Here is a 112,839-nt window from a genome sequence, read left to right on the forward strand (position 1 = left end):
CGCCCAGGGCGGCATTCCCACGCAGAGCGTGGGAACGATCAGCAAACAGCGCGGGTTCTGATCCGGCTACTGCCTCAAGAACACTGGAGTTCCCATGTGGGCGCTGGCTTGCCTGCGATCGCGGTGTATCAGCCAGCCATTTATTGCCTGACCCTCCGCTATCGCGGGCAAGCCCGGCTCCCACAGGGGTTATGCGTCGTTTGATCGTCCCCACGCTCCGCGTGGGCATGCATCTGGAGACGCTCCGCGTCACGACTTTAAGAGCGGACGCAGAGCGCCCAGGGCGGCATTCCCACGCAGAGCGTGGGAACGATCAGCAAACAGCGCGGGTTCTGATCCGGCTACTGCCTCAAGAACACTGGAGTTCCCATGTGGGCGCTGGCTTGCCTGCGATAGCGGCGTATCAGCCAGCCATTTGTTGCCTGACCCTCCGCTATCGCGGGCAAGCCCGGCTCACACTTGGGTTATGCGTCGTTTATCGAGGCTGTGGGCACTCCAACGCCTGGCCCACCATCCCCTTCGCCATCTCCACCCAACGCATCTCATCACTCCGTCCGATGCGTGGGCCTGGGCGTCGGACTTGCACGTCCGGTCACCAAGCATTCGATGACAGGGCGAGACTGGCTACCGAATCCGACGCAAACAAGGCACCTGAGCGCTGAATGGTCGGTAGGTCAAATCCGGCTATGAGTTAGGACCTTTCTGGTTTTCTTCTTTACTCATCCATCACGTTTTACTGCGACCTACCATTCTGTGTGTCATTCACGCACAGGGACAAAGAACATGCAGGAAAGCGACCTTCATACAGCGATCATGCGAAGCAAGTTGGAACTTGAATCAAATGGCATTGATCTGGGTTCCAGTTCAAGCATGGCGTTTCATGTGGGCAACACGATGACAAGCTGCCCGGCAGTCATGGTGTTGCCGAGTTTGCCAGGTTGGAGTCATGGCCCTCATTACCAGTTACTCAAGCCGATTCACGCTGACCCCGTTGCGCCCGATACGACGTTTGATGAACTCTGGAAATGTACACAGCAACACTACGGCCTCACGGCAGCCACAGTGATCACTGACGCGGCGGGCATACCCATAAGCAAAATTGCGGTGGGTGCTTGGGTTCACGTCGGCTCCAGCAAAACCACGAACCTGGCTAGCCTGATCGGAATGCGCTTTTTCCCTCGTACGTTGATCAGGCAACCCACCATGGACAGAATGGCAAAGGCAACGTTTGGCACGGTGCGGGTATTTGGCATCATCGGGCGAGGCATGCCCTTCGTCGCTGCCGGGCTTGCAGTCTTTGACCTGGTCAGTATTGGTAAGTGTGCCTATGAGGCGAGAAATGGAAGGTAGCCTGGCCAGAGCCGACATCAGCGAAAAAGTGATCCAGCTGTTCGTGGATATCATCGGTTTTATCGACCGAAGCGAAGTGACGGAGCACACCGATTTCATCCATGACTTCGACATCATTGATGACGACGTGACCTGCTTTGTCATGCAGATCAAGTGGCAGTTCAAGCTGCAAGCGACGCAGGAGGATTGGGATCACATCACGACCATCGAGCAGATAGTCGATTTGATCGTCCAGCGTTCGACTCTTCGGTGAGGCCACTGACGCCATCGCAGGCAAGCCAGCTCCCACAGTTGACCGCGTCGCTCGGGCAGTACGCGATCCCTGTGGGAACGATCGCTCAGCCAGCATTTTTCCCATTGGCTTCCAATTGCCCCAACGGCACCCGCCGCTCTATCGCGCTGGACAAAATAATCGAGGTCTTGCTGAAGCCGAACTTCGCTACGCGGTTAATCAGGCTCTCCAACTCGGGCATCGAGCCCACCGCCGCTTGCATGATCACGCAGGGGTCGCCGGTGACGCGGTGGCATTCGGTCAGTTCGGGTATCTCCGCCAGGGCGTCGTACACCTTTTGGCTGCCATGGTTGGTCAGCCGCAACTCAATCACGCATTTAATCGGCAAGCCCACTTTGGATAAATCCACCTTGGCCTGGTAGCCGGTGATCACGCCGCTGGCCTCAAGCTTGGCCACGCGTTCGGCCACGGCGGGTGCGGAAAGGTTCACGGTGCGCGCCAGTTGCGCGTAGGAAGCACGGCCATCTTCAAGCAGGGCGCTAAGGAGCATGCGGTCGTATTTGTCCATGATAAGGCTCCGGTTGCGCGTGGCTTTCGAAAGCACGGTTTATAGCCTTGATAACCATGCTTTGAGAAGTGTATTGGCGTTTTAAACAGGTTTTGTAACTTAAGTTTATCCACCTTCGTTTCTAGAATATGTCTCCCATTTCCTGCCATAGAGCCGCCCAATGCCTGGCCCACGTCGCTTTCCCTTACCGTTGATCGCCGCCTTTTTTGCGTTGTATGTGATCTGGGGTTCCACCTATCTGGTGATTCGTATCGGCGTGGAGTACTGGCCGCCGCTGTTGCTGGCGGGGATTCGGTTTTGCACGGCGGGGGTATTGATGTATGGCTTCCTCAGGTGGCGCGGGGTGCCGGCGCCGACCTGGCCGCAGTGGAAGGCGGCCGGGATGATCGGCATTTTGTTGCTCACCGTGGGCAATGGTGGCGTCAGCGTGGCGGAACATATGGGCGTGTCGTCCGGCGTGGCGGCGCTGGCGGTGGCGACGGTGCCGCTGTTTACCTTGCTGTGTGGGTTTTTCTGGGGCGCGCGTAATACGCGGTTGGAATGGGCCGGGGTGCTGCTGGGGATCATCGGCATCGCCATGCTCAACATGGGCAGCACCTTGCAGTCGAGCCCACTGGGCGCGGTGTTGCTGTTGATGGCGGCGGCGTCCTGGGCCTTCGGCTCGGTGTGGAGCCGCCATTTGCCGCTGCCCCAAGGCGCCATGGCCAGCGCCGCGGAAATGCTCGTGGCTGGCGTGGCGCTGCTGATCGTCAGCGCATTGTCTGGCGAGCACCTGAAGGCCATGCCGCCGCTGGAAGGCTGGCTGGCCCTGGCGTACCTCACGGTGTTCGGCTCGATCATCGCCTTCAACGCTTATATGTACCTGCTCAAGCACGTACGCCCGGCGGCGGCGACCAGCTACGCCTATGTGAACCCGGCCGTCGCCGTGTTGCTGGGGATTGTGTTCGTGGGTGAGAGCATCGGCCTGGAAGAAGCCCTGGCAATGCTGGTGATCATCAGCGCGGTGTTGCTGATCAGCCTGCCCCAATGGCGCAAGCCCAAACCCGAAATAAGGTAAACTGCCGCGCATTACGCCCTTGCGCTGAATTTTTCCTACGGTAACTACATGACTTTCGCCACCCTTGGCCTGATCGAACCCTTGCTGCGCGCCCTTGAGACGCTTGGCTACCAGACCCCGACGCCGGTGCAGGCGCAAGCCATTCCGGCAGTGCTGGCCGGTCGCGACCTGATGGCCGCGGCCCAGACCGGCACCGGCAAGACCGCAGGTTTCGCCTTGCCGCTGCTGCAACTGCTGACCATGGAAGGGCCGAAAGTCGCCGCCAACTCGGCGCGTGCGCTGATCCTGTGCCCCACCCGTGAACTGGCCGAGCAGGTTCATGCCAGCGTTGCCGAGTACGCCCAACACCTGCCGCTGACCACTTACGCGGTGTACGGCGGCGTGAGCATCAACCCGCAGATGATGAAGCTGCGCAAAGGCGTCGACATTCTGGTCGCCACCCCTGGCCGCCTGATCGACCTGTTCCGCCAGAACGCGCTGAAGCTCAACCAGCTGCAAACCCTGGTGCTGGATGAAGCCGACCGCATGCTCGACCTGGGCTTCTCCGAAGAGCTTGCCAACATTTATCGCATGCTGCCGAAAAAGCGCCAGACCCTGTTGTTCTCCGCGACCTTCTCCGATGACATTCGCCTGCTGGCCGGGCAGATGCTCAACGACCCGCTGAGCATCGAAGTCAGCCCGCGCAACGTTGCCGCCAACACCGTCAAGCAGTGGGTGGTGCCGGTGGACAAGAAGCGCAAGCCGGAGCTGTTTGTGCACCTGATGCGCAAGGGCCGTTGGAAGCAAGTGCTGGTGTTCGCCAAGACCCGCAACGGCGTGGATGCGCTGGTGGACAAGTTGCAGGGCCTGGGGATCAACGCCGACGGCATCCATGGCGACAAACCCCAAGCCACCCGCCAACGCGCACTGGACCGCTTCAAGGCCAGCGACGTGCAGATCCTGGTGGCCACCGACGTAGCGGCCCGTGGCCTGGATATCGAAGACCTGCCGCTGGTGGTCAACTTTGATCTGCCCATCGTGGCCGAAGACTACATCCACCGTATCGGCCGTACCGGGCGTGCGGGCAACACCGGTGAGGCGATTTCCCTGGTGTGTGCCGATGAGGTGAACATGCTCTCGGCCATCGAGATGCTGACCCGCCAGACCCTCACCCGCAAAATGGAACCGGAGTTCGAGCCGGAGCACCGCGTGCCGGACACCGATGCCAGCGGGCAGGTGGTGAAGAAACCGAAAAAGCCGAAGAAGCCTAAGGCGTCCGGCGGTGGCGGCAAGCGCAACCTGGGCAAGTGGGTGGACAGTGGGGAAGTAGCCCCGGCTGAGCCGTCGATCAAGCCGGTGCGCAAGGTGCCGGTGTTTAATACTGGGCCGCGTAAGAAGAAGTGATTGATCATTCCCACGCGCGTGGGAACGCATCCTGTGACGCTCTGCGTCACGAACCTAAAGTGGGACGCAGAGCGTCCCTGGCGGCATCCCCACGCAGAGCGTGGGAACGATCAGCGGTGGAGCCACTCCAACATCCCCAGCCCAGCCGCCCGGCCACTGGCAAAACACCCCAGGCAATGGCTTGAGCATCAACCGCTCATCCAGCGCTTCAAACGGGACACCACCCGCCGTGCTGATCGCCTCATCCATCGGCCGCATTTGATCGTTCCCACGCTCCGCGTGGGAACGCATCCTGTGACGCTCTGCGTCACGAACCTAAAGCGGGACGCAGAGCGTCCCTGGCGGCATCCCCACGCAGAGCGTGGGAACGATCAGCGTTGGAGCCATTCCAACATCCCCAGCCCAGCCGCCCGGCCACTGGCAAAACACCCGGTCAGCAAATACCCACCGGTCGGCGCTTCCCAATCGAGCATTTCCCCCGCACAAAACACCCCAGGCAACGGCTTGAGCATCAACCGCTCATCCAGCGCTTCAAACGGCACACCACCCGCCGTGCTGATCGCCTCATCCATCGGCCGCGTTTTCACCAACGTCAGCGGCAACGCCTTGATATCCACCGCCAATTGCGCCGGGTCGGTGAAGTGTTCAGCAGGCGTCAGCTCGCGCAACAACGCCGCTTTCACGCCATCCAACCCCAGCTGACTGTGCAAATGCTTGCTCATCGACCGCGAGCCACGGGGCTTGGCCAATGCGGCCTGCACCTTGTCCAGCGGCTTGCTGGGCAGCAAATCGATATGCACCGTGGCCGCACCGTCGCGGTTGATCGCTTCGCGAATCGGCGCCGATAAGGCGTAAATCAAGCTGCCTTCGATACCGGTGGCGGTGATCACGCATTCGCCCAGCCGAGGCTTGTCATCCCCCAGGCCAATGGCGACGTTTTTCAACGGCGCGCCAGCGAATTTGCTGACCATCAACTCGCTCCATGCCGACACTTCAAACCCGCAGTTGCTCGGTTGCAGCCTCACATAGGGCAGGCCTTTGCCTTCAAACAGGTTGAGCCATGCGCCGTCGGAGCCCAATCGCGACCAGCTGCCGCCGCCCAGGGCCAGCAGCACAGCGTCGCTGTGGACAACTTTTTCGCCGTCCGGGCTGTGGATAAGTAAATCGCCCTCGTCATTCCAACCCGTCCAACGATGACGGGTGTGGATAACCACACCTTGCTCCCGCAGACGCTTGAGCCAGGCGCGCAGCAGTGGCGCGGCTTTCATATCGGTAGGAAATACGCGGCCGGAGGTGCCGACAAAGGTCTGGATACCCAGGCCATGGATCCATTCGCACAACGCCTCGGCGCCAAAGCTGCGCAGCAGCGGCGCCATGTGCGGCGCGCGTTCGGCGTAGCGCGACAGGAACGCCGGGTACGCCTCGGAGTGGGTGATGTTCATGCCGCCCACGCCTGCCAGCAGGAACTTGCGCCCCACCGACGGCATGCCGTCGTACAGGTCCACGCGCACGCCAGCCTGGCTCAAGACTTCGGCGGCCATCAGCCCGGCGGGGCCGCCGCCGATAATGGAGACGTGGTGGGCAGAAGTCTGAGGCATGGGCAGGGCTACGGTGATGTGAATAGGTCGAGCATTCTACCCGACCACGACGCCGCTGCCTGATCAAAAAACGTACACTTTCCTACAGGCCATGCGGTCAAACGCTTGTAGCCGCTTACGCTCAAGTTATCCACAGGCCGTTCCACAGGCATTGTGGGTAACGCTCACACTTCAATGACAGCCTGATGACGTCCATACCCGCTGCGCGCTGTGGTGCAGGATGCCGTGGCGGCGGGCGAGGGCAGGGCGGTCCTTGCTATAGCCGCCACCGATCACGCCCATCACCGGTATGTCGCGGCCCAGGCAGTGGCGCATCACGCTTTCATCACGGGCGGCGACGCCTTCGTCTGTCAGCTTGAGGTAACCAAGGGCGTCGTCCTTGTGCACATCCACGCCGGCGTCGTACAGCACCAGGTCCGGCTGGTAGAGCGGCAGCAGGTAGTTGAGCGCGTCATCCACCACCTTGAGGTAGTCGGCATCGCCCATGCCCATGGGCAGCGGGATGTCCCAGTCGCTCTGGGCCTTGCGTGCCGGGAAGTTCTTTTCGCAGTGCAGCGACACGGTGATGGCGTCTGGCGTGTTGTGCAGGATGCGTGCGGTGCCGTCACCCTGGTGTACGTCGCAATCGAAGATCAACACGCGATTGACCCGGCCGCTGGCTAACAGGTAATGGCTGATCACCGCCAGGTCATTAAAAATGCAGAAACCCGCCGGATAATCGTAATGAGCATGGTGGGTGCCACCGGCCAAATGGCAGGCCAGGCCATGTTCAAGGGCCTGTTCGGCGGCCAGGATCGAGCCGCCCACCGCACGCACCGTGCGCCGGGCCAGGGCTTCGCTCCACGGCAGGCCAAGGCGGCGTTGGTCCTCGCGGGACAGTTCGCCGCTCATGTAGCGTTCGATATACCCAGGTTCATGGGCCAGGGCCAAAATGTCTGCCGGGCACAGCGGCGGGCGCAGCAATTGGCTGTCTTCGGTGAGGCCGCTGTCCACCAGGTGGTCACGCAACAGGCGAAACTTGTCCATGGGGAACCGGTGGTCCGCCGGGAACTCAGGGCTGTAGTCTTCGTGGTAGATCAATGGCAAGGGCATGGGATTTTCTGACGGGAACCTGCGACGGATCTTAACAGCGCTGTACACTCACGCACATGGCAAGGCAGGGGGGACCCATGGAGCCGATACAGGAATTGGAAAGTGCACGCTTGGTGCTGCGCCAATGGCGCGACAGCGACCTGCCGGACTTTGCGCGCATGTGCGCCGACCCACAGGTAATGCGTTACTTCCCGGCTCAATTGAGCCACTTGGAGAGCGCAGCGTTGATCGGCCGGATTCGCGGGCATTTTGCTGAATATGGCTTTGGGTTCTGGGCTTTGCAGCGCAAGGACACCGGTGAATTTATCGGCCTGACGGGCCTTGCGAATGTCAGCTTCGAAGCCGGCTTTACCCCGGCGGTGGAAATTGGCTGGCGCCTGGCCCGCGAACATTGGGGCCTGGGTTATGCCAGTGAGGCGGCCTGGACGGCGTTGCGCTGTGGTTTTGACCGCTTGCAACTGGACGAAATCCTGGCCTTCACCACTGAAGCCAATCTGCCCTCACAAAAAGTCATGCAGGCCATCGGTATGCATTACGATCCGCAGGCAGATTTTGAACACCCGAAAGTCGCAGCCGGTGACCCGCTGCGCCCGCATGTTTTGTACCGCATCACCCGCGCCCAATGGTTGGACACGCTGCACGGATAAGCAGGCGGTCATGCTCAACAGAAACCCGTAGGAGCGAGCTTGCTTGCGAAGAACGCAAGAGCGCTGCGGTAAACCAGAAGCGCTGCGTCATCGTTAACGACCTTCGCGAGCAAGCTCGCTCCTACAGGTGGATACCGTTTTGCTTTGAGGAGAGTTTCAATGAGCCAAGTATTGGAAGATCTGGTGGACTTGCTGACCCTGGAGCCGATCGAGGAAAACCTCTTTCGCGGCCGCAGCCAGGACCTGGGCTTTCGCCAACTGTTCGGCGGCCAAGTGCTCGGCCAGTCGCTGTCGGCGGCCAGCCAGACCGTAGAAGAAGCTCGGCATGTGCATTCCCTGCACGGTTATTTCCTGCGCCCTGGCGATGCCGCGTTGCCGGTGGTGTATTCGGTGGACCGCGTGCGCGACGGTGGCAGTTTCAGCACGCGTCGTGTCACCGCGATTCAAAAGGGCAATCCGATCTTCACCTGCACGACCTCGTTCCAGTACGACGAAGCAGGCTTCGAGCACCAGACCACCATGCCGGTGGTAGTGGGCCCGGAAAACCTGCCGTCGGAGCTGGAGCTGACCCAGCAACGTGCGCACCTGATCCCCGAGCACATGCGCGACAAGCTGCTGTGCCCCAAGCCCATCGAAGTGCGCCCGGTCACCGAAAAAGACCCGTTCAACCCGCAGCCGTCCGACCCGGTCAAGTACGTGTGGTTTCGTGCCGACGGTGCCTTGGCGGACACGCCGGCGCTGCATAAGTACCTGTTGGCCTACGCCTCGGACTTCGGCCTGTTGACCACCTCGTTACTGCCCCATGGCAAGACCGTGTGGCAGAAAGACATGCAGGTCGCCAGCCTCGATCACGCGCTGTGGTTCCACGCCGACCTGCGTGCCGATGACTGGTTGCTGTACGCCATGGACAGCCCGTGGGCCGGCAACTCCCGGGGTTTCTCCCGGGGCAGCGTGTACAACCGCGCCGGGCAACTGGTGGCGTCGGTGACCCAGGAAGGTTTGATCCGCCATCGCAAGGATTGGGCATGAGCCTCGGCGACGTGAAGCACTGGGTGTTCGACATGGATGGCACCCTCACGGTGGCGGTGCATGATTTTGCCGCTATCCGCGTGGCGCTGGACATTCCACCTGAAGACGACATCCTCACGCACCTGGCGGCCTTGCCGGCGCCGGTTGCAGCGGCCAAGCACGCCTGGTTGCTGGAGCACGAGCGTGAGCTGGCCCTGGGTTCGGTGGCGGCGCAAGGCGCGGTGGAACTGGTACGCGAATTGGCCGGGCGCGGTTATCGCTTGGGGATCCTGACCCGTAATGCGCGGGAGCTGGCCCATATCACCCTGGAGGCGATAGGCCTGGCGGACTGCTTTGCCATTGAGGACGTGCTGGGGCGCGATGATGCGCCGCACAAGCCGGATCCCGGTGGGTTGCTGAAACTGGCGGCGGCTTGGGACGTAGCACCGCGCGAAATGGTGATGGTGGGGGATTATCGCTTTGACCTGGATTGTGGCCGGGCAGCGGGCACCAAGACGGTGTTGGTGAACTTGCCGGAGAACCCTTGGCCGGAATTGGCGGATTGGCACGCCGAGGATTGTGCGGCGTTGCGCCGAATGATCTAAGCCGGGCGACAGAGAGCAAATGTGGGAGCTGGCTTGCCTGCGATAGCGGTGGGTCAGCTGACACTTTATCAACTGACAGTCCGCTATCGCAGGCAAGCCAGCTCCCACATTTTGATGGGGTTCCTTCAGGTGCTACTGAGCGAACAGTACCTTTTCTCCCTCTGGCGAGGTAAACATCTTATCCCCGTCATGCCCCACCCCCGGCACTTCTACCAGCCGGTGGCCCAACTGCGGATGCCGCTGCTTGAGGTAGTCAAAGTAGTTGTGGCCACGAAGCAGTCGATACGCACCCTGGGTTTCGGCTTCGCAGCTTTTATCCAATGCCGGGTGGTTGGGGTCGGTGTCCTGCTGGCCCAACAGGTAAGTGATGTCGCGTGAGACGTAGTCTTGTTCCAGTTGCTGGGCACCTCGGTCACCCACGTAATCCGGCAGGTTTTGCATGCCGTACTTCCAGTCGTTGAAGCCTGGGCAATTGGCGATGTCGAACGTCACCGGGCGTTGCGGGCTGAAGTACGCATAGGACGACGGGTTAGCCACCACATACCGCAGGCGGATGCCCTCGGAATTCAGCAATGGGTGGTCGTGGCCGGTGAGGGCGAAGCGCTGCACCACTTGGCCGCCACCGGAATGCCCGGCGACCACGATTTCTTTCAGTGCCGGAAACAGTTTGCGGTTGCCCAAGTGCTTGATGATCTGGTCCAGAGCGCCATACGAGCTGATCTGCCCTGGGCCGGTGGACGCTTCGCCGGCCATCCAGTCGTTACCCTTCCAACGCAATACCTCGTCGCCCAGGCGGTTGCGCTTCACGTCGGCTTGATTGAGAAACTGCGGTGCGATCACCAGCGTACTGCCGCCCACCCCGGCATGCTCGGCGGCGTCGATGCCGCTTTGCAGGTAGGTTTGCGCATTGCGCAGGCGGCCATGCACGATGATCAGCGCACGCGTGACCTTGGGCAGCGGCTGGCGCCAGTCCTGGCTCACGCCCAGGCTGAGCTCGCCGGCTTCTAGATGAAAACGTTCGGGGCTGACCACCTTGACGCCGTGTCCGGCTGCGAAGGTGCAACAAGACACGAGCACACCCAGCAGTAACCCCAGTCGTTTGATCATTTAGAGACTCTTGGCCGCGAAGGTATCGCATTGAGTGATCTGGCCCTGGGCGAAGCCGGTCTTGAACCAGCGCACGCGCTGGGCCGAGGTGCCGTGGGTGAACGAGTCTGGTACCACGCGCCCCTGTCCCTGTTGCTGCAAGCGGTCATCGCCGATGGCATTGGCTGCGTTCAGGGCCTCTTCGATATCGCCGGGTTCCAGCCAGTTCAGGCGTTTTTGCGCATGGCTGGCCCACACGCCGGCAAAGCAATCGGCTTGCAATTCCTGGCGAACCAGCAGGCCACCGTCGCCTTCCATCTGCCGACCCTGTTGGCGCGCTGCCTGGATCTTGGACGAGATGCCCAGCAACGTTTGTACGTGGTGCCCGATTTCGTGGGCGATCACGTAGGCCTGGGCGAAATCACCGGCGGCCTGGAAGCGTTGCGACATTTCCCGGAAAAAATCCAGGTCCAGGTACACCTGCTGGTCAGCCGGGCAGTAGAACGGGCCGCTGGCTGAGGTGGCGCCACCACAGGCAGAGTTGACCCGGCCACGGAACAGGATCAGTTTCGGGTTCTTATAGGCCAACCCATTTTCCTGGAACACCTGGCCCCAGGTGTCTTCGGTATCGCCCAGCACGGCGCGCACAAAGTCGGCTTGCTCATCGTTGGCTGGCGGCGCTTGACGCGGCTGGGTGCTGACCGACGGCGCCTGTTCCATCTGGCCGGTCAATTGGCCAAGAATCTGCATCGGGTCCTGGCCGGTCAGCCAGCCAATGCCGACGATCAGCACGATGGCCGTGAGGCTCAGGCCCTTGCCGCCGCCGAAGCGCATACCGCCACCGCCGCCGCCACTGTCGTTACGGGCATCCACCACGTTGTCGCTGCGTCGGCCTTTTTTCCATAGCATGGGAGCAATCCTCTGTGTGCTAACCGTGATTGATTATGGCCGGTATTAACGGCAATAGCCTTCGCCAGTGGCAACGATCAGGCAGTCTTTTTTATCCGCCAGCCACTTCAAACCGGTGGCGGCGCCATCGCCAGCGCGCAACAGCTGCGGGCCGTCGGGGCGGGTGAAGGCGATGCCGTCTTCAGCGGCCTCACCTTTGAAGGTGCCGGCGTCATCGGCGTCCAGGCCATATTGCATGGTGAGAAGGTAGTGGCCGCGGCCAATGCTGTCGTCCTTGGCGATGGTCAGGTGCAAGCCTTCGACGCCGACCCACTTGCCGACCCATTTATCGGTGGGCGGGGTTTCGGGCACCAGGGTCGCTTGCACGGAGGCGGGCGCGGGCTTGGGGGCTTCTTTCGGGGTTTTATCGCAGGCGGCGAGCAGGGCGAGGGCAGACAGGGCACAGAGGATTTTTTTCATAGCGGCAAGGCCTTGGTTAAAAAGTGTGCAACGCCGGGGCGAGCGTGCAGCGTTGGACTCGGATCCATCGATTTAGTGCGCTGTTCGCCCGGTGTTTGGTTATGCTCTTGGGGCAGACTCCGGCCCGGCTGCTAGATTACCGGGTTGAGCGCGACTTGGTTCAGCGCTCAGCGTCCCGCTCGCCACACAAGAGAATTCAATGACTGTCAGTACCCCGCTCTCCGGCGTCAACCATCCGTTCAAAGGCATCCTGCTGATTGTGCTGGCGACGTTCCTGTTCTCCAGCCACGACGCCTTGTCCAAATACCTGGCCGGGTTTTACCCGATCGTGATGGTGGTGTGGGCGCGGTACATGGTGCACACCTTGCTGATGGCCGGGATCTTCCTGCCGCAATCGGGCTTGCGCGTGTTGCGCAGCAAGCGGCCGGGCATGCAGGTGGTGCGGGCGTTATGCCTGTTGGGCACCAGCCTGTTCTTCACCACAGCGCTGCATTACATCCCGTTGGCCGAAGCTACAGCGGTGAACTTCCTTGCGCCGATCCTGGTGACGGCGCTGTCGGTGCCGTTGCTCGGTGAGCACGTGACCCGTGGCCAGTGGCTGGCGGTGATCTGCGGGTTTATCGGCGTGGTGATCATTATCCACCCCGGCGGCGAGCTGTTTACCCCGGCGGTACTGCTGCCGCTGTGCTCGGCGCTGTTCTTCTGCTTCTACCAGTTGCTCACGCGCATCCTCAGCCAATACGACAGCCCGACTACCAGCAACTTCTTCGCCGGCCTGTGCAACACCTTGGTGATGAGTGCGATGGTGCCGTTCTTCTGGCAAGTGCCGACGTTGTGGCACGCGGTGATGATGCTGGCGCTGGGCACCTGCGGGATGACCGCACACCTGATGCTCACCCAGGCGTTCCGCTTCGCGGCGCCGGCCTTGCTGGCGCCGTTTGGCTATTGCCAGATCGTGTTCGCGGGGTTGTTGGGCTGGCTGGTGTTCAGCCATACCCCCGATATGACCACGGTGGTGGGTATCGGGGTGATCTGCATGAGCGGGTTGGCCGCTGCCTGGCAGCAGCGGCGGCGTTAGTTAAACGTCTACCGTGGGGATCTTGCGCGGCGCCATGAAGTACATCCACACCAGTGCGATGAAGTACATCGCCGGGATCAGGGTGAACAACACCGTGTAGTTGTTGTGGGTCACCGTGAGGATATGGCCGACGATCTGGGTCATGAACATGCCGCCGATGGCCGCGCACATGCCGCCGAAACCGAACACCGTGCTCATCATGTGCTTGGGCGTGTAGTCCATCACCAGGCTCCAGATGTTGGCGGTCCAGGCCTGATGCGCGCCGATGGCCAGGGAGATGGCGAACACCGCGACCCACAGCTGGCTGGAGCCGGCCGCCATGATCACGCCGACGATGCAGCAGGCGAACAGCAACATCGACAACAGCCGCGCCTTGATCGAGTTCATCCCACGGCCGATCAGGAATGACGACAGGATCCCACCGCCCACGCTGCCAAAGTCGGCGGTGAGGTAAATGATGATCAGCGGAATGCCCATCTGGGTCACGTTGATGCCCAGGTTGTATTGCTGGTTCAAGAACGGCGGCAGCCAATACAGGTAGAACCAGAACACCGGCGCAGTGAGCGAGTAGGCAAGGGCGAAGGCCCAGGTGCCGCGCATGCGCAGGATGCGGCTGAACGGCACGCGGGGTTGTTCCGGCTCGACTTCCTGTTGCACGTAGTCCAGTTCGGATTGTTTAACGGTGGGGTGGTCTTCCGGGTTGTAGTACTTCAAGCCCCAGAGCACCAGCCAGATACCGCCGAGTGCCGACATGCACAGGAACGCTGCCTGCCAGCCCCACACGTGCAGGATCAACGGCAGCAGCATGGGCGTCATCATCGCGCCGACGTTGGTGCCGGCGTTGAAGATGCCGGTGGCCACTGCCCGTTCACCCGCCGGGAACCACAAGCGTGTGGTCTTGACGCAGGCCGGGTAGTTGGCGGCTTCGGTCAGCCCGAGGACAAACCGGCAGACCATAAAGCCGATCGCCGAGGTGGCCAGGCCATGGGCGCCGGTGGCCAGGCTCCACAGCAGCACGGCGCAGAAGAACACGCGCTTGACGCCGACCCGGTCGATCAAGCGGCCTTGCAGCACAAAGCCGATGGCGTAGCCGACCTGGAACCAGAAGTTGATGTTGGCGTAGTCCATCGCCGTCCAGCTCATTTCCTTGGCGAGGATCGGTTGCATCACGCCCAGGGCGGCGCGGTCGATGTAGTTCAAGGTGGTGGCAAAGAACACCAGGGCCAGCATGCCCCAGCGCGTTTTACCCACGGCCAGGGCACCGCGGATCTTGTCGCCGATGCCGGCGTGCGGGTTGCCCGGGCGCGCGGCCAGGGCTGAATTTTGCAGAGGCATGAGGTTTGTACCCGTTTTTTGAAATTCTTATGGTGTGTTCTGGGTCTTTGTTACATGAGCGAATTGCCCGGTCGATGGTGCGCAGTGGTTAAAAAGTCGTCAATTCGCCAAAGAGGCTTAGTGTTCGATAATCGCACCAAAAACTAACCGGTTCGTACATTTTAATTGCTGCCTGTAGGCTGGGGGCGAATAATTTGCCACAAACAACAATTGCCGGGAGTCTTCCATGCAACGTTCTATTGCCACTGTGTCCTTGAGCGGCACCCTGCCGGAAAAACTCGAAGCCATCGCCGCCGCCGGGTTTGATGGGGTGGAGATCTTTGAGAACGACTTGTTGTATTACGACGGCAGCCCTCGGGAAGTCCGGCAGATGTGCGCCGACCTCGGCATCGCCATCACCCTGTTCCAGCCGTTTCGCGACTTCGAAGGCTGCCGCCGTGATCGCCTGGCACGCAACCTGGAGCGTGCCGAACGCAAGTTTGACTTGATGCAGGAGCTGGGCACCGATCTGGTATTGGTGTGCAGCAACGCCTCGGCCGACAGCGTGGGCGACGAACGCATTCTGCTCGATGACCTGAGCCTGCTGGCCGAACATGCGGGCAAGCGCGGCCTGCGCATCGGCTATGAAGCTCTGGCCTGGGGCAAGCATGTGAACACCTGGCAGCAGGTGTGGAACCTGGTGCGCCAGGTCGATCACCCAAGCCTCGGTGTGTTGCTCGACAGCTTCCACACCTTGTCGCTCAAGGGCGACCCGAGTGGCATCGCGCAGATCCCCGGCGACAAGATTTTCTTTGTGCAAATGGCCGACGCGCCGATCCTGGCCATGGATGTGCTGGAGTGGAGCCGGCATTTCCGCTGCTTCCCAGGCCAGGGCGAATTTGACCTGGCGGGCTTTCTCGCGCCGATCATCCAGAGTGGCTACACCGGGCCGTTGTCCCTGGAAATTTTCAATGACGGTTTTCGTGCTGCGCCGACCCGCGCGAATGCGGCGGATGGCTTGCGGTCACTGTTGTACCTGGAAGAAAAAACCCGCCAGCGCCTGGCTGAAGAAGCCCCCGCTGCGCCCGTGGATATCCTGTTTGAAACTCCGGCGGCCAGCGAATACGACGGTATCGAGTTTCTTGAATTTGCCGTGGACGAAAGCCTCGGCGCCAAACTGACCCACTGGTTGGAGCGCCTGGGTTTCGCCAGGGCCGGCCAGCATCGCTCCAAGAATGTGAGCCTGTTGCGCCAGGGTGACATCAACCTGATCCTCAACTGCGAACCCTATTCCTTCGCCCACAACTTTTTCGAGGCCCACGGCCCGTCGCTGTGCGCCACGGCAATTCGGGTCAAGGACAGTGCCAAGGCCCTGGAGCGGGCGGTGGCCTACAAGGGCCAGCCTTATCGCGGCCTGGTCGGCCCCAACGAGCTGGAATTGGCCGCCGTGCGTGCACCGGATGGCAGCCTGATTTACCTGGTCGACCCCAGCGAAGGCGGGCTGTACGACACCGATTTCAACCTGCAAACGGCTGCACCCGCCAGTGGCGGCTTGCTGCGCATCGACCATATGGCCATGGCGCTGCCGGCCGACAGCCTCGACAGTTGGGTGTTGTTCTACAAAAGCCTGCTGGATTTCGAAGCCGATGACGAAGTGGTCCTGCCCGACCCCTACGGCCTGGTGAAAAGCCGTGCGTTGCGCAGCCGTTGCAGTTCGATTCGCCTGCCGTTGAATATCTCCGAAAACCGCAACACGGCGATTTCCCACGCGCTCTCCAGCTATCGCGGTTCGGGCGTGCACCACATTGCCTTCGATTGCGCGGATATTTTCGCCGAGGTACGCCGGGCCAAAGAGGCCGGTGTGCCGTTGCTGGATATCCCGCTCAACTATTACGACGACCTGGCGGCACGCTTCGATTTCGACGATGAGTTCCTCAGTGAGTTGGCGTATTACAACGTGCTGTACGACCGCGACGCCCAGGGCGGTGAGTTGTTTCATGTGTACACCGAGGCGTTCGAGGGGCGGTTTTTCTTCGAGATCATCCAGCGCAAGAATGGCTATGCCGGCTACGGCGCTGCCAACGTGGCGGTGCGTCTGGCGGCGATGGCCAAGTCGCGCAGTGGGGCGGTACGCCAGGCTCGGCTATAACCGCAAGGCAGGTGCTTCCTTCGGGGAGCGCCGCGGCCCATAATCAGCGCCTGCACAACAATGGCCGTGAGCGCACCATGACCTCGAGTCCCGATCTCCCCGCGGTAGCTGACGCACCGCGCAAGAGTCGCAAGAACAATCCGGAAAAGACCCGGGAGAATATTCTCCAGGAAGCCATTGTCGAGTTTGTTCAACAGGGCCTGGCCGGCGCTCGCGTAGACGCCATCGCTGAGCGCATCCATACCTCCAAGCGCATGATCTATTACTACTTCGGCAGTAAGGAGCAGTTATACGTCGAGGTATTGGAGAAGCTCTACGGCGATATCCGCAACACCGAAACCCGCATGAACCTCACGGCCCTGGAGCCGCGTGAGGCGATTCGCCGGCTGGTGGAATTCACCTTCGATCACCACGACCAGAATGTGGATTTCGTGCGCATCGTCAGCATCGAAAATATCCACAACGCCGAGTACGTCAAGCGCACCGACACCATCAAGGCGATGAACAGCAAAATCCTGGAAGGGTTGGGGGAGACCTTGCGCCGCGGGGCTGAGTTGGGGCTGTTTCGCGAAGGGCTGGAGCCGCTGGATGTGCACTTGCTGATCAACTCGTTCAGCTTTTATCGGGTGTCCAACCGGCACACCTTCAGCGAGATTTTCCAGATCGAGCTGTCGGATGAGGCGATCAAGCAGCGCCATCGGGAGATGATTTGCGAGTCGGTGCTGCGCTACCTGCAAGCCTGAGAACTGATCGTTCCCACGCACTGCGTGGGAATGCCGACATGGACGCTCTGCGTCTGCTGTCAAAGTCGTGACGCGGAGCGTCACGTGAGGCGTTTCCACGCAGAGCGTGGGAACGATCATGATGGGGTTGCATCCCTAGATATTCATGCTCTGGAAGTGCGCCAGCATTCTGTCTGCATCCGCCACTTCGCCGCTGAACAACTCAAACGCCTTCACCGCCTGAAACACCGCCATATTGCCGCCATCCAGGGTACGGCAACCCAAGGCGCGCGCGTCGCGCAGCAGTTGGGTTTCCAGCGGGAAGTACACAATTTCCGCCACCCACAATTCAGCCCGCAACAACGCCGCAGGCACAGGCGTGCCGGGCAGCTTGGCCATGCCCATCGGCGTGGTGTTCACCAGGCCATCGGCTTCGGCCATGGCGTTTTCCAAGTGGCTGCCGACTTGAGCGCGACCGATGCCGAACTGCTGGGCAAGGTTATCCACAAGGTCCTGGGCGCGAGTGCGGTCGACATCGAAGATGCTCAAGTACTCCACGCCTTCTGCCAACAGTGCATGGGCCACTGCCGCGCCCGCACCACCGGCGCCCATCTGCACCACGCGTTGGCGCGGTACGTTGTGCAAGTTGCGCCGAAAGCCTTCGGCGAACCCCAGGCAGTCGGTGTTATGACCGATGCGTTTGCCACCCTTGAACACTACGGTGTTGACCGCACCAATGCCCCTGGCTTCATCGGAGAGCTCATCGAGCAAAGGCAGGATCGCCTGCTTGCACGGGTAGGTAATGTTCAGCCCGGTGAAGTGCATCAGCTCGGCGGCCCGTAGTAATTCCGGCAGGGCGCTGAGGTCCAGGTGCAGCGGCTCCAGGTCGATCAGGCGATACAGGTAGCGCAAGCCCTGGGCGTCGCCTTCCTGCTCGTGCAGTGCCGGTGTGCGTGAGGCCTGGATGCCGGCGCCGATCAGGCCCGCGAGTATGCGTGGTTTCATCAGGTGCGTCCCTTCAGCGTCAGGCTGAAATGTTCCAGTGCCAGGTGGTAGCCATGGCTGCCAAACCCGGCCAGCACGGCCTGGGCGATCGGTGACACAAACGAGTGATGACGAAAGGCTTCACGGGCATGCACGTTGGATAAATGCACTTCGATCACCGGCACTTCACTGGCCACCAGGGCATCGCGGATCGCGACCGAAGTGTGAGTCCAGGCCGCCGGGTTGATCACAATACCCGCGCAGCGGTTGCGGGCGCCGTGGATCCAGTCGAGCAATTCGCCCTCGTGGTTGGTCTGGCGAAACTCGATCTTCAGCCCGAGCTTGTCGGCGCTGCGACCACACAGGGCGGCAATGTCGGCCAGGGTTTCATGGCCATAAGTGGCAGGCTCGCGGGTGCCGAGCAGGTTGAGATTGGGGCCGTTGAGCACCAGCACGATGGGCGGCATAGAGGCTTCTCCACAGTTCTTATTGGTTGTGGAGTCAAAATGTACTGGTTGGTTAATTTGGTCAATGGATGGCTGCGGATCTGTTCGGTGATCGAACGTTTAATAAATGCAATTGCTGGATCACCGGCTGATGTGCATTCGGTTGAAGTATTGCGCGAGGTTGCTGAACGAGGAGGACTTTCGAGCATTGGCCGGGTCGTTCCAGTTGTTGGCATCACTGGTTACAACCCGGCATTCGCCGGTTTTTTTGTGGTTACTAATCTGTGAATCAGCTTCGGGAATAGGAGCCGGTTGTCGGGTGTGCAGAGGGAAATTGTTACCTGACGGAAAATAACCTAACGGATGGGTTACGATGCGAGTAGGTGCTTACAAAGGCTATGTCATTTCGGTGTTTATCAGGGATGAGCATTGCCCGCCCCATGTGCATGTCAGAGGCAAGGGATGGGATGCGCGGTTTCGTTTCAGTTTCCTGGATGGGGAAGTTGAGTTGTGGGATGTGGAGCCTGAACGGAGGCGGCCACCCACAGCACTTCTGAAGGAGATACGCGGGGCGATCATGCAGCGGCACTACTTGGCGCGGGCACGCAGGATTTGGTGGGAAAAACTGCAGACGGTTTGCCTGGAAAATCATTCCTGGAATTGGGACGCTGGTGAGTTGGTTCCAGGATTGGTCATTCGACACGGCGTCTATGTCATCGCCAGCGCCAGGCACGATGTCATAGCGCAACGGACTATTTTGAATCTGGTAAGAGCGCCAGATTGCGTGGGGATTAATTTATGAAAATCATAAAAGCCAAAGTCACACCTTATGTACCTCTCACTGAAGCCGACGTTGACAAGGCAATCGCCCGAGGACGCAGGTTGAAACGCCTGTACGCCAACGCCAGTAACGTACGTTATGAAAACGATTGCCTCTCCATTGGCTTCAGCGATGGCAGCCGCGTTGTGTTGCCGGTGGCTGGCCTGCCGGAGTTCGAAGGGTTTTCAGAGAAGGATTTCCAGCAGTTGGAAGTGACTTTCGGAGGCAAGGCGATTAGCTGTGAAGCGCAGGACCTGGATGTTTCGATCACAGGGTTGATCGCTACAAGCCAGCCGCTGATGGACCTGGCAACCAGCCTGGTGGCATCGCGCAATGGTCGCAAAAGCAGCGCGGCCAAGACCGCAGCGGCCCGGGCCAATGGCAAGAAGGGGGGCCGGCCACGCAAGGAAGTACCGCAGCCCCCAGAGACAACAGACACTTGAATAACTGTAAGAGCGAGCAAGCTCGCTCCTACCTCGCAGATTTATCGGCGGGTCAGCAACACACCCGACTCCATATGGTGCGTCCACGGGAACTGGTCAAACATTGCACACTGGGTGATCCGGTGCGTGTCGTGCAGTTGCGCGATATTCGCCGCCAGCGTCTCCGGGTTGCAGGAGATGTACAGGATGTTGTCGAAGCGCCGGGTCAGCTCGCAGGTGTCCGGGTCCATGCCAGCGCGGGGCGGGTCGACGAAGACGCTACCGAACTCGTAACTTTTCAGGTCGATGCCGTGCAGGCGGCGGAACGGGCGCACTTCGTTCAGGGCTTGGGTGAGTTCTTCGGCGGAGAGGCGCACCAGGGTGACGTTCTCCACGCCATTTTCATCCAGGTTGCTCAGGGCCGCATTCACCGAGGTCTTGCTGATCTCGGTGGCCAGCACCTTGCGCACGCGGGTCGCCAGCGGCAGGGTGAAGTTGCCGTTGCCGCAGTACAGCTCCAACAAATCGTCCGGGCGATCGCCCAGCGCTTCGTAGGCCCAGTTGAGCATCTTCTGGTTCACCGTGCCGTTGGGCTGGGTGAACGCGCCTTCGGGTTGGCGGTAGCTGAAGGTGCGCCCACCGACGTCGAGTTTCTCCACCACGTAGTCATGGCCGATCACATCGCGCTTGCCCTTGGAACGGCCGATGATGCTCACATTCAGCTCAGCGGCCAATGTGTTCGCGGCGGTGTGCCAATGTTCGTCCAGCGGGCGGTGATAACACAGGGTGATCATCGCGTCGCCGGCCAGGGTGGTGAGGAACTCCACCTGGAACAGCTTGTGGCTCAGGGCAGCGCTGGCTTGCCAGGCGGCCTTGAGTTGCGGCATCAACTGGTTGATGCGCTGGCTGGCAATGGGGAACTCTTCGATGAGGATCGGCGTGCGCTTGTCGTCCTGGGAAAACATTGCGTAATGGCGATCACCGCCTTCGCGCCACAGGCGGAACTCCGCGCGCAGGCGGAAGTGCTGCAGCGGCGAGTCGAAGACCTGCGGCTCGGGCGCGTCGAACGGTGCGAGCAGGTCACGCAGGCGCGTGACCTTGTCTTGCAGTTGAGCGGTGTAGCTTGCGGCGTCGAAAGTCATGCGTTGAACCAGCCCAGCTTGATCACAAACAGGATCGACAGGATCACCAGTGCCGGGTTCAGCTCACGGTAGCGGCCCGAAAGCAGCTTGATAGCGGTCCAGGCGATGAAACCGAAGGCGATGCCGTTGGCGATGGAGTAAGTGAAGGGCATCGCCAGGGCGGTGATCACCACCGGCGCTGCCACCGTAATGTCGTCCCAGTCGATTTCGGCCAGGCCTTGGCTCATCAGCACCGCCACAAACAGCAAGGCTGGCGCGGTGGCATAGGCCGGCACGCTGGCGGCCAATGGCGAGAAGAACAGCGCCAGCAAAAACAGAATCGCGACCACGATGGCGGTCAAGCCGGTCCGGCCACCGGCGCTCACGCCTGCAGCCGATTCGATGTAGCTGGTGGTGGTCGAGGTGCCCAGCAGGGAGCCGGCCATGGCGGCGGTGCTGTCGGCAATCAGCGCGCGGCCCATTTTCGGCATATGGCCGTCCTTGCCCATCAGGCCGGCGCGCTTGGCGACGCCGATCAGGGTGCCGGAGTTGTCGAACAGGTCAACGAACAGGAAGGCGAAGATCACGCTGACCAGGCCGATGTCCAGCGCGCCCTTGATATCCAGCTGCAGGAAGGTCGGCGCCAGGGACGGCGGTACCGAGGTCACACCGATGAACGGCGTGAAGCCCAGGACGATGGAGGCGACGGTCACCGCCAGGATGCCGATCAGCACTGCGCCGCGTACGGCCAGGGCTTCCAGCGCGACGATCAGCACGAAACCCAGGGTGGCCAGGATCGGCGCCGGTTGTTTCAGGTCGCCCAGGCCAACCATGGTGGCCGGGTTGCTCACCACGATACCGGCGTTATGCAGGGCGATCAGCGCCAGGAACAGGCCGATGCCGGCGGCAATCGCCGAGCGCAGCGGCAGCGGGATGGCATTGATGATCCACTCGCGGATGCGGAAGATCGACAGCAGGAAGAACAGCACCGCCGAAATGAACACCGCGCCCAGCGCCACTTGCCAGGTGTGGCCCATGTGCAGGACCACGGTGTAGGTGAAGAAGGCGTTGAGACCCATGCCCGGTGCCAGGGCAATCGGGTAGTTGGCGATCAGGCCCATCACGGTCGAACCGATGGCGGCCGCCAGGCAGGTGGCGACAAACACCGCGCCCTTGTCCATGCCGGTCTCGCCGAGGATGCTCGGGTTCACGAACAGGATGTAGGCCATGGCCAGGAAGGTGGTGATCCCCGCGAGAATCTCGGTGCGCACATTGGTGTTGTGGGCTTTGAGTTGAAACAGCTTTTCCAGCATGCCGGCTCCCTGTGACGCTATTGTGCGTCGTGATTTGTTGACCTCTAAGTCAAAGCACAAACTGCGCCAAACGCTTGTGGTTTCAGAGAGGATCGGAAAAAGCGGCGCATCATACCAGCAGCCGAGGCTGTGTGGCGCATGGGCTTGAGGCATACTGCGCCGACGTTCAATACCGGGTCATTGCCAGCATGAAAAAAGCCAACCCGTGGAGTCTAGCTCTGATCGCCAGTATCAGCCTGTGGCTGGGCGCGGCACCGGCATGGGGCGCGGCTGCACCGGCCTTGAGCGAGGTGCGGGTGTTCAAGGTGGAATCGGCCAACTGCAGCGAAGCGATCCCGGAGCGGGTCAACACCACCCAGATGTGCGAGCACCGCGGGCCCACCCAGGTCTCGGTGATGGAAGTGGGCCTGGGCAACAGCCCCATGGGCCGCTTCAACGGCGCAGAGTTGAATGGGCAACGCACAGCGGTGTGCCAGGTCGGCAACATCAGTGAGGCGTGCAACGGCGTGGGCACCTTGATGGGCTACATCTATGTGTTCGACCTGAACGTCCAGGCCCAGGGCTGGTTCGAATTCACCAATACCTCGATCAACCCGCCGCAAAACACCCTGAAAGCCCAGCTCAATATCCGCTGATCAATCATCTTGAACGCTCAAAACCCCGGGAAGTCGTACCCCTAAGACGGCGATTTTTCTGAACGCCGCGGACGTACACCAACCCGTGAGGTGTTTATGAGCGCGACCCCCAATGGCGCGGCGGCCCAGCCGTTCGTCGCCCACCCGATACGCCTGACACTCAACGGCCAGGATCGCCAACTGAACGTGTTGCCCTGGACCACCTTGCTGGACTTGCTGCGTGAACAGTTGGACCTGGTGGGCAGCAAAAAAGGCTGCGACCACGGCCAGTGCGGCGCCTGCACCGTGTTGCGTGACGGCAAACGCGTGAATGCCTGCCTGACCCTGGCCGTGATGTGCGACGGCGCCGAATTGACCACCGTCGAAGGCCTGGCCGACGGCGACCAACTGCATCCCATGCAACAGGCCTTTATCCAGCACGACGCTTTCCAGTGCGGCTATTGCACCCCCGGGCAGATCTGTTCTGCCGTGGGCCTGGCCAATGAAGGCCGCGCCCACGACCGTGCGCAGATCCAGGAATTGATGAGCGGCAACCTGTGCCGCTGCGGCGCCTACAACAACATCCGCGATGCCATCGAAGACGCGCTGCCGGCCTGCCGTCGCCAGGGAGGTGAGTCATGAATCCCTTCCACTACAGCAGGCCGACCGATGTGCAGCAGGCCGTTCAGATGAGCAGCGCCGCCTCGCGCTTTATCGCCGGTGGCACCAACCTGCTGGACCTGATGAAGGAAAACATCAGCCATCCCGAGCACCTGATCGACATCACCGGCTTGCCGCTGCACGACATTCAAGAGACCGCCGAGGGTGGCCTGCGTATCGGTGCGCTGGTGAGCAACGCCGACCTGGCCTGGCACCCACTCATTGAGCAGCGTTACCCGTTGCTGTCCCAGGCCATCCTCGCCGGGGCGTCCCCGCAGTTACGCAACATGGCCAGTACCGGCGGCAACCTGTTGCAGCGCACCCGTTGCTATTACTTCTACGACGCCGCGGTGCCGTGCAACAAGCGCCAGCCCGGCAGCGGCTGCCCGGCGCGCAACGGTTTGAACCGTATCCATGCGATCCTCGGCGCCAGTGAACAGTGCGTGGCCACCCATCCATCGGACATGTGCGTGGCCCTGGCGGCGCTTGCGGCGCGGGTGCATGTAGAGGGACGTGGCGGTGCGCGGGTGATCGAGTTCGCCGACTTCCATCGCTTGCCAGGCGATGCGCCGCAACGTGACAACCAATTGGCCGACGATGAGCTGATCACGGCCATTGAGCTGCCCGCCGATCACCTGGCCCGCCACAGCCATTACCTGAAGATCCGTGACCGTGCCTCCTATGCCTTTGCCTTGGTTTCGGTGGCCGCCGCCTTGGAACTGGACGGCGATGAAATCATCGACGCCCGCCTGGCCTTGGGCGGTGTGGCGCATAAACCTTGGCGTGACCGCGCAGTGGAAGCCTTGCTGATTGGCCGCACGGTCAGCCGCGAAACCTTCAGCGCCGCCGCCGACGCCCTGCTGCAAGACGCCGAACCGTTGGAACACAACGGCTTCAAGGTCAAGCTGGCGCGGCGAGCAATCATTCGTGCCCTGAGCGACGCCGCCGTCGCAGGAGAACAGCCATGAGCGCCATCGGCAAACCCCTGGACCGTGTCGACGGTCTGCTCAAGGTCACCGGCCAAGCGCGCTACGCCGGTGAATTTCCCGAGGACGGCCTGCTGCATGGCAGCGTGGTGTCGAGCACTATCGCCAAAGGCCGGGTGGTGCGCATCGATGCGTCCAAGGCGTTGGCCTTGCCCGGTGTAGTGGACGTGATCCATCACCTCAACCGGCCGAAAATCGCCAGCTATGACGAGGCGTTCGCCGATGCCGATGCGGCCGATGGCTCGCCTTTTCGCCCGTTGTATAACGACCGCGTGCTCTACAGCGGCCAGCCCCTGGCCCTGGTGATTGCCGATAACCTCGAACTGGCGCGGCATGCCGGCTCGCTGGTGCAGATCGACTACGTGCCCGAAACCTTCGAAACCGACCTGCTCACCCAGCAAGCGACGGCGCACCCGTCGCCCCAGACCCCACCTAAACCGCGAGGCAACTTCGAGGCTGAATGGGCCGGTGCCGCAATCAGTCTGGACCTGCACTACAGCACGCCCATCGAGCATCACAACCCGATGGAACCCCACGCCAGCACCGTGCTGTATCAGTCCGACGGCACTCTGCATATCCACGACAAGACCCAGGGCCCGCAGAACTGCCAGGCCTATGTGCAAAAAGTCTTCGGCCTGGACAAGCGCCAGGTGCGCATCTTCGCCGCTTTCGTCGGTGGCGCCTTCGGTTCGGGCCTGCGCCCGCAATACCAATTGCCGCTCGCGGTGATGGCGGCCATGGCGCTCAAGCGCTCGGTGCGCGTTACCCTGACGCGCCAGCAGATGTTCACCTTCGGCTATCGCCCGCGCACCTTGCAGCGTTTGCAGATGGGCGCCGCCGCCAATGGGCGCTTGCTGGCGTTGGGGCATACCGCGATTGGCCAGACGTCGCGCTTTGAGGATTTCAGCGAGCACGTGGTGGAGTGGAGCGGCATGCTCTATCACTGCGACAACGTGCAACTGACGTACAAGTTGGCGCCGTTGGATGTGTTTACCCCGCTGGACATGCGTGCCCCCGGCGCCGCACTAGGCGTGCTCGGCCTGGAGTGCGCCATGGACGAACTGGCGTGTGCCCTGGCCATCGACCCGGTGCAATTGCGCCTGATCAACTACGCCGAACGTAACCAGAACGAAGACAAACCCTGGTCGAGCAAGGCCCTGCGCGAGTGCTACAGCGAGGGCGCTGAACGCTTCGGCTGGCACCAGCGCAACCCGGAACCGCGCAGCATGCGTGACGGCCGCCAACTGATCGGCTGGGGCATGGCCGGCGGCGTGTGGGAGGCCATGCAGATGAAAGCCAGCGCCAAGGCGCGCCTCGACGCGCAGGGCAAGCTCACCGTCAGCAGCGCCACCACCGACATTGGCACTGGCACCTACACGGTGATGACCCAGATCGCCTCCCAGGCCAGCGGCGTGGCGATGGCCGACGTGCGTTTTGTGCTGGGCGATTCGTCGTTGCCCACCGCGCCGTTGCAGGGCGGCTCGTTTACCGTGTCCTCGGTGGGTACGGCGGTGCAGCAAGCCTGTGAAGCGCTGAATGCCAAGTTGTTGCAGGTCGCCCGGCAGACCTACCCGGTGTTCAAGGACGCCGAAGCCGTGCGGTTTGAAGAGGGCCAACTGCATGCCGGTGATGTGAGTGTGTCGTTGGCGCAACTGGTCAAGGACAGCGGTGAAGAGGTGCTGCAAGCACAGGTTGACAGCGAGCCGGACAAGAAGCGCCAGGGCTATGCCTGCGCGACCCATTCGGCGGTGTTTGTCGAGGTGCGGGTTGATGAAGACCTGGGCACCATCAAGGTCAGCCGTGTGGTCAGCGCCATTGCCGCGGGGCGCGTGGTCAACCCCAAGATGGCCCGCAGCCAGATCCTTGGCGGCGTGGTGTGGGGCATTGGCATGGCCCTGCATGAAGAGACCCAGGTCGACCATGAGCTGGGGCGTTACATGAACCACAGCCTGGCCGAGTACCACATCCCGGTGAACGCCGATATTGGCGAGATTGACGTGCTGTTTGTCGAAGAGCACGACGAGATCGTCAATGCGCTCGGGTCCAAGGGCGTGGGGGAAATCGGCATTGTCGGGGTAGCGGCGGCGGTGGCGAATGCGGTTTACCATGCCACCGGCAAGCGGGTTCGGGAGTTTCCGATTACCTTGGATAAGGTGCTATAGCCCAAACCGTCAGACCAATGAAGTTCCAGTGTGGGAGCTGGCTTGCCTGCGATAGCGGTGTATCAGCCACCAGAAAGTTGCCTGATACACCGCTATCGCGGGCAAGCCCGGCTCCCACAGGGTATGGCGGTGAAGCCTATGGCTTGGTTTCTTCCACCGGCACATGCATGCGATCCCGGTTGGCCAGGGTCGGGAACAGCTTGATCCACACCCCGGTCACCACCAGGGTGCCAACCCCGCCCATCACCACCGCAGGCACGGTGCCAAACCAGTGGGCGGTAATCCCGGATTCGAATTCGCCCAATTGATTGGACGCACCGATAAACAGGCCATTGACCGCACTCACTCGCCCGCGCATTTCATCTGGCGTTTCCAACTGCACGAACGATGCACGGATCACCATGCTGATCATGTCTGCCGCGCCCAGTACCACCAGCACCGCCAGTGAAAACCAGAACGAAGTCGACAGGCCGAAGGCGATGGTTGCCACCCCGAACACGCCGACGGCGGTGAACATCACGCGGCCCACCTTGCGGTCTACTGAGAACCGCGCCAGCCACAGTGACATCAGCAATGCGCCCACGGCCGGGGCCGACCGCAGCAGGCCCAGGCCCCAGGCACCGGTCAGCAGGATGTCCTTGGCGAACACCGGTAACAGCGCGGTGGCGCCGCCCAGCAGCACGGCAAACAGGTCCAGGGAGATGGCGCCAAGAATGTCCGGGCGGCTGCGGATAAAGCGTATGCCGGCCAGCAGCGAGTCCAGGGTGGCCTTGGCTTTGTTCAGCGGAGTCTGGCGTGCGGGCAGGTTAAGTGTCAGCACGCAGGCGATCAGGTACAGCGCCACGGTGGGGCCGTACACCCACACGCTGCCAAACGCGTAAAGCAAACCGCCCACGGCCGGTGCGACGATGGTCGCCAGTTGCTGGGCCGATTGCGATGCCGCCACGGCCCGGGGGAACAGCGCGCTGGGCACGATGCTCGGCAACAGTGCCTGGGTGGTGGGCATTTCAAATGAGCGCGCAGCGCCGAGCAGGAAGGCGAGGATGAAGATCATCTCGCGAGTCACGTTGCCGGTCAGGCCGCCGATGGCCAGGGACAAGGCGATCAGCGCCTGCAAGGTCTGGCAGATGGCAGCGACCCGGCGGCGTTCATAGCGATCCGCCACGTGCCCGGTGTGCAGCATGAACAGCACGCGCGGCACGAATTCCACCAGGCCGACCAGGCCCAGGTCCAAGACGTTGCCGGTCAGCTGGTACAGGTTCCAGCCGATCGCCACGGTGAGCATCTGGAAGCCGCTGGCGGTAAAGATCCGCGCCAGCCAGAACGCGATGAAAGGGCGGTGGTGACGTAACAGCAACGCAGGTTCACTGGGCATCGGCAATCAGGTCGGCAACGGGAGAATGGCGAGATTAGCATCAAGCTGTAACAAATAGTTGCAAGAACTGAGCTGAGGCAAGCTGTCACGCGGCAAAAGACCACACAGTCCTACAGCAAAAATGGGACTACTCTTTCAACGATGCTTGATCCAGATCAAAACCTGCCCCGGGATTGTTCTGGCGGCCGCAAGGCCAGATTCCCCACGCGATGGGTAATAAAAGAAACGAATTGAAATTCGCCACACTCCATATCCGTGGGGGCAGTGGGTGCAGGCTCCCAGCCAGCAGCCGGTATTACCTGACAGAGGAAGACTTATGTTCGGTTTGGAGGCGCTAGATCTCGCCCGAATTCAATTCGCGTTCACCATCTCATTCCACATCCTGTTCCCGGCGATCACCATCGGCCTGGCCAGTTACCTTGCGGTGCTGGAGGGCTTGTGGCTCAAGACCCACAACGACACCTACCGTGACCTCTACCACTTCTGGTCGAAGATCTTTGCCGTCAACTTCGGCATGGGTGTGGTATCGGGCCTGGTCATGGCGTACCAGTTCGGTACCAACTGGAGCCGCTTCTCGGACTTCGCCGGTGCCGTCACCGGGCCGTTGCTGACGTACGAAGTGCTCACGGCCTTCTTCCTCGAGGCCGGTTTCCTGGGCGTGATGTTGTTCGGCTGGAACAAGGTGGGGCGCAAGCTGCACTTCTTCGCCACGGTGATGGTGGCCGTGGGTACGTTGATCTCCACGTTCTGGATTCTTGCCTCCAACAGCTGGATGCAGACGCCCCAGGGCTTTGAAATCATCGATGGCCGCGTAATACCGACCGACTGGCTGGCGGTGATCTTCAACCCGTCGTTCCCCTACCGCCTGATGCACATGGCCACGGCTGCTTTTGTTGCCACGGCGTTCTTCGTCGGCTCGTCGGCGGCCTGGCATTTACTGCGCGGCAAGGACAACCCGGCGATCCGCAAAATGCTCTCGATGGCGATGTGGATGGCCCTGATCGTTGCGCCCATCCAGGCGGTGATCGGCGACTTCCACGGCCTCAATACCCTCAAGCATCAACCGGCCAAGATCGCCGCGATTGAAGGCCACTGGGAAAATATCGGCAACGAGCCCACGCCGCTGATTTTGTTCGGTTGGCCGGACATGAAAGCCGAGAAAACCAAATACGCGGTCGAGATTCCGTACCTGGGCAGCCTGATCCTGACTCACTCCCTGGACAAGCAGGTGCCGGCGCTCAAGGAGTTCCCACCTGAAGACCGCCCCAACTCCACCGTTGTGTTCTGGTCGTTCCGGGTCATGGTCGGCCTGGGGTTCCTGATGATCTTCACCGGTCTGTTCAGCCTGTGGCTGCGCCGGGGCGACAAGATGTACACGTCCAAACCGTTCCTGTACCTGGCGCTGTGGATGGGCCCGTCTGGGCTGATTGCGATTCTTGCCGGTTGGTTCACCACCGAAATTGGTCGCCAGCCCTGGGTGGTCTACGGGTTGATGCGCACGGCGGATGCCTCCTCCGGGCATAGCCTGACGCAGATGACCATTACCCTGGTGTTGTTCGTGGTGGTGTACTTCGCGCTGTTCGGCGCGGGCCTGGGCTATATGATGCGCCTGGTGCGCAAAGGCCCCGTGACCCACGACAGTACCGAGCCCGCCCATGGTGGCCCCGGCCAGAAACGCACCCCCGCGCGTCCGTTGTCTGCTGCCGACGATGGCAGTGATAACGACCACGACCACATCCAGCACAAGGGGAATTGAGATGGGTATTGATCTTCCGCTGATCTGGGCCGTGATCATCATCTTCGGCATCATGATGTACGTGGTCATGGACGGCTTCGACCTGGGGATCGGCATTCTTTTCCCGTTTGTTCCGGGCAAAGTCGACCGTGACGTGATGATGAACACCGTGGCGCCCGTATGGGACGGCAACGAAACCTGGCTGGTACTCGGGGGCGCGGCGTTGTTCGGCGCGTTCCCGCTGGCCTATTCGGTGGTGTTGTCGGCGCTGTACCTGCCGCTGATCCTGATGCTGATCGGCCTGATCTTCCGCGGCGTGGCCTTTGAGTTCCGCTTCAAGGCCAAGGACCACAAGCGTCACCTGTGGGACAAGGCGTTTATTGGCGGCTCGCTGGCGGCGACTTTCTTCCAGGGGGTGGCGTTGGGCGCCTTTATCGACGGTATTCCGGTGGTGGATCGCCAGTTCGCCGGCGGTTCACTGGATTGGCTCACACCCTTCACGATGTTCTGCGGAGTGGCGCTGATCGTGGCGTATGCCTTGCTCGGCTGCACCTGGCTGATCATGAAGACCGAAGGCAAGTTGCAGGAGCAGATGCACAACCTGGCGCGGCCTTTGGCGTTTGTGGTGTTGGCGGTTATCGGCATCGTCAGCATCTGGACGCCGCTGACCCACCCGGAAATCGCGTCGCGCTGGTTCACCTTGCCGAACCTGTTCTGGTTCCTGCCGGTGCCGATCCTGGTGCTGGTCACCATGTACGGGCTGATCCGCGCCGTGGCACGTAATGCGCACTACACGCCGTTCCTGTTGACGCTGGTGCTGATTTTCCTCGGCTACAGTGGCTTGGGGATCAGCCTGTGGCCGAACATCATCCCGCCGTCCGTGTCGATCTGGGATGCCGCCGCGCCGCCGCAAAGCCAGGGCTTCATGCTGGTGGGCACGCTGTTCATCATCCCGTTTATCCTGGGCTATACCTTCTGGAGCTACTACGTGTTCCGCGGCAAGGTCACCCACGAAGACGGCTATCACTAGGAGGGTTGAAACATGTCAAAACCTTCGTTGCATGAGATTGAACAGGCCGAGAAGCAGCCGTTGTGGCGGCGCCTGGGGTGGCTGGCGATGATCTGGACCGGCAGCGTGCTGGCCCTGTTCGTGGTGGCCAGCCTGATGCGCATGTTCATGAATGCGGCAGGCCTGAGCACGCATTGACACTGTAGGAGCGAGCTTGCTCGCGAAAAACGTCAACGATAACGCGGGGTGCCTGACGCCCCGCGGTGTTCTCAGGTTTTTCGCGAGCAAGCTCGCTCCTACAATAAGCAGGGCTTTTTTATTTACGCGCCTTGAGGATGACGAACTTGGGCGTGGCCGCTACTTGCTCGACACCGCGGAACAGCCGCGCCAGCTTGCTGTGGTAGCCCAGGTGACGATTCCCGACGATGTACAAGGCGCCGCCGATCACCAGCGCTTCGCGTGCCTGCTGGAACATGCGCCAGGCGAGGAAGTCGCCCACCACTTGTTGTTGGTGGAACGGTGGGTTGCACAGCACCACGTCCAGCGATTGCGCCTCCTGGCCGGCCAGGCCATCGTCGGCACGTACGCTGACGTCCCGTTCACCCAACGCGGCTTGCCAGTTTTCGGCGGCCGATTGCACTGCCATATACGACTCATCCACCAAGGTGTAGTGCGCGTCGGGGTTCTGCAGGGCGCTGGCAATCGCCAGTACGCCGTTGCCGCAGCCCAGGTCCGCCACGCGTGCACTGCCCAGGCTTTTTGGCAGGTGCGGCAGGAAGGCACGGGTGCCGATGTCCAGGCCCTCGCGGCAAAACACGTTGGCGTGGTTAAACAACTCGATGACCGGCGCATCCAGGGTATAACGGGTCGGGTAGGGCGAGACCGCGGCAGGGCGCTGCTCGACGCTGGCAATCAGCAACCGCGCCTTTTTGACCGCCAATGAGGCTTGCATGGGCCCGATATAACGCTCCAGCAATTCGCCCGCTGCCCGTGGCAAATGCTTGACCATTGCGCCTGCGATCACCTCGGTGCCGGGCGCCAGTTGCCCTTGCAGGCGGATCAGTTGTTCTTCCAGCAACGCCAGGGTTTTCGGCACGCGGACCAACACGCGATCGAACGGCCCGGTCGCGAACTGGCTGGCCGGTATGAAGGGCACGGCATCAAAGGGCTTGCCGTTGCGCACCAGGTTTTTCTCCAGGCCCTGAGCGGCGAGGAACGAGTCACCGCTGGAGGTCACTTGCACCTGGCCTTGAAGGCTGGCTGCCAGGGCGCCGAAGCTGTCATTGAGCACCAGCACGCGGGTGGCGGCAGTGGGCTGTTGCGCGGCGAGGTGGCTGAGCAGGTATTCGTCGGCGGCATCGAAGGCTTGCAGCGGATCATTGTGTTGCTCTGGCTGACGAATCAGGTCGAGCTGGGCGAAAGGGCTGTCAAGCAGGGGCATGGCGGGGCGAGGCTCTGGGTAATCGACGGACCGTCTGAGTGAACGGCGGGGCAACCGTGGAAAGCGCACCCTCAACACTCAGAATTGGCCGTAAATGTTACGTTTTTTTCAACGCGATGACATGCGGTGTTTTACGTGGGCTAAAACAGCCCGGCTTTAGCGGCGCGCAGCACCGCCTGGATCTTGTTATGCACGCCCAGTTTCTTGAAGGTACTGCTGATATGAAAGCCCACGGTGCGCTCGGACAGGCAAAGAATCGCGGCAATCTCGGAGGCGGTCTTGCCCATCGCGGACCACTTGAGGATTTCTGTTTCCCGGGCAGTCAATTTGCTGGGCGCTTTAATGTCGGGGGCGTCGGCGTACTTCTGCGCGACGACCGCATGCATCGCATGGCAAAGCCACAACACCTGGCCGGCTTTTTCGTAAAGCTCTTCAGGGCTGACCTCGCCCTTGCTGCGAACCAGGGTCAGCATGCTGAATACACCCTGGAAGTCATGCACGGCTTGGGTCCAGCCTAAATGCACCCCGCATGACTGGGTCAACTCCCAAAGCTTGGGGGTGTTGGCAAAGGTTTTTTGTTCCCAGAGAATGGGCAGTACCGAGGTCTTACAGTGGGTTACAACGGGGTCTACATCGAAGAAGTGCGCTTGTTTATAAATGCTAAGCCATTCATTTGGATAGTTATTAAACAAAATTGGTTTTGTTTGAGTGCTTTGTGATTGGGAACTCATGGTAAAGGAGCAATATTCGAAACCTAGTTCATAAGTGTGGTTTATCACCATCTCAAACACACTGGTGATTTCACTCTCGCCGTCCAGCTTGGGCAGCCGGGCATTATGCCAATTGACCATCGGTGACTCTCCATGCGTGTATATGTGACCTGGGTACGTCCTGATCCCCCATTGCAGCTCGAAAACAAGTGTAGGGTAAGTCCTACAACTGAGCTTGAAAAATATTTTACTTGCAGGGTTTGTCTAGTTGGCCGGTTTTGTACAAGACTTGGAGCTTTGTATAAGAGCGCTAGGCAGGTATCTTTTTTTCAATACTTTTAATGTCTTGAAGGTAGTGTCAAAGTGATGTCGCTTTAAGTACCGCTTCATCTAGTGAGGTATTCAGGGCGCGTTAATAGCCAAATAATTAGTGCCAGCGTGGAGCCATGGCTGACCTGTTGGACTGGTTAAAAAACGCGCAGGCCACCCGCGTGAACCTTGAGTGACGGCAAAGCCAGTACCAATCATCAGTGTTTGCGCGGTCTGTTTTGAGGGACACTAACGGCCTGTGCAAAACGGAGCCCCCCATGACGGCCAGTGCTGAGAAATTTACCCGCCAGACCCTGCTCGATGTGCAATCGCTGACCCCCAGCCTGTTCACCCTGCGCACCACCCGCGATGCCGGTTTTCGTTTTACCGCCGGCCAGTTCGTGCGCCTGGGCGTTACCAAGGCGGATGGCAGCACCGTCTGGCGTGCCTATTCCATCGTGTCTTCGCCGTTTGACGAGCATCTGGATTTCTTTTCCATCGTGGTCCCCGGTGGTGAGTTCACCAGTGAACTGAGCCGCCTGAAGGTGGGCGATACCTTGCTGGTCGAGCGCCAGGCCACCGGGTTTCTGACCCTCAACCGCTTTGTCGACGGGCGTGACTTGTGGTTGCTGGGAACCGGAACGGGCGTCGCGCCGTTCCTGTCGATCCTGCAGGACTTCGAAGTGTGGGAAAAATTCGAGCGCATCATCCTGGTGTACAGCGCCCGGGAAGCCAAGGAACTGGCCTACCAGTCTCTGATCGACACGCTGGGTGAGCGCGAGTACCTGGCCGAGTACGCCCACAAGCTCACCTACATTCCCATCGTCACCCGCGAGCAGCATCCGGGCGCGTTGAATGGGCGTATTACGGCCTTGATCGAAAATGGCGAATTGGAGCGGGCTGCCGGCGTGGAGCTGACGGCACAGGATTCGCGTGTACTGATTTGCGGCAACCCGCAGATGGTCGATGACACGCGCCAGTTGCTCAAGCAGCGGGACATGCAACTGAGCCTGAGCCGACGACCTGGCCAGGTGGCGGTAGAAAATTATTGGTAGAAAAAAGGCGCCTTGCGAGGCGCCTTTTTTGCATCCGCAGGTTAAAGCGGCTTGTTGTTCTGTGCCTTGAGCAGATCGCGGATCTCGCCCAGCAGCACTTCTTCCTTGCTTGGCGTCGGCGGCAAGCTTGGGGCCACGGCTTCTTCGCGCTTCAGACGGTTGATCGCCTTCACACCCATGAAGATTGCAAACGCGACGATTATAAAGTCGATGATGCTCTGGATGAACTTGCCGTAGGCCAGCACAACAGCGGGTACATCACCCTGTGCTGCCTTGAGCGTGACGGCCAGATCGGCAAAGTCCACGCCACCGATCAGCAGGCCGATGGGAGGCATTATCACGTCGCCTACAAATGAGGAAACAATCTTGCCGAAGGCAGCACCGATGATGATACCGACGGCCATGTCGACCACATTACCTTTGACCGCGAAGGCCTTGAACTCACTGATCACGCCCATAGGTTATTCCTTGTTACAGTTGAGGAGGGTGGAGGTCAGTGTAATTCAGTCGAACAGCGCTTGCTCGAAACAACTGTTAACACTGTCGGTTTTTATCGACACATCAAATCGCAAATAGTTTGCAAAGTGCCACTAGTCGCGCGCGAATTAGCCGCTATTTCAGCGGGTTACCAGATTTTTTTCTTAATCGGGCCTGTGGTGTTTTTCTATTTATCTTCTGACTCGCAGGTCACTAGCCTCTGGCAAGCACAACTGAATGTGCATTAAAAAAACCAGAGGAAACCTCGATGAATACTCCAATCAGCCGCAGGCCCGTGTCGGCGCGCCACGCGCTGGCACTGGTGACCGCCAGCCTGCTTTCCCTCTCCGTACAAGCCGCCAACCTGACCCGCGATAACGGGGCTAACGTCGGTGATAACCAGAACTCCCAAACCGCCGGTGCCAATGGCCCGGTGCTGCTGCAAGATGTGCAACTGATCCAGAAACTGCAACGCTTCGACCGCGAACGCATCCCAGAGCGCGTGGTGCACGCACGCGGCACGGGCGCCCATGGCACCTTCACCGTGACCGACAACCTCAGCGACCTGACCAAGGCCAAAGTGTTCGCCGCCGGTGAAACCACGCCAGTGTTCGTACGCTTCTCGGCCGTGGTGCATGGCAACCACTCCCCGGAAACCCTGCGGGACCCACGGGGCTTCGCCACCAAGTTCTATACCGCCGAAGGTAACTGGGACCTGGTCGGTAACAACTTCCCCACGTTCTTTATTCGGGATGCCATCAAGTTCCCGGACATGGTCCATGCCTTTAAACCGGACCCACGCACTAACCTGGACGATGACTCGCGCCGTTTCGACTTCTTCTCCCATGTTCCAGAGTCCACTCGTACACTGACCGAGTTGTACTCGGACTCCGGCACCCCTGCCAGTTACCGCGAAATGGACGGCAACGGCGTACATGCCTACAAGTTGATTAACGCCAAAGGCGAAGTGCACTACGTCAAGTTCCACTGGAAGAGCCAGCAGGGCATCAAGAACCTTGATCCCAAGCAAGTTACCGAGGTGCAGGGGCGTGACTACAGCCATATGACCCATGATCTGGTCACGCACATCAACAAAGGCGACTTCCCTAAATGGGACCTGTATGTGCAGGTGCTCAAGCCTGAAGACCTGGCCAAGTTTGATTTCGACCCACTGGATGCCACCAAGATCTGGCCGAATGTGCCCGAGCGCAAAGTCGGGCAAATGGTGCTGAACCGCAACCCGGCCAATGTGTTCCAGGAAACCGAGCAAGTCGCGATGGCCCCGGCCAACCTGGTACCGGGTATCGAGCCGTCGGAAGACCGCCTGCTGCAGGGGCGCGTGTTCTCCTACGCCGATACGCAAATGTACCGCCTGGGCGCGAACGCCTTGCAGTTGCCGATCAACGCTCCACGGGTCACCGTCAACAACGGCAACCAGGACGGCGCGATGAACGTCGGCAAGACCACCACCGGCGTCAACTACCAGCCAAGCCGCCTGTTGCCCCGCGAAGAGCCGCAAGCCGCACGCTACAGCCAGTCGCCGCTGTCGGGCAGCACCCAGCAGGCCAAGATCCAGCGTGAGCAGAACTTCAAGCAGGCCGGTGATCTATACCGTTCCTACACCAAGAAAGAGCGCGAGGACTTGATCAACAACTTCGGCGGCTCATTGGCCACCACCGATGACGAGAGCAAGCACATCATCCTGTCGTTTCTCTACAAGGCGGATCCGGAATACGGCACCGGCGTAGCCAAGGTCGCCAAAGGCGATCTGGCTCGCGTAAAGGCGCTGGCGGAAAAACTGACTGACTGATTTGTTGGTTGCGGTCGGCGCCTTCACGGGCGTCGACCTTTGGCAGGAGAACACCCTATGCGTATCTCTATCGGCTTACTGATGGCCATGCTGGCCTTTACCGCTCATGCCGAGTCCCCCGACCCGGTGGCGCTCAAGGCACAGTTGCAGGACTACTATTTCGACGCCGCCCGTCGTGGCGACCTCGACATGCTCAACACCTTCATAGAGTCCGGCTACGGCCTCAATGCCCAGGATGACAAGGGCTACACCGCGTTGATCCTGGCTGCTTATCACGGCCAGGGCCCGTATGTGGAGCGTCTGCTCGATGCCGGTGCCGACGCCTGCGTCCAGGATAAACGCGGTAACACGGCGTTGATGGGCGCCATCTTCAAAGGCGAGCTGAAAATCGCCCAGCGCCTGTTGGCCACCGACTGCAACCCTGACCAGCGCAACGGCGCAGGGCAGACCGCCGCCATGTACGCCGGGTTGTTCAAGCGCGTCGAATTGTTGGGCGCGCTGCAAGCCAAAGGCGCAGACCTGAACGCCGAGGACCCCGTGGGTAACAGTGCTTCACGTTTAGCCAAGGGCGAAATCCGGACCCCAGCGTCGCGCTGAGCTATCATCGCGGTTTTTCGGTTGGAGGTTCTCACATGGCAAAGGCCAAGCGCATGTACGGCTGCACGGAGTGCGGCGCGACCTTTCCCAAATGGGCGGGCCAGTGCTCCGAATGCGGCGCGTGGAACACCCTGACTGAAACCATGATCGAGAGTGGCGGTGCCGCGGCCCCCACCGGCCGTGCCGGCTGGACTGGGCAACAGGCGCAGATCAAGACCCTGGCCGAAGTCAGCGTCGAAGAGATTCCGCGCTTTTCCACCGCCTCCGGCGAACTGGACCGGGTCTTGGGCGGTGGCCTGGTGGACGGCTCGGTGGTGCTGATCGGCGGTGATCCGGGCATCGGCAAGTCCACGATCCTGCTGCAAACCCTGTGCAGCATCGCCAGCCGCATGCCAGCGCTGTATGTCACCGGCGAAGAGTCCCAGCAGCAGGTAGCGATGCGCGCCCGGCGCCTGGGCTTGCCACAGGACCAGTTGCGGGTGATGACCGAAACCTGCATCGAAAGCATCATCGCCACGGCGCGCATCGAAAAGCCCAAAGTCATGGTCATTGACTCGATCCAGACGATTTTCACCGAACAACTGCAATCGGCACCCGGCGGCGTGTCACAGGTGCGCGAAAGCGCGGCGCTGTTGGTGCGTTACGCCAAGCAGAGTGGCACGGCGATCTTCCTGGTCGGCCACGTGACCAAAGAAGGCGCACTGGCCGGGCCACGGGTGTTGGAACACATGGTCGACACCGTGCTGTATTTCGAAGGGGAATCCGACGGTCGCCTGCGCCTGCTGCGGGCGGTGAAGAACCGTTTTGGCGCCGTCAACGAACTGGGCGTGTTCGCCATGACCGATCGGGGGCTGAAAGAAGTCTCGAACCCCTCGGCGATTTTTCTCACCCGCGCTCAGGAAGAAGTCCCAGGCAGTGTGGTGATGGCCACGTGGGAAGGCACCCGGCCGATGCTGGTGGAAGTCCAGGCGCTGGTGGATGACAGCCATTTGGCAAACCCACGGCGGGTCACACTGGGCCTGGACCAGAACCGCCTGGCGATGTTGCTGGCGGTGCTGCACCGGCATGGTGGCATTCCGACTCACGATCAGGATGTGTTCCTTAACGTGGTGGGCGGGGTCAAGGTGCTGGAGACTGCGTCCGACCTGGCGTTGATGGCGGCGGTGATGTCCAGCCTGCGTAATCGGCCGTTGCCCCATGACTTGTTGGTGTTTGGCGAGGTGGGTCTGTCGGGCGAAGTGCGCCCGGTGCCGAGTGGGCAGGAGCGCTTGAAGGAAGCGGCCAAGCATGGCTTCAAACGGGCGATTGTGCCCAAGGGCAATGCGCCGAAGGAGGCGCCGCCGGGGTTGCAGATTATTGCTGTGACGCGGCTGGAGCAGGCGTTGGATGCCCTGTTCGAATAATCCGCAGCACCGCTGAACCCCTGTGGGAGCTGGCTTGCCTGCGATGGCGGTGTATCAGGCAAGAATGGGTAAGCTGACCCGCCGCTATCGCAGGCAAGCCAGCTCCCACATTTTGATTGATGTGCGTTTTCAGATCTCCAGCAGGGCGCCCAGCTCGCGCTCCAGTTCTCGCTCATCACCCAGGTTCAGCTCTACAAAGCGCCGCAAATGGCTGATCGAATCCAGATCAATGTGTTTGCACACAAAGCCCAATTGACCCTGATCTTCATGGGTCAGCCGCGCTTGCATCTTTATATGCGTCTTCTGGTCCAGGCGTATGTCGACGTCAAAGGGCAGCGCTTTATTTCCCTTCCAGTTGTCAGGCCGTTCCACCAGCAATCCCTTGAGTGATAAATCCACCAGTTTTACCGGCCATTCGCTGCCGTTTTGCCGAAGTTCGGCCGTGGCATCAAAGGCGATCCGGCGAAAACGGCGACGTTCGGACGCATGCTCGGTCATGGTAAAGCCCTCTGTGAATGGGAGGAGTGTAGCCCGGGGCCATCAAGGGGAGTTTATTTCGGCTTTTTTTAGCGGTTGAAGGCTCTAGACCAACGTAGGGGGCTGGTCTTTGAGGCCAGTAGCGCTAAACTCGGGCTGGCTGTCCTTTCTGTCCACCCTGGCTGGAATATAAAAATGAAAAATAATAATAGCCTGCTACGCCACTTACCCTGGCTGGTGCTGGCAATTGTAGGAGCGTGCGCCCTGGGCGTAGTGGCCTTGCGCCGCGGCGAGGCGATCAACGCCTTGTGGATTGTGGTCGCTGCTGTGGCCATCTACCTGGTTGCGTACCGTTACTACAGTCTGTTCATCGCCAACAACGTGATGCAACTCGATCCACGGCGGGCAACCCCTGCGGTGGTCAACAACGATGGTCTGGACTACGTACCAACCAACAAACACATTCTTTTCGGTCACCACTTTGCGGCGATTGCCGGTGCAGGCCCGTTGGTCGGCCCGGTGCTGGCGGCGCAAATGGGCTATCTGCCCGGTACCCTCTGGCTGATTGCCGGGGTGGTGCTGGCCGGTGCGGTGCAAGACTTCATGGTCCTGTTCCTGTCCACCCGTCGCAATGGCCGTTCCCTGGGGGACATGGTTCGCGAAGAGATGGGCCGCATTCCCGGGACCATCGCGCTGTTCGGCTGCTTCCTGATCATGATCATCATCCTCGCGGTGCTGGCGCTGATCGTGGTCAAGGCCCTGGCCGAGAGCCCATGGGGCATTTTCACGGTGATGGCGACCATCCCGATCGCGATGTTCATGGGCATCTATATGCGCTACATCCGCCCGGGCCGCATCGGGGAAATCTCGATCATCGGCGTGCTGTTGCTGCTGGGTTCGATCTGGCTGGGCGGGCAGATTGCCGCTGATCCAGAGTGGGCCAAGGCGTTCACCTTCACCGGTATCCAGATCACCTGGATGCTGATCGGCTACGGCTTCGTGGCTGCTGTGCTGCCGGTGTGGCTCATCCTGGCGCCCCGCGACTACCTGTCGACGTTCCTGAAAATCGGCACCATCATCGCCCTGGCGATTGGCATCCTGGTCACCATGCCTGACCTGAAAATGCCGGCACTCACCCAGTTCATCGACGGCACCGGCCCGGTGTGGAAGGGCGGCCTGTTCCCGTTCCTGTTCATCACCATTGCCTGTGGCGCGGTCTCGGGCTTCCATGCGCTGATCTCCTCGGGCACCACGCCCAAGCTGCTGGCCAGTGAAAGCCACGCCCGTTACATCGGTTACGGCGGCATGCTGATGGAGTCGTTCGTGGCCATCATGGCGATGGTTGCCGCTTCGGTGATCGAGCCTGGCGTGTACTTCGCCATGAACAGCCCGGCTGCCATTGTCGGTACCGACGTGGTCACCGTGGCGCAAACCGTCAGCAGCTGGGGCTTTGCAATTACCCCTGAGGCGTTGTCGGCCGTTGCCCACGATATCGGCGAAACCACCATCCTGGCCCGTGCCGGCGGTGCGCCGACGTTGGCGGTAGGTATCGCGCAGATCCTGCACAGCGTGCTGCCGGGTGAAAACACCATGGCGTTCTGGTACCACTTTGCGATCCTGTTCGAAGCGCTGTTCATCCTTACGGCAGTGGATGCCGGTACCCGCGCCGGTCGTTTCATGCTGCAAGACCTGCTCGGTTCCTTCGTGCCTGCGCTCAAACGCACCGAGTCGTGGACTGCCAACCTGATTGCTACCGCAGGCTGCGTGGCGATGTGGGGTTACTTGCTGTACCAGGGCGTGATCGACCCGCTGGGTGGCATCAATACCTTGTGGCCGCTGTTCGGTATCTCCAACCAGATGCTGGCCGGTATCGCGCTGATGCTGGCGACCGTTGTGCTGATCAAAATGAAGCGTCAGCGCTACATTTGGGTGACCATGTTGCCGGCTGTCTGGCTGCTGATCTGCACCACCACCGCAGGCTTCATCAAGCTGTTCGACGCCAACCCGGCGATCGGCTTCCTGTCGCTGGCCAAGAAATACAGCGATGCCCTGGCTAACGGCCAGATCCTCGCCCCGGCCAAGAGCATCGACCAGATGCAACACGTGATCTGGAACGCCTACACCAACGCAACGCTGACGGCGCTGTTCCTGTTCGTGGTGTTCAGCATCCTGTTCTATGCGCTCAAAGTCGGCGTCGCCGCCTGGGGCAACAAAGAGCGTACGGATAAAGAAGCCCCGTTCCAGGCTGTACCGGACGCATAACGAGGATTGCAGACATGTTCAATGACATCAGTCGCCTCGGTAAATACCTCGGTCAGGCCGCCCGCCTGATGGTCGGCATGCCCGACTACGACACCTACGTCGAGCATATGCAAACCAAACACCCGGACAAGCCGGTGATGGACTACAAGGCGTTCTTCCGGGAGCGCCAGGAAGCCCGTTACGGCGGCAAGGGTGGGCCCAAATGCTGCTAACCCGGTAACGCGGGCCAATGCGATACCCCTGTGGGAGCAGGGTTTTCTGTGGGAGCTGGCTTGCCTGCGATAGCATCACCTCGGTCTGACTGAAGCACCGAGTTGTCTGCATCGCAGGCAAGCCAGCTCCCACAGGGGCCTTTGCTCCCACTTTTGTTTGTGTTCATTCAATTATCAGGAGAACAGTTGTGTCCTCTCCCATCCCCGTCACCATCCTCAGCGGCTTCCTCGGTGCCGGCAAGACCACCTTGCTGCGCCACCTGCTCAAAGCCGAGCACGGCTTGAAAATCGCTGTGATCGAAAACGAATTCAGTGACGCCGGTATCGACACCCAATTGCTGGGCGACGAGCCAGTGCAAGTGATGACCCTGTCCAACGGCTGCGTGTGCTGCACCATCCACACCGACCTGACCAAAGCCCTGTACCTGTTGCTGGAACGCCTGGACAGCGGCGAGATCGCCTTCGACCGGCTGGTGATCGAATGCACCGGCCTGGCCGACCCTGCGCCGGTGGCCCAGACCTTCTTCATCGACGAAGAGCTGCGCGAACGCTATATCCTCGACGGCATCATCACCCTGGTGGATGCGGCCCACGCCGAGCATCATCTGACCCAGACCATCGCCCAGGCCCAGATCGGCTTTGCCGACCGCCTGTTGGTGAGCAAACGCGACCTGGTAGACGACGCCAGCTTCGACGCCCTCAGCCAGCGCCTCACCCGCATCAACCGCCGTGCGCCAATTCGTGTGGTGGATCACGGCAAGATTGACCTGGCCGAATTGCTGGATGTGCGCGGCTTCAACCTCAACGCCGGCATGAGCCTGCGCCCGGTGAGTGCAGCGCCTTCGGTCGACCGTATTTCCAGCCTGGTGCTGCGCACCGACCAGCCGCTGGATATCGACCGTCTCAGCGAGTTCATGAACGAACTGCTGGAAGACCATGGCAAGCAACTGCTGCGTTACAAGGGCGTATTGAACATTGCCGGAGAAGACCGACGCATGGTGTTCCAGGGCGTGCTGAAGCTGTATGGCTTCGACTGGGATACCGAATGGGCCGAGGGCGAGGCGCGGGAGAGTGTGATCGTGTTTATTGCCGATGAGCTGCCCGAAGACAAGATCCGCCAAGGCTTTGAGCGGGTCTACCAATAAATCCGGCTTGAAATGCACTCCAATGTGGGAGCTGGCTTGCCTGCGATAGCGGCGGGTCAATCACTGATGGGCTGACTGCAAAACCGCCATCGCAGGCAAGCCAGCTCCCACACTTGACCCTGTTTCAAATTGAAATCGGCATAAAAAAGCCCGGCTCATGAGCCGGGCTTCTTATTCACGCAACTGCCATCAAGCGCCGTATACCGGCAGCTTCTTGCAGATGGCCTTGACCTTCTCACGTACCGCGTCGATCACGGCTTCGTTGTTCAGGTCGGCCAGGATGTCGCAGATCCAGCCCGCCAGTTCCTTGCACTCGGCTTCCTTGAAGCCACGGGTGGTCACTGCCGGGGTGCCGAAGCGCAGGCCGGAGGTGACGAACGGCGAACGTGGGTCGTTCGGCACGGAGTTCTTGTTCACGGTGATGAAGGCTTTGCCCAGGGCAGCGTCAGCATCTTTACCGGAAATGTCCTGCTTGATCAGCGACAGCAGGAACAGGTGGTTTTCGGTACCGCCGGACACCACGTCAAAACCGCGCTCGATGAACACGCTGGCCATGGTCTTGGCGTTCTTGACCACTTGTTGCTGGTAGGTCTTGAACTCAGGCTGCAGTGCTTCCTTGAAGCAGATCGCCTTGGCCGCGATCACGTGCTCCAGCGGGCCGCCTTGGGCGCCCGGGAAAACGGCGGAGTTGAGCTTCTTCTCGATCTCTGCGTTGGCGCGTGCCAGGATCAGGCCGCCACGTGGACCGCGCAGGGTCTTGTGGGTAGTGGTGGTGACCACGTCAGCGTAAGGCACTGGGTTGGGGTAAACGCCCGCAGCTACCAGACCGGCCACGTGGGCCATGTCGACGAACAGATAGGCACCGACCTTGTCGGCGATTTCACGGAAACGTGGGAAGTCCAGGATCTGCGAGTAGGCAGAGAAACCGGCCACGATCATTTTTGGCTTGTGCTCGACCGCCAGGCGCTCGACTTCATCGTAGTCGATCAGGCCGTTGGCATCGATACCGTACTGAACGGCGTTGTACAGCTTGCCGGAGGACGAAACCGTGGCACCGTGGGTCAGGTGACCGCCATGGGCCAGGCTCATGCCCAGGATGGTGTCGCCGCCTTGCAGCAGGGCCAGGTACACGGCGCTGTTGGCTTGGGAGCCGGCGTGTGGCTGGACGTTGGCGTAATCGGCGCCGAACAGCTCTTTGGCACGGTCGATGGCCAACTGCTCAACCACGTCGACGTACTCGCAACCACCGTAGTAGCGCTTGCCTGGGTAGCCTTCGGCGTACTTGTTGGTCAGAACCGAACCTTGAGCCTCCATCACCGCAGGGCTGGTGTAGTTTTCCGAAGCGATCAGCTCAATGTGCTCTTCCTGGCGCACGGCTTCTTGCTCCATGGCGGCGAAGAGATCGGCGTCGTACTTGGCAATAGTCAAATCACGGCTGAACATGGCGGTCCTCAAGGATCGGGGGCAGAAAAGGAGGGCATTCTAACTCAATGGGTTTTAGATGGCATATGAAAGGACATCATGTCGCGGACAAGTGGGGTTCATCTGGGGATGATCGTTCCCACGCTCTGCGTGGGAATGCATCCCGTGACGCTCTGCGTCACATTTAAAAGCGGACGCAGAGCGTCCAGAATTGCGTTCCCACGCGGAGCGTGGGAACGATCAGGGACTTCAGTCAAACATGAACAGCGCATCATTACTGAACTGCACCTCAAACCGATTCGCCGGCATCGGCCGCCCGAACAGGTAACCCTGCACCTCATCACAGCCATGTTCACGCAGGAAGTCCAATTGCTCATGGGTTTCCACGCCTTCGGCGATCACTGCCAGGTTCAGGCTGTGGGCCATGGCAATAATCGCCCGGGCGATCTGCGCGTCCTGCTCACCGGAGGGCAGGCCATCGACGAAGGTGCGGTCGATCTTCAGCACATCGATGGGGAATTGCTTGAGGTAGTTGAGCGACGAATAGCCGGTGCCAAAGTCATCCACCGCGATGCTCAGGCCCAGGTTTTTCAGGCTGGCGAGGATCTGCAGGGCTTCGTTGACTTCACGCATCAGGATACTTTCGGTCAGTTCCAGCTCCAGGCACGCCGGCGGCAGGCCGGTGTCCTTGAGGATGGTGGCGATGCGCGTGCCCAACTGGCCGTCGGAGAACTGCCGCGCCGAGATGTTCACTGATACTTTCGGCACGCGCACTTTGTTCTGGTGCCAGGTCTTGAGCTGGCGGCAGGCTTCGCCGATCACCCAGTCGCCCACATCCACCACCAGCCCGAGCTCTTCCAGTACCGGGATAAAGTCCCCGGGCGGTACCAGTCCACGGCGCGGGTGGCGCCAGCGCAGCAGGGCTTCGGCGCCGGTAAGGCGTTTGCCGTCGCCGCTGAATTGCGGCTGGTAATAGAGCACGAATTCGTTCTGGTCCAGGGCGTGGCGCAGGTCGCTTTCCAGTTCCAGGCGCTCCAGGGCGCTGGCGTTCATGTCGGCCTGGTAGAACTGGAAGTTGTTTTTGCCGCGCTCTTTAGCGTGATACATCGCCGTGTCGGCGTTTTTCATCAATTGGCTCAGCTCGTTGCCGTCTTGCGGGCTGAGGGCGATGCCGATACTGGCGGTCACGAAGAACTCGCGGCCTTCCAGCACAAAGGGTTTGACCAGGCTGGCGAGGATCTGCTCGGCCACATGAATGGCGCGGTTCAGCGCCATATCGCGGCTGACCCGTGGTTGGAGGAGCAAGGTGAATTCGTCGCCGCCCATGCGCGCCACGGTGTCGTCCTCGGCCACACAACCGAGCAGGCGCGTGGCCATTTCCTTGAGCATCCGGTCGCCGGCCGCGTGGCCGAGGGAGTCGTTGATCGGCTTGAAGCGGTCCAGGTCGAGGAACATCAGCACCACCCACGACTTCTGCCGTTCGGCGGACTGCAACGCGGTGTGCAGGCGGTCCTGGAACAGGGTGCGGTTGGGCAGGTGGGTCAGGGCGTCGTAGTAGGCCAGGCGGTGGATGCGCTGCTCACTGGCCTTGCGCTCGCTGATATCGCTGAAGAAACACACGTAGCTGGCCAGGTCGCCTTCGTCGTCGAACACCGCGGTAATGCCGACCCAGGCCGGGTAATGCTCGCCATTGAGACGCTTGAGCCACACCTCGCCTTCCCAGGTGCTGTGCTGGTGCAATTGCTTGAGCACATAACGCAGATGGGCTTCCTGCTGCTCATCGACGGTGAGCATATTGGGCAACTGGTCGAGCACATTGCTCACCGCATAGCCGCTGACCCGGCTGAACGCCTCGTTGGCCTGCACGATATAACCGGCTGGGTCGGTGATCAGGATCGCCGAAGTGGAATGTTCGAACACCGTGGCTGCCATGCGCAGATCTTTTTCGGCGCGTCGTTGCTGGCTGATATCGCGGCCCACGCCGAGGATGCCTTCAAACGCGCCATGTTCATCCCACACCAGCACCAGGCGCAGTTCGATCGGCACTTTGCGCCCGTCGGCGCGCAGGCAGTCGAACAGAAACAGTTGGGTCTGGACTTCATCGCGCAACGTGTTCAAGGCGTCGGGGTTGCCGAGGGCGCGGCTGACCTGTTCCATCAGGCTGTAAATGCCGGTCAACTGCTGAGGGTTGGCAACGATCGACTGCCAGCCGTTCTTGAACACCCAGTCCACGTCATAGCCCAGGACGGTGTTGACCGAGGGGCTGATGTAGTTGAGGGCCAGTTGGCTGTCGGTGGAGCAGATCACGTCGCTGATGCTTTCGGCCAGCATCCGGTAGCGCTGTTCACTGTCGCGTAGTGATTCACTGGCCTCGATCTGGTCGGTAATGTCCTTGGCCACGCCGATGATCCGGGTGACCACCGTAGAGGTATCGCGGGCCAGCGCCTGTTCGCGGATATCGAAGCGGCGCCACTGGTTATTGCGGTGGCGAAAGCGCAGTTGGCAGTGCAATTGGGTCGTATAGCCGACCTGGCGTTGCTGTTCGCGCGCGTCATGGTAGTGCTCGGCGTCTTCTGGGTGTAGCAGGATTTCCCAGAAGTACTCACCCATTTGCTGCAGTTCGGCTTTGTTGTAGCCCAGGGTGTGGCCCAGATGGTGGTTGCTGAAAATCATGCGCTGGCTGATCACGTCCTGCACATACAGGTGATCGGGCACGGTGCGCACCACATCCGACCAGAAGCTTTCACGCTCCACCAGCGACAACTCGATCAGCTTGCGGCTGGTGATGTCGCTGATGCTGAGAATCACGGCCTTGACGTCATCCTGCTGCTCCGGCAAACGCATCACCAGCCACAGGTACTGTTCGTTGCCGGCCACGTCGTTGAGCTGGATTTCCAGCTCCAGCTGTTTTTGCCGGGTCAGTACGGCCTCCAGCACCTGATAGCCGATGGACGTGGCATTGCTCGGGCAATCATCGATCAGGCGCTCCCACGCCTGCTCGCAAGACGCGACGTTGAGCAGGCGCACGGCCATCTGGTTGACCTCGGTGACGCGCAACTCCTTGAGCAGTTGCTTGCGCTCGGCGGGGTTGGCCTGCAACCAGGCGTGCAACTGCTCACGGCTTTGCACCTGGGTCTTGTTGCAAAACGCCTTGAGCCCCGACAGGTCCAACACGCACAACGCGACGCCGGTGCCTTCGAAGATGTCCTGGTAGCGTCGCCGGCCTTCATTCACCTGGCGTTGGCGGCGGCGCATGTTGAGCAGCACGATCACCGGGATCAGCGAAAACGCCAGGCCGAGCAGGCACTTGCCGATAAAAGCGGGCAGTAGTTGTTCCAACACCGCGCTGCGGTCGAACATGCCGCGCAGTTGCCAATCGCTTTTGCTCAACGGCGTGACCAGCACGCTGCGGTTCAACTCTTCCGGCGTCAGGGCGCCGGACCACTGCGCCGGCATGCCGCTGTCACGGCTGACCACGCGATGGTTCAGGCTGTTCTCGATCGCCCACATCGGGCGTTGACCCTGGACATCCTGGCGCGTGAGGTTGGCCAGATAATTGGGCGCCAGGCGCAAGGCCCAGTACACCTTGGAGCCACCGCTGGGTTGGTGCAGCAACAGATAGATGACCGTGCCGTCATTGTCGTTGCTCAGGTAGTAGGACTGGGCGTGACTGCGCTTGACCAGGTCTTCGAGCAGGGCACTGTCTTGGCTGCCTTCGGCAGTGTCGCTGATCAGTGCGCCGCTGGGGGCGAGCAGGGCAAAGCTGCGCAGGTCCGGCAGTGAGCGCTGCAACGTGCGCATCAGGGCCTGCTGCTGTTCGGGGTTGCGCGGCGGCTCGACAATCGGCAACAGGTTCAGGGCGATCTGCGCGCTCAGGGCCATGCTCTGGCTGATCTGCTCGGCCAGGTCGGCACTGTAGTCGATGGTGTATTGCTGTTGGTTTTTCTGGTTTTGCTGCAATTGGTCCAGCAGTTGCCAGAACAACAAGGCGAGCAACAGCAGGACAAGCGTCGCCAACGCGCCTTTCAAGGTGCCGTGCAGGGGCGCTCCCGGCGCAATATGAGCGGCGCGCAAGGGCGTGGGCGGCGTGACGTTGGACAAACTGTGATCCTGCGGTTTGGCTGGACTGGCGCGCGACGTGCACTATAAGCCGGACGCCCGAAGGGCGGCTAGCATGCCTTGAGTTGTGGCAAAGTGCCAGTCCTGCCTGGCTGGACTGCCCCAGCGCATTCAGGTAGCTTTGCCGGTTACGCGGGGGCGTTCCAGCCCCAGACATTCAGGCTTTTTTTGCTCGCTGGCATTGATGATAGTCAAAGGCCCGCGCGGCGCATGGCCTGGCACGGGCTTCGTCCGCTTAATTCATCAGTCACTGACGCTAGGTTCACCATGGCTCAATACGTCTTCACCATGCATCGGCTGGGAAAAGTTGTTCCGCCGAAGCGGGAAATCCTGAAAAACATTTCGCTGTCCTTCTTTCCAGGCGCCAAGATCGGCGTGCTCGGCCTCAACGGTTCGGGTAAGTCCACCCTGCTGAAAATCATGGCGGGCGTCGACACCGAGTTCGAAGGCGAAGCCCGCCCGATGCCGGACCTGAACATCGGTTACCTGCCTCAAGAGCCGATCCTGGACCCGACCAAGACCGTGCGCGAAGTGGTCGAAGAAGCCGTCAGCGTGATCAAGGACGCCCAGGCCCGCCTCGATGAGGTGTACGCCGCCTACGCCGAACCGGACGCCGACTTCGACAAGCTGGCCGCCGAACAGGCCAGGCTCGAAGCGATCCTGCAGGCGGGCGATGGCCACAACCTGGAGCGCCAACTGGAAGTCGCCGCCGATGCGCTGCGCCTGCCAGCCTGGGACGCCAAGGTCGAACACCTTTCCGGTGGTGAGAAGCGTCGTGTGGCCCTGTGCCGCCTGCTGCTGTCGGCCCCTGACATGCTGCTGCTCGACGAACCGACCAACCACCTGGACGCCGATTCCGTCGCCTGGTTGGAGCACTTCCTCCACGATTTCCCGGGCACCGTGGTTGCGATCACGCACGACCGTTACTTCCTGGACAACGTCGCCGGCTGGATCCTGGAGCTCGACCGCGGCGCCGGTATCCCTTACGAGGGCAACTACTCCGGTTGGCTGGAAGCCAAGTCCGACCGTCTGGCCGCCGAATCCAAGCAGCAATCGGCCCACGAAAAAGCCATGAAGGAAGAACTGGAATGGGTGCGCAAAGGCGCCAAGGCCCGCCAGTCCAAATCCAAGGCGCGTCTGCAACGCTTTGAAGAAATGCAGTCGCAGGAATTCCAGAAGCGCAGCGAAACCAACGAGATCTACATCCCGGCTGGTCCGCGCCTGGGTGACAAGGTCATTGAGTTCAAGAACGTGACCAAAGGCTATGGCGACCGCGTGCTGATCGACAACCTGTCGTTCGCCATGCCAAAAGGCGCGATCGTCGGCGTTATCGGCGGTAACGGTGCGGGTAAATCCACACTGTTCCGCATGCTGATGGGCAAGGAAACCCCGGACTCCGGCAGCATCGAGATCGGTGACACCGTGCAGTTGGCCTGTGTGGACCAGAGCCGCGACGACCTCGACGGCAGCAAGACTGTGTTCCAGCAGATCTCCGACGGTTCCGACCAGATCCGCATCGGCAACTATGAAATCCCGTCGCGCACCTACGTCGGCCGTTTCAACTTCAAGGGCGGCGACCAGCAGAAGTTCGTCAAGGACCTGTCCGGTGGTGAGCGCGGTCGCTTGCACCTGGCCCTGACCCTGAAAGAGGGCGGCAACGTCCTGCTGCTCGACGAACCGTCCAACGACCTCGACGTTGAAACCCTGCGTTCCCTGGAAGAAGCCCTGCTGGACTTCCCGGGCGCCGCCATTGTGATCTCTCACGATCGGTGGTTCCTTGACCGCGTCGCGACCCACATTCTGGCGTACGAAGATGACTCCCAAGCGGTGTTCTTCGAAGGTAACTACACCGAGTACGAAGCCGACCGTAAAAAGCGCTTGGGTGAGGCCGCTGCCCAGCCGCACCGCGTACGCCACAAAAAACTGGCCTGATGCTGCAATAGCCGCAACAGCCTGTTGAAAAAATACCCCTCACGCAGGGGTATTTTTTTGCCCGCGTTATGCCGGGAGCGTCGTGGGCGCCAGCGCTGGGCGGCTGCGCAGCAATTCTTCGACCACCCCCATGAACGCCTCGACCAACAATGAGCGTGACGGTGAGCGCGTGAGTATCAGCAGGTGTACCCAGGCTTCGGGGTCTGCCAAGGGGCGGTAGACCACGCCTTTCCTGGCCAGGGTTCGGGTGCACTGGGGCACGAGCGAGACACCTTGGCCTGCCGCCACCAGGGCGATGATCGAGGTGATCTGGCGCCCCGCAGGGCCCGGGCGCAGCGCCAGGCCACGGCGTTGATACAGGTGCTCGATGGAGCCGTTGAGGCCCGAACCGTAATCGCTGGGGAACAGTATCAACGGGTACTCACTGAGCTGGGCGAGGGTGACTTCGCTCTGCTCCGCCAGCGGGTTGTCGCTACAAAGAGCCGCCACCAGCGGTTCTTGCCCCAACGACAAAGCCTCGACGCCGGTTTGCCCGGCCTCCGGCAGCAGGCGGCTCATGCCGACGTCGATGCGCCCGTCCAGCACGTGCGTGTGCAGGCTGCCGGAAGCGCTCTCCACCAGGGTCAGTTGCACATCGGGAAAACGCTGGGCGAAGGCTTGCAGGGTTTGGCTGAAGAGTTCCGACAACGCGATCGAGCTGGCATAGCCTACGACCAGTTGGCCGGTCGAGCCGGCAGCCAGTTTGGCGGCGATGTCTTGTGCAAGCCTGGCGTGTTCCAGCGCTGCGCGGGCATACGGCAAAAAGTGCTGGCCTTGGGCGGTCAGTGTGACCGTACGACTGGTGCGGTCGAACAGGCGAAAGCCAAGCTCGGTTTCCAGGGCCGAAATCTGCCGCGTCAGGGGCGGCTGGGCAAGGTGCAGACGCTGGGCTGCGCGGCCGAAGTGCAGCTCTTCGGCGACCGTCAGGAAGTAACGTAACTTGCGTAGATCAAGCATTCTGTTTCCTGGGTATTGATCGGTCCGAATTCGGTATTGGTGTTCGCTGCGCTGGGTATTCTATAAACATCCTCGACTATAAGACGAGAGGCCACATGAACCCGCGCATGCATCACGCCCGCTTCGCCGTGTTCCTGTGTGGCTGTGCGGCGTTTCTGAATCTCTATGCGACACAGAGCATCCTGCCTGCGTTTGCCGAAAGCTTCCAGGTGAGTGCCCGGCAGGCAGGGTGGAGCATTACGGTGACCACGCTGGCGGTGGCGGTGACCGCGCCGTTTGTCGGGCGCCTGACCGGCCGTTTCGAGCAGCGCACGGTGATTGCCGTGGCCGCGTTGCTGCTGGCGCTGCCGACGCTGCTGACGGCCTATGTGGACAGTTTTGCCGAGCTGCTGGTGTGGCGTTTTGTCGAAGGGATGTTGATTCCCGTGGTGTTCGCCACCAGCGTGGCTTATATCGGTGATCGCTGGCGTGCGGCCACGGTCACCGAGATCACCAGTTTGTACGTCGCGGGGACGGTGCTCGGTGGGTTTGCCGGGCGCTTTGTCTCGGGTGTCATGACCCAATATGTGGGCTGGCGCGAAGCCTTCGAACTGTTGGCGGTGATCAGCCTGCTGGTCGGCCTGCTGATTGTGTGGCTGTTGCCGGCCAATCCGGTGGCGCGGCCCGGCGTTGCGGCCGTGGGCATGCACGGGGTGCGCCGGCTTCTGCGCAAACCCTTGCTGGCGGCCTATGGCGTCGGTTTCTGCGTGCTGTTCTCCCAAGTCGCAACCTTTACCTATGCCGGGCTGTATCTCAGCCAGGCCCCGTTCAACCTGGGCGCCGCCGCCTTGGGCACTTTGTATGCGGTGTTCCTGCTGGCGCTGGTGGTCATTCCTGTTGCGGGGCGCTTGAGCAAATCGCGACCACAATCGCAGTTACTGACCGGCGCTGTTGCGCTCGGCATCTGTGGCTCGGCGCTGACATTGTTGCCGTCCCTGTGGCTGATCGTGTTGGGGCTGGCCCTGAGTTCGACCGGCGTATTCCTGGCACAGGCATCCGCCAATGCGTATATCGCCACCACGGCAGGCCCGGACAAGTCCGGCGCCGTGGGGCTGTACCTGACCGGCTATTACCTGGGCGGCAGCGCCGGCGCCGTGGTCCCGGCCATGCTTTGGAATCAATGGGGCTGGCCGGGCTGCGTCGCGTTGGTCGCAGGTTTTCAGCTGTTGTCGCTGGCGATTGCCCTGCTGGGCTGGAAACCGGTAAAGCCCCAGGCCCTGATCGCCGGACAGCGCGGCAAACCAGCCTGATTTTTCATCCAATAAAGGACTATGAGAGGTGAACATGACTAACACCGTGATCAAGCGCAGCCAGTTGTTGAAGCTCATCGAACCGGTATTGAACGACATGCCGGCCGGCGCCTTGCGCCACGCTCTGTTCGAAGCCTTCTGGGCTCAGGAAGACGGGCTGGTGGATATCGAAGACGCTTTTGCGCGACTCACCTCGCGTCGGCATTCGCCGGCGGTACTGCGCAAGTTCTTCGCCAGTTGGTCCAAGACCAATAATTCGGCGGCCAGTGTGTCCGGCCTGGCCAACCGCATAACATTGCTGGCGCGCTCCGATGAAGGCTCCGCCGCCGCCGCGCAGTTGTACCGCGCCTGCGGCAGCCTGCAACGCATCACCGATGAAGATCTGGGCGCGTTGGGTAATACCTTGCACGCGGACCTGTTCTACACCATGGCCACCGCGCTGTGCGGTGATGACCAGTGGATATTGAAGGACAATTGCCTGCCCTCGGCACAGGCGTTCAAAGACTGGACCGACACCCGCCGCCTGCGTGATCGCGACCTGTTGCAGGGGTTACTGACCACGTTGATCCACGAGGTGTACACCCACGGCGAAGTGGAATTCATCCACCCGCTGTACTCGCAGTGGTTCGTGCGGGACATGGGCGTGCCGCCGGAGAAATCCCGGGCGACGGTGGCCTGGGTCACGGTGCACACCGGCGGTACCGAGAGCAACCATTTCGCCCATGCGGTGGCGGCGGTGAATGAGTTCACCACTGCCATGCAGATTGAAGTGGACCCCGCCACGGCGCGCGACATTTTTGCTCAATACCTGCAGCGTAAAGCCAGTGTGATGAGCGACTGTGCGCAGTTGCTGGGTTAACCCGGCCTTTTTGCCTGAGAGCCTCTGACCCAGATGAACACCCTGAAGCAGACCGCAACGCCATCGTTGTCGTCGCCTGACCCGGTCAGCGTGCGTCGCCGCGCTCTGGTGGCAGGCTGCGGCGCGCATGCCGTGCACGATGGGCTGACCGATGTGATTTATGTGCTGTTGCCGATCTGGCAAGCGCAGTTCGGCCTCAGCTACGCCCAGATCGGCCTGTTGCGTGGTGCTTACGCGGGCATGATGGCCGGTTTTCAGTTACTGGCCAGCCGTGCTGCCGCACGCTGGGGGCGTGAACGCTTGCTGGTAGGTGGCACTGCGTTGGCGGGACTGGCCTACCTGCTGGCCGGCCAGGCTGGCGGGCTGGGCGTGTTGCTGTTGGCGCTGCTGCTGGGCGGGCTCGGCGCGAGTACGCAGCACCCGCTGGCCTCGTCGTTGATCACCGATACGCACGAGGCCGGCGGAGGCGTCAAACAAGCGCTGTCGCAGTACAACTTCAGCGGCGATATCGGCAAGACCTTGATCCCGGGGTTGATCGGCCTGTTGCTGGCGGTCATCAGTTGGCGCGCCAGTGTCACCCTGCTGGGTGTACTCGGGCTCCTGGCGGCAGGCCTGTTGTGGTGGCTGATCCCGGCACGCGCCGAGGCTTCGGCGGCGCCGGTGAAAGCCACCCGTACGGGCGCCGGCGCCGGCTCCGCGAGCGGCCTGCGTGCGCTGATCGTGACCGGCACGCTGGACAGCGCCGTGCGCATGGGTTTCCTCACGTTCCTGCCGTTTTTGCTCAAGGCCAAGGGCGCCGGGCCTGCGGGCATCGGCCTGGCGCTGACGATGCTGTTCGTCGGCGGCGCCTTCGGCAAATTGCTGTGCGGTTACCTCGGTGCGCGCATCGGCATGATGAAAACGGTATGGGCCACGGAGTTCACCACGGCTGTGCTGATTGTCATGGCGGTGTACTTGCCCTACGCCGGCTTGATGGTGATGTTGCCGCTGCTGGGGCTGGCGCTGAACGGCACGTCGTCGGTGCTGTACGGCGCAGTCCCGGACTTGGCAGGGCCGGGCAGGCGCGACCAGGCGTTCGCCGTGTTCTACACCGGCACCATCGGTGGCGGCGCCTTGGCGCCGGTGCTGTTCGGCAGCCTTGGGGATGCCACCGGTGTGCCCATGGCCGTCCTGTTGCTGGCCGCCACCCTGTTGCTGACCTTGCCGCTGTCCTGGCGGGTTCAGCAAGGGTTGGAGGCCCAAGCCCGGTAGGGCGAACGAATTTTTCAGCGTGTTCTGGCAGGTATAACAATGAATAACAGTGAACCCTCTGCCGTGTCATTGCCGTTGTCCCAGCGTGCGCAACGTCTCAGCGCACCCGGCACGTCCAGCATGCGCAGTAAAGCCAATGCCTTGAAAGAAGCCGGCGTCAACGTGGTCAACTTTGCCGCTGGCGAATTGTCCTTCGATGCCTGCCCGGTGATGAAAGCCGCCGCGACCGATGCGCTCGCCACTGCCCGCAACCGCTATACGCCGCCCATTGGCCTGCCCCAGCTTCGCCACGCGCTGGCGCAGCAGGTCACTCAGCGCTGCGGGGTGAATTACGCCGCCGATGAAATAGCGGTGACCGCGGGTGCCAAGCAGGCGCTGTACAACGCTGCAATGGTGCTGCTCAATCCGGGGGATGAAGTCATCGTCGCGGTGCCGTACTGGGAAACCTTCCCTACCCAGATCCAACTGGCCGGTGGCGTTCCCGTCTATGTCGACACGGCTGCGGATGACTATCGCCTCACCTGCGCAGCGGTCCAGAAGGCCCTGACCCCGCGCACCCGGATGATTGTGATCAACACCCCGAACAATCCGACGGGCACGGTTTATCAGCGCGAAGAACTGCTGGGTATTGCCCGGCTCGCCTTCGCCCACAGGCTTTGGGTGGTGTTCGACGAGTGTTACCGCAAACTGGTGCGCGCGCCCCATGAACATCACAACATCGTGTCGCTGTTTGCGCCGCTCAAACATCAGACGGTACTGGTCGATTCGTTTTCCAAGAGCCACGCGGTCACCGGCTGGCGGGTAGGGTATGCGTGTGCGCCCGCCCCAGTCATCGCCGCCATGCACAACCTGCAAGGGCATACGACGTCCAACCCCAGCAGCCTGTCCCAATATGCCGCGCTCGGCAGCCTGATGGCGGACGCGCCGCACTTTACCCGCCAGGTCAATGCCTTCCTCGACCAGCAATTGCTTGCGGCCTGCACCTGCCTGGGGCATGTCGACGGCATTCGGTGCGCCCCGCCCGAAGGGGCGTTCTATCTGTTTATCGATGTGTCCCGCAAGTTGGGTGGGCGCTACCTGGGCACCGTTATTCGTGACGTCGACCACTTGGCCGATCTGTTATTGACCGAGGCCCATATCGCGGTAGTGCCAGGCTCTGGCTGTGGTGACGGCAATAGCATCCGTATCTCCTACGCCGTTGAGCGTGAAGCGCTGATTGAGGGCCTCACACGCTTCGCTCGTTTCATGTCAGAAATCGTTGCGCATTAACCCCACCTTAAAAGGATATAAGCCGTGGAAAATCTGAGCCGCCAATTTATCGGGTACGTGAACCAGGCGCTGGTGGATGTCGAGGACGGACATCTGGCCCAAGCCCTGCTCAGCGGTTTCAACAGTCAAACCGCCGCGCTGGACACGTACTGCGAGACCTATGTCGACATGACCTCCAGTAATTGGAGCGAGTCGTCACTGTGTACGTTCTTCTGTGGCTGGCGTAGCCCGGACGGCGCCGCCCATGCCGTCTCGAGCATCATCGTGCGCATCCTCCAGGAGTCGGCATCGTTGACGGATGACGCCCGGTTGAAAATGCTCGAAGCGGCGGCCCATTGTGGGGAGATCATTGTCGAGGACATCGGGCTGGGTGAAATGCATGGGCATCCGCACCATTCCAAGCTGTATTACCGCATGGCTTCGGCCATCTGCGGCTCCGATGATTGGCGCCTGCAAGACAAATTCCTCAACCCGATTACCAAAGAGTTCTCCGGTTGGGTGGGGGAAAAACGCCCATTGGCGCCGCAACTCATCGAAGCGCTGGAAATGATGGCCATGACGGAGTTGTTCAATACCGGCGAATACAACCTGATGACCCCGCTATGGAAGCAGTGGTTGCGCGATGTACGGGGCTATAGCGCCGGTGAGGCCAGCCGCGTCGCGAGTTTTCTCAGTGTGCATTGCGGCAGCGTGGAAGCACGCCACTTCAAGCATGCCGCTGAGGCGTTGCGGCTGTATGCCAGCGCCACCGGGCAGGCCGTGGATTACGCGCGTATCGCACGGCTCTCCAAGGAGTACGTGGCCAGGGCCTGCGAACATCTGCAAAAGATGGCGTCGGTGCTCAAGTGCGAACAGCCCGCCTGGGATTGAGGCTGTTCGATAACCCTTGTTGTGCCGCTGATAAGGAGCCTGAACCCTATGATGGATACCGAAGCGCGCCGACGCCCTCTGTCGGCGCTATTGGATAGCAACCGTTGCCTGCGTGTACTCGAAGCCCATAGCCCGATATCGGCGTTGCTCGCGCAACGCGCCAGGCTGGAGATCAGCCCCGGGCATACGGTGGGGTACGACGCCATCTGGTCGAGTTCGCTGACCGACTCGACCCAGCGCGGGTTACCCGACATCGAAATTCTTTCGCCCAGTAACCGATTGCCGGGGATTCGCGAAATATTCGATGTGTGCTCGCTGCCGCTGATATTCGATGCCGATACCGGCGGCAAGGCCGAACATTTCGCGATTCATATCAAGATGCTGGAGCGTGCGGGCGTCTCGGCGGTGGTGATCGAAGACAAATGCGGCTTGAAGAAGAACTCACTCTTGGGCATCGAGGTCGACCAGGCGCAGGAGTCCATCGAGGCCTTTTGCGCCAAGCTCCAGGCCGGGTGCACGAGTCGCACCGGCTCAGGGCTGATGATGATTGCCCGGTGTGAAAGCTTGATTCTGAATCGCGGCATGGAAGAGGCGATGGCACGGTGCCTGGCGTATGTCGAGGCGGGGGCGGATGGCATCATGATCCACAGCCGCAAGCAGGATGGCCTGGAAATCCTGGAATTCGCCCGGCAGTTTCGCCTGCAGCGGCCCAGGGTACCGCTGATTTGCGTGCCGACCAGCTATGTTCACCTGAAGTTCGAGGTGCTGGAGCGAGCAGGTTTCAACGCGGTGATTTATGCCAATCACATGTTGCGCAGTGCCTACCTGGCCATGCGCGATACCGCCGTCGGCATACTCGCCAATGGCAGGACGCTGGAACTGGAGTCACGTTGCCTGGGCATTGACGAGATACTCGACCTGGTGCCGGGCACGCGCTAGTGCCCTGCGCGAGTCTGTGGGCAAATGCTGTGCGGGCTTGCTCGCGAAAGCGGTGGGTCAGTCGCTGCATCTGTAACTGCACCGCCGCTATCGCAGGCAAGCCAGCTCCCACATGACCGGTGTACTCGATCAAATGTGGGAACTGGCTTGCCTGCGATGGCGGCCTACCTGTTGGTGCAAAACTCAGAGTGAAATCCCCATTTAAGGGCAAAAAAAGGCAGTTATTTATACTTATTGCACCATTTAATTTCACAAAGGCGACATTTTGCCCTGTCGCGGTGCGAAACGAATTGATAAAGTCCGGCTCAATCTCCGTTTAACAACAATCAATTTGCCGAGACTGTTCATGACCGAATCCGTCGATTCCTTCCTTGCCCGCCTCAAGAAACGCGACCCGGACCAACCGGAATTCCACCAGGCTGTAGAAGAAGTTCTACGCAGCCTGTGGCCCTTTCTTGAAGCCAACCCGCACTATCTGACCTCGGGCATCCTGGAGCGCATCTGCGAGCCGGAACGCGCGATCACGTTCCGAGTGTCGTGGGTGGATGACCATGGCAAGGTCCAGGTCAATCGCGGTTTCCGTATCCAGATGAACAGCGCCATTGGGCCCTACAAAGGCGGTTTGCGCTTTCACCCCTCAGTCAACCTGGGTGTGCTGAAATTCCTCGCCTTCGAACAGACCTTCAAGAACTCTCTGACCTCGCTGCCCATGGGCGGCGGCAAAGGCGGCTCGGACTTCGACCCCAAGGGCAAGAGCGACGCCGAAGTGATGCGCTTCTGCCAGGCATTCATGAGCGAGCTGTACCGCCATATCGGTGCGGACGTGGACGTACCGGCCGGTGATATCGGCGTGGGCGCACGGGAAATCGGCTTCCTGTTCGGCCAGTACAAACGCCTGAGCAATCAATTCACCTCAGTGCTGACCGGCAAGGGCATGACCTATGGCGGTAGCCTGATCCGCCCTGAAGCCACCGGTTTCGGCTGTGTGTATTTCGCCGAGGAAATGCTCAAGCGCCAAGGCCAGCGCGTCGAAGGCAAGCGTGTGGCCGTGTCCGGCTCCGGTAACGTGGCGCAATACGCGGCGCGCAAGGTCATGGACCTGGGCGGCAAGGTGATTTCCCTGTCGGACTCCGAAGGCACCCTGTACGCCGAAAGCGGGTTGACCGAAGAACAATGGTCGGCCCTGCTGGAACTGAAAAACGTACAGCGCGGGCGTATCAGTGAACTGGCCACACGTTTCGGCCTGGAGTTCCGCAAAGGCCAGGCGCCTTGGGAACTGGCCTGCGATATCGCGCTGCCTTGCGCCACCCAGAACGAACTCGATGCCGACGCTGCGCGTACCTTGCTGCGCAACGGCTGCCTCTGCGTGGCCGAAGGCGCGAACATGCCGACCACGTTGGAGGCTGTGGATATCTTTATCGACGCGGGCATTCTGTTTGCGCCGGGCAAGGCGTCCAATGCCGGTGGGGTGGCGGTGAGCGGTCTGGAAATGTCGCAGAACGCCATGCGCCTGCTGTGGACCGCCGGGGAAGTGGACAGCAAGCTGCACAACATCATGCAGTCGATCCACCATGCCTGCGTGCATTACGGTGAAGAAAACGGCCGCATCAACTACGTCAAGGGCGCGAACATCGCGGGCTTCGTGAAAGTGGCTGACGCGATGCTGGCCCAGGGTATCGTCTAGGCCTCGGGTTCGATGCGCAGCACTTCGATCAACTGATCGCCGACGGGGCGCTGCCACAGCACCTCGTCGCCCACCTGGGCGCCCAACAAGGCACGGCCCAGGGGCGAGCCCCAGTTGATCAAGCCTGCGTTGGCATCGGCCTGGTCTTCACCGACCAACTGGATGCGCTGCTGTTCGTCCTGCTCGTTGGCGAACGTGACCCAACTGCCGATCTGCACCTTGTCGGTGGACGTGGCCGGCGCGACTACCTGGGCGCTCTGCACCCGCTGGTTGAAGTAACGCAGATCCCGCTCAAGGTCCGCCTGGCGCTGCTTGTCGGCCTGCTCACCCTTGGCGGCTTCGTCGCTGTGCTCCCCTTGCAACTGTGCCACCCTGGCCTGCAATTGCGCCAACCCTTGCGCGGTCAGGCGGTTAGGTTGCGCGCTGACCTGACGCTCCACCGGCTGATCAGCCTGGGCCGCCGCGTTATCTTCATTTACAAAAGCTCGGCTCATGGCGTTCTCCTTCCTATGAAGGTTGGGCCACGTTCGCTGCCTGATCGTTCCCACCGGCGCTGATCGTTCCCACGCTCCGCGTGGGAATGCATCCTGTGACGCTCCGCGTCACGACCTCGCGAGCGGACGCGGAGCGTCCAGGGCGGCATTCCCACGCGGAGCGTGGGAACGATCAGCGTGAGCGATAGGCTTTGGCGGCGTCACGATCTTTTTCCTGCTGCCAATCGTGTTCGCGGTCGTCCCTGCGGTTTTCCTCGTAATCGCGCATTTCCTGGCTTTCGCGCATGGCCTTGCACTGACGAAACCCATCTTCCCAACCTTCGGCGTATGGCCGGTCTTTGAGGTAGCGCGGCACATTCTTGCGAAACGCCCCGGTAATCACCCCAGCGGCCTGGCGACCGCTGCTGCAACCGTCGTCGAAGCCATCGGCGAAGGCGGGTGGGTAACCTTTGGCCAGCAATTCCTGATGGGTTGACTGGCAACCCGACAACCCCACCACCGCGCACAGCATGACCGCATACCGCCACATGGCGTACTCCCTGGCCGTTTTACGGCTGATAAGGGAAGTCTAGAAGGGGATTTGTTGGGGCGGTGTGAAAGGCAGGTCAGAAAGTTGTGGGCCGAGTATAAAACCTGTGGGAGCTGGCTTGCCTGCGATGGCGGTGCGTCAGTCACTTGAACCTTGGCTGATATACCGTATATCGCGAGCAAGCCCGCACTCATTAATCAGTAGTGGTACCACTTCAGCTCAAGCATCACTTCATTCACTGGCGTGGACAGGTGGCTGTACTCACGCTGGGCACTCAGGCGCAGGCCCAGGTTGCGCGACAGTTCCCATTGCTGGTTGAGGCTGATGCTGCGCCGCACTTCGCCGTTGGTGAAGAAATCGCCCTTGGCTTCCAGGCTCAGGTTGCCCAACGGGTTTTTCCACAGCACGCCGGTGTTGAACCCGGCGGCCGGGGAGATGGCTTCGCTGAAGTCGTTGTTGTGCTCCACGCGCACGGTGCCGAGGGCGAAGCCGAGCATGTCGTCGGAGAGTTGCCAGGTGCCACCGGCGCCGCCGTTGACGTGGGCCACCAGGGTTTCGTCGTCGTGTTTGCCCGGTACGCGTTCCAGGCCGCCGGTGACTTGCCACGACCAGGGTTGCAGCAGCGCATTGCGCGGCGTCAGCGAGCGGATGGTGGCAAGGTCCAGTTGCTGGAGCTGCCAGTGATTGCCCTCGTACTGGCGCAGTTTCATTTGCAGGATTTCGATCTGCGCGCCCAAGGGGAAGCCTTCGGCGTTGTCGTTGAGGTCGTGATAGGCCATGCGCAGGCCATATTCACCGAAGGCTTTGTCGCCGCGGGTGCCGATGCCGGCTTGCCAGGTGCGCGACTCATGGCCATTTTCCGGCAGGCCAGGCGGGGTGATCTTCAGGTCTGGCGCCGGGTTCTGGTTGATCGCACGCAGCAGTTCGAAGCTGCGCTGGGAGCGTGTCGCATCGCGCTCCAGGCCATTGGCGCGGTAGCGGCCCAGGCGGTAAGCAGCATCCACGATCAGTGCCTGGCGCTCGCGGGGCAGTGCTTTGAATGCAGGCTCTTGCAGTTGCTTCTGGTCATCGCTGACTTTCAACACCCACTGCTGCTCATCGCCGTCCAGCGGCTTGGCGCGTTCGAGCAGTTCGCGTTCACGCGAGGGGCGATAGTCGATCTTTTCGACCAGACCTGCGTCCTTTACCGCCTTGACGGTATCGGTAGGGATCGCGGTGAGTGGGAATTGCTCAGTCAAACGCAGGCCAGGGCGGGCCACTTGCAGCAGTTCGAGCAGGCGATAGGAGCAGTTTTCGTCGAAGAAGAAGTAATCGAACTGGATCTGCTTGAGCTCCCACACGTGCTCGACCATACGCTTGGTCTCGACCTCGGTGAGGTTCAGGCGGTATTCCCACAAATCGCGGTTTTCGAGGCTGCGGTATTCCGAGAGTTTCTCCTGATAGGGCACCAGGGCGAACAGGCCGGGATAGCCGCCCATCAGGCCCTTCCAGGCATAGAGGATGCTGTTGTCGGAGCCTTCGATATAGGCGCCGAAGTTGATCGCATAGCTGAGCAGGGCGGTGTTGTTGCTTTGCACGTCGGCCTGGTCGATGCGCAGCAGGGTGTGGCCGAACATCGACGACGGGCTGTTGAGGTAGGCCGCCGGGAAGATCATCACTGCGCTATGGGGCGCGACGTCCTTGAACCACTGGGTGAACTCTTTGCACTCCAGGGCGGGCAGGTCGTTCAGTTGCAACTGCGCCTTGAGCCAGCGGGTACGTGCGGGGTACACACATTGGGCGTGCTTTTCACCCAGGCTGGCCGGTGCATACAGCGCATCAACGGTGGCCTTGAGTTCGGCGTCCGGATGGTGCGCGCCATCGGGAGCGATGAAGAATTTCTTGTCGCTGACATAGCTGCGCCAGCCACTGATCTTGCCGGCTTCGTAGTGCCCCAGCGACAGCCAGAATGGATCATTGGCCAGTTGCTGCAAACGTTGATCGTCGAGGTGCGGTGCCGCATGCAGCGGGGCGCAGGCGAAGAGAGCCAGGCAAGCGAGGCGTTTGAGCATGGAGGCTACTTAAGTCGGACGGAAAAAAAGACCCAAGGTGGGCGGGTCGAAAAAATAAAACCCGCGCCTCGAAAGGCGCGGGCAGGTCGAGCTTAAGCCTGGGTTGCGTATTTCGCCAGACGGGCATCGCTTTTCAGTACAGCAATGGTGTTGTTGTGCACGTCGTCAGCGGTCACGTCAGCCTTGCTGAAGATCTGCTGGAAGTGCTCGTGGGTTACGGCCGCGAAGTGATCGCGATCTTCCGGCGCAACACCCAGTACCACCGCGTAGGTGGTCAGCGCTTCGCCGTTGCCTTTGGCCATGTCTTCGGACAGCTCGTTCATCATGCCATTCATGGCAATCCAGGACTTGCCGCCGTAGGTCAGGGCGCTGTTGGTGCTGCAACCGTTGGTGCCCGAGGTCATGCCGAAGGTGGCGTTACCCGAAGTACCGTTGGTGGTGGAGGCGAGGAAGTGGGCCGGAGTACCGCGCTGGCCTTCGAACAACATGTTGCCCCAACCGCAGTTCGGGCCACCTGGTGCTTCTGCCATTGCATTGAGGGAGACGACGGTGAAGAGAGTACCAAGAAGGATCCGTTTCATAGCTTTGTTCTCTTTGTGTGCAAACCAATGGACAAGGGTTCAGGTGCTCAACGCACCCTAGGGGCCAGTTATTAGTCCAACCCGCGCAGTTTGGAGTTTAGGCACGTTCCCAGGGTTCCGTGTTTTTTTATAAACATTCAGTGGCGGGCGATTTTTTTGCAGGACGCGTGCGGTGGCTATGCTTTCCCGAAAGCGCGCCTTGCCAGAGCGCTCAACCGGGAGCCAGAATGCCCCATCTGCCCCGCCTGATGTAAGGAAGCCCGATGCCTGATCCTGTTGCTGCCAGCTTGCGTCTAGCGCCCGAAGCGCTGACTCGTCCTTTCTCCGCTGAACAGTTCAGCTTCTCGACCACCAATGATTTGGAGCCCTTTCGCGGTGTGCTTGGCCAGGAACGTGCGGTTGAAGCCTTGCAGTTCGGCGTGGCCATGCCACGCCCCGGTTACAACGTGTTTGTCATGGGCGAGCCGGGCACCGGCCGCTTTTCGTTCGTCAAACGCTACCTGAAAGCCGAAGGCAAGCGCCTGCAAACCCCGGCGGACTGGGTTTATGTGAATAATTTCGATGAGCCCCGCGAGCCCCGCGCCCTGGAATTGCCAGGTGGCGCCGCCGCGGCGTTTATTGCCGATATCAACGGCCTGGTCGATAACCTGGTCGCCACCTTCCCGGCGGTGTTCGAGCACCCGACTTATCAACAGCGTAAAAGCGCCATCGACCGGGCGTTCAACCAGCGCTACGACAAAGCGCTGGACGTGATCGAGCGCCTGGCCCTGGAAAAAGACGTGGCGCTGTACCGCGACAGCTCCAATATCGCCTTTACGCCGATGCTCGACGGCAAGGCGCTGGACGAAGCCGAGTTTTCGCAACTGCCGGAGGCCGATCGCGAGCGCTTCCACACCGATATCTCCGAGCTGGAAGAACGCCTCAACGAAGAACTGGCCAGCCTGCCGCAGTGGAAGCGTGAGTCCAACAACCAGCTGCGCCAGTTCAACGAAGAAACCATCACCCTGGCCCTGCAGCCTTTGCTGGCGCCCTTGTCGGAAAAATACGCAGAAAATGCCGGCGTCTGTGGCTACCTGCAGGCCATGCAGGTGTACCTGCTCAAAACCGTGGTCGAGCAGTTGGTGGACGACGCCAAGACCGACGCCCAGGCGCGCAAGCTGCTCGAAGAGCAATACTGCCCGAGCCTGGTGGTAGGCCACTCGGTCAACGGTGGCGCGCCGGTGGTGTTTGAACCGCACCCGACCTACGACAACCTGTTCGGCCGTATCGAATACAGCACCGACCAGGGCGCGCTCTACACCACCTATCGCCAGTTGCGTCCCGGCGCGTTGCACCGCGCCAACGGCGGTTTTTTGATCCTGGAAGCCGAAAAAATGCTCAGCGAGCCGTTTGTGTGGGATGCGCTCAAGCGTTCCCTGCAATCGCGCAAGCTGAAGATGGAATCGCCTTTGGGCGAACTCGGCCGCCTGGCCACCGTGACACTCAACCCGCAGATGATTCCCTTGCAGGTCAAGGTGATCATCATCGGCTCGCGCCAGTTGTATTACGCCTTGCAGGACGCCGACCCGGACTTCCAGGAGATGTTCCGCGTACTGGTGGACTTCGACGAAGACATCCCCATGGTCGACGAGAGCCTGGAGCAGTTCGCCCAGTTGCTCAAAACCCGTACTTCGGAAGAAGGCATGGCGCCGCTGACTTCGGACGCGGTGGCGCGCCTGGCGACCTACAGCGCACGCCTGGCCGAACATCAGGGGCGTTTGTCGGCGCGTATTGGTGATTTGTTCCAGCTGGTGAGCGAGGCGGACTTTATTCGCCACCTGGCCGGCGACGAAATGACCGATGCCGGGCATATCGAGCGCGCCCTCAAGGCCAAGGCCACGCGCACCGGCCGCGTGTCGGCGCGGATTCTCGAAGACATGCTCGCCGGCGTCATCCTGATCGATACCGCCGGTGCCGCTGTGGGCAAGTGCAACGGCTTGACGGTGCTGGAGGTCGGCGACTCGGCATTCGGCGTGCCGGCGCGGATTTCCGCCACGGTATACCCGGGCGGTAGCGGTATTGTCGACATCGAACGCGAAGTTAACCTCGGCCAGCCGATTCACTCCAAGGGCGTGATGATCCTCACTGGTTACCTGGGCAGCCGCTATGCCCAGGAATTCCCGTTGGCCATCTCCGCCAGTATTGCCCTGGAGCAGTCCTACGGGTATGTGGACGGCGACAGTGCGTCCTTGGGCGAGGCGTGCACCTTGATCTCGGCCTTGTCGAAGACGCCGCTCAAGCAATGTTTTGCCATTACCGGCTCGATCAACCAGTTTGGTGAAGTGCAGGCGGTGGGCGGGGTCAACGAGAAGATCGAAGGCTTCTTCCGCCTTTGCGAAGCTCGCGGGCTGACCGGTGAGCAGGGGGCGATCATCCCTCAGGCCAACGTGGCCACGCTGATGCTCGACGAGAAGGTGTTGCAGGCCGTGCGTGCCGGGCAATTCCATATCTATGCGGTGCGCCAGGCGGATGAGGCCTTGAGCCTGCTGGTGGGCGAGGATGCCGGTGAGCCGGACGCCGAGGGGCAGTTCCCGGAAGGCACCGTGAATGCGCGGGTGGTGGAGCGCTTGCGGGCGATTGCCGAGATGATCAGTGATGAGGATTTGAAGGAGGCGGAGAAAGAGCTGGCGCAGCAGGCGTTGGCGGAAGCGAAGCCAACCTGATTGCTGTCATCACTCGATCAAGGTGGGAGCTGGCTTGCCTGCGATAGCGGTGTATCAGTCAACTGGGAGGTTGGCTGTGAGTCTGTCATCGCAGGCAAGCCAGCTCCCACAGTGGTCCGTGGTGTTTTTGGGAATGTTTAGCGTGCCACAAAATTGACTCCACCCTCAGGGACCAACGCCCGTTGGTCCCTACAACCTTGGTTTGTCGCGTTTTTATTCTATTCTCAGAGTCAGGGATATCCACAGGAGTCGCAGGATAGAAACAGCCTCGCCTTGCGCTGGGGCTGAACACCGATCTACCGAGGGGCGCCGCCATGTCGCGCAACCTTTGCCTTACTCGCCAGTGCCTGGGCCTGGTCACCCGTATCGAATGCTCCATTCGCCCTCTCGCCGGGGATAACGGGATGTGGACGCTGTTGTTTGCCGCCGGCATGTCGGGCGAGCAGCCTTCCACTGTCAAATCCCAGGGCCCGTTCCATGGGCCCTTCGTGGCAGAACGCATGCTGGGCACCATCGTTGATAGCCTGACCTTGCACGGCTACGAGCAAATGGACGAGCCGCAGATATGGTGCCTGCACCTGCAGGCTCATCTGCGCCAACTCAATGGCGGCCAGGAGCGACTAGCCCTCTGAGGATCGTTCCCACGCTCCGCGTGGTAACGCCGCCCCGGACGCTCCGCGTCCACCCAGGGCTATTTGCTCTCAGGCTTGTCCAGCTTCACCTCAAAGCCGTACTGCACGGTGCTGAGGTCGGTGCGCTGGTAACTTTCCAGCGTGGTCGGCTGGCCGTAGAAGTAATGCACGTCAAACATCGCCGTGCCGTATTCCTCGGCGCGGTGGCTGACACCGAGAATCTCCTTGAGGTAATTGCCGCTGGCATCCTTGGCATAGAAGCGCCAACTGTCGGCGGGGAAGTCCTTCTGGTCGACGATCAGCGCGTTGTCCTTGAGCGACAGGCCCTTGGGCAGCTTGGCTGCGTCAATCGTGGCCTTCTCGATGGTGGCCAGAAACAACGGTACCGAGCCCACCACAAACGCCGGGGTTTCCGGGAACAGGTTGAGGTCGTAGGTGAGCGTGCCGCTGACTGCGTTCAGCTCGAAAGCCTCGGTCGGCAGCTCGATAGGCTCGCCGCGCTCGCCCTTGTCATCGGCGGTGAAAAAGGTGATAGGCGCGTCACTGTTGTTGCGCTCGGCACCGACCAGGTCGTCATTGAAGGTGAACGGGTGGTCGAACACGATTTTTGCGGCGCTGGCGTCTTCGGTCGATTGGCTGATGGTGACGCTGTTTTTCAGTTGGTCCTCCGTCATCGAGGCATCTTTGAGCCAACTGGCGGCGCCGTCGTCATACACCGTGACCGGCATTGGCAGGGGCTGCACGGTGTTTTGCAGGCTGTTCCTGTCAAAGCGCATCACCGGCAGGTCCAGGTCTTTACGGGTGACCGTGGCCTTGGAGAAATCCAGCACATTCACCTGCAGGTTATCGATCAGCCCGTTGAAATACACCTTGGCGTAATGGCTGGTCTGCTGGCGCTCGAAGGCTTTTTGCGCGTCGGTGAGCTGTTTATCGAAGGCATCGGACCACGCGGTCTGTTTTTGCATCTCGGCCAGTTGTTTTTCATAGAACGCCACTTGCGCGGCACTCTCGTTGATCGAGCCTGAGCGGGTCAGAAACTGCCCGGTGCTGTCCCGTGCCTGCACCAGCAGCGGATTGGGTGACGCATCGCCCACTTCGGCGGCCAGGGGCTGGCTGTTGGTCAATTCGATCTCGGCGTAGTTCTTTTCCAGCGTCAGCAGGTTGAGGGTGATGTTGCCGTCGGTGCGTTTATGGCCCACGTCTTGTTTGGTCAGGTCGAACGTCAGCACCTTGCCCGGGGTGACCACCTCCACCGCGCCCTTGAGGCTGATGGGTTGTGGCTGGCTCTTGTTTTCCGTCTCGATGCCTTCGATAAACGGGTAGGTCACCGTCAGGTCGTCGGGGTTGGTCAGGTTGGAGCTGCTGGGGCTCAGTTGAATGCCGGGGTCGGTTTCTGACCATTCCGGTTGGAAGGGAATGACTTTATTGTTGCTCAGGGTGACCGACTGCCATTCCAGGCCATGGGGGAAGGGGAACTGGTCCGGCGCGTTGAAGTTGAACGGGAAGACCGGCTGCAAATCCGTCAGGTAGTCGGAGTGCGAGGTTTTGCGCAGCACGAACAGGCCATTGATGTAGCTGTCCACCAGCGCTTGGGGCGTAGGGTAATGCTTGAGCAGGGCCAGGCTGTCTTCGCCGTATTCGGCTTCGATGGGCTTGCTGGCGAGCTTGACGCGCGCGCGCTCCAGCAACAGCAGCGAGCCGCCCAGGTCGGCGATGGCATCGCGCAGCTTGGGATCCTGGATGCTGTCCAGAGACTGTTCGAACTTTGTGGTTTTCTCTTCGAGGGTCGCCTGCTTCTGCTCTTCTTTGGGGGAGCAGCCGCTGGCCATCAGCAACGCCGCGCACAGGCCGAAAGTGGCCAAAGGGGATCGCACATCCATCATCTGAGTTTTCCTGTCCGACATCATCGAGCCGAGTGAATGGCCTCGACACTAGCAGAAAAATTCTCTTACAGATGCCACTTGGGTCAGTTTTCTCGCGGTGACAGGGGCCGGGTAGCGGCTGGTATACTCGGCGCCATTTTTAGCCAAGCTGTGTGAGATTCAATGGAACGCTTTATCGAAAATACAATGTACGCCTCGCGTTGGCTGCTGGCGCCGATCTACCTGGGGCTGTCCTTGGGCCTGCTGGTCCTGGCGTTGAAATTCTTCCAGGAAATCATTCACGTGATTCCCAACATCTTCACCATGTTGGAAGCCGAAGTGATCCTGCTGCTGCTGTCGTTGATCGACATGGCCCTGGTGGGCGGCTTGCTGGTGATGGTGATGATTTCCGGTTACGAGAACTTCGTGTCGCAGCTGGATATCGACGAAAACAAGGAAAAGCTCAACTGGCTGGGTACCATGGACTCGTCGTCGCTGAAGATGAAAGTTGCGGCCTCCATCGTGGCGATTTCCTCCATCCACCTGCTGCGCATCTTCATGGACGCCAAGAACGTCGATCCACAGCACCTGATGTGGTACGTGATCATCCACATGACCTTCGTGGTCTCGGCGTTCGCCATGGGCTACCTGGACAAACTCACCAAGCATTGATACCCCGCGCTGGCCTTACTGCTCCACGAAGTAATAAGGCTGGCGGTTGACTGCCATTTGCTTGATCACCGTAACCGGCTCTTTTAGCCGGTCAGTGTGGTCCGTCAGCGCAACGTTGCCGGGCTTGGCGCTGAGGAAGGCGCGCAGTTCGGCTTCGGTGTTCAGGATCGGCAAGTAGGCCTGCAGGTAGAACACGCTGGCGCCGTCGATGCGCTCGTTGGGTTGGTACATGGCCACCGTCCTGCCTTCGTCTTGCAGGGTCTGGATCTGGCTGATCACCGGCACGAATGAATGGCGCACATCGGCTTTGGGTGCAAACCAGAACGCCGCGCTCAGGTAGCAGGCGATGGCCAGGCTGAAAACCCCGCCGATGATCTGCCGGTGATAGCGGTACAGCCCCGGCTTATGGTCTTTGGCCCACTCCAGCAGCACCCGCGCATATTCGGCAGCCAGTACAGCCGCGGCTGGCGTCAGCGCCATCAAATACACGGTGCGTTTACTGGAAGCCAGGGTCAGCAGGGTGAACTGCGCCACCAGCCACACACTGAAAAACAGGCGGTAGCGGTTGCGTACCAGGCTTTTGCGGAAGTGCCACAGGCCCAAGTACACCAGGATGTTCCAGGGCAGGAAGGCCTCGGGCAGTTTCGCGAGGTAATAGTAGAAAGGTTCGTAATGCCCGGCCTCGACGAACGAACCACTGAAGCGCCCGACGCTATTGGTCCATAACACCTCACCCACCGCCTGCATCCCACCGCGCTGAAACAGAAACCCCAGCCAGATCAGCAGCGGCACCAACGCCAACAGCGTGAACAGCGCCGGCTTGAGCCAATCGCCCAGCCGCAGGCGTTTATCCATCAGGCTGGTGCTGAACAGGTACACGAAAATCACAATGCCCGGCATCGCCAGGCCCAACACACCCTTGCTCAACGTAGCGATGACCATCCCGGCGGTAAACAACGCCCAGGCCCAAGTACTTGAACCTTCACGATCGGGCCGTACCGCCTGGTAAAACCCCAGCAGGGCCGCGGTGACACCGAGGCTGAGCAACGAATCCTCACCCACCCCCCGCACATTGCCCCAATAACTGGCCATGGTCGCCAGGATCAGCGCAGCGCTGAACGCCAGCGTCTGCGGCCGCCCGAACCGACGCAACATCCCGTACAACAGCATCACACTGAACAACCCGGCAAACGCCGACGCCAGGCGCACCGCCCCGGTGCTGGCGCCAAACAGGCGAATCGCACCCGCGTCCAGCCACAGGCTCAGGGGTGGTTTTTCCAGGAAGGGTTCACGAAACAGGCGCGGCACCACCCAGTCATTGTCCAGGTGCATCGCCATGGCGATCCCGGACACCCGGGCTTCGGTAGAGCCTTGCAGCTCGTGGTTGCCGAGGGCGAAGAAGAACAACAGAGCAGCAAGCAAGAGCAGCAGGGGAGCGGGGCGCGTCATGGAGTCTGGCTACCGAGGCATGAGACCGATCGGGCGACCGGTCATGGGTAGTCAGGGAGTATACGAGTGCGATTCTTAACCTTTGGTGAACGGCCGTGGGGTTTTTCTCCGGCGGATCAAGGCAGTTTCAAGCTGGGCACTGCCGCTTTGCCTTGTGCGGTCAGCACCGGCTCCAATTGCTCCCAGGTGAAGGCCAAGTCGTTGTCGCAACCGTCACCATTGGCCGGTGTCGAGAGTTGCAGGCCCTGGGTGTTGAAGCTCAGGTGAAAATTGGAGTAATCGGTAATCGCGGGGCAGCCCTCGTCGGTGGTGGTTTGCTTGGCCAGCCAAGTGCTGAAGGCGGCCGGCAGCTTCAAATGGCCGGAATAGGCGTCATGCCATTGCTGATGGCCGCCGAGCCAGGTCCATGGGTCCACACTCTCGCCGGTTTGCAAGTTCCAGGAGTGCAGGCCCCAACTGATGCCCATGGCGCCTTGGCCTGCGGCCCAGCGGTAGAACCGCACGGTGAGAAATTGCGATGACCAATAGGCAGGCTCAACCTCGATCTCACTGGTATAGACCGAGCCGTTTCGACCCAGGTATTCACGCCGCTCATAAAAATAGTCGGTTAGATCTTCGTCATTGACGGCCAACGCGGCGAGTTGCTGGTTGATCTTCTGCACCGCCGGGCCATCGCCCTCCAGCTTGAGCGTGACGCGGGGGCCTTGGATCTTGAGCTGGTAGGTGTGGTTGTGGAAAGTCTTCTTCTCGGTCTTGATCGGCAGCGGCGCGGCTTCCATGGGCGCGTTATAGGCATCGCTGCCGCAGCCGTCCGTGCCAATGCGGCGCAGGGCCAGTGGCAGCGGCGAGCCGCCATCGGTTTTGCTCCAGGCACCAGAAAGTGCATCGCCCTGAGGTTTTTGCAGGGTCCAGAAACCTGTGTTGCCTTCCTCCACCCACGGGGCGTTGTCGTTGGCCTGGGTCAGCTGAATCGGGGTACGAATGCGCTGGTAGTAATAACTGCCATGCTCCCCGTCGGCGCCGTTGAAACAGACGGTGATAGCGGACTTGCCCAAAGTACCTTGCCAAACCCCGGCCAGATCGGCGGCTGTTGCGAGTAAGGGCATGACGGAGAGGGCGATGATGGCAAAGGGCTTGAGCACGGGTATCTGACTTCCGGTTGTCTGATAAAGGCCGTCAGGGTAATGGGAAGTGTGAGGGGATGCCAGCGGGCGAGATGCGGTGAGGCGTCTCGCCCGTTTGCGTGTTTTAGGGCTGTGGCGTCTGGCTGGTGAATGGTTGGGTGTTCAAGACTCGTTCTACCAGTAGCTCACCCAGAACGATCAATTGTTGGGCGGCGAGCAACTTGTGGCGGTGCGCGCCTTCAAGTTCGAAGGCTAGGTCGGTGGTCATGGCGTTGAGGGAGGCGAGGGTTTCGCTGGCTTGGATTAGCAGGGTTTCGGGGTGGATGTTTTCGGCGAGGGTGAAGAGGGTGGTTGGGGGATTGGGGGTGATCTTTTTCACGATGAAGCTCCTACACTGTTTAAGGAGCTGCCTCCCCCTGCTGTCAAACAGGATTGGGTGGCAGCTGTACGCGGGTTGACAGACCGGAAGTGTAGGAACCCGGCGCACCCGAAGATGCCCCACGCACAGCCGCCATGAACGGAGCGGAATGCGTAAGCATGCCGCCTTATCACGGGGTGTGAAAGGTTACACTTTTCGGCCTGTCAAAGCCGGACGCTGATCATCAGCGACGCAAAGAAGTTAGCGTTGTGAAGGGGGTTGCGCCAGTTCACCAACAGCGCGGCAACTTGCGGGAAAATTCCGAAGCTCGGCCCCGCACCGCTTCTAGACTCGCCACACAGTGGAAACCACTGAGTTTGAGCTCAGTCCTTGGTTTCCAGACATGGCTTTTTAACATGCACCCCTGGATCAGCCTCCAAGTTACCCGCAATTGCGATTTCAGTGGCCTCATCGCGTTGGTGTCGCATATCTGGTCGTAGAGCCCACCACTCCGGACTCTTAATGACATCGGCGCCGGTGATATCCCTGATCATCTTCACAATGTCGAAGGATCGAAGGCCATCTACGTGTTCGCTAAGACTGCTGGTCGTATTGGCCCACATGGGATCCAGAACGAAATCGATCCCTTTCATCCTTGCCAGCTTTGCCGCAGGTACGAAATCAGCGTCGCCGGCCACCAAAACAATGACGTCAACCAGTCGGTCCATGGCCAGGGTCGTGATATCCATGCCCAGTTTGGTATCTACGCTTTTTTGCTCCACATTGTAGTGAAAGTCTGCATTGGTGAGCTCGCTCCAAGCCTTTTGGCCATTGAGCAAAGCTTTGAGTGAGTGGGAGTTGAGCCGCCATTCTCCACTTTTGGCTAGCTCGCCGAGCCTGAGCGCTGTTTTCCTGCTGCACCTGAGATTGTCATGAAGGGCACGTCGTAACTGGTAGGGCGGATGGGTATTGAAATTCAAATGTCCTGGCGTTTTGTGGCCTGGTGGTATGAGTGGGAGGCGTACCTGATTGGAGGGCGGCGGACAGTCGTAGTAATAGACTCGGTAGAGTTCCCGGCGGGCGGATCGCTCGTCCTCAATGTGAAGCCTGACCAGCTTCCTGATGATCTGCGCCAAATGTTCCGCGTTCGGCAGCAGGCTGTCCCGGAAATACTTTCGCCCGAAGAACAGCACGCGCTGAAAGAAAAAACCACCATCGATGAGAACGGCTGTTCGCTTCACTCACTTTTCTCCGGGCAAAAAAAAGCTCAGGACTGCTGGGCAGGTTCTAACAATTGCCTGCGCGCTGTACTGAGCTGGTAGATAGTTTTGTTCAGTCGCCGCCTGAGCGTCAAGGACAAGATGGAAGCCATCTTAGAGCTGGGCGCTGCCATTGCTGCGACAGTTGAAGGTTATCTGCGACAGGCGGAGTTGACCAGTTCACCAACAGCGCGACATCTTGCAGGAAAATTCCGAAGCCCGGGCCTGTTGACCTCCCCGCCGTCAGGCTCTGTTAAAAACTCCAGTCCTCAGCCCGAACCAACTGGCAGAACGGCCCGTTGAGCGTGGCATTGTGATGAGCCACGATGGCCTCGGCTTTCATCAAGGGCGTATCAGAACAGGTATGACCGTCGGCGATAAGCACCGCATCAAAGCCAAGATCACGTGCGGCACGGCAGGTGCTGTCGACGCAGTATTGCGTTTTCATCCCAGTGACTACGACGCCGGTGGCGCCGCTGGAGCGCAGATGGTCAGCCAGGTCAGTCATTGCAAAAGCGTTAGGCCGACGCTTTTCGAACACCACTTCCCCACCCAGCAACTTCAGTTCCGGTGCAACCAGCGTAAGCGGGCTGCCCGGCTCGATTGGCGAGCCAGCGGGGCCGATGTGGCGAGCGAGAAAAATCGGCGCACCTGCGCTACGGGCCTTGTCCATCAGGGTATTGAGCGTTTCCAACAGCTCGTCGCAGCGCCATGGTTTTTCTGGGCCGTGGATGAGTCCGACTTGGATATCCAGTATCAACAGGGCGTACATAGGTGCATCTCCTTGCGTGTGAACCAGCGACACAAGGCATAAAAAAAGGCCCTGTCCATCGCTGGCGGGCCTTTGAAGTTCGTTTGTTGTTGCTTCACGACACCTCGCACGCTCCGCTTGATGCGGTCGTGGTGGTGGTTGTCGAGGTGAGGTAATGGGTAGTCATAAGGTGACATTAGCAGTGTGGTGGATGGAACTCTAGGCAAAAAAAGACATTGTTGGACGACTTTTTTTGTTTAATTGGCGGGTCGGGGGAAACTGAAACAAGTGGGTGTCTACCTGTTATTGCTGGTTAATAATTATTGGGTAATCTAGCTTGGAATACAGTTGGAACGCTGCGTGTATTGGATTCCGATGGACGGTGCAATTTGAGCTGCCTCTTAATCCGTCGGGATTGAACCTATCAAGCGAATGGCAGTGAAAACGTCAGCCATGGCTGGGGAAGAGTTGCTGTTAATTGTTTCGCGCCACCCGCCTCAGACTGCTTTGAATAGTCTTTCGGACTGCATGGAAATGGAGTGCGGAAAGCCTATAGGCTCAGGTTACGGTTAACTAATCGCTGGGGACGAGCAGGTCGGAGAAGTTGGGCCATGAGACGTATTTTTGGGTGCGATCCGGGATCGTTTCCAGAAGCCAGTTCATGCCCGCTTCCGGTCCGCGTATTCCGCACTCCCAGAGCTCGATCACTCGCCAGCCTAACCTGAGCAGTTCGTCTCGGTTCCTGATGTCACGCTTCACGTTCTGATCGAATTTCGTCTGCCAGAAATACTCGCGGGTCTTTGGGGTCGCGGCGTATCTACAGCCCGGATGCCTGTGCCAGAAGCAACCATGAACGAAGATGCAGACACGATGACGAGGGAGTACGACATCGGGTTTGCCTGGAAGATTTCGCTGATGCAAGCGATACCTGAAGCCTTGCCGGTGAAGCAGTTTCCTGACCTTCATCTCTGGCAATGTATCGCTGCCGCGGATGCCCGCCATCATTCGAGACCTGACTTCTCTGCTGACTATGTCCATGAACACCCCCCAGATGAGCTTGCCTCTGGCGCAGGATACCTCCTTGGGAAAAACTATTCCGCTTCGTGAGCCAATTCAAGTTGTGGCTTCTTCGCAGGTCCCGGAGGGCTGGGGAAGGCTTTGCCTCATCAGGCAAAGGTGAGCGATTAGATATCGTCGTTTAGGTCGAGATATACCCCGTTGCCCGTAAACCTTGATGCTAAGGGGATTCTTTCGCCGATGAGGCTGGCTAATTGTGAAGGTTCACGCGACCTGCGCAGGCGACATCTCGCGGCATTTTCATTACACTCTGACACCATGTAGCATTTAGCGTCCGGTTGACAATTCGTCAAACCGGGATGCGCGTGGTATGAGCATGCCTGAGCCGCCGACCTTCTCCGCTCCGTGCAGCTGGTCTCGGCGCATGTTCCCTATGAGAGATACCGGATGTCCATCCAGACCGAGCTGCGCAAATCGCAGCCCAGCAATACCTACGAAAAGCCCATTGCCCCGGCTGCAGACCTGTCCCCCTCGACTGGCAAGAATTCCCGCGCCTCTACCCCAGACGACGAGCTGATACGCAGCAAACTGCAGCGTATTCAGGAAAATGGCGAAATCCGCTACATGGACATGTTCGCAGGCTGTGGCGGCATATCCCTTGGCTTCCTGACCGCCGGGTTTACACCGGTCGCATCGATCGAAATGGACCCGTGGGCTGCGAAGTCGCACGGAGCTAACTTTGGCTCGCACTCGGTGGGGGGCGATAAGGAAGCGCACCACGCCCCGCGCGACGCGGTAACCGAAACCGCTGACACTGTCTTCGGCGATCTCGGGCTGCTGGGTGCAACGGACCGCCAGATTGATGTTCTCGTCGGCGGGCCACCCTGTCAGGCGTTCGCCCGTGTAGGCCGGGCTAAGCTCCGCGAACAGGCCCGCCTGCGCGAAGAGGTGACCGCAGACGAAGCTTTCTTGGTGGATGGGCGGGTCAGCCTGTGGGAACGCTACGTTGCGTTCATCCGAGCGACAAAGCCTGTTGCGCTTCTGATGGAGAACGTGCCAGACATCCTCAACCATGGCGGCACCAATGTTGCCGAGCTCGTTTCCAAAAGCCTTGCCGAAGAAGGCTACGACGTAGCCTACACACTGCTGAACTCCGTCTGGTACGGCGTTCCGCAGATGCGGGAACGCATGATTTTGGTAGGCTTCCATCGTTCTACCGGCATCAAGCCAAAATTTCCGGTGCCAACGCACCACTTGGTTCTGCCATCCGGCTATACCAGTTCCAAGAATGCTGCGAGGCGAGTTATCAAAGCCGAAGGCTCAGCGCACCACCGCTGGATTCCCGATCCAGCTCCCGACTCTCCCGCGGCCACATCGGCCTCTGATGCGCTGGCAGATCTGCCGCACCTGTTCGCTGAAGAAATGCTTCGCTCGGGTGCCATTCGTCGCGGGGCGAAAGACCCGTCAGAACCTGTAGAGTACACAGCAAAAAAGCCGTCGAATGCCTATTCGCGGCTGATGCGGGAGTGGCACGGATTTGCGACCAAGTCTACGACTGGCCATGTTTTTCGCTATCTGCCGCGCGACTACAAGATCTTCGCCGAGATTCAGCCTGGCTGGGAGTACCCGCAGGTGCATGCCTATGTAGAACAGAAAATTGCGAACTGGCTTGCCGACCGAAGGATACTCGGGTTGCCCACCGACCCGAGAAACGCAGACGTCAGCACATACATTACGTCCTGGCGCATCCCGTATGACCCGGGAAAGTTTCCGAACAAGTGGTGGAAGCTCCGCCCCGACGCCCCGGTACGTACGCTGATGGCTCATCTTGGCAAGGACTCATATTCCCACATCCACTTCGACTCGAAACAGGCACGCACCATCACCGTCCGTGAGGCTGCGCGGCTCCAGTCATTTCCTGACGGTTTCGTTTTCAAGGGATCGATGAATCCAGCATTCAAGCAGATCGGCAATGCCGTGCCACCGCTCTTTGCATATGCGATCGCTCGTGGAATGCGGGAGTGCTTGGGGGCACCGGAGACAATGGACATGCGTGTAGCACTGTTCGATTTGGAGCAATCACAAATCAAGACTACTGAGGGCAGTAAGTGAAGTTCACCATTCTCCGACTGCTGACTCATTCCGAACTCGGCATGTTTCATGAGTACCGTCGTCAGGGGAAGGAACGCGCCAAGCAGCGTTCCATCAACTTCGACTTGGACGTCGTCAACAGGGTTTTTCCTTCAGCAGAGAACCCTGACACCATCGCAATCACCTGCCGGCGTCTCGAAGACGAAGTTACCGTGGTTGAGATTGCTTCATGGCTCAAGCGGCAGCACAAAAATTGGAGATTCGAAGGCGATTGCCCGAAAAGCTCTTTCTACAGTTTCGTCGACCCAGGCGTTCTGTTCGCAATGGTGGTTGACGCCTCGACCACCCCGGCCAATGCATCCTGGGTTGTCATCCCTGCGGACCACCCAGCCTGCTCTTCGATCCTCGGCCATGGAGAGAGCACTCGTCTCGGCAAATCCGCAATGATCGCGTTGTATGGTGATGAAGGCCAGCACTGCCAGGCAGTACTCTCGGAGCATTTCCCGCAGCTATTCAAGGAGGCAGAAACAGTGTCCGTGACGTCACCAAAAGAAAACGACAACAACGGCAACGATGATGACGCTGCACCGGACCCGCTCGGTCTCTTCAATATCCTGGCACGTGCTGGGCACAGCCTGCCCAGCGCCGTCGCCGATCTGGTGGACAACAGCCTGTCGCATGGCGCTCGGGAGATCGACATCACTTTTCCGAGCCCCAACGCGGGCGGTCGGTGGATGTGCATTCGCGATGACGGCACGGGCATGACTCCATCGGGTCTGCGCGACGCCATGAAGATCGGGCACCAGCGTAAATATGACGACGGCGATCTGGGCAAGTTTGGCTATGGGCTGAAGGGGGCGGCCTGGTCCCAGGCCGATCGACTGACGGTAGTATCGAAAGTTGCCGGAAACGAGAGCACGACACTCACCTGGGACAAGGACCATCTCGCCAAGACGCGCCGTTGGGCGCTTCTGAGCGATCCGGTAGCACCCGAGCATACCTCGGCAGTGAATCTCGGCGACTCGGGCACGGCCGTGCTGCTCACACAGATGCGCCCCTCGATGGAGCCTGCAAGAGGCAGGGCAGATTCTCCCTACGCGCAGGAACTCGCTGCCATCAAGTCGCACCTCGAACTGGTCTTCCACCGTTACCTTGAAGGCAAGGCGCGGGGGCGCGAGAAGGTTGTCATACGGCTGAACGATGAGGTTCTGTGTGCCAATAACCCCATGGGGCACCCGTTGACGAAAGAGTACGACCAGCATCGCATCGAGCTTCCCTGCGCCTCCCCGGACAAGATGCCTGTCCTCTATGTTCGTGCGTACGTCACGCCAAACGAGGAAGAGTTCGACGAGTACATCAAGGATCTGCCGCCGCTGGAGCAACGCGTCGAACGCGACCGCCACACCCTGAATGGCCGCGCAAACGATGCTCAGGGCCTTTACTTCTATCGTCTTGACCGCCTTATCAAATGGGGCGGCTGGGAAGATCTCTTCGCCAAGGATGAGCACACCAAGCTGATTCGTGTCGCAGTCGACTTCGATAGGCTGGCAGATGAGCAACTGCAGGTAGATATCAGCAAGCAGCTCATTCGCCTGCCCTTTGCGATCACCAAGCCCCTCGGAGACCTGATCAAGGCCCCTCGCGCAGCAGCCCGCCTCCGGTACAACAAGAAGGAAAAACCTGCGCCGACTCCGAGAGGAGGCGGCAAGACTGTGTCGCCGGCTGGCACGCCAGCGCCAGGCGGCTTGCTGCCTGCAACTACAGCAGAGGGAGGCATCCCCGTGGCGGCGCCTGCTCCGGCCCCGGCTGCAAAGAAGGACAAAACTTCAATACGCCTTGTCAGCAGCGGCGACAAGCCATGGCAGCGCAAGACCGGATTCAAGGGGGAGGAAGTCGAGGTCACGCCGCTGATGCCGACGCTGGTGACGCTCGTGCAGCTCATCGACAAAGATGCCGAGGCCAAGACGGCTTTGTCTGAATTCCTTCGCGCACTGGAAACGGCCGGTGTCCCGGACCAGCTGTCGGACAAGGCCTGATGCAGGTCCGGCTTCCGCTTCACCTTACACTGAAGCCCAGGCTGGCCCTGTGGACTGACGCAACCGCCTGGACCAACTGGTCCCGGCATGAAGCCTATCTGCGAGCCCAGCCCAAATGGAAGCCACACCAGATTGCTTCGGTCGCGGAAGAGTCACTGCGGATCATCTCGAAGACCACACCGGTAGGTCGTCCTGAATTCCAATGTCGCGGTCTGGTCGTCGGATACGTTCAGTCCGGCAAGACCGCCAACTTCACGGCTGTGGCAGCGCGCGCGGCCGATGTCGGCTACCGTCTGATCATCGTTCTTTCAGGCATTCACGACTCACTTCGGAACCAGACGCAGAAGCGCCTGGATCTGGAGCTGGCTGGGACCGGCGTCGACTGGATCACGCTGACCGATGAAACTTCAGACTTTCGTGAGCCGGAGGTGGCCGACGGATTCGCGTCGACCGGTACCGTTCTGATCGTCGCGAAGAAGATCACGCCGATCCTGAAACGGCTCAACCAGTGGTTCGGCAAACTCGAAGGCCGGCTTGCTGATGTACCTGTTCTTCTCATCGATGACGAAGCCGATCAGGCCTCAATCAATACACGCGGAAATCGGCGCGACCCCAGTATCGACACCGACACCGAATCGGATGACGACACGGCCCCGTCACTGACCAACGCCCTGATTCGCGACATTCTCAAAAAGATTCCGCGGGCCACATACATCGCCTACACGGCTACGCCATTCGCCAACATCCTTATCGACCCAGACGCCAGCGACAGCCAGGTCGGCGAAGACCTATTCCCCAAGGACTTCGTCGTGCAGCTTCCGCGACCGGACGGCTACACGGGAACGGAAGAGCTTTTCGGTGTCAGTTCGCAGGGCCGCGATGTACTGCGCCCTGTAGGCTCGGCGGATGTGAAGGCTCTGAAGCCGAAGCCGCGCAAAAGGAGCGAGGCGATTGTTGTCCGGGGACCGCTGGATCTTCCCCAGTCGCTCGCCGATGCCCTGCTGACCTTTGCACTTGTTGGCGCTATCAGACTGCAGCGCGGCCAGGTGGGTAAGCCGAACACGATGCTCGTGCACGTATCCCGGCTCCAGGAGGACCAGATGCGCATTGGAGAGGCGATCCAGGAACAGATCCGCAACTGGTTCCATCATGAGAGCGCCGAACCCGGCGTGCTCAAACAGATGTTCCGGTCAACGCTCGCAGGGTTGGGACCGGTATATTTGCCTTGCAGCGAAGAAACTCTAATGGAAGAGGCCGTGACGAACTTGGCTCGTCTGGTCGTCGTTGTGCTCAACAGTACGACGGGCGACGAACTGGAATACGACGCGAAGCCTGGACGGCAGCTCGTTGCAGTGGGCGGCAATCGGCTGTCGCGCGGATTGACGCTTGAGGGGCTCACGATCGCATACTTCCTGCGCACTACAACACTGGCAGACGCTCTGCTTCAGATGGCCCGCTGGTATGGGTTCAGGACAGGCTATGAAGACCTGATCCGCATCTGGACAACCGAAGGCATCGCTCAGTGGTTTGTGGAGCTGGCGCTGGTCGAAGAATCCCTGCGTAACTCCATCACGGCACTGAACAAGGCCGGCCGCAGGCCTGACCAGATGGCCATCCGGATGCGCGCCCATTCAAAGCTCCTCCTTACCAGCAAGAACAAGAGCAGGATGCAGGCGGATGATGCGCGGTCATGGTCTGGCGAAAACCCGCAGACGATTCTGTTTCCCATGCAGGACCGGGAACTGCTGGAACGGAACTTGGACTTGGCGTCCGCCCTACTGCGACAGCACCCCCCGACACAAGATGCACACGGCGGTGCCATAGCACACGATGTGCCGGCCGAGGACATCGCACTGTTCCTTAGGCGTTATGAGGGACACCCGAACAGCATTGCATTTCTGGGCGCAGAGATTGCCGACTGGATCCTGGAGCGAACTGAAGCGGGGGAGCTGACGAACTGGACCGTGTTCGTAGCCAACCCGGAGCGGGAACGACAGGTACTTCTGGGCGGAAGGCCTTTCGGCCTTGTTCGACGTTCTTTGCAGGCCAACGAGTCGATCGGCATCTTGATCGATCCACGCCATGAAGGTGTCGACCTGCATGGCGGGCCGGGGAACTACCGCGCTGGCTCAGGCTTCAATGCACGGGCAATGCGCGAGGAGCGACCCGCGCAGCAGGGCTTGCTCCTGCTCTACCCCCTGGATCCCGAGCCGCTCCGCGCGCCAACACAGGCAGTGCTGGGCCTCGCACTTTCTCTGCCTCGCACTGCGGACGGCGAACAACGGCTTGTCGTGAACCGTGGGGTACGCAATGGTTGAGATCACGCAGGACCGCTGGGCAAGTCTGCGCGAGCAGCGGCTTCCGTATGAGGACATCTACGAACAGGCAGCCGAAGACCTGGAAGCAGCGCTGATCGGAGTGTCAGACGACGGACGCCTGCACCTGCTGCTGGCCATCGATGTCGCCCCACAAAACCTGCCGCCGGACCTGCAGAGTCTTCAAGTCCGCATCCTGGAGGGCGGACACACTTGGCTGGACGTTTCCGCACGCAGCCATCACGAAGAACTGCTTACGCTGGTAGCCAACAAGGTCCTCCACGCTATCCGCATTGAAGGCCGCGATCCTGCTGTCTCGGTTGAACGCATCATCGACGACATGCGTGCGGCATTGCGCCCGCTCGCACCGGACCTTAGCGCGGCTGAGCAGATCGGTCTTTTCGGCGAACTCTGGGTGCTGTCCAACGTGCTGCTCCCGTCCATCGGTCCTCGCGTCAGCCACCTTTGGAGTGGTCCTGAAAGCGAACGTCATGATTTCGTCGGACAGGGCGTCCACGTCGAAGTGAAAACCACTACTCGATCGGAACCGAAGCACGAAATATCTCGTTTCGATCAGTTGAAGGCGCCCGCCGACAAGCGCCTCCTGTTTGTCAGCGTCATGTTGGAGCGCAGTCTTGGCGGCGACGAAACACTGGCAGACCGCGTCGATGAAATTCGAGAGAAACTGGTATCCGATGGGCGTGCGCTAGATGTTTTCGATTCACGCCTAGGACAACTCGGTTGGCACGAGGGCCTACGACAGGCAGGCGCACTCCTCCGGTTCACATTCCGCGATGTCCATGTCTTCGAAGTTGCAGGTAGCTTCCCCAGACTCCCCGATGACTACGTGCCGCCACTCGGTGTGACAGGCGTTAGGTACAGCATCAATGTCGGCAGCCTGCCGTCGCTCGATATATCGGAGGTTCAGGAAGTTCTGTTAACCGCCTAACGCGTCACCCGACGCCTTAGGTCATGATCTCGTTTAGCCGCTGGCTAAAACGTTTGACCGTCTCCAGGCTGCCTTTCGCTTCGTTGGACGAAGCGACCCGATCACCATCGGCACGGTGATTTTCGCGAGGGGGGGTGTCTTCAAAACTGGGAAACGTCCAGTTTGAGCGAGCGCCACATGCCTTCGGGATAAGCAGGTGTGACGGAATCCTTCTTCAATTCGAACCAGGCGGCGGTCACCTTCTCGAAAGTGCGTTCAGTCTAAGCAAGCTTGGCTTGCCTTACCTCATCACGCTGGGTTTTGGGATCAGTGTCCAAAGCGAGAAGTTTACGCGCCTCTGCGCAGCTTTCTTCCAGGCGTTGGCTCGCGAGAGGTAAAGCGCCATATTTTTACGGTTTCTGGTCTGGGGCTCGCGGTAATTGAAACTCCACATCATCGAGCCGCTCGCGCGTACTCGAAGCTACAAGCCATTTCCGAAATTTTTACCAGTTGCTTTGATGGCCTTGAGCTAGAGATCGGAGAGGCGGGTTGCTTTAGTAGGTATGGGGTACCTCAGCACGGTTTTAGTATCCTGAAAAACAGCATTTGGCAGTCCGAGATACCAACGCGGGTGGAACTCCGAGACTTTCCAAAGCCCCCGTAAGCACTGAAGCCCATGTATCCACTGGATTCCAGACACAAAAAAAGACGTCCAGAGACGTCTTTTTTCGTTCAATTGGCAGGGGCGATCTGAACCTCTACATACTGCTATCTACATGCCATCCAGCGTCAAGGTTGGTATAAAGCCTTCACTCAGAAACTTGACCGCCGACCTGGGCGTACACCATTTGCGAGCACACTTGAGGGACTGCTGGCCTCTCTACGGTGCCGATATTCGTTTGGCCCCAGCGCCCAAGCATCGTCAATATACTGAAAGTAGTTACGGAATGAGTCTTGCAGATTTTTCTTCAGGTCGAGGAGGTACTCTTCTTCGAGCATGACCTTCACGCTAAACTTGTCATCGGTAATTACATTGTCGCAAATTTTTTGCCAGATCCTGGTTTTTCGGTCTCTCTCGGCTTCGTCGTAGTCTCCATTGACGATGACCGCCACAAAACCCTTGTGCTCCAAAGCATATAGAACGCATGGTGCGATCAAGTCAGCGAAGAATGCTGCTTCGAGAAGAGCAATAATTCGATCATCATGATCGCGGTCCCAAACAACGGCAATACGCTGCAGTTTAATGGGCGCTTCAGGCGCAATAAATAGAGGGAGGGAGAGAATGGAATAGTGCGCTTCCAGTGCACCGACGTTGTACTGCTCATCGTATACAGTTTGGAAGAAATCAGAATATTTCGGAAGGTCGTCGCGATAGCGAGAGCGCATAGATGCACCTATGTTTTAGTAATTGCCAATTACAGCGCTGCCTTTTCGGGGACAACGCGATCCGAGTGAATTAAAGTGCTTCTAGGCCCTTTTTGTCAATACCGTGACCCCATATTAATTCGGCGCGGTCACCGGCGCTTTATCTGCCGCGGGCATCCTGCGTCTGGACACTCGGCCGATCATCAGCCAGTCGGTATGCTCCATTTGCCTAGCCACCCACATTGGAAAAGGGGGCTGGAAAAGGGCACGGACTTATTTTTCACTGGATTCCAGACACAAAAAAAGACGTCCAAGGACGTCTTTTTTCGTTCAATTGGTGGGCCGGGGTAATCTGAACTGGAAATGTAACTTGTTGTTTATTAATAAAAAGATCGGTTTTATTTTTTAGTTGGAATGCCATTTGGAATGCCAATGAGATTTGCCTGGCACCTTTTGGCTGCGTGAAGGGGTCGGCTAGATCAGCCTTGCTTCAATCAGTGTGTGCATTTTAAGAGCATCGCTGATGGCTTTCTCGATTTCTCTAGTCTTTTTCTTCGCCTCAGATTGCAGTGTCGCCTGGTCTCCTTTGAAGCCTGGATCAGCCAGCTCCAAGGTGAGCTCCCACATTGACAGAAGCGTGGCCAGTCGTTCGATCTGTCTCACTGCTTCGCGGTGCTGAGCCTTCCAGCGATCATCAAGCTGCTTCACTCGTTTGCGTTCAAAGTCCAAGGCGTCGCGAAGCAACTGCTCTTGCTCATGGTGTTCCTCAAGCAATTTCCCCGCGCCATTGAGGAGATCGGCGACTAAGGCAGTCTCCGTCATCTTCAGTTTTTTTGCGCTGATGCTGAGGGCCTTTTTGGTATCAGTCGGGAGTGTGAACGCGTAGGGCTTCCTTTTCTTACCCGCGTTCAATGATCGATGTCGATGCTGCCGAAGGGCGTTCCTTAGGCGCGTCACGAACTCTAGGCCGTCACGGCTGCCCTGCAGGTACGCAATCGCGTCAGCAACCATTCCATAGCTAGGTTCCTTTCCCCGAGTTGCGTATTTGAGACTGGTTTGTATTCCTTCGTCGGAGGTTTGCTGCATGTAGCGATAGGCCCACTCCCACTCACCTCCCTCCTTTCGCAACCATCGGGGTCTACCTGCATTCCCGGTCATCACCCTTCCTTCCGCTAATTTTCGTTGATTAATTCTAGAGCTAAATCTCTCCTGTCGCCATCGTTTGTAAAAGTGTTACTCGTAGCGTTATGCAGTAACTCTAATCAAATTTATTCAGGGTGTATAATCTGTAATTTAAATCAGGATTATCAAAAAATGACCCTGCGTATTCAGCCCCTCCTACAGAAGCTGACTGATTGCGGACCTGAGGCGCGATTCATATTGGAAGCCATTGCAAGGGGCGGCTCTTATGCTGGTAGTGCTGGCGAGTGCTTCCGAGGCAAGCTGCTTTCGAAACAGCTCCACATGGTGGAAGGAATAGTCACTGCTGCCTTGGGGGAGCTCGTGGCGGTTGGTGTGGTGGAACGTTTGGAGTCGGCCCTTGCCGGAAAAGGTCGGCCAAAGATCAGTTATCAAATTGCTCCTCAGTCGCTGACCACTCTTGAGGGCCAACAATGTTCACATGCCTCTCACCCGGAACATCTGAAGCGGCTTTTCTCTGGAGCTGATATCCCGGCAGAGATATTGGGGGCGCAGCCGAAGCCCCAAAGGGAGAGGTCGACAGTTACCAAGCTTGGAAAACCTGCGCCTCCGGGGGCTCGTAGCAGGTTGAGTATCTGTAATCGATTGCTGCTGGGGGCATTGCTCGCAAATGCCGATCAATTTGGTGTTGTGACAGGGCTCAGCAACTTGGACCTGAGACGACTGACAGGACTCGACGCCGAGAGTTTGAGTCATCGGCTCCAGCGTCTTAGGGGAGTGGGCTTGATTCGCAGCTACGTACCCGGAGTGACCAGTTCGGTTTTTCGTACCAAGAAGGTCAACAGCTCGTACTTCCTCAACCTAAATCATCCAGGCTATGGCTTGAGTGGCGAAGGTGCGGTTTTGGTGCACTGGCTGCCGCAATCCAAAGTTCGGAACGATGCTTTCGGTGTGTTGTTGCGGGACATTCATGGTTTTCGCCGTCCACCTGCGTTGAACCGCGCAGAGACACCCAAGGCGGCTCTTCACTTTCTAGCTCGTGAACGGCGATCTGTTTTCAATGTCTTGCGACTCATGCTCTATCGCTGCGCCTCCGAATTGCTCTCGCGCCACTGGTTTGAGCTCGGTTGTGAAGGTTCGGTCGATCCTGGCTGGCTGAGGGAGCGGATTGAGGCAGACCTGCAAAGGCCACCCGGTTTGGGAACGGGAGAGGTCGAGTCTGATCGGGCGTGGAAGGTTGTCATCGACCATTTTTGCAAACTGGTTTCTGGGATTGCGCAGGCGTACAGAGCGAGGTTTGGTGCGGCGAATTGGATCGGGTTCGATTTGGCGGATCTAAGTATCCTGCCAGTGTTGGAGGGCGAAGGTGACGAAATCATGGTGCTACTCCTACAGCCACGACCGGTGGAGATTTCAACATGCACAATTCTTAGGGAGTCTCAACGTGGTGAGTTGGCAATCGAAAGCTGGGGGGAAGAGTCGGAAATGCCGCTGGACTATCGCTTCGTATGCGGGTTGTTGACACCGCCTACGCGACGGTTACTGAAAAGGTAAGTCATTTTTTACCTCACCTGCAGATCCTCTGAACGAATACGAGGAGCCCCGTTCATGAGGATCATCCGTCTGAAAGAAGTCATCGACTCGACAGGTCTTGCCCGGTCGACCATCTACAAATACATCGCGGAAGGCACCTTCCCGAAACCGGTATCTCTGGGCGACCGCTGCGTCGGCTGGGTCGAGAGCGAGGTGCACGATTGGATCTTGGCAAGGATTGAGGAGCGCGATCTGACCGAGGGTACTTCAGTACGCTCCACCGGCCATCTGAGCATGGCCAGCTAGAACTGACCATCTGCGCCATGATCAGCTCCGGCTGGTCATGGCGAATATGCCGGCTGCCTGATTCTGGCTGCTCGCGATTCTCACAAAGCGGATCGATGTTGTTCTCCATTGATCGGCAGAATCTGCCTAGGCATCGGTTCTCACGGGCTTTCGGTCTGGTTTATGTCCGGAATACGGACTCAGCGAAAACTGCCGCTGTAGCTTGGTGAGCGTGGTGGATTCTCCCGAGCCAGTCGGAGCTGTCTGTTGCGGTGCGGGTAGTATGCTTTTACTAGTTATTACTACCCTTAGGGTTCCCATCTAGCCCATTAGTGGCAAGCACCACTGACCAGATCCAATACACGTAAAAGGTATTGATCATCATCGGACACTGAACCACTAAGCGAAGGGGCAGTACTCAGCTCATCCAGAGCCTTTGCCCAGCCAAGCAACCAGACCAGTCCGCCGCAGGAGGGCAGTCCTCATTCCTCGCGGATGAGCTACGTCACCGGGCATCCAGTCGGCATGAATCAGGCAGGGAAGGAAACCGGTAAATTAAAATTCCGCTGGCATGGCTTATGAAACTCGACTACTCAGAGATCATAACCATGTCCAACAAAACGGATACCACCCAGCGTTACCCTCTCCGCCATCCCGACAACAACAACCTCCATCTGCACTACGACGACAGCTTCGAAAGCCTACCTGTGATGGTGAGTAAGGGGCCTTTCATTCGGGAGTACCTGTCTGATCTTAAGCACACCATCGAGTTGGCTATGGCCGAGTATCCGAGAGTGTTGGCCTTTAGGGTAGATCTCAGGCTACCCCAGGGTATCGAGCTGCCCGATTACGCCTATACGAACCAAGTCATCAGCAAGTTCTTTGAGTCCTTCACGAGGAAGATCCAGTACCACCAGGATAGAGTGGGTGAACGTGGCTACGCTCGTGGCTGCAAGGTCAGGTACGTCTGGTCGAGGGAGATCGGTCAGGAAGGTAAGCAGCATTACCACCTGCTCATCCTCTTGAACAGGGACGCCTATTACACGGTAGGGCGGCTGGGTTCAGAGAGGGTGAACATGATCAGCCGCATGGAGGAATCCTGGGCTGGTGCGCTGGGGCTGTCAACTGAGCAGGTCAGAGGGCTGGTACACATCCCGAAGAATGCGGATTATCGAGTCGACCGCGAAATGCGCCGTGGCGAGATCGATGAGTTGCCAGAGCTGTTCTACCGATCCAGCTATCTCTGCAAGGTTGCTACGAAGTCTTATGGCGAGCGTCATCGAGGCTTTAGCGCTAGCAGGGGGTAGCGCCAGCGGGCGTCGCTCGTCTTAGGCTGGGTGTTATCATTCTGGAATACGTACCAAGTCTGAGCAGTTGGTCTGTGGCTACGTTGGCAGAATACTCGTTTCTGGCCAGTGGGCCCCACTAACTGCCTGACGCTACGCGCAAAACACAGGATACGCCTTTACCCATTATCCCGCGGTAGATAAGGTGGCAGACGTTGTAAAAGTAGGCTGCGACGATCCAGTGGTGGTTCGCTGTGGCACTGCAATTCCCGCCTCTGGCCCCCAGCATCCAATTGAGTGAACCTGTCAGCATTTCATACTGAAGCGCTCAAATTACGAGCAGTTGCACGTATCACTAAGACAATAGGCTTGACGAACAGGATTTGCTATTGCAAGCAGACCTCAATAAGGATTTTTTGTCAGATGATTTACAGCCCGTACCAGGCGAAGTATTTCGCCCACTTCTTGACTCGCGAAGGTATCGGTGCCGACGAGTCTTTGACCCAGTCCTTGTCTTCGGCGCGGGTGGATCTGAACCCGCACCAGGTCGATGCGGCTATGTTTGCCTTGCGTTCGCCCTTATCCAAAGGCGTGCTACTGGCTGATGAGGTAGGGCTTGGCAAAACCATCGAGGCGGCGTTGGTGCTCAGCCAGCGTTGGTGGGAGCAGCGCCGAAACCTTCTGTTGGTTGTGCCGGCCTCTCTTCGCAAGCAATGGGCCACGGAGCTGCGTGAAAAGTTCTCACTGCCCTCGGTCATTCTTGATGCCAAGCGCCTTAAAGACTTGTCGGCCAGCGGGCAACCCAATCCCATTGGGCGTAAGGAAGGCATCATCATCGTCTCTTACGAATATGCCGCTCGTATCGCCCATCAGCTGCAAAAGGTTGCTTGGGATCTAGTCGTGTTTGATGAGGCGCACAAGCTGCGTAACGTCTTTAAGGCTGCTAACAATTCCCGAGCAGCGGTCCTGCGCGATGCCTTACAGGGTTGTCAGAAGCTTTTGCTGACGGCAACGCCGTTGCAGAACAACCTGATGGAGCTATATGGCCTCGTTACGATCATTGATGAGGCTTACTTTGGTTCGGAGCAGGCCTTTAAGGCCGAGTTCGGCGGCAAGGGCAATCTTGCCGCTATGACCTTGCTACAGAATCGTTTGGAGCCCATCTGCAAGCGCACCTTGCGCCGTCAGGTCCAAAAGGCTGGACTGATCAACTACACCAACCGCTTGCCGAAAACCTTTGACTTTACCCCCAGCAAGCTTGAGCTGGATCTGTACGAGTCAGTGTCGGCGTACCTGCAAAACCCAGACACCCTTGCTCTAGGTAGAAATGGCCGTCACCTGGTGACCTTGTCCCTGCGCAAGATCCTAGGTTCATCCTCATTTGCCATTGCCAAAACCTTGGACAAGATGGTCAACCGCCTGCAAGCCAAGCTAGTGGTTGATGACGACACCCTAGATGATCTAGATGGCTTTGCTGAGGACGCTGAGGATTGGCGTGATGCTGGTTCTATCGCCGCAACCGAAGCGGATGCTGTCGAAGACCATTCGGATGATGATCTTGATGAGATAGACCCGAAAAAACTTCAGGCCGAGATCGCCGAGCTGACGCACTACCGGGATATCGCTACCTCAATTAACGACAACGCCAAAGGGCGAGCGCTCTTGGAGTGCTTGCCAATCGTTATGGCTGAGATTAAGGAAGTCAAAGGCGGGCAGCACAAGGCCGTGGTGTTTACCGAGTCCGTGCGCACCCAAGCCTACTTGCGTGATCTGCTGGAACAAAACGGCTTTGCTGGTCAAACCGTAGTACTCAACGGCTCAAACACCGATAAAGACAGCACAGCCCTCTACAAAGCCTGGCTTGCCAAAAATAAAGGCACTGAGGTCGTCTCCGGCTCTAAATCTGCCGATATGAAAGCAGCCATTGTCGATGCTTTCAAACATGACCGCTCCATCCTCATTTCCACGGAGTCCGGTGCCGAGGGTATCAACCTGCAGTTCTGCTCGCTGCTAATCAACTATGACTTGCCCTGGAACCCCCAGCGGGTTGAGCAGCGCATTGGCCGTTGCCACCGCTATGGGCAAAAGATCGACGTCACCGTGATCAACTTCCTCAATCGCAAGAACCAGGCAGAGGAGCGCATTCACCAGCTCTTAGAGCAGAAGTTCAAGCTCTTCGAGGGCGTATTTGGCTCATCTGATGAAGTATTAGGTGCTATTGAGTCTGGCGTGGATATCGAACGGCGTATTCTGGAAATAGTCCAGACGTGCCGTTCGAACGACGAAATCAATGAGGCCTTCGATAAGCTGCAGGAAGAGTTCAGTGTCGAGATTGATGCAGCCAAACAGGCTGCACGCAACCAAATTTTGGCTGAGATGGACGAAAAGGTGATTGAACGCTTGATGAGCCGCAAGGAGGGCGTTCATGCCGCCCTAGGCGACTTCCGCAGGGCGCTGTTGACCCTTGCTCGTGCTGAACTACCCCAGGCCCACTTCCATCCAGATCATGCCGAGCGCTTTGATTATCAAGGCAGCACCTGGTCTACCGAATGGCCTGAGGCAGAGGATAACGGCTGGCGCTTTTTCCGCTTGGGCGATGGAGGCCTGGCAGACAAGCTAGTGGCGCAGGCTAAAGCGCGATCAACTCCCATGGCGTCACTCGCGTTTGACTACAACGCCTATGCTGGCAATCTGGCGGATGTGGCCAGCTTGCGCGGGCAATCCGGCTGGTTGCGACTCTCACGCCTAACGCTACAAACCCCCGCTCGCACTTGGGATGAGCTAATCTGCGCAGCCTTCACTAATGACGGCAGCATGCTTGACCCGAGTACCGCCGAACGCTTGCTGCACATTCCTGCCCGAGAGCTTGGCGCACCAGTGGGGCAGGCGCCCGAGGAAGAATTGACGGGCGTTACTGAGGCGCGGCAAACGGTCCTAGTTGGGCATGCGCAAGAGCGTTTGGGTGACTTCCTCAACGAAGAAGAAGATCGCCTGGATGCGTGGCGTAATGACGCCCGTGTGGCCTACGACCAGCAAATAAAAGAGCTGACCAAGCAGGCCAATGAAAAGAACAAATTGGCGCGTGCGACGACTAATCTGGCCGCCAAGCTTGAGCTACAGCACGAAGCAAAAGCCCTAAAGCGCCAAGTAGATGAGCTACAACATCAGCTCTATACCCGCCTGCGTGAGATCGATAGTGAGCGCGAAGCCATGTTAGATGTCATTGCCGAACAACTTAACTTAACGCCACAGGTGGATCACCTGTTTACGATTCGATGGAGCCTGATCTAATGGCCGGTAAAACAAAACTTGAACTGACCTGGATTGGCAAAGACGAGCGTCCGCGCCTCGAACCGCGCATTCTGATTGAAGAGCCCGAGTTTTCCCATCACGCAGAAGCACGGCGTGAGGGTGATCAATTCGACAATATGCTTATCCATGGGGACAATTTGCTCGCGCTAAAAGCGTTGGAAACTGATCCCAATGTGCGTGGCAAGGTGAAGTGTATCTTTATCGATCCGCCGTATAACACTGGATCGGCGTTTGAGCATTATGACGACGGTGTTGAGCATTCACTTTGGCTTAGTATGATGCGGGACAGGTTGGAGATATTAAGAAATATTCTCGCAGAAAACGGCTCAATCTGGATCACTGTGGATGACAATGAGGCCCATTACTTGAGAGTTTTGTGCGATGAAGTATTTGGTAGGTCTAATTTCATTGCAAACACGGTTTGGCAGAAGCGATATTCCCGCGAAAATCGAGTAGTGTTTGGTGCCGCGCACGACCACATTCTTATATACGCGAAGAACGCCTCAAACATTAGGGCGTCTCTAAATAAGCTTCCCTTGGAAGAAAAACAACTGAAAGTTTACAGAAACCCGAACAACGATCCCAAAGGCGCTTGGCGTGGGGTATCCTTGGCTGCACAGGGGTTCCGTCCCAACCAAATGTATAAAATTACGGCACCAAACGGGAAGGAACATTTTCCTCCTGCCGGATCATGCTGGAAAGTTATTGAGCCAAAGTATCAAGAGTTGCTGGAAACTGGACTTATATACTTTGGCAAGGACGGAAACGCGGTGCCCTCAAGAAAGCAGTATCTTGCCGACATCGAAGGCATTGTTCCGTGGACTTGGTGGCCGCATGAGGAATCAGGTCACACTGACGAGGCAAAGCGCGAAAGCCAGGGCTTGTTTGGAATCGCCGATGCGTTTTCGACGCCAAAGCCGGAGCGGCTTTTGCAGCGCATCATTCACATCGCTACAAACCCCGGCGACCTAGTCCTCGACTCCTTCGCAGGTTCAGGCACAACCGGTGCAGTAGCCCACAAAATGGGGCGCCGCTGGATTATGGTCGAACTGGGCGAGCACGCCAAAACCCATATTGTGCCGCGTATGCAAAAGGTCATCGACGGCTCTGATAAAGGCGGTGTAACTGAGTCTGCGAATTGGCAGGGTGGGGGCGGCTACCGTTTCTTCAAACTCGCACCTTCGCTGTTGCAAAAAGACAAATGGGGCAATTTGGTCATCAACAAAGATTACCAACCAGAGATGCTGGCCGAGGCCATCTGCAAGCATTTTAATTACACCTACGCACCTTCCGCCGAACACTACTGGATGCACGGCAAGGCCACAGAAAACGCGTTTATCTATGTCACGACTAACAGTTTGACCTTTGACCAACTCAAGGTCCTGTCTGATGAGGTAGGGGAAGAGCGCAGCCTGCTGGTTTGCAGTATGGCCTATGAGGCCGCTGGCGATAACTTAACGAACCTAACCATCAAGAAAATCCCCCGTGTGGTATTGGATCGTTGCGAGTGGGGTAGAGACGATTACTCCTTAAAAATCGCAGCCTTGCCTCTGCAAGACGAAGAGCCCGAAGAAGCGGACTCCAAGCCGAACAAATCAAGAAAAATTAAAGCATCGTTAGCGCAGACCAGCCTATTCGATGGCTCTGAGGGAAACTGAGATGACTGAACTAAACAAGGATCGTGTAGTTGCCCAAATTAGTCAGCGCCTCTCGTTACGCAAGCCTCAGGCTGAGGCTCTTCGGCGCCTCGACACCATCGTAGGGCTTATTGATCCGAAAAAGGGCACTGATGTCGAGGCTGCTCGGGAGCAGGTGCGTCAGGTATTCGGTGAGGTTACTGATGCGGACTTTACAGATTTTGAACGTGACTTCCCGTCGGTTTGTTTCTCCGTTGCCACCGGTGTAGGTAAGACCCGCTTAATGGGCGCCTTCATCAGCTACCTGCACATGATTGGTAAGAGCCAGAATTTCTTTATTCTGGCGCCAAACCTGACGATTTATGAGAAGTTGCTGTTCGATTTTGATCCGCGTAGTCCTAAATATGTGTTCAAGGGCATTGAAGCCTTTGCCCATAACCCGCCTTTGATTGTTAACGCTGAAAACTATGAGGAAGGTCGCGGTGTACGCGGCGCGGATCTATTTGGCCGCGAAAGTGTGATCATCAATATCTTCAACATTTCGAAGATCAACTCCGAGGTACGAGGCGGGGCTGCCCCTCGCATCAAGCGCCTGCAGGAGTACATTGGCGACAGCTATTTCTCGTACCTATCTGAGCTTGATGACCTGGTACTGCTGATGGATGAAGCGCACCGTTATCGCGGCAGTGCCGGCTTCAAGGCCATTGCCGAGTTGCAGCCCATTATGGGCCTTGAGGTGACGGCGACGCCGAAAACTACGGGTAGTAAGCCCCAGTCATTTAAAAACGTGGTGTACCGCTACGACCTGCCTGATGCAATGGAGGATGGTTATGTGAAAGAACCTGCCATTGGTACTCGGGCGAACTTTAATTCGAAGTCGGTCGATGCCGATGCGCTCCAGCGCATCATGCTTGAGGACGGAATTAACTACCACGAGCATGTCAAGGTGGCGTTGGAAACCTACGCCAAAAACTACGATAAGCCGATAGTGCGACCGTTTATGTTGGTGGTTACCAAGGACACCACGCACGCCTCCGAGGTAAGACAATTTGTGGAGTCAGACGGTTTTTTCGGTGGTCGTTACAAAGGCCGTGTTATCGAAATCCACTCAAAAACTTCCGGTGAAGAGAGTGACGAGAATGCGCAGCGCTTGCTGAACATCGAAAAAAGCGGCGATACCGACATCGTTATTCACGTTAACAAACTGAAAGAAGGCTGGGACGTTACTAACCTGTTCACTATTGTTCCATTACGTGCCTCAGCTTCCGATATTCTGACCGAGCAAACCTTGGGGCGTGGTCTGCGCTTACCTTATGGCAAACGCACGGGGGTGGCTGAAGTCGATCAGCTCACCGTGATTGCCCACGACCGCTTCAATGAACTGATTGAGTTGGCCAAAACGGAAAACGGCGTTACTAAAAAACTTAAGCAAGTTTTTATTGGTGAGAACGGTGACGTGACCTCAACGAAACCTGAGGCCGTAACCACGCCAAATGTGGTGCAGCACTTGGTGCAGTCCATGCTGCCGAAAGTAGAAGGTAGTGAAAAAAGCACTGCTTACAAAATTCCTGCTCCCTCGAGCCCTGCCGGTGTGGCTGAGGCGCCAGCGCGTTTTATTCTGCAAACAGCGCAAGAAGTGGAAGTGGCTGAGAAGACCCTTCAGATTGTGGTTCAGCAGACCGCTAAACAAGTAGGAAGCCTTGCGGATATCAATAAGCCGGAAGTGCAAGCCGCTATTGTTCAGGCCATTCAAGCGGAGCAAAAACCGCAAGCTGAGATATTTCCGGTTGAAACGCTGAAAATTGAAGCAATCGTGAAGTCGATTTGCAGTCAGTTCGTTGAGCGAATCATTGCCATTCCGGCATTGACCATCACACCGACCCAAGATGTGTCTTTTGGCTTTAAACCGTTCGCGTTGGATCTTAAACACTGGAACCATCAACCGCTCTCGAACGAGTTATTGATTCAAGTTTTACGAACAGAGAAAACGCAGTCCATTAGCGGCGATGCCCATGATGAGCAGCAAGAGTGCCTAGAAAACTATATCGTTGCCAAACTCATGGATTTTCCAGAAATTGACTACGACACGCACTCCGAAGTGCTTTACCAGCTGGCTGGCCAAGTAGTTGCGCACTATCAAGCTAAATACGATAAGCCCGAAGAACTGCGTAGTGTGTTGCAAGGCCACTCTCGGCAAATGGCCGATGCCATCTTTTCGGACATGAAGAAAAATATGTGGCGCGGGAAAACAAGTTACCGCGTTACTGTGAGTGCGGCATTCCAAGACTTGCGTCCACAAACTTTCGATAATGCAGGTAGCCAATATTCATTGGACTTTCGCCAAGCACCGCCAAAGCTTAACGAGATCAAGCGTTATATTTTTAGCGGTTTCAGTAAGTCCTGCTATCCATTGGCTAAGTTTGACTCAGATACGGAACGTAAACTGAGCGAGATTTTAGAAAAAGAAAATGGCGTTAAGCTGTGGATGAAACCCGGCCCCAACCAATTCAAACTTTATGACTCAGATGGCTTGCCTTACCAGCCAGATTTTGTGGTTGAAATGCAAGACCGCATTTTGATTATTGAAACCAAACGCGCAGATGAAATTAACGATGCGGTGGTATTGCGTAAAGCAGAAACGGCAGCGCTTTGGGCGCATATCGCCACTGAGTTCCATGCGAAGAAAACTGGCGGTAAGCCGTGGTCTTATTTATTAGTGCCACATACGGACGTGGTCGGAAACTCTACGTTGGCAGGTCTTGCCGCAAAATACACGCGCCAAGCGGACACTGAGCTTTTGACCCGCTATGAGCTATCTAACGAGCTGGGTTTAGGTCTGCAAGCGTAGGACAGACCACGAAAAAAAAAGGGTAGCTCCGGCTACCCTTTTTTGTGTGTCTTTGATCCCCACCTACCGAAAAGTAGAAATCAGGTTCACCGTGGCACTGCTGGCGAGCAGTCCCAGGAAAAAGCGCTCATAGTCCGCCACCGACTACACATGCGGCAGCTTTGAGTGTGTGGCGCAGCCAGACATAAGGTTCTTGGCCGTTGGTTTTGGCGGTTTCCACCAAACTGTAGCTCTGCGCAGTGGCCGTTACTGCAACAGATAACCGACGGGTTGATTGTCCTTATCGAAACAGAGGATGGTCTCGCAGAAGCCGCCGATCTGGTCGATGTTTGATTCAGCAACTGCCGGCAACCACTTACCAAGTTCAGCAATCGGTACCTTCTTCTCGTTGATGTAGCAATCGTCATCCATACGCGGATTGCACCAGGCACTTTTCACGTCCGGCCATTCTAATTGGGCCGAGGTGGCAAGTGACTGCTGTGTCGATGCTTGTGCACGCCCCTTCTGTGCCTGCCAAGCTGCATAACCACCTTCATAGCGCCCGTCGAACGTTGGTATAAGTTGATTATCTGGGACGCCAATGTCCAGGTAGAACTGGTGCAGGAGAGATCCCGCCTCGGCATAAGACACCTGATGCGAGGTATCGACACGGTAGGCCACCGGCTTGCCGTCGGTGCTGACTCCGATGCGATACCAGATCGACAGGGTGAAGAACACGTCCTGGTTCCAGTCACCCACGATGGTGGCGTTTGTTCGGCACTTGCCGCGTAGGCACGTACCGCTTACTTGGTTGACGTAGCGTACATCCTGCTGGCGCTGAGCATTCCAGATGAGCACCTCGCGGGCGTTTTCCAGCCAGGTGCACTTGATCAGCGGCTGACCATTGAAGGCTTTCTTATTGATGCAGGGGATCGCTTCGGGGAGTCCATTGGTGGACCTCTCGTCCGGGTAGGCTATGTTGTTCCAGGCGTAATGGTCAATGACGGCATTGGCATTGGCGCAGAACGCGAGCAGCAGAATGCTGAGTATCCGTTTCATGAGGTAACTCCTATTTATGGTTTCTTGCGAGCGAGAAAGAGGAACCGGCCGTTTCACGACCAGTGGCGAAGCACGCGAGTCCAGTAGCGCAGTGGGGCTCTTCGCTGTTGGTTGCAGTGGGAATGAGGAGGGCTACTTCTTGTAAACAACCTTAAGCCGCTTGTTGACGTAGTCCTTGATGATTTCGTAATCGGGGTTGTAGGTAACGAGCGTATGCCCTACCCCTGCTGTGGCCGTTAATGCCGCGATGGTCAATGTGGCGGGTGTTGTCAGGATGCTGAATACGGCACCCAGTGCGCCGCCTTGTACCACTGCACTTTTCACATCGCTTTTGACTCGACACTTCAGCCCCTGGCTTTCAATCTTGGTTTCGACCAGTTTGATGCCTGCCATGAAATTTCCCCTGAGGCCATGGATTTCGAAGGACGCTTTGCTTTTCACGAGACTTTCAATCTGCATTTCATTCAGACCTGTTACGACGATCATGGGTTTTCCGAGCTCCCTGCAAGAGATATTGGTTTTGAGAAAAGGTCGAATACCAACCTTTTAGGGTGAGTCTCGGTTTGGTAAGTCCTTCATGTCAACAGGTTGATAGCCAACTATCCGGGTTGAATTGGAGGGTGGCATGTCAAGAACCAAATCGAAGCAGCTGGCGGAGCTTGTTGGCCAAGCCATTGCGCGTCAGCGCATTCGCTGTAAGTTGAGTCAGGAGCAGGTTGCGGAAAAGCTAGGGATTGGAAGCGAGGCCGTATCCCGTATTGAGCGTGGCGTCGTGATGCCTAACATCGAACGCTTAATTGAGCTGGCGACGGTCTTCGGTTGCGAGACTGCCGACTTGCTGACTGAGGGCAGCACGCGTCAGGAGGATCAGGCGCGTCGACTGCAGGGGCTGTTATCCGTACTGGACTCAGATGACCGTACGCTAGTGCTGGAGTTTGTGGAGAGGTTGGTGGCGCGCCTCAGCCGGGGTTAAACCGCTCCTTGATTTCGGCTGCCTCGTTGAATAACGCGCCACAGCGGAGGCATAGAGAGTCAAAGTCGGCGAAGTGGAACCGCACAACCTCATCGGCCTCTTTTCTGGCCGCTGGGTAAGCAGGCACAACGGCGGTTAGCCCGCTGAGAAGAGCGGATTGGCCGATCCTTTCATGCGGACGTTGAGCGCCCTCGATTGCGCCGTTGAGCTACCCGATCAGCACGGTCAACCCTTCGGCGGCCACGCGTCAGCACGGCGCTGGAGTCGCAGATCAGACACTGTCTGTTCATCGTTATGTTTCCTATTGAGTTGAGGCGCTAGTGCATGCCTGAGGCTCACAAGTAGGGTTATTTCGGTGCTGCCGTGGCGGCGTCTGCCGTTGCTGATTTGGGTGCCAATGCCTTCAAGAGACGGCAGAACATCCAACACGCCAGCAGTACGGCGATCAGCAGTGGCGGAAACCGCACCATCAGAAACACCAGCAGTAGGATGGCCAAGCAGCCTGCAAGAATGCCGGTGAACATGAGCACGGCCGCAAACATGCGTAGTAGCTTCATCGTCGTGTTCTCCTTATAGATAGCCCTGCTCCGCCAGCGATACGCAGCCCTCATGACCTACCACGATATGATCCAGCGTTCGCACCCCAACCAGGTTCAAGGCCTCCTGTAGTTTGTGGGTCAGGGTGAGGTCTGCTTGGCTAGGTTCTGGATCACCGGAAGGGTGGTTGTGTACCAATACAGTTGCTGCAGCGTTGTGCTCTAGGGCGGTCTTGACGACCTCGCGGGGATAAACGTTGGCACCGTCCAACGTCCCCCTGAAAAGTTCGTGAAAGACGATTACTCGGTGCCGGTTATCAAGTAGGAGCAAGGCGAATACCTCATGCTCGTAATCGCCCAGCAGCGCTTGCAGGTGGCTGAACACGTCCTTCGGCGAAGTTAATACCCGTCCTCGGCGCAGACGTAGGTTAGCCAATTGTCGGGCCATTAGCAGAATGTCGGTTTCACTGACTGGTGACTCGATTTGGTAGGTACCAGTAGATTCACTGGCCTTCAGCTTGTGTAGGCGCATGTGGGGTTCCTTGATGGTTATCTGTCGATGGGATGTGGCGCTTGGCTTGCGTGTCCAGCTTCTCGAATAGGCTGGCTTTCGTAGAGCGCGGGGAAATACTTGGGGTTGAGCATGGAATTTCTTCGGTGGGGTAAAACTCTTCAATCACTGCACCGGCGTCTTCTTCGTTGTCCTCAAAGGCACCATTGCCAAAGCCACGTTGCGCGGCTTCATCTAGGGCTGTCTGATCAAAGCCAGCCGCCTGTCGTTGCGCATCCAGCTCATTCGCAGATTGCAGTGCCTCGGCCATGTCCATACCGCTGCGCACTGTGAGATCGACGTAGAAGATCGGCGCTCCATGGCTTTGCCGCGTTGACTTGCCCCGTAGACGCAACTCCAGCTGCAGGCAGGCCAATCGATTACCGGAAATAGCTTTGAAGTACTGCAGGCGAGCCGCTAGGGTGCGGATGCTGTTGAAACCGGTGGTACGAAACACGAAGCTGCCTAGCGGATCATCATCCCCAATCAGCACATTCAGTCGGCCATAGGGCTTACATGCGCCGCCTTTAGCCAATGGACAAGCATCCGGTGAAGGACATGGCAACGACTGCATACCGTCCTGCGTAACCCGCTTGCAGTTCTCACCGTTGCCGATACACAACGGCCTGCCAGACTGTCGGTCGAACAGGGTGTAGTCGGCCCGGAAATTCAGTTCCGGTTCGTTGAACAATAGGCGTATAGGAATGCTGCGCAGTTTGTCTTCCTTACTCTGGCGCAGTTCGTCGTTGAGTGGATGTAGCAGCCAGCCATCTCTGCTTTGTATCTGGGATGTGATGGTGAACTGATCATCTTTCTCGGGCAGGCGTTTACCGTTTCTTTCAACGACTTTGCCGATGGAGATGCGTCCGAGGACGGGCGGAGTCAGTGCTAAGCCTTTCAACATGATGGTTCTCCTGGAGATGAAAAAAGGCCAGTCACGCAGCGCGAACTGCATGGACTGGCCAAGGGGAAGGAAGGGGGAAAGAGGTGGAAATCAGCCGACCAGGAAACGCCGTGCACCGGGTTTCAGCAGCGGGTACTTGGCCTGCAGGTAGGGCTTGTCCTGGAGCAGTTGCGCGACATCGAGACCGATGCTGTCCTTGGCCTTGCGCCAGGAGACGTAGCCGCTGGAGAACTCCGCCCGACTGGCATCGCCCATGGCCTGCTGAAGCATCTGCTTGAGCTCAGACTCGCGCTTTTCCTTGTCGGCAATCGACTGGCGCACGGCCTTGAGCTCTAAGTAGGCCGCAGCCAATCCTGCGTGGCCGCTGAAGTCGACGGTCTGATCGTTGTCCTCGGGGTACAAACAGCGCAAAGCCGCCTCGGCCGATGCACTGCCGTCGGCTGGCGGCGGGGTATCGGTTTCCACGTAGGTCCAAAACTTACGCTCCAGTTCGATCAGGCGGGCGATCATCTGCTCATCTCGCTCAATGCGATGGATCTCCAGGTGCTGACCTCCAAGCAGCAACGCTACATCTGCCGCCTGCTTGCCGGTGACTGCGAGTTGGTGCATCACTTGCAGTTCTACATACTCGGGTACACCTTCCGTCCAGAGACGTGCCCCATTTATGCCGGCGGTCTTACATTCGAGGATCTGCACGTCGTCCGCGCCGATCACCTCACGGTCAATGTTGGCTAGCATCCAGGACATATCCGGATTCGGATGCTGCAGTACGGCGTTGATACGTCGCACCTTATTCTTAGTACGCTTGCTGTAGTGCCAGGCCACGATTGGTTCCAGCACGTTGCCCCAGTACATCGGACTTTCTTCATCATGTGGGTCGGCTTTTGGCAGTGTGGTGTCTCGACCGGTTTTCTCCAGCCACAGCGACAACTGCGATTTGTAGGGATTTAGGCCCACCGCAGCGCCGGCATCCGAGCTGCCGATGCCTTGCTTGCGCACCGCCAGCCAATCTTCACGAGGCAGTTCCTTGGTGCTGATCAGGCGCAGCGCTGGACGAGCCTTGCTAGTGCTGCGCAACGAAGTAGCGTTCATAGCGTTCACCTTGCAGAAATAGAAACGCCCGATCAGCCTCGTTGCTGATCGGGCGTTTTGGGGGGAGGAAGTAACCGGTTAGGCGACAAGCTGCAGGGCGGTGTCCAGAGCACGTTGCTTGATCTGCGCCCCTTGGCCGAACCAGGCCGAGTCCATGCGGTACTCGTTGCTACGGGCGCGACGTTCATGGTCGACGTACTCGGTTACGGCGTTGAGCAGGCCCCAGGCGGTACCGCGAGCCGAGTCCAGCTGACTGCCCCGACCACGGCCTTCATACAGCTCTTGCACCTTTCGCAGGGCGCGTTCGTTGGGTAGTTGCTCCGGTAGTTGATTGCTCGGATTTACCTCACACAACACCGACATGAAATATCCAAGAGCCTCATGCCACTGAACCTTGCGTTCAGCGAGATGGCGCATGCGATACATGAACTCGTCCCAACCGGAGACGGCTATGCCGAGTTGCTTCTTCACTGCCATCGGATCGAAGCGGGTATTGTGCGGCACCTTGATCGCTCGGCTGGTGCCGTCCAGGGCGATGGTCAGGGTGTTGTTGCACACCACTCGCACGGTGGTTGGTGTTGCTGTGGTGGCCAGGGTGCCATCGCAGGATGTAGCCAGTAGCAAGTAGCCATTGACCTGATCGTTACCCTTGAGCGCTGCTCCTTGCCCGGTACGCGCCAGCGCCCAGAACTTGCGACCACCTTTGAGTACCCCCGCAGTCTCCAGCTCGTAGCCGGAGACCTCGGTGAGGTCACGATAAAACTCCAAAACTTCCCGAGGCTGCACGGTGTGGTAGCGCTGGGAAACCACCGACAGCGGTGCTTTGGTGTCTGAACGGTAGAGCACCTTCTGCTCGGGGAAGGAGTGGATGCTGCCGAGATGGCCGACAGTGCCGGCTTTGAAGTGAACGGGGCTTTCTTGGATCGCCCAGTCCATTCCGGCTTCGCGTTGCCAGATTTCGATGGGTTGTTTTTGAGTGAGTTGATTGCCCAGGCCATGCCAGGGGGCTGCGCCAGCATAGGCCATTGTTTCGACGAGATGAGCCATGGTTGTAATTCCTTTAGGTGCAAGCCGGCATAAAGCGCCACGCAGAGCGCAGTACCTTCCGGACTTAATAAATAGAAGGGGGGACTTGGTTAGGTCGGGAGGTTAAAGCGGCGGCCGCATAGCAAGCAGAGGTTGTGGGCCAAGACGTGGCGATCGAGCGACTCACCCAACTGGGCGCCGAGAGCACAGCCACCGACACCGCCGGCAAGCCCACCGAGGATGGCACCCGATACCGAACCAAGTGTGATACCTACAGGGCCGGCGATAGCGCCAATGAGCGCGCCCGCTTGGCCTCCAGCCAACGCAGCACTGACGCCACGTGCAGCACCACCCACGGTGCCGATGGCCGCGCCGACTTTCATGGCGTGATGGAATGAAGCGACTTTGGGGGAATGACAGCGAGGACACTGCAATGACATGGGGCGAACCTCCTTGATGGTGTAGTCAAGGTGGTTATGTGTGGTTGAAAGTTATTTGGATCGTATTAGCGCAGTGTGTGGCAGAAAACGAAACTACGCCGTAGCGGTCGGTTGGAGGCGGCCAGAGATGCCATTGCTTGAAGGTGTAAACCCTTAATAATTCTAGATTCGGGATCAGAGCAAGGCTTCGGTCGATGGATATGGCTACGGTAGTCTCTAGTGCCAATGATGGCGCTATGCTATTTTTTACAAAACCACGGATGGAGTCGAAACATGCCTGATCGGTTAGCTCTGACCCAAAACGCTCAGTTTTATCGTGAGGATGTGGCGCTCACAAACGAAGCCCTTTGTTCTATTTTGGATGCTGCGTCCGATAACAAAACTCTAGGCTCGGCGTTTTTAGTCGATAAAATGGATGAGATTCGCAAACTTGAAGACGGTACCGAGTTCCGGTTCAGCCTCAGAGTGTTCCCAACCGAAAGGCCTGTTCATTTTTGGGAAGATCCTCTCTCGGACCTGATCCATGCGCTCATCCTGGTCATTCAGGTCGATGGCCACGTCGCAGTATTGAAAAAATCCTGCGCAAGCGTCTCCGAGGTCATAGAAAAACATCTGACCCCCATCAAAAGTTCAGAGTTAACAGCTTCATTCAGCGATGACGAAGCTGAATTTCAAAAAATATCTATGCGGAATATGACCGTTTCCGAGCGCGCAATGCGCAGTAAAGCTTATGAAGCTGCAGATCTGAAAGGTTTGCTTTCCCTGCACGCTGCTGGAAGGTCAATTCCTTACTTCTTCAAGCTCAAACTCAATGGCCGAATTAAAACTATTTCGGCGCAAAGTGGCCGAGTAGTAGAATCTTCCGAAAGGAAATCTCTTGATGATATTGTTAGCTGGGCGCGTCAGCAAATCGAACAGATCAAAAACCCCTCTGGCGACAAGGATTTCTTAGAAGCTTTTGCGCAGCTAGTTGACCTAGATGTCGTGTGGAATAATACTCAGCCTACTGCTGTTCTAGTAGAGTCATCCTTTGTCGTTGATAATTTGTTAGAGAAAAATATTCCACTCTTTTATACGACGAGAAAGGGCAGGACCTTTGAACTGACAGGGAAACAATTACGTGCATTGATCTCTCAGCTGGAAACAGTCTATGAGATTATTCCAGGGTTGGACTTTAAGTTAAATGGTACAAGCAGGCCGGCCAGTCTCAAAAAAAATAAAAGTTCTATTTCTCTAGATGTGCCTGCATTGCGAAAAATAAAGCTTGAAGAAAATGGAAAAGAGCTGACGCTGCAGTCATTTATAAATAAAAATAATCTGACCACTATCAGCTTCTCCAATCCACAATACATGTATTTCATGGGACAGTGTTTCAAAGATGGTGCTGGCGTCAATGAAATTCCTAGTCTTCTAAAATCATTTATAGTAATTGATGATCTTGCAATGGCTACCTCTGAGAAAGGTGACTACAAACCTGCCAGGAAAAAGTTTGACTCAAACTCGGTTTTTGGGCTTATTGAAAAGCATTGTGGCAAAAATGACTATATTTTTTGTGACGATCTAGGTGATGAATGGGCTGATCATATTGTTTTCAATAAAAAGGAGTGCTCTGTAAGTTTTATACACTCGAAGCATGGAGATATGAGTAAGTCCGCTAGCAATTTACATGACGTTGTAGGACAAGCCATAAAAAATATCGGAAATATGGATATTGATTTGCGTGCTTTCGGAAAAAAGTACGACAACAAGTTTTTGCTGAATTACCGTGACGGCACAATGCCGCGGGTTAGAAGAAAGCTACATGGTGATTTCAAGAAGTACCTTGCCGAGCTTCGGCAGGACTATCGCTTCAATAAACGGTGTATTATTTGTTGCTCTTTTTTGTCAAGGGCTCAGATTGAGTCAGAGTTCACTAAATTACAAAAAGGGATGCGAGTTCCTGGGAATATCACTCAGATGTTCTGGATCCTTTCATCTTTCGTACATGCGACAAAGGAAGCTGGTGTTTCACCAATTATCTATTGTCGGCCATGATGGCAATCTTCCTTTTCAGGGAAGAGCCAGCTTTGGATTGAGAGCGCTCGTTGGATCAGCGTATCGAAACTACTTTCCTGTCTCGGCTTTCTGTCATGGCTGACACAGAGAGGTTGCCGGTGGCAGCCCCCTGGATGTGTTCACTCCACCAGTCCATCATGGGGCGTCTGCGTTCGATGTAGTCCGCCCGGTTGTAGGCGCTGCGAACCTCGTCTTTATCGACGTGGGCAAGTGCCACCTCGATCAATTCAGGATCCCAGCCGTGTTCGTTGAGGATGGTGCTGGCCATTGAGCGCATGCCATGGCTTACCAACCGACCTTCGAAGCCCATGCGTTTTAGCGCCATGTTGGCGGTCTGGCTGTTGCAGTGGGTGCGAGGATTGCGGTCAGCTGGAAACACGTACTCCCTGTGTCCGCTGTAGGGCTTAATGGCCTCGAGGAGCGCCAGTGCTTGATCTGTGAGCGGCACGATATGTACGCGGCGTTTCTTCATGCGTTCAGCAGGAATCGTCCAGATCTTCTTCTCGAAGTCGATGTCCTCCCAGCGAGTGGTGGCTGCCTCCGCTGGGCGGGTCATGGTGTTGAGCTGCCATTCGATCAGACAGCGCGTAGTTCTTTTTATGCTGGCATTGGCGATTGCCACCATGAGCTCTTTCAGCTCATCTGGAGCAAGTGCCGCCATGTTTTTCTTTTTCGGCTTCTTGAAGACGGAGCGAATCCCGCTGAGTGGGTTTGCGTGTATCAACCCTGAGTTGACCCCGTAAGTCATGATCTCGTTGAGTCGCTGTGACAGCCGTTTAACGGTTTCAAGGCTACCTTTGGTTTCGAGTGGTCGAAGAAGGTTGATGACTTGTGGTGCGCTGATGGCAGAAATCTGTGTGGTGGCCAAGTCTGGAAAAACGTGCAGTGTCAACGAACGCCAGATGTCCTCGGCATAAGCTGGTGTCACCGCATCCTTCTTCAGTTCATACCAGGACGTGGCGACATTCTGGAATGTATGCTCAGTTTCAGCTTGCTTTGCTTGCAGCACTGCATCTCGTTGTTCTTTGGGGTCGAGGCCTTGGGCAAGTATTTCCCTCGCTGCAATGGAGCCCTTTCGTGCCTGCGCTAACGAAACTTCAGGAAAAGTACCTAGGCCCATGTTGATCCGCTTCTTCGTCACGGGGTGTCGATAGTTGAAGTTCCATAGCTTGGAGCCATTACTTCTCACTCGCATTTGAAGTCCGCCGCCGTCAAACAGGACGTAGTCTTTTTCAGAGGGCTTGGCAGATTTGATTTTGAGCTCAGAGAGGCGAGTAGCTTGTGCGCACATTGGCATTCCAGGATGGGGTTGGCATTCCAAAAATTAGCACTGTTTGGCTTGGAATGCCATTTGGAATGCCATAAAGCGTGGCTGCTCTTGGACGTCCGTGGACGCTGATGGCGCTGAAAGCCTTGTATTTACTGGCTTTCAGACACAAAAAAAGACGTCCGTGGACGTCTTTAGATGATGAAGTGGTGGAGCCGGGGGGATTTGAACCCCCGTCCGCCAGTACTCCGCTGTCGGTACTACATGCGTAGCCGTTTCTATTAAGTTAACCCTCAGCGACCCGAAGGGCAGGGTGCTTTGGGCGAGTTGTGTAAGTTTTAGCCGCTTCGTCCACAACGTACTGCACGGCGATTCTGTTCTATATGACAATCACTTTGGGTTTACAGACATCCCCTGGTGATTGCTGGACCCGAAGGTACCAGAAGCTCAGGGCTAAGGCTGCTTACGCAGCGAGAGCGAATTCCTGGCCGTAGTTTTCGTCATTGGCAACTATAAGAAGTTGCAACAGTGGATTTACGAGTTCTGTTACCAACTCGGCATGCACCTAAAGTTTCGCGACCGGCGTCGAATCCTAAACGGCCCCGTGCTTGTAACTCGTTGTTTCTTAGTGAGTGACAAGCCTGTGCAGTGTACGCCAAAACGTCAGCGAAGGCCAACCCGAAGGTTGGCCCTCTCGCTTACTGGCCGCCTTTCTCGCTGTTCTGCAGGTCTTGCAGGGCCTTGGAGGTGATTTCGATGCACTTCTTCTCGTCACCTGCGGCGTGGGCGGCCTTGGCCTGGGAGACGGCGGTGTCTATTTCGCCACTTTTACCGCTGGTGTCGGTGGCGAGCAGGGCTTTGCCGTTGTTGATTTTGTCCAGGTTGATCTGGCACAGGTCTTTGTCACTGGCGGCGAAAGCGGGGGAGGCGAGCATCGCAGCGGTCATGAACAAGCCAGCAAGAGCGGAACGCTTCATAGGGTGTCTCCTTGCGCAAAAGGGCTCGACGCTGCTGGCGTGCAACCGCTGCCAGCGACATCACGGATGGGCCTCGTTTGTCGAGGCCTATGCAGATGACTGCGCCGGTGCGCCAGGGTTCGGTTTTTTTGCCGGGTCAGTGGGCGCGGGCGCGGGTGACGCGGTCTACCAGGTAGACCAGGCCGTGGTAGTCGATGCCGCCATGCTGGCTCAGGCCGATCTCGCAGGTGCGGCTGGTGGAGATGCCTTCGCTGCAATGTTGCACGGCGTCCTTGAGTGAGCGCAGGGAGTGGGCGTTGAGTTCCGGGGTGGTGAAGCCTTTGTCGCCGGCAAAGCCGCAGCAATGAATGCCTTCGGGGATCACCACGGTTTTTGCGCAGCGTCGCGCCAGTTCGATCAGTGCCTGGCTTTCGCCCAGGTGCTGGGTGCTGCAGGTGACGTGCACGGCGATGGGCGCTTCCTGGGGTGTGAAGTCGAGGCGGTCCATCAGGTGGGTGCGGATAAAGCGGACGGGGTCGTAGAGGTCCAGGCGCGTTTCTCCCAATTCTTGCACTAGGCGCAGGGTGCAGGGGCTGGTGTCGCAGTAGATGGGGTCGAGGCCGCCGCGGCTGGCGTGGAGCAGGGCGCCGATCAGTTCCTGGCGTTTGTGTTCGGCCTGCTCGGCGTAGCCTTTGGACGCGAAGGGTTGGCCGCAGCAGAGGCTGTCCTGGTTGTCGGGGAAGACTACCTGGTAGCCGGCTTTTTCCAGCAACTGGCGGGTTTTGTCGTACAGCGACATCTGCTCTTTATCGCCGGCTGCCGGGCCCATGGCGCGGGAGACACAGGTGGCCAGATAGACCACGCGCGGGCGCGCGTCCGTCACTGCCGGGCTGAAGCGGATGGCTTTTTCGGGCTGCGGCATGGCGTTGGTCCACTGCGGAATTTGCCCTTTGGACAGCTTGGTCAGTGTGCTCGAGAGCTTGGCCAGCCGTGGGGCGCCCAGCAGCATGCGTGCGCCATTGGCGACGTGCAGGGTAAAGCGCGCACCTTGCAGTGCGGTGGCGAAATGGCTGGCGAGCCAGTCGGCGGTTTTCGTACGGTCGGCTTCGCGGCTGCGCAGCTTTTTCACCAGGTCGCCGGTATTGATGCCTACAGGGCAACGTTGCGCGCATAAGCCGGTGGCGGCGCAGGTGTCGATGCCTTGGTAGTGGTAGGCCGCTTCCAGTACGGTGGTGTCCACGCCTGCGCGTTTTTTCGCCTGGATGTCGCGCCAGATCACGATGCGCTGGCGCGGGCTCAGGGTCAGGCCTTTTGAGGGGCACACCGGCTCGCAGAACCCGCACTCGATGCACTTATCCACAAGCTCATCGGCGGCGGGCAACGGCTTGAGGTGTTTGAGGTGGATCTGCGGGTCTTCGCTGAGTACCACGTCCGGGTTGAGGATGCCGTTGGGGTCGAGCAGGCGCTTGAGTTGCCACATCAATTGATAGGCGTCGCTGCCCCATTCCAGTTCGACGAAAGGGGCCATATTGCGGCCGGTGCCGTGTTCAGCCTTCAGCGAGCCACCGAACTCCACGGCAACCAGTTGCGCGACGTCGTCCATGAACGCTTGATAGCGTGCGACTTCTTCGCTGCTGTTGAAGCCTTGAGTGAACACAAAGTGCAGATTGCCTTCCAGGGCGTGTCCGAAAAGGATGGCTTCGTCGTAGTGATGTTTGTCGAACAGTGCGATCAAGCGATTCACGCCAATCGCCAGTTGTTCTACCGGGAAGGTCACGTCTTCGATGATCACGGTGGTGCCGGTTTTGCGCACGGCACCTACGGCGGGGAAGGTGTCTTTGCGGATGGCCCACAGGCGTGCGTTTTCCAGTGGGTCTTCGGTGAAGTCGACTTGTTGCTCCACGGGAAACGCCGCCAGGGAGGCCATGATGCGCGTCAGTTGTTCGTGCAGCAGCGATGGCGAAGCGGCGCGGGATTCGATCAATAGTGCGCAGGCGTTTTCCGATAGGTGCTGTACGAAAGCAGGCATGCCTGGTTTGTCCTGCACCGAGCGCATGCTGCGTCGGTCCAGCAGTTCAACGGCGGAGACTGGCTGGGTTTTCAGCACGGTGACTGCGTTGCAGCAGGTTTCGACGTCCGGGAAGACGATCAGCGCCGAGGCTTTGTTGGGGTGATCGATCACGGTGTCGTAGGTGACCGCACTGATAAATCCCAGGGTGCCCTCGGAGCCGACCAGCAGGTGGCTGAGGATATCCAGCGGGTCATCGAAATCCACCAAGGCATTGAGTGACAGGCCGGTGGTATTTTTCAGGCGGTATTTGTGGCGGATCTTTGCCGCCAGCTCATTATTTGCCCGTGTTTCGCGACCCAACAGGGCCAGGCGTTCAAGCAGTGCGCTATGTGACTGGCGGAAGGCTTGCACGCTGGCGGCATCTTCGGTGTCCAGGCGGCTGCCATCGGCCAGCACCAGACGGATGCCCGCCAGGGTGTGGTAGGTGTTTTGCGCCGTGCCGCAGCACATGCCACTGGCGTTGTTGGCGACGATACCGCCGATCTTGCAAGCATTGATGGACGCAGGGTCCGGGCCGATCTTGCGCCCGAACGGTGCGAGCCAGGCGTTGGCCTGGGCGCCGATCACACCCGGTTGCAGGCGGATCTGGGTGCCTTGCCCGCGAATTTCGCGGTGATTCCAGTTATCACCCAGCACGATCAGCACCGAGTCGCTGATGGCTTGGCCCGAGAGGCTGGTGCCTGCGGCACGGAAGGTCACCGGTACGCGGTCGCGCTGGGCCAGTTGCAGCAGAGTTACCACTTCGTCTTCTGACTCCACGCGAATCACCAACTGTGGGATCAGTCGGTAGAAGCTGGCGTCGGTGCCGAAGGCGAGGGTGGAAAGTGGATCGTCGAAGCGGCGATCTTGCGGGATCAGTTGTGCGACGTCGCTCAAAAAAGCAGCAGGCAGGCTCATCGGTCCTCCAGAAATAGCAGACGCCGGAAGGATGCCCCGGCGTCGATTCTTACCCTATTACGTGCAGGCCTCAGTGCACCAGCATACCGGTGAACCAGTACGCCTGCGCCAAGGTGATCAGCCCGACGATGGTGGCAAAAAACAGGCTGTGCTTAAGGGTAAAGCGGAACAGGTCGGATTCCTTGCCCACCAGGCCGGTGGCGGCGCAGGCCACGGCGATCGATTGCGGCGAGATCATTTTGCCGGTCACGCCACCGCTGGTGTTCGCGGCTACCAGTAGGGTGTCGTTGACGCCGATCTGGTGCGCGGTAGTGGCTTGCAATGAGCTGAACAGGGCGTTGGATGAGGTATCGGAGCCTGTCAGGAAAACCCCCAGCCAGCCAAGGAATGGCGAGAAGAACGGGAAGGCAGCACCCGTGCCGGCCAGAACCAAGGCCATGGTCGAGGACATGCCGGAGTAGTTGGTGACGAAGGCGAACGCCAGCACCATGCCGATGGACAGGATCGGCCAGCGCAGCTCAAAGAAGGTCTCTTTTAAAGTGGTAAGACCAGTTTTGACGTCGATTTTCAAGACCAGCATGGAGACCAGTGCCGAGAAGAAGATCGCAGTGCCGGTGGCCGAAATCGGATCCAGCTTGAAGACGGCCGGGATGGCGGTTGGGTTGGTCACGATGGGCGCGACTTTAACCACCAGTTGATCCAGGTGCGGGATCGCAAAATTGAACACCCAGCCGTACATCGAACCGCCCGCGGCGAACAGGGCCTTGAAGGGTTTGAGGGTCCAGATGGTCACCAGTACGGTGAGGATCAGGAACGGTGACCACGCCTTGAAAATTTGCCCCAGGCTGTAGGGCGAAACCACGGTGTTGCGCGGCAAGCCGAAGCCGCCGGCGCTGGAGGTGACCGCCACGCTGGATGTAGCGCCGGCAATTTGTGCGCCTGCGGTGCGCTTGGGTTGCCAGACCTTCAGGAACAGCGTCAGGGCAATCAGGCTGGCGAGTGCCGAGGTGATGTCCGGCAATTCCGGGCCAATGAAGTTCGAGGTGAAATATTGGGTGACGGCAAAACTCAAGCCGGCCACCAGGGCTGCAGGCCAGGTTTCGCGAACGCCGCGCAGGCCGTCCATCATGAACACCAGCCAGAACGGCACGAACAGCGACAGCAGCGGCAGTTGGCGGCCGGTCATGGCGCCAATCTTGAACGCGTCAATACCGGTGACCTGGCCGGCGACGATGATCGGAATGCCCAATGCGCCGAAGGCCACAGGCGCGGTATTGGCGATCAGGCACAGGCCGGCGGCGTACAGCGGGTTGAAACCCAGGCCTACCAGCAGCGCGGCGGTGATTGCCACGGGCGCGCCGAAACCGGCCGCACCTTCCAGGAAGGCGCCAAAGCAAAAGCCGATCAACAACACCTGCAAGCGCTGGTCGTCGGTGATCGACAAAACGGAGCTGCGGATGATTTCGAACTGGCCGCTCTTGACCGTCAATTTGTACAGGAATACAGCCGCGACGATGATCCAGGCGATGGGCCACAGGCCGTAGGCAAAACCATAACCGGCCGCAGCCAGTGCCATGTCTACGGGCATCTGGAAGGCGAAAATGGCGACCAGGATCGACAGGGCCAGGGTGATGCTGCCGGCTACATGGCCTTTGAGGCGGAACACGGCCAGCGCCAGGAAGAAGAATACGATAGGAATGACGGCGGCCAGTGCGGACAGGCCGAGGCTGCCGAGTGGGCTGTAAAGCTGTTGCCAGGTTTGCATATGGGGTGGCCCCTGATTGTTGTTGTTTGGTGAGCTTGGGTAATTGGTAATACCAATTTACAATCGCTGTGGGCTAGAGTAAGAGCCAGGGCAGGGGTGTGTCAATTTGCCGCCTGCGAAACTTTGGTCGTAGGTCGGTAGGCGGGGTGTTCTGATCGGCGAAATTGAAGGCGTTCTGATAGGTGCTGCCGGCACGTCGATAGGCCAGAATAGGGGCCCCGGCGAGTGGTCGGGATGGCGGAGAGTGAGTTATGGGGTTTGATCAGGTGCGTCAGCGCCGTTTGTCTGACGATATTGTCGAGCAGCTTGAGGGGATGATTCTCGAGGGCACGCTGAAGTCGGGCGAACGCTTGCCGGCCGAGCGCGCGTTAGCCGAGCGCTTTGGTGTGTCGCGCCCGTCGTTGCGTGAGGCGATTCAGAAACTGGCGGCCAAGGGGTTGCTGGTCAGCCGCCAGGGAGGTGGCAACTATGTGGTGGACTCCCTGGGTTCGACCTTCAGCGATCCGCTGTTGCACTTGTTGGAAAGCAATCCCGAAGCGCAGCGCGATCTGCTGGAGTTTCGCCAGACCCTTGAGGCTTCGTGTGCTTATTACGCGGCGTTACGCGCCACGGAGGTTGACCGTGAACGGCTGACCGCAGCGTTTGAGGCGTTGCAGGATTGCTATGCGCGCGCCGACGAAGTGAGCCGAGTGGAGGAGGGTGCTGCGGATGCAAGGTTTCACTTGGCGATTGCCGAAGCCAGTCATAACGCCGTGTTGCTGCACACCATTCGCGGGCTGTTCGACCTGCTCAAGCGTAACGTGGTGACGAATATTGGTGGCATGTACCAGCAGCGTACCGAGACCCGCGACATGCTGATCAATCAGCATCGGGACTTGTACCTGGCCATCATCGAGGGGCGGGCGGAGCAAGCGCGCGAAGTCTCGACACGGCATTTGCTGTATGTGCAGGAGGTGTTGGAGGAGGTGCGTCAGGAGGCTCAACGCGTGGCTCGGGCGGAGCGACGCAAAGGGATGTAGCCCGCGTGGGCTACACCGTCACAAGGATTACTCTTCCTTGCCTTTGTTGCGCACGGCGCGATGCAGTTCGCGATTGGAATCGCGCTCGCGTTCGGTGTCGCGCTTGTCGTATTCCTTCTTGCCCTTGCCCAATGCGATCTCGCATTTGACCAGGTGCTTGCTCCAGTACCAGGACAAGCAGATGCACGCGTAGCCTTTTTGCTGCACGGCTGCGGCGAGCTTTTCGAGTTCGCGGGCATTGAGCAACAACTTGCGCGTACGCACCGGGTCGGCAATCACGTGGGTGCTCGCGGTGGTCAACGGGGTGATATGACTGCCAAGCAGCCATGCCTCGCCATCCTTGAGCAGCACATAACTGTCGACCAGCTGCAGTTTGCTGGCACGCAGACTTTTTACTTCCCAGCCGGCCAGGACCAGACCAGCCTCGAACCGATGTTCGATGAAGTAATCGTGTCGCGCTTTTTTATTTTGCGCGATGGTCCCTGTGGGGTGTTTCTTTTGTTTAGCCATAGGGGCGGCATTATAGGGAGTTGCGAGCGTGTCGGCTACGGTCAACCTGTG

Annotated in this window: 96 protein-coding genes, 1 other RNA gene and 4 pseudogenes; 52 read left to right on the forward strand and 49 right to left on the reverse strand. The window is 58.9% G+C overall.

Annotated features, from left to right (window positions below; translation table 11 throughout):
- Positions 1 to 783: 783 nt before the first annotated feature.
- On the forward strand, positions 784 to 1,350 hold the full coding sequence (locus ACP7CZ_RS20225) for a hypothetical protein (protein WP_054918081.1): 567 nt from the start codon (positions 784 to 786) through the stop codon (positions 1,348 to 1,350).
- A complete protein-coding gene (locus tag ACP7CZ_RS20230) occupies positions 1,340 to 1,603 on the forward strand; it encodes a hypothetical protein (protein ID WP_054918078.1) in 264 nt (87 codons plus the stop codon). The genes ACP7CZ_RS20225 and ACP7CZ_RS20230 overlap by 11 nt, the downstream gene beginning before the upstream one ends.
- Positions 1,604 to 1,688: 85 nt before the next feature.
- On the opposite strand, the gene ACP7CZ_RS20235 is transcribed toward ACP7CZ_RS20230, so the two are convergent.
- On the reverse strand, positions 1,689 to 2,150 hold the full coding sequence (locus tag ACP7CZ_RS20235) for an Lrp/AsnC family transcriptional regulator (protein ID WP_294167878.1): 462 nt from the start codon (positions 2,148 to 2,150) through the stop codon (positions 1,689 to 1,691).
- A gap of 160 nt (positions 2,151 to 2,310) precedes the next feature.
- Here ACP7CZ_RS20235 and yedA point away from each other — a divergent pair, with 160 nt between their 5' ends.
- Positions 2,311 to 3,207 (forward strand): drug/metabolite exporter YedA, encoded by an 897-nt coding sequence (yedA, locus tag ACP7CZ_RS20240; RefSeq protein WP_072448278.1) that lies wholly within the window; start codon positions 2,311 to 2,313, stop codon positions 3,205 to 3,207.
- A 48-nt stretch (positions 3,208 to 3,255) separates the two neighbouring features.
- Positions 3,256 to 4,590, forward strand: coding sequence for a DEAD/DEAH box helicase (locus ACP7CZ_RS20245; protein ID WP_294167881.1), 1,335 nt, complete (start codon positions 3,256 to 3,258; stop codon positions 4,588 to 4,590).
- Between the two features lie 159 nt (positions 4,591 to 4,749).
- Here ACP7CZ_RS20245 and ACP7CZ_RS20250 read toward each other — a convergent pair.
- From ACP7CZ_RS20250 to ACP7CZ_RS20260, 3 genes and pseudogenes are all read right to left on the reverse strand, one after another.
- A pseudogene (locus ACP7CZ_RS20250) lies at positions 4,750 to 4,845 on the reverse strand (hypothetical protein); the annotation flags it as partial.
- Positions 4,846 to 4,961: 116 nt separating this feature from the next.
- A complete protein-coding gene (locus ACP7CZ_RS20255; RefSeq protein ID WP_054896173.1) occupies positions 4,962 to 6,188 on the reverse strand; it encodes a TIGR03862 family flavoprotein in 1,227 nt (408 codons plus the stop codon).
- Between the two features lie 171 nt (positions 6,189 to 6,359).
- Entirely contained in the window at positions 6,360 to 7,280 is a 921-nt protein-coding gene (locus ACP7CZ_RS20260; protein ID WP_054896172.1) for a histone deacetylase family protein, read from the reverse strand.
- Positions 7,281 to 7,357: 77 nt separating this feature from the next.
- On the opposite strand from ACP7CZ_RS20260, the gene ACP7CZ_RS20265 reads away from it, so the two are divergent.
- From ACP7CZ_RS20265 to ACP7CZ_RS20275, 3 genes are all read left to right on the forward strand, one after another.
- Positions 7,358 to 7,927, forward strand: a complete 570-nt coding sequence (locus ACP7CZ_RS20265; RefSeq protein WP_089042498.1) for a GNAT family N-acetyltransferase — start codon at positions 7,358 to 7,360, stop codon at positions 7,925 to 7,927.
- A gap of 159 nt (positions 7,928 to 8,086) precedes the next feature.
- On the forward strand, positions 8,087 to 8,956 hold the full coding sequence (gene tesB, locus ACP7CZ_RS20270) for an acyl-CoA thioesterase II (RefSeq protein WP_054896170.1): 870 nt from the start codon (positions 8,087 to 8,089) through the stop codon (positions 8,954 to 8,956).
- Complete coding sequence (locus tag ACP7CZ_RS20275) at positions 8,953 to 9,540, forward strand: HAD family hydrolase (protein ID WP_054896169.1); 588 nt, start codon at positions 8,953 to 8,955, stop codon at positions 9,538 to 9,540. The genes tesB and ACP7CZ_RS20275 overlap by 4 nt, the downstream gene beginning before the upstream one ends.
- 132 nt (positions 9,541 to 9,672) lie before the next feature.
- On the opposite strand, the gene ACP7CZ_RS20280 is transcribed toward ACP7CZ_RS20275, so the two are convergent.
- The 3 genes from ACP7CZ_RS20280 to ACP7CZ_RS20290 are packed head-to-tail and all read right to left on the reverse strand — an operon-like array spanning position 9,673 to position 11,994.
- The gene (locus tag ACP7CZ_RS20280; protein WP_294167886.1) at positions 9,673 to 10,647 is read right to left on the reverse strand and encodes an alpha/beta hydrolase; all 975 of its coding nucleotides are present in this window, start codon (positions 10,645 to 10,647) and stop codon (positions 9,673 to 9,675) included.
- Positions 10,648 to 11,535, reverse strand: coding sequence for a KPN_02809 family neutral zinc metallopeptidase (gene ypfJ, locus ACP7CZ_RS20285; RefSeq protein ID WP_127881448.1), 888 nt, complete (start codon positions 11,533 to 11,535; stop codon positions 10,648 to 10,650).
- Positions 11,536 to 11,580: 45 nt separating this feature from the next.
- Positions 11,581 to 11,994: a hypothetical protein gene (locus tag ACP7CZ_RS20290; protein WP_294167895.1), complete on the reverse strand. Its 414-nt coding sequence runs from the start codon at positions 11,992 to 11,994 to the stop codon at positions 11,581 to 11,583.
- A gap of 199 nt (positions 11,995 to 12,193) precedes the next feature.
- On the opposite strand from ACP7CZ_RS20290, the gene ACP7CZ_RS20295 reads away from it, so the two are divergent.
- Positions 12,194 to 13,072 (forward strand): DMT family transporter, encoded by an 879-nt coding sequence (locus ACP7CZ_RS20295; protein ID WP_003194370.1) that lies wholly within the window; start codon positions 12,194 to 12,196, stop codon positions 13,070 to 13,072.
- Here ACP7CZ_RS20295 and ACP7CZ_RS20300 read toward each other — a convergent pair whose 3' ends face one another.
- Entirely contained in the window at positions 13,073 to 14,407 is a 1,335-nt protein-coding gene (locus ACP7CZ_RS20300; protein WP_294167903.1) for an MFS transporter, read from the reverse strand.
- 226 nt (positions 14,408 to 14,633) lie between these two features.
- Between ACP7CZ_RS20300 and quiC the strand changes: the two genes are divergently transcribed.
- A complete protein-coding gene (gene quiC / locus ACP7CZ_RS20305; RefSeq protein WP_034126936.1) occupies positions 14,634 to 16,535 on the forward strand; it encodes a 3-dehydroshikimate dehydratase QuiC in 1,902 nt (633 codons plus the stop codon).
- Between the two features lie 77 nt (positions 16,536 to 16,612).
- Positions 16,613 to 17,278: a TetR/AcrR family transcriptional regulator gene (locus ACP7CZ_RS20310; protein ID WP_054896166.1), complete on the forward strand. Its 666-nt coding sequence runs from the start codon at positions 16,613 to 16,615 to the stop codon at positions 17,276 to 17,278.
- 135 nt (positions 17,279 to 17,413) lie between these two features.
- On the opposite strand, the gene ACP7CZ_RS20315 is transcribed toward ACP7CZ_RS20310, so the two are convergent.
- On the reverse strand, positions 17,414 to 18,262 hold the full coding sequence (locus ACP7CZ_RS20315; protein WP_057975528.1) for a shikimate dehydrogenase: 849 nt from the start codon (positions 18,260 to 18,262) through the stop codon (positions 17,414 to 17,416).
- A complete protein-coding gene (gene aroQ / locus ACP7CZ_RS20320; protein ID WP_019818037.1) occupies positions 18,262 to 18,708 on the reverse strand; it encodes a type II 3-dehydroquinate dehydratase in 447 nt (148 codons plus the stop codon). The genes ACP7CZ_RS20315 and aroQ overlap by 1 nt, the downstream gene beginning before the upstream one ends.
- Positions 18,709 to 18,747: 39 nt before the next feature.
- On the opposite strand from aroQ, the gene ACP7CZ_RS20325 reads away from it, so the two are divergent.
- The 3 genes from ACP7CZ_RS20325 (at position 18,748) to ACP7CZ_RS20335 (ending at position 19,950) form a co-directional block, all read left to right on the forward strand.
- Entirely contained in the window at positions 18,748 to 18,975 is a 228-nt protein-coding gene (locus tag ACP7CZ_RS20325) for a hypothetical protein (RefSeq protein WP_127881444.1), read from the forward strand.
- A gap of 85 nt (positions 18,976 to 19,060) precedes the next feature.
- Positions 19,061 to 19,489 carry a DUF4160 domain-containing protein gene (locus ACP7CZ_RS20330; RefSeq protein WP_057975527.1) on the forward strand — a complete coding sequence of 143 codons (429 nt, stop codon included), beginning with the start codon at positions 19,061 to 19,063 and terminating at the stop codon, positions 19,487 to 19,489.
- Positions 19,486 to 19,950 carry a DUF2442 domain-containing protein gene (locus tag ACP7CZ_RS20335; protein ID WP_034126939.1) on the forward strand — a complete coding sequence of 155 codons (465 nt, stop codon included), beginning with the start codon at positions 19,486 to 19,488 and terminating at the stop codon, positions 19,948 to 19,950. The genes ACP7CZ_RS20330 and ACP7CZ_RS20335 overlap by 4 nt, the downstream gene beginning before the upstream one ends.
- Positions 19,951 to 19,991: 41 nt before the next feature.
- Here the strand turns inward: ACP7CZ_RS20335 and trmA are convergent, their stop codons facing one another.
- Positions 19,992 to 21,071, reverse strand: coding sequence for a tRNA (uridine(54)-C5)-methyltransferase TrmA (gene trmA, locus ACP7CZ_RS20340; protein ID WP_259284714.1), 1,080 nt, complete (start codon positions 21,069 to 21,071; stop codon positions 19,992 to 19,994).
- Positions 21,068 to 22,363 carry an NCS2 family permease gene (locus tag ACP7CZ_RS20345; protein WP_003194342.1) on the reverse strand — a complete coding sequence of 432 codons (1,296 nt, stop codon included), beginning with the start codon at positions 22,361 to 22,363 and terminating at the stop codon, positions 21,068 to 21,070. The genes trmA and ACP7CZ_RS20345 overlap by 4 nt, the downstream gene beginning before the upstream one ends.
- A gap of 188 nt (positions 22,364 to 22,551) precedes the next feature.
- On the opposite strand from ACP7CZ_RS20345, the gene ACP7CZ_RS20350 reads away from it, so the two are divergent.
- From ACP7CZ_RS20350 to ACP7CZ_RS20365, 4 genes are all read left to right on the forward strand, one after another.
- A complete protein-coding gene (locus ACP7CZ_RS20350; protein ID WP_034127050.1) occupies positions 22,552 to 22,998 on the forward strand; it encodes a DUF4879 domain-containing protein in 447 nt (148 codons plus the stop codon).
- 96 nt (positions 22,999 to 23,094) lie between these two features.
- Positions 23,095 to 23,619, forward strand: coding sequence for a (2Fe-2S)-binding protein (locus ACP7CZ_RS20355; RefSeq protein ID WP_054896161.1), 525 nt, complete (start codon positions 23,095 to 23,097; stop codon positions 23,617 to 23,619).
- Positions 23,616 to 24,605 carry an FAD binding domain-containing protein gene (locus tag ACP7CZ_RS20360; RefSeq protein WP_020301733.1) on the forward strand — a complete coding sequence of 330 codons (990 nt, stop codon included), beginning with the start codon at positions 23,616 to 23,618 and terminating at the stop codon, positions 24,603 to 24,605. Before ACP7CZ_RS20355 ends, ACP7CZ_RS20360 begins: the two co-directional genes overlap by 4 nt.
- On the forward strand, positions 24,602 to 26,785 hold the full coding sequence (locus ACP7CZ_RS20365) for a xanthine dehydrogenase family protein molybdopterin-binding subunit (protein ID WP_034126943.1): 2,184 nt from the start codon (positions 24,602 to 24,604) through the stop codon (positions 26,783 to 26,785). The genes ACP7CZ_RS20360 and ACP7CZ_RS20365 overlap by 4 nt, the downstream gene beginning before the upstream one ends.
- Before the next feature lie 136 nt (positions 26,786 to 26,921).
- On the opposite strand, the gene ACP7CZ_RS20370 is transcribed toward ACP7CZ_RS20365, so the two are convergent.
- On the reverse strand, positions 26,922 to 28,160 hold the full coding sequence (locus ACP7CZ_RS20370; protein WP_057975523.1) for an MFS transporter: 1,239 nt from the start codon (positions 28,158 to 28,160) through the stop codon (positions 26,922 to 26,924).
- A gap of 316 nt (positions 28,161 to 28,476) precedes the next feature.
- Between ACP7CZ_RS20370 and ACP7CZ_RS20375 the strand changes: the two genes are divergently transcribed.
- The 4 genes and pseudogenes from ACP7CZ_RS20375 to ACP7CZ_RS20390 all read left to right on the forward strand — a co-directional run.
- A complete protein-coding gene (locus tag ACP7CZ_RS20375; protein ID WP_014720025.1) occupies positions 28,477 to 29,916 on the forward strand; it encodes a cytochrome ubiquinol oxidase subunit I in 1,440 nt (479 codons plus the stop codon).
- A 1-nt stretch (position 29,917) separates the two neighbouring features.
- Positions 29,918 to 30,925, forward strand: coding sequence for a cytochrome d ubiquinol oxidase subunit II (gene cydB, locus ACP7CZ_RS20380; RefSeq protein WP_034126946.1), 1,008 nt, complete (start codon positions 29,918 to 29,920; stop codon positions 30,923 to 30,925).
- 12 nt (positions 30,926 to 30,937) lie between these two features.
- Positions 30,938 to 31,102 (forward strand): DUF2474 domain-containing protein, encoded by a 165-nt coding sequence (locus ACP7CZ_RS20385; protein ID WP_003194328.1) that lies wholly within the window; start codon positions 30,938 to 30,940, stop codon positions 31,100 to 31,102.
- A gap of 16 nt (positions 31,103 to 31,118) precedes the next feature.
- A pseudogene (locus tag ACP7CZ_RS20390) lies at positions 31,119 to 31,208 on the forward strand (outer membrane lipoprotein carrier protein LolA); the annotation flags it as partial.
- 12 nt (positions 31,209 to 31,220) lie between these two features.
- Here the strand turns inward: ACP7CZ_RS20390 and ACP7CZ_RS20395 are convergent.
- Both ACP7CZ_RS20395 and ACP7CZ_RS20400 read right to left on the reverse strand, forming a co-directional pair.
- Positions 31,221 to 32,345: a methyltransferase gene (locus ACP7CZ_RS20395; protein ID WP_294167954.1), complete on the reverse strand. Its 1,125-nt coding sequence runs from the start codon at positions 32,343 to 32,345 to the stop codon at positions 31,221 to 31,223.
- 140 nt (positions 32,346 to 32,485) lie between these two features.
- Positions 32,486 to 33,196, reverse strand: a complete 711-nt coding sequence (locus tag ACP7CZ_RS20400; protein WP_294167958.1) for a helix-turn-helix transcriptional regulator — start codon at positions 33,194 to 33,196, stop codon at positions 32,486 to 32,488.
- 446 nt (positions 33,197 to 33,642) lie between these two features.
- Here ACP7CZ_RS20400 and ACP7CZ_RS20405 point away from each other — a divergent pair, with 446 nt between their 5' ends.
- On the forward strand, positions 33,643 to 34,419 hold the full coding sequence (locus ACP7CZ_RS20405; RefSeq protein WP_019818025.1) for a ferredoxin--NADP reductase: 777 nt from the start codon (positions 33,643 to 33,645) through the stop codon (positions 34,417 to 34,419).
- A 41-nt stretch (positions 34,420 to 34,460) separates the two neighbouring features.
- On the opposite strand, the gene mscL is transcribed toward ACP7CZ_RS20405, so the two are convergent.
- The gene (mscL, locus tag ACP7CZ_RS20410; protein WP_014720019.1) at positions 34,461 to 34,877 is read right to left on the reverse strand and encodes a large-conductance mechanosensitive channel protein MscL; all 417 of its coding nucleotides are present in this window, start codon (positions 34,875 to 34,877) and stop codon (positions 34,461 to 34,463) included.
- Between the two features lie 287 nt (positions 34,878 to 35,164).
- Between mscL and katB the strand changes: the two genes are divergently transcribed.
- Genes katB through radA form a run of 3 tightly spaced genes read left to right on the forward strand, consistent with a single transcriptional unit; the run spans position 35,165 to position 38,706 of the window.
- Positions 35,165 to 36,706, forward strand: a complete 1,542-nt coding sequence (katB, locus tag ACP7CZ_RS20415; protein ID WP_127881438.1) for a catalase KatB — start codon at positions 35,165 to 35,167, stop codon at positions 36,704 to 36,706.
- Between the two features lie 57 nt (positions 36,707 to 36,763).
- On the forward strand, positions 36,764 to 37,303 hold the full coding sequence (locus ACP7CZ_RS20420; RefSeq protein ID WP_054896156.1) for an ankyrin repeat domain-containing protein: 540 nt from the start codon (positions 36,764 to 36,766) through the stop codon (positions 37,301 to 37,303).
- Positions 37,304 to 37,338: 35 nt separating this feature from the next.
- Positions 37,339 to 38,706 (forward strand): DNA repair protein RadA, encoded by a 1,368-nt coding sequence (gene radA / locus ACP7CZ_RS20425; protein ID WP_003194313.1) that lies wholly within the window; start codon positions 37,339 to 37,341, stop codon positions 38,704 to 38,706.
- A 129-nt stretch (positions 38,707 to 38,835) separates the two neighbouring features.
- On the opposite strand, the gene ACP7CZ_RS20430 is transcribed toward radA, so the two are convergent.
- Complete coding sequence (locus ACP7CZ_RS20430; protein ID WP_089042489.1) at positions 38,836 to 39,204, reverse strand: PilZ domain-containing protein; 369 nt, start codon at positions 39,202 to 39,204, stop codon at positions 38,836 to 38,838.
- 174 nt (positions 39,205 to 39,378) lie between these two features.
- Between ACP7CZ_RS20430 and ACP7CZ_RS20435 the strand changes: the two genes are divergently transcribed.
- From ACP7CZ_RS20435 to yjiA, 3 genes are all read left to right on the forward strand, one after another.
- Positions 39,379 to 41,445 (forward strand): carbon starvation CstA family protein, encoded by a 2,067-nt coding sequence (locus tag ACP7CZ_RS20435; RefSeq protein ID WP_054896154.1) that lies wholly within the window; start codon positions 39,379 to 39,381, stop codon positions 41,443 to 41,445.
- 14 nt (positions 41,446 to 41,459) lie between these two features.
- Positions 41,460 to 41,657 (forward strand): YbdD/YjiX family protein, encoded by a 198-nt coding sequence (locus ACP7CZ_RS20440; protein ID WP_003194308.1) that lies wholly within the window; start codon positions 41,460 to 41,462, stop codon positions 41,655 to 41,657.
- Between the two features lie 188 nt (positions 41,658 to 41,845).
- Positions 41,846 to 42,802: a GTPase gene (gene yjiA, locus ACP7CZ_RS20445; protein WP_014720013.1), complete on the forward strand. Its 957-nt coding sequence runs from the start codon at positions 41,846 to 41,848 to the stop codon at positions 42,800 to 42,802.
- 189 nt (positions 42,803 to 42,991) lie between these two features.
- On the opposite strand, the gene glyA is transcribed toward yjiA, so the two are convergent.
- Positions 42,992 to 44,245: a serine hydroxymethyltransferase gene (gene glyA / locus ACP7CZ_RS20450; RefSeq protein WP_003194304.1), complete on the reverse strand. Its 1,254-nt coding sequence runs from the start codon at positions 44,243 to 44,245 to the stop codon at positions 42,992 to 42,994.
- A 228-nt stretch (positions 44,246 to 44,473) separates the two neighbouring features.
- Positions 44,474 to 48,325 (reverse strand): sensor domain-containing protein, encoded by a 3,852-nt coding sequence (locus ACP7CZ_RS20455; protein ID WP_426175002.1) that lies wholly within the window; start codon positions 48,323 to 48,325, stop codon positions 44,474 to 44,476.
- A gap of 285 nt (positions 48,326 to 48,610) precedes the next feature.
- Between ACP7CZ_RS20455 and ettA the strand changes: the two genes are divergently transcribed.
- The gene (gene ettA / locus ACP7CZ_RS20460; RefSeq protein ID WP_294167997.1) at positions 48,611 to 50,275 is read left to right on the forward strand and encodes an energy-dependent translational throttle protein EttA; all 1,665 of its coding nucleotides are present in this window, start codon (positions 48,611 to 48,613) and stop codon (positions 50,273 to 50,275) included.
- A gap of 66 nt (positions 50,276 to 50,341) precedes the next feature.
- Here the strand turns inward: ettA and ACP7CZ_RS20465 are convergent, their stop codons facing one another.
- The gene (locus ACP7CZ_RS20465; RefSeq protein WP_034126955.1) at positions 50,342 to 51,271 is read right to left on the reverse strand and encodes a LysR family transcriptional regulator; all 930 of its coding nucleotides are present in this window, start codon (positions 51,269 to 51,271) and stop codon (positions 50,342 to 50,344) included.
- 95 nt (positions 51,272 to 51,366) lie between these two features.
- On the opposite strand from ACP7CZ_RS20465, the gene ACP7CZ_RS20470 reads away from it, so the two are divergent.
- The 7 genes from ACP7CZ_RS20470 to gdhA all read left to right on the forward strand — a co-directional run bounded on the left by ACP7CZ_RS20470 (position 51,367) and on the right by gdhA (position 59,432).
- Entirely contained in the window at positions 51,367 to 52,560 is a 1,194-nt protein-coding gene (locus ACP7CZ_RS20470) for an MFS transporter (RefSeq protein WP_054896151.1), read from the forward strand.
- Positions 52,561 to 52,594: 34 nt separating this feature from the next.
- Positions 52,595 to 53,419 carry a hypothetical protein gene (locus ACP7CZ_RS20475; protein WP_198790901.1) on the forward strand — a complete coding sequence of 275 codons (825 nt, stop codon included), beginning with the start codon at positions 52,595 to 52,597 and terminating at the stop codon, positions 53,417 to 53,419.
- A gap of 33 nt (positions 53,420 to 53,452) precedes the next feature.
- Positions 53,453 to 54,670: an MFS transporter gene (locus tag ACP7CZ_RS20480; protein ID WP_294168000.1), complete on the forward strand. Its 1,218-nt coding sequence runs from the start codon at positions 53,453 to 53,455 to the stop codon at positions 54,668 to 54,670.
- A 39-nt stretch (positions 54,671 to 54,709) separates the two neighbouring features.
- Positions 54,710 to 55,939, forward strand: a complete 1,230-nt coding sequence (locus tag ACP7CZ_RS20485) for a pyridoxal phosphate-dependent aminotransferase (protein ID WP_197900955.1) — start codon at positions 54,710 to 54,712, stop codon at positions 55,937 to 55,939.
- Between the two features lie 24 nt (positions 55,940 to 55,963).
- Positions 55,964 to 56,809, forward strand: a complete 846-nt coding sequence (locus ACP7CZ_RS20490; RefSeq protein ID WP_294168004.1) for a hypothetical protein — start codon at positions 55,964 to 55,966, stop codon at positions 56,807 to 56,809.
- Positions 56,810 to 56,857: 48 nt separating this feature from the next.
- Complete coding sequence (gene aepX / locus ACP7CZ_RS20495) at positions 56,858 to 57,748, forward strand: phosphoenolpyruvate mutase (protein WP_089042481.1); 891 nt, start codon at positions 56,858 to 56,860, stop codon at positions 57,746 to 57,748.
- Between the two features lie 346 nt (positions 57,749 to 58,094).
- On the forward strand, positions 58,095 to 59,432 hold the full coding sequence (gene gdhA, locus ACP7CZ_RS20500; RefSeq protein WP_034126961.1) for an NADP-specific glutamate dehydrogenase: 1,338 nt from the start codon (positions 58,095 to 58,097) through the stop codon (positions 59,430 to 59,432).
- On the opposite strand, the gene ACP7CZ_RS20505 is transcribed toward gdhA, so the two are convergent.
- The 4 genes from ACP7CZ_RS20505 to ACP7CZ_RS20520 form a co-directional block, all read right to left on the reverse strand.
- Complete coding sequence (locus ACP7CZ_RS20505; protein ID WP_060764087.1) at positions 59,429 to 59,926, reverse strand: GreA/GreB family elongation factor; 498 nt, start codon at positions 59,924 to 59,926, stop codon at positions 59,429 to 59,431. The two genes, gdhA and ACP7CZ_RS20505, sit on opposite strands and share 4 nt — an antisense overlap.
- Before the next feature lie 172 nt (positions 59,927 to 60,098).
- A complete protein-coding gene (locus ACP7CZ_RS20510) occupies positions 60,099 to 60,455 on the reverse strand; it encodes a hypothetical protein (RefSeq protein WP_072448317.1) in 357 nt (118 codons plus the stop codon).
- Between the two features lie 197 nt (positions 60,456 to 60,652).
- On the reverse strand, positions 60,653 to 62,506 hold the full coding sequence (locus ACP7CZ_RS20515) for a DUF4105 domain-containing protein (protein ID WP_057975512.1): 1,854 nt from the start codon (positions 62,504 to 62,506) through the stop codon (positions 60,653 to 60,655).
- A gap of 92 nt (positions 62,507 to 62,598) precedes the next feature.
- Positions 62,599 to 63,087, reverse strand: a complete 489-nt coding sequence (locus ACP7CZ_RS20520) for a DUF3015 domain-containing protein (RefSeq protein ID WP_003194274.1) — start codon at positions 63,085 to 63,087, stop codon at positions 62,599 to 62,601.
- Positions 63,088 to 63,350: 263 nt separating this feature from the next.
- Here ACP7CZ_RS20520 and ACP7CZ_RS20525 point away from each other — a divergent pair, with 263 nt between their 5' ends.
- Both ACP7CZ_RS20525 and ACP7CZ_RS20530 read left to right on the forward strand, forming a co-directional pair.
- On the forward strand, positions 63,351 to 65,789 hold the full coding sequence (locus ACP7CZ_RS20525; RefSeq protein ID WP_294168042.1) for a Lon protease family protein: 2,439 nt from the start codon (positions 63,351 to 63,353) through the stop codon (positions 65,787 to 65,789).
- 314 nt (positions 65,790 to 66,103) lie between these two features.
- On the forward strand, positions 66,104 to 66,421 hold the full coding sequence (locus ACP7CZ_RS20530; RefSeq protein WP_003194269.1) for a hypothetical protein: 318 nt from the start codon (positions 66,104 to 66,106) through the stop codon (positions 66,419 to 66,421).
- 59 nt (positions 66,422 to 66,480) lie between these two features.
- Here ACP7CZ_RS20530 and ACP7CZ_RS20535 read toward each other — a convergent pair whose 3' ends face one another.
- Positions 66,481 to 68,304, reverse strand: a complete 1,824-nt coding sequence (locus ACP7CZ_RS20535) for a hypothetical protein (RefSeq protein WP_083544081.1) — start codon at positions 68,302 to 68,304, stop codon at positions 66,481 to 66,483.
- Between the two features lie 162 nt (positions 68,305 to 68,466).
- On the opposite strand from ACP7CZ_RS20535, the gene ACP7CZ_RS20540 reads away from it, so the two are divergent.
- Positions 68,467 to 68,955 (forward strand): TIGR00645 family protein, encoded by a 489-nt coding sequence (locus ACP7CZ_RS20540; protein WP_014719996.1) that lies wholly within the window; start codon positions 68,467 to 68,469, stop codon positions 68,953 to 68,955.
- A 15-nt stretch (positions 68,956 to 68,970) separates the two neighbouring features.
- Here the strand turns inward: ACP7CZ_RS20540 and ACP7CZ_RS20545 are convergent, their stop codons facing one another.
- The 6 genes from ACP7CZ_RS20545 to ACP7CZ_RS20570 form a co-directional block, all read right to left on the reverse strand.
- The gene (locus ACP7CZ_RS20545; RefSeq protein ID WP_057975511.1) at positions 68,971 to 70,404 is read right to left on the reverse strand and encodes an ArnT family glycosyltransferase; all 1,434 of its coding nucleotides are present in this window, start codon (positions 70,402 to 70,404) and stop codon (positions 68,971 to 68,973) included.
- A gap of 116 nt (positions 70,405 to 70,520) precedes the next feature.
- Entirely contained in the window at positions 70,521 to 71,546 is a 1,026-nt protein-coding gene (locus ACP7CZ_RS20550; protein WP_294168053.1) for a hypothetical protein, read from the reverse strand.
- Positions 71,547 to 71,652: 106 nt separating this feature from the next.
- Positions 71,653 to 71,907, reverse strand: a complete 255-nt coding sequence (locus tag ACP7CZ_RS20555; protein WP_054896140.1) for a DUF6124 family protein — start codon at positions 71,905 to 71,907, stop codon at positions 71,653 to 71,655.
- A gap of 362 nt (positions 71,908 to 72,269) precedes the next feature.
- Positions 72,270 to 73,127: an NYN domain-containing protein gene (locus ACP7CZ_RS20560; protein ID WP_294168056.1), complete on the reverse strand. Its 858-nt coding sequence runs from the start codon at positions 73,125 to 73,127 to the stop codon at positions 72,270 to 72,272.
- 271 nt (positions 73,128 to 73,398) lie between these two features.
- Positions 73,399 to 73,917 (reverse strand): cysteine hydrolase family protein, encoded by a 519-nt coding sequence (locus ACP7CZ_RS20565; RefSeq protein ID WP_294168059.1) that lies wholly within the window; start codon positions 73,915 to 73,917, stop codon positions 73,399 to 73,401.
- Positions 73,918 to 74,469: 552 nt separating this feature from the next.
- Positions 74,470 to 74,934 carry a very short patch repair endonuclease gene (locus ACP7CZ_RS20570; RefSeq protein ID WP_294168063.1) on the reverse strand — a complete coding sequence of 155 codons (465 nt, stop codon included), beginning with the start codon at positions 74,932 to 74,934 and terminating at the stop codon, positions 74,470 to 74,472.
- A gap of 426 nt (positions 74,935 to 75,360) precedes the next feature.
- Between ACP7CZ_RS20570 and ACP7CZ_RS20575 the strand changes: the two genes are divergently transcribed.
- Genes ACP7CZ_RS20575 through ACP7CZ_RS20590 form a run of 4 tightly spaced genes read left to right on the forward strand, consistent with a single transcriptional unit; the run spans position 75,361 to position 82,304 of the window.
- Positions 75,361 to 77,025 carry a DNA cytosine methyltransferase gene (locus ACP7CZ_RS20575; protein WP_294168065.1) on the forward strand — a complete coding sequence of 555 codons (1,665 nt, stop codon included), beginning with the start codon at positions 75,361 to 75,363 and terminating at the stop codon, positions 77,023 to 77,025.
- Positions 77,022 to 79,040, forward strand: coding sequence for an ATP-binding protein (locus tag ACP7CZ_RS20580; protein ID WP_294168068.1), 2,019 nt, complete (start codon positions 77,022 to 77,024; stop codon positions 79,038 to 79,040). The genes ACP7CZ_RS20575 and ACP7CZ_RS20580 overlap by 4 nt, the downstream gene beginning before the upstream one ends.
- Positions 79,040 to 81,358: a Z1 domain-containing protein gene (locus ACP7CZ_RS20585; RefSeq protein WP_294168071.1), complete on the forward strand. Its 2,319-nt coding sequence runs from the start codon at positions 79,040 to 79,042 to the stop codon at positions 81,356 to 81,358. The genes ACP7CZ_RS20580 and ACP7CZ_RS20585 overlap by 1 nt, the downstream gene beginning before the upstream one ends.
- Positions 81,351 to 82,304, forward strand: a complete 954-nt coding sequence (locus ACP7CZ_RS20590) for a PD-(D/E)XK motif protein (protein ID WP_294168074.1) — start codon at positions 81,351 to 81,353, stop codon at positions 82,302 to 82,304. Before ACP7CZ_RS20585 ends, ACP7CZ_RS20590 begins: the two co-directional genes overlap by 8 nt.
- Positions 82,305 to 82,323: 19 nt before the next feature.
- On the opposite strand, the pseudogene ACP7CZ_RS20595 reads toward ACP7CZ_RS20590, so the two are convergent.
- From ACP7CZ_RS20595 to ACP7CZ_RS20605, 3 genes and pseudogenes are all read right to left on the reverse strand, one after another.
- A pseudogene (locus ACP7CZ_RS20595) lies at positions 82,324 to 82,803 on the reverse strand (phage integrase central domain-containing protein); the annotation flags it as partial.
- A 293-nt stretch (positions 82,804 to 83,096) separates the two neighbouring features.
- Positions 83,097 to 83,669 (reverse strand): hypothetical protein, encoded by a 573-nt coding sequence (locus ACP7CZ_RS20600; RefSeq protein WP_294363109.1) that lies wholly within the window; start codon positions 83,667 to 83,669, stop codon positions 83,097 to 83,099.
- Positions 83,670 to 84,122: 453 nt separating this feature from the next.
- The gene (locus tag ACP7CZ_RS20605) at positions 84,123 to 84,659 is read right to left on the reverse strand and encodes a hypothetical protein (RefSeq protein WP_294168083.1); all 537 of its coding nucleotides are present in this window, start codon (positions 84,657 to 84,659) and stop codon (positions 84,123 to 84,125) included.
- Positions 84,660 to 84,962: 303 nt separating this feature from the next.
- Between ACP7CZ_RS20605 and ACP7CZ_RS20610 the strand changes: the two genes are divergently transcribed.
- The 6 genes from ACP7CZ_RS20610 to ACP7CZ_RS20635 all read left to right on the forward strand — a co-directional run bounded on the left by ACP7CZ_RS20610 (position 84,963) and on the right by ACP7CZ_RS20635 (position 95,689).
- Positions 84,963 to 86,342: a hypothetical protein gene (locus tag ACP7CZ_RS20610; protein ID WP_294168084.1), complete on the forward strand. Its 1,380-nt coding sequence runs from the start codon at positions 84,963 to 84,965 to the stop codon at positions 86,340 to 86,342.
- A gap of 54 nt (positions 86,343 to 86,396) precedes the next feature.
- On the forward strand, positions 86,397 to 86,627 hold the full coding sequence (locus ACP7CZ_RS20615; protein WP_021492918.1) for a helix-turn-helix transcriptional regulator: 231 nt from the start codon (positions 86,397 to 86,399) through the stop codon (positions 86,625 to 86,627).
- Positions 86,628 to 87,184: 557 nt separating this feature from the next.
- Complete coding sequence (locus tag ACP7CZ_RS20620) at positions 87,185 to 87,913, forward strand: inovirus Gp2 family protein (RefSeq protein ID WP_294168103.1); 729 nt, start codon at positions 87,185 to 87,187, stop codon at positions 87,911 to 87,913.
- A gap of 402 nt (positions 87,914 to 88,315) precedes the next feature.
- On the forward strand, positions 88,316 to 91,183 hold the full coding sequence (locus ACP7CZ_RS20625) for an SNF2-related protein (RefSeq protein ID WP_294168107.1): 2,868 nt from the start codon (positions 88,316 to 88,318) through the stop codon (positions 91,181 to 91,183).
- Positions 91,183 to 92,862 carry a site-specific DNA-methyltransferase gene (locus tag ACP7CZ_RS20630; protein ID WP_426175016.1) on the forward strand — a complete coding sequence of 560 codons (1,680 nt, stop codon included), beginning with the start codon at positions 91,183 to 91,185 and terminating at the stop codon, positions 92,860 to 92,862. The genes ACP7CZ_RS20625 and ACP7CZ_RS20630 overlap by 1 nt, the downstream gene beginning before the upstream one ends.
- A gap of 1 nt (position 92,863) precedes the next feature.
- Positions 92,864 to 95,689, forward strand: coding sequence for a DEAD/DEAH box helicase family protein (locus ACP7CZ_RS20635; RefSeq protein ID WP_294168116.1), 2,826 nt, complete (start codon positions 92,864 to 92,866; stop codon positions 95,687 to 95,689).
- A 144-nt stretch (positions 95,690 to 95,833) separates the two neighbouring features.
- Here the strand turns inward: ACP7CZ_RS20635 and ACP7CZ_RS20640 are convergent.
- The 3 genes and pseudogenes from ACP7CZ_RS20640 to ACP7CZ_RS20650 form a co-directional block, all read right to left on the reverse strand.
- A pseudogene (locus ACP7CZ_RS20640) lies at positions 95,834 to 95,936 on the reverse strand (transposase domain-containing protein); the annotation flags it as partial.
- Positions 95,936 to 96,727, reverse strand: coding sequence for a hypothetical protein (locus ACP7CZ_RS20645; RefSeq protein WP_294168119.1), 792 nt, complete (start codon positions 96,725 to 96,727; stop codon positions 95,936 to 95,938). The pseudogene ACP7CZ_RS20640 and the gene ACP7CZ_RS20645, both read right to left, overlap by 1 nt.
- A 132-nt stretch (positions 96,728 to 96,859) precedes the next feature.
- A complete protein-coding gene (locus ACP7CZ_RS20650; protein WP_294168120.1) occupies positions 96,860 to 97,213 on the reverse strand; it encodes a hypothetical protein in 354 nt (117 codons plus the stop codon).
- Between the two features lie 139 nt (positions 97,214 to 97,352).
- Between ACP7CZ_RS20650 and ACP7CZ_RS20655 the strand changes: the two genes are divergently transcribed.
- Positions 97,353 to 97,700 (forward strand): helix-turn-helix domain-containing protein, encoded by a 348-nt coding sequence (locus tag ACP7CZ_RS20655; protein ID WP_294168122.1) that lies wholly within the window; start codon positions 97,353 to 97,355, stop codon positions 97,698 to 97,700.
- A gap of 347 nt (positions 97,701 to 98,047) precedes the next feature.
- Here ACP7CZ_RS20655 and ACP7CZ_RS20660 read toward each other — a convergent pair whose 3' ends face one another.
- The 6 genes from ACP7CZ_RS20660 to ACP7CZ_RS20685 all read right to left on the reverse strand — a co-directional run bounded on the left by ACP7CZ_RS20660 (position 98,048) and on the right by ACP7CZ_RS20685 (position 102,191).
- A complete protein-coding gene (locus ACP7CZ_RS20660) occupies positions 98,048 to 98,257 on the reverse strand; it encodes a hypothetical protein (RefSeq protein WP_294168124.1) in 210 nt (69 codons plus the stop codon).
- Between the two features lie 13 nt (positions 98,258 to 98,270).
- A complete protein-coding gene (radC, locus tag ACP7CZ_RS20665) occupies positions 98,271 to 98,768 on the reverse strand; it encodes a RadC family protein (RefSeq protein WP_275968368.1) in 498 nt (165 codons plus the stop codon).
- Positions 98,740 to 99,690: a hydrolase or metal-binding protein gene (locus tag ACP7CZ_RS20670; RefSeq protein ID WP_294168136.1), complete on the reverse strand. Its 951-nt coding sequence runs from the start codon at positions 99,688 to 99,690 to the stop codon at positions 98,740 to 98,742. The genes radC and ACP7CZ_RS20670 overlap by 29 nt, the downstream gene beginning before the upstream one ends.
- A 90-nt stretch (positions 99,691 to 99,780) precedes the next feature.
- A complete protein-coding gene (locus ACP7CZ_RS20675; protein ID WP_294168139.1) occupies positions 99,781 to 100,782 on the reverse strand; it encodes a YqaJ viral recombinase family protein in 1,002 nt (333 codons plus the stop codon).
- A gap of 78 nt (positions 100,783 to 100,860) precedes the next feature.
- Complete coding sequence (locus ACP7CZ_RS20680; RefSeq protein WP_294168141.1) at positions 100,861 to 101,829, reverse strand: DUF932 domain-containing protein; 969 nt, start codon at positions 101,827 to 101,829, stop codon at positions 100,861 to 100,863.
- Positions 101,830 to 101,918: 89 nt separating this feature from the next.
- On the reverse strand, positions 101,919 to 102,191 hold the full coding sequence (locus ACP7CZ_RS20685; RefSeq protein ID WP_294169315.1) for a hypothetical protein: 273 nt from the start codon (positions 102,189 to 102,191) through the stop codon (positions 101,919 to 101,921).
- 330 nt (positions 102,192 to 102,521) lie between these two features.
- Between ACP7CZ_RS20685 and ACP7CZ_RS20690 the strand changes: the two genes are divergently transcribed.
- The gene (locus ACP7CZ_RS20690) at positions 102,522 to 104,282 is read left to right on the forward strand and encodes a hypothetical protein (protein WP_294168144.1); all 1,761 of its coding nucleotides are present in this window, start codon (positions 102,522 to 102,524) and stop codon (positions 104,280 to 104,282) included.
- Between the two features lie 55 nt (positions 104,283 to 104,337).
- Here the strand turns inward: ACP7CZ_RS20690 and ACP7CZ_RS20695 are convergent, their stop codons facing one another.
- The 5 genes from ACP7CZ_RS20695 to ACP7CZ_RS20715 form a co-directional block, all read right to left on the reverse strand.
- On the reverse strand, positions 104,338 to 105,594 hold the full coding sequence (locus tag ACP7CZ_RS20695; protein ID WP_294168146.1) for an integrase domain-containing protein: 1,257 nt from the start codon (positions 105,592 to 105,594) through the stop codon (positions 104,338 to 104,340).
- A 183-nt stretch (positions 105,595 to 105,777) separates the two neighbouring features.
- Positions 105,778 to 106,174: a transfer-messenger RNA gene (gene ssrA / locus ACP7CZ_RS20700) on the reverse strand.
- Between the two features lie 94 nt (positions 106,175 to 106,268).
- Positions 106,269 to 106,547: a hypothetical protein gene (locus ACP7CZ_RS20705; protein ID WP_003194233.1), complete on the reverse strand. Its 279-nt coding sequence runs from the start codon at positions 106,545 to 106,547 to the stop codon at positions 106,269 to 106,271.
- A 136-nt stretch (positions 106,548 to 106,683) separates the two neighbouring features.
- Positions 106,684 to 109,494: an FAD-binding and (Fe-S)-binding domain-containing protein gene (locus tag ACP7CZ_RS20710; protein WP_294168154.1), complete on the reverse strand. Its 2,811-nt coding sequence runs from the start codon at positions 109,492 to 109,494 to the stop codon at positions 106,684 to 106,686.
- 70 nt (positions 109,495 to 109,564) lie between these two features.
- A complete protein-coding gene (locus ACP7CZ_RS20715; protein ID WP_020301770.1) occupies positions 109,565 to 111,259 on the reverse strand; it encodes a lactate permease LctP family transporter in 1,695 nt (564 codons plus the stop codon).
- Between the two features lie 251 nt (positions 111,260 to 111,510).
- Between ACP7CZ_RS20715 and ACP7CZ_RS20720 the strand changes: the two genes are divergently transcribed.
- A complete protein-coding gene (locus ACP7CZ_RS20720) occupies positions 111,511 to 112,278 on the forward strand; it encodes an FCD domain-containing protein (RefSeq protein WP_294168158.1) in 768 nt (255 codons plus the stop codon).
- Positions 112,279 to 112,305: 27 nt separating this feature from the next.
- Here the strand turns inward: ACP7CZ_RS20720 and smpB are convergent, their stop codons facing one another.
- Positions 112,306 to 112,788, reverse strand: a complete 483-nt coding sequence (gene smpB, locus ACP7CZ_RS20725; RefSeq protein ID WP_003176160.1) for an SsrA-binding protein SmpB — start codon at positions 112,786 to 112,788, stop codon at positions 112,306 to 112,308.
- Positions 112,789 to 112,839 lie beyond the last annotated feature (51 nt).

The sequence above is a fragment of the Pseudomonas sp. DWP2-2 genome (assembly GCF_049897065.1).
In the GTDB taxonomy this organism is placed as follows: Bacteria; Pseudomonadota; Gammaproteobacteria; order Pseudomonadales; family Pseudomonadaceae; genus Aquipseudomonas; species Aquipseudomonas paracarnis.

Excerpts from the sequence above, each read along its gene's own strand:
- ACP7CZ_RS20395 (WP_294167954.1), bottom strand. The coding sequence starts at position 32,345 with ATGCCCCTGCTTGACAGCCCTTTCGCCCAGCTCGACCTGATTCGTCAG.
- ACP7CZ_RS20400 (WP_294167958.1), bottom strand. The coding sequence starts at position 33,196 with ATGGTCAATTGGCATAATGCCCGGCTGCCCAAGCTGGACGGCGAGAGT.
- ACP7CZ_RS20515 (WP_057975512.1), bottom strand. The coding sequence starts at position 62,506 with ATGCTCAAACGCCTCGCTTGCCTGGCTCTCTTCGCCTGCGCCCCGCTG.
- yedA (WP_072448278.1), top strand. The coding sequence starts at position 2,311 with ATGCCTGGCCCACGTCGCTTTCCCTTACCGTTGATCGCCGCCTTTTTT.
- ACP7CZ_RS20530 (WP_003194269.1), top strand. The coding sequence starts at position 66,104 with ATGTCGCGCAACCTTTGCCTTACTCGCCAGTGCCTGGGCCTGGTCACC.
- ACP7CZ_RS20485 (WP_197900955.1), top strand. The coding sequence starts at position 54,710 with ATGAATAACAGTGAACCCTCTGCCGTGTCATTGCCGTTGTCCCAGCGT.
- ACP7CZ_RS20715 (WP_020301770.1), bottom strand. The coding sequence starts at position 111,259 with ATGCAAACCTGGCAACAGCTTTACAGCCCACTCGGCAGCCTCGGCCTG.
- ACP7CZ_RS20330 (WP_057975527.1), top strand. The coding sequence starts at position 19,061 with ATGCGAGTAGGTGCTTACAAAGGCTATGTCATTTCGGTGTTTATCAGG.
- ACP7CZ_RS20570 (WP_294168063.1), bottom strand. The coding sequence starts at position 74,934 with ATGGACATAGTCAGCAGAGAAGTCAGGTCTCGAATGATGGCGGGCATC.
- ACP7CZ_RS20225 (WP_054918081.1), top strand. The coding sequence starts at position 784 with ATGCAGGAAAGCGACCTTCATACAGCGATCATGCGAAGCAAGTTGGAA.
- ACP7CZ_RS20685 (WP_294169315.1), bottom strand. The coding sequence starts at position 102,191 with ATGAAAGTCGGCGCGGCCATCGGCACCGTGGGTGGTGCTGCACGTGGC.
- ACP7CZ_RS20590 (WP_294168074.1), top strand. The coding sequence starts at position 81,351 with ATGGTTGAGATCACGCAGGACCGCTGGGCAAGTCTGCGCGAGCAGCGG.
- ACP7CZ_RS20650 (WP_294168120.1), bottom strand. The coding sequence starts at position 97,213 with ATGATCGTCGTAACAGGTCTGAATGAAATGCAGATTGAAAGTCTCGTG.
- ACP7CZ_RS20430 (WP_089042489.1), bottom strand. The coding sequence starts at position 39,204 with ATGACCGAGCATGCGTCCGAACGTCGCCGTTTTCGCCGGATCGCCTTT.
- ACP7CZ_RS20405 (WP_019818025.1), top strand. The coding sequence starts at position 33,643 with ATGACGGCCAGTGCTGAGAAATTTACCCGCCAGACCCTGCTCGATGTG.
- ACP7CZ_RS20280 (WP_294167886.1), bottom strand. The coding sequence starts at position 10,647 with ATGATCAAACGACTGGGGTTACTGCTGGGTGTGCTCGTGTCTTGTTGC.
- ACP7CZ_RS20245 (WP_294167881.1), top strand. The coding sequence starts at position 3,256 with ATGACTTTCGCCACCCTTGGCCTGATCGAACCCTTGCTGCGCGCCCTT.
- ACP7CZ_RS20295 (WP_003194370.1), top strand. The coding sequence starts at position 12,194 with ATGACTGTCAGTACCCCGCTCTCCGGCGTCAACCATCCGTTCAAAGGC.
- ACP7CZ_RS20690 (WP_294168144.1), top strand. The coding sequence starts at position 102,522 with ATGCCTGATCGGTTAGCTCTGACCCAAAACGCTCAGTTTTATCGTGAG.
- ACP7CZ_RS20325 (WP_127881444.1), top strand. The coding sequence starts at position 18,748 with ATGTACTGGTTGGTTAATTTGGTCAATGGATGGCTGCGGATCTGTTCG.
- ACP7CZ_RS20535 (WP_083544081.1), bottom strand. The coding sequence starts at position 68,304 with ATGATGGATGTGCGATCCCCTTTGGCCACTTTCGGCCTGTGCGCGGCG.
- smpB (WP_003176160.1), bottom strand. The coding sequence starts at position 112,788 with ATGGCTAAACAAAAGAAACACCCCACAGGGACCATCGCGCAAAATAAA.
- ettA (WP_294167997.1), top strand. The coding sequence starts at position 48,611 with ATGGCTCAATACGTCTTCACCATGCATCGGCTGGGAAAAGTTGTTCCG.
- ACP7CZ_RS20465 (WP_034126955.1), bottom strand. The coding sequence starts at position 51,271 with ATGCTTGATCTACGCAAGTTACGTTACTTCCTGACGGTCGCCGAAGAG.
- ACP7CZ_RS20645 (WP_294168119.1), bottom strand. The coding sequence starts at position 96,727 with ATGAAACGGATACTCAGCATTCTGCTGCTCGCGTTCTGCGCCAATGCC.
- ACP7CZ_RS20480 (WP_294168000.1), top strand. The coding sequence starts at position 53,453 with ATGAACACCCTGAAGCAGACCGCAACGCCATCGTTGTCGTCGCCTGAC.
- ACP7CZ_RS20600 (WP_294363109.1), bottom strand. The coding sequence starts at position 83,669 with ATGCGCTCTCGCTATCGCGACGACCTTCCGAAATATTCTGATTTCTTC.
- mscL (WP_014720019.1), bottom strand. The coding sequence starts at position 34,877 with ATGGGCGTGATCAGTGAGTTCAAGGCCTTCGCGGTCAAAGGTAATGTG.
- ACP7CZ_RS20290 (WP_294167895.1), bottom strand. The coding sequence starts at position 11,994 with ATGAAAAAAATCCTCTGTGCCCTGTCTGCCCTCGCCCTGCTCGCCGCC.
- ACP7CZ_RS20695 (WP_294168146.1), bottom strand. The coding sequence starts at position 105,594 with ATGTGCGCACAAGCTACTCGCCTCTCTGAGCTCAAAATCAAATCTGCC.
- ACP7CZ_RS20680 (WP_294168141.1), bottom strand. The coding sequence starts at position 101,829 with ATGGCTCATCTCGTCGAAACAATGGCCTATGCTGGCGCAGCCCCCTGG.
- ACP7CZ_RS20365 (WP_034126943.1), top strand. The coding sequence starts at position 24,602 with ATGAGCGCCATCGGCAAACCCCTGGACCGTGTCGACGGTCTGCTCAAG.
- cydB (WP_034126946.1), top strand. The coding sequence starts at position 29,918 with ATGGGTATTGATCTTCCGCTGATCTGGGCCGTGATCATCATCTTCGGC.
- ACP7CZ_RS20265 (WP_089042498.1), top strand. The coding sequence starts at position 7,358 with ATGGAGCCGATACAGGAATTGGAAAGTGCACGCTTGGTGCTGCGCCAA.
- ACP7CZ_RS20375 (WP_014720025.1), top strand. The coding sequence starts at position 28,477 with ATGTTCGGTTTGGAGGCGCTAGATCTCGCCCGAATTCAATTCGCGTTC.
- radA (WP_003194313.1), top strand. The coding sequence starts at position 37,339 with ATGGCAAAGGCCAAGCGCATGTACGGCTGCACGGAGTGCGGCGCGACC.
- ACP7CZ_RS20420 (WP_054896156.1), top strand. The coding sequence starts at position 36,764 with ATGCGTATCTCTATCGGCTTACTGATGGCCATGCTGGCCTTTACCGCT.
- aepX (WP_089042481.1), top strand. The coding sequence starts at position 56,858 with ATGATGGATACCGAAGCGCGCCGACGCCCTCTGTCGGCGCTATTGGAT.
- ACP7CZ_RS20255 (WP_054896173.1), bottom strand. The coding sequence starts at position 6,188 with ATGCCTCAGACTTCTGCCCACCACGTCTCCATTATCGGCGGCGGCCCC.
- ACP7CZ_RS20565 (WP_294168059.1), bottom strand. The coding sequence starts at position 73,917 with ATGTACGCCCTGTTGATACTGGATATCCAAGTCGGACTCATCCACGGC.
- ACP7CZ_RS20670 (WP_294168136.1), bottom strand. The coding sequence starts at position 99,690 with ATGTTGAAAGGCTTAGCACTGACTCCGCCCGTCCTCGGACGCATCTCC.
- ACP7CZ_RS20540 (WP_014719996.1), top strand. The coding sequence starts at position 68,467 with ATGGAACGCTTTATCGAAAATACAATGTACGCCTCGCGTTGGCTGCTG.
- gdhA (WP_034126961.1), top strand. The coding sequence starts at position 58,095 with ATGACCGAATCCGTCGATTCCTTCCTTGCCCGCCTCAAGAAACGCGAC.
- ACP7CZ_RS20355 (WP_054896161.1), top strand. The coding sequence starts at position 23,095 with ATGAGCGCGACCCCCAATGGCGCGGCGGCCCAGCCGTTCGTCGCCCAC.
- ACP7CZ_RS20345 (WP_003194342.1), bottom strand. The coding sequence starts at position 22,363 with ATGCTGGAAAAGCTGTTTCAACTCAAAGCCCACAACACCAATGTGCGC.
- katB (WP_127881438.1), top strand. The coding sequence starts at position 35,165 with ATGAATACTCCAATCAGCCGCAGGCCCGTGTCGGCGCGCCACGCGCTG.
- ACP7CZ_RS20525 (WP_294168042.1), top strand. The coding sequence starts at position 63,351 with ATGCCTGATCCTGTTGCTGCCAGCTTGCGTCTAGCGCCCGAAGCGCTG.
- ACP7CZ_RS20545 (WP_057975511.1), bottom strand. The coding sequence starts at position 70,404 with ATGACGCGCCCCGCTCCCCTGCTGCTCTTGCTTGCTGCTCTGTTGTTC.
- ACP7CZ_RS20705 (WP_003194233.1), bottom strand. The coding sequence starts at position 106,547 with ATGAAGCGTTCCGCTCTTGCTGGCTTGTTCATGACCGCTGCGATGCTC.
- ACP7CZ_RS20235 (WP_294167878.1), bottom strand. The coding sequence starts at position 2,150 with ATGGACAAATACGACCGCATGCTCCTTAGCGCCCTGCTTGAAGATGGC.
- ACP7CZ_RS20475 (WP_198790901.1), top strand. The coding sequence starts at position 52,595 with ATGACTAACACCGTGATCAAGCGCAGCCAGTTGTTGAAGCTCATCGAA.
- quiC (WP_034126936.1), top strand. The coding sequence starts at position 14,634 with ATGCAACGTTCTATTGCCACTGTGTCCTTGAGCGGCACCCTGCCGGAA.
- ACP7CZ_RS20505 (WP_060764087.1), bottom strand. The coding sequence starts at position 59,926 with ATGAGCCGAGCTTTTGTAAATGAAGATAACGCGGCGGCCCAGGCTGAT.
- ACP7CZ_RS20655 (WP_294168122.1), top strand. The coding sequence starts at position 97,353 with ATGTCAAGAACCAAATCGAAGCAGCTGGCGGAGCTTGTTGGCCAAGCC.
- glyA (WP_003194304.1), bottom strand. The coding sequence starts at position 44,245 with ATGTTCAGCCGTGATTTGACTATTGCCAAGTACGACGCCGATCTCTTC.
- ACP7CZ_RS20510 (WP_072448317.1), bottom strand. The coding sequence starts at position 60,455 with ATGTGGCGGTATGCGGTCATGCTGTGCGCGGTGGTGGGGTTGTCGGGT.
- ACP7CZ_RS20300 (WP_294167903.1), bottom strand. The coding sequence starts at position 14,407 with ATGCCTCTGCAAAATTCAGCCCTGGCCGCGCGCCCGGGCAACCCGCAC.
- ACP7CZ_RS20575 (WP_294168065.1), top strand. The coding sequence starts at position 75,361 with ATGTCCATCCAGACCGAGCTGCGCAAATCGCAGCCCAGCAATACCTAC.
- ACP7CZ_RS20230 (WP_054918078.1), top strand. The coding sequence starts at position 1,340 with ATGGAAGGTAGCCTGGCCAGAGCCGACATCAGCGAAAAAGTGATCCAG.
- ACP7CZ_RS20625 (WP_294168107.1), top strand. The coding sequence starts at position 88,316 with ATGATTTACAGCCCGTACCAGGCGAAGTATTTCGCCCACTTCTTGACT.
- radC (WP_275968368.1), bottom strand. The coding sequence starts at position 98,768 with ATGCGCCTACACAAGCTGAAGGCCAGTGAATCTACTGGTACCTACCAA.
- ACP7CZ_RS20660 (WP_294168124.1), bottom strand. The coding sequence starts at position 98,257 with ATGAAGCTACTACGCATGTTTGCGGCCGTGCTCATGTTCACCGGCATT.
- ACP7CZ_RS20335 (WP_034126939.1), top strand. The coding sequence starts at position 19,486 with ATGAAAATCATAAAAGCCAAAGTCACACCTTATGTACCTCTCACTGAA.
- ACP7CZ_RS20275 (WP_054896169.1), top strand. The coding sequence starts at position 8,953 with ATGAGCCTCGGCGACGTGAAGCACTGGGTGTTCGACATGGATGGCACC.
- ACP7CZ_RS20635 (WP_294168116.1), top strand. The coding sequence starts at position 92,864 with ATGACTGAACTAAACAAGGATCGTGTAGTTGCCCAAATTAGTCAGCGC.
- ACP7CZ_RS20615 (WP_021492918.1), top strand. The coding sequence starts at position 86,397 with ATGAGGATCATCCGTCTGAAAGAAGTCATCGACTCGACAGGTCTTGCC.
- ACP7CZ_RS20720 (WP_294168158.1), top strand. The coding sequence starts at position 111,511 with ATGGGGTTTGATCAGGTGCGTCAGCGCCGTTTGTCTGACGATATTGTC.
- aroQ (WP_019818037.1), bottom strand. The coding sequence starts at position 18,708 with ATGCCGCCCATCGTGCTGGTGCTCAACGGCCCCAATCTCAACCTGCTC.
- ACP7CZ_RS20605 (WP_294168083.1), bottom strand. The coding sequence starts at position 84,659 with ATGGTTGCTGACGCGATTGCGTACCTGCAGGGCAGCCGTGACGGCCTA.
- ypfJ (WP_127881448.1), bottom strand. The coding sequence starts at position 11,535 with ATGCTATGGAAAAAAGGCCGACGCAGCGACAACGTGGTGGATGCCCGT.
- ACP7CZ_RS20360 (WP_020301733.1), top strand. The coding sequence starts at position 23,616 with ATGAATCCCTTCCACTACAGCAGGCCGACCGATGTGCAGCAGGCCGTT.
- ACP7CZ_RS20520 (WP_003194274.1), bottom strand. The coding sequence starts at position 63,087 with ATGAAACGGATCCTTCTTGGTACTCTCTTCACCGTCGTCTCCCTCAAT.
- ACP7CZ_RS20435 (WP_054896154.1), top strand. The coding sequence starts at position 39,379 with ATGAAAAATAATAATAGCCTGCTACGCCACTTACCCTGGCTGGTGCTG.
- ACP7CZ_RS20385 (WP_003194328.1), top strand. The coding sequence starts at position 30,938 with ATGTCAAAACCTTCGTTGCATGAGATTGAACAGGCCGAGAAGCAGCCG.
- ACP7CZ_RS20310 (WP_054896166.1), top strand. The coding sequence starts at position 16,613 with ATGACCTCGAGTCCCGATCTCCCCGCGGTAGCTGACGCACCGCGCAAG.
- ACP7CZ_RS20710 (WP_294168154.1), bottom strand. The coding sequence starts at position 109,494 with ATGAGCCTGCCTGCTGCTTTTTTGAGCGACGTCGCACAACTGATCCCG.
- ACP7CZ_RS20610 (WP_294168084.1), top strand. The coding sequence starts at position 84,963 with ATGACCCTGCGTATTCAGCCCCTCCTACAGAAGCTGACTGATTGCGGA.
- ACP7CZ_RS20470 (WP_054896151.1), top strand. The coding sequence starts at position 51,367 with ATGAACCCGCGCATGCATCACGCCCGCTTCGCCGTGTTCCTGTGTGGC.
- ACP7CZ_RS20350 (WP_034127050.1), top strand. The coding sequence starts at position 22,552 with ATGAAAAAAGCCAACCCGTGGAGTCTAGCTCTGATCGCCAGTATCAGC.
- ACP7CZ_RS20675 (WP_294168139.1), bottom strand. The coding sequence starts at position 100,782 with ATGAACGCTACTTCGTTGCGCAGCACTAGCAAGGCTCGTCCAGCGCTG.
- ACP7CZ_RS20630 (WP_426175016.1), top strand. The coding sequence starts at position 91,183 with ATGGCCGGTAAAACAAAACTTGAACTGACCTGGATTGGCAAAGACGAG.
- tesB (WP_054896170.1), top strand. The coding sequence starts at position 8,087 with ATGAGCCAAGTATTGGAAGATCTGGTGGACTTGCTGACCCTGGAGCCG.
- ACP7CZ_RS20620 (WP_294168103.1), top strand. The coding sequence starts at position 87,185 with ATGAAACTCGACTACTCAGAGATCATAACCATGTCCAACAAAACGGAT.
- ACP7CZ_RS20260 (WP_054896172.1), bottom strand. The coding sequence starts at position 7,280 with ATGCCCTTGCCATTGATCTACCACGAAGACTACAGCCCTGAGTTCCCG.
- ACP7CZ_RS20370 (WP_057975523.1), bottom strand. The coding sequence starts at position 28,160 with ATGCCCAGTGAACCTGCGTTGCTGTTACGTCACCACCGCCCTTTCATC.
- ACP7CZ_RS20315 (WP_057975528.1), bottom strand. The coding sequence starts at position 18,262 with ATGAAACCACGCATACTCGCGGGCCTGATCGGCGCCGGCATCCAGGCC.
- ACP7CZ_RS20440 (WP_003194308.1), top strand. The coding sequence starts at position 41,460 with ATGTTCAATGACATCAGTCGCCTCGGTAAATACCTCGGTCAGGCCGCC.
- ACP7CZ_RS20585 (WP_294168071.1), top strand. The coding sequence starts at position 79,040 with ATGCAGGTCCGGCTTCCGCTTCACCTTACACTGAAGCCCAGGCTGGCC.
- trmA (WP_259284714.1), bottom strand. The coding sequence starts at position 21,071 with ATGACTTTCGACGCCGCAAGCTACACCGCTCAACTGCAAGACAAGGTC.